Source organism: Haloplanus salinarum (genome assembly GCF_024498175.1).
Lineage (GTDB): Archaea > Halobacteriota > Halobacteria > Halobacteriales > Haloferacaceae > Haloplanus > Haloplanus salinarum.
Map to the genome: position 1 here is coordinate 57,672 of NZ_CP101823.1, position 113,627 is coordinate 171,298.

Here is a 113,627-nt window from a genome sequence, read left to right on the forward strand (position 1 = left end):
TTCGCGGTGAACCCGAAGAACAGCACGTACAGGATGTACAGCATCGCGGCCGTGCTGATCGCCCACCAGATGAACCGGTACTGGTAGACCTGGGTCAGCGCGCCGATGAGACCGGTGCCGATCATGATGCCGTCGGCCCCGACCAACGCGAGGATGGTGCCCTGGTCGGCGTCGACTAGCAGGGCGAGGTCGAGCAACAGCAACGGCGTAGTGAACAGCCAGTCGGCGTACCGCGCCCAGTAGATCGGGTGTTCCTCACCGCCGAACGGCACCATCGTGAGTCCGTACCCCAGCAGCATCGAGAGGTACATCGTGAACGCGATGGCGGGGATCAGCGTCGTGATCGCGTAGAACTTCTTGGCACCTGGATCTTCCACGCCCATCCCCCGCATCATGAAGTACAGGGTACCGAGGCCCATCAGTGCGGTCCCGAGCGCGAGCCAGATCCACTCCGGCCGGGACGTGATCTGTCCCATCTGTAGTGCCACGTTCGACATCGTTGGTATTGCTCCCGACATACACGTTGATGGTGTGACCCTTCGAGGGTAACTCTGGGTCCCAAACAGTACGGTATCCCGCGCCGGCGTCTCGCGCCCCGACACGTCGGTCGGGCCCGAACGCGGGACCGTGCCCAACTGATGCGTGTCGAGGGCGGTCCCCGCCCGTCACCACTCGAACAGGACGTAGAACTCGTGGTCGTTCCGACAGACGAGCGACCGCGCCTTCCAGCGCTCGTCCTCGGCTGCCGGCCGCTCCGCCGCGGTGACGGACTTCACGGTCGACCCTCGCGGAAGCCCCATCTTCACCGCCGACCCGCAACGCGGGCACTGGAACTCGGTGATTGGCACCGGTCGGAGACACAACGGGGTGCGGGTTAAGGATTCCTCCGGTTCCGAAGATACGATACCCACACAGTTTGGTTCACTTTTGATTGATCGGTCGACCGTACCTCGATCCATGAACACCGAATCCCGGTTCGGGTGGACGGCCCCGGCCTCGACGGGAGGGACGCCGCTGACCGTCTCGTGGGCGGCGCTGGCCGTGTTGACCGTCGCCTTCGCCGCCCTGCGGGTGGGCGACGTCCGGATTCCCCTGCGGGTGCAGGCTGGCGTCTACCTGCTGGGGATGGTGGCGATGAACCTCCCACACGGCGGGTACGAACACGTCTCGAACCTCCGTCGGCGGGCGCTCTCGTTCCAGGGCCGATACGTCGCCGTCTACCTGGCGCTGATCGGCCTCTTCGCCGGCCTGTTTTTCCTCGCACCGGTCGCGGGGCTGGCCGTCGCGGTGAGCGTCGCCGTGGCGAAAGGCGGGTTCGGCGACGTGCAGGCGATGCGGGCGCTGTACGGCACTTCGCACGTCCGCTCGCGACCACAGCGCTGGCTCGCCGCCGCCGTCCGCGGCGGCGCGGTGATGGCCGTCCCCATGGTGTTCTGGCCGGGGACGTTCTACGCGTTCAGCACGGTCATGGTGAACATCTTCGATCCCGGCGCCCTGTCGGCCATGGCCGGCGACTTCGGGACCCGCCGGCTCCTCCTCGGTGGCGGCTACGGCGCGGCGCTCCTGGCCCACCTCGCGCTCGGCTACCGCCGGTCGACCGGCGACGGGGCCTTCCTCGCCGACGCGGCCGAGACGCTCCTGCTCGTGGCGTACTTCGCGGTCGTCCCGGTCGTCGTCGCCGTCGGCCTCTACTTCCCCCTCTGGTACTCCGCCCGGCAGGTCGCCCGGAGCGCCGCCGTCGACGACGCGCTCGAGCCGGCTCCGACGACCGGTCCCCTCGGCGCCCTCGACGCCGACGACCCCGAGCGCGTCGCGCTGGCCTCTTGGGGCGTCCTCGTCGCCGGCAGCCTCGCGACCTTTGGCCTCGCGGCCGCGCTGTGGACGGCGTCGCCACAACCGCTCGGCGGCGCCGGCCTCCTCGTCGGCCTCGTCGCGTTCTGGAGTATCTTCATCAGCATCGTCGCCCTGCCACACGTCGTCGTCGGCGCGTGGCTGGACCGAGAGCGCGGCATCTGGTACGTGCCATGATCGACGACACCCCCCTCGCCGACGAGACGGTCACCGTCGTCGGCGGCGGCGTCGCTGGCCTCTCCGCCGCCTGCTATCTCGCCGACGCCGGGGCCGACGTGACGGTCCTGGAGAAGAACGACCGCCTCGGCGGCGTCACCAACCGCCTCGCCGTCGACGGCTTCACCTTCGACACCGGGCCGTCCTGGTATCTGATGCCCGAGACGTTCGACCGCTTTTTCGGCCACTTCGGCCGCGAGGCCGCCGACTACTACGACCTCGAACGGCTCGACCCCCAGTACCGGGTGTTCTTCAAGGACGGCGACCGGATCGACGTGCCGGCCGGTCGGGACCGAATCCGGCGCGTCTTCGAGTCCTACGAGGCCGGCGCGGGCGACGTCCTCGACGAGTATCTCGCGGGCGCCCGGCGGACCTACGAGATCGGGATGGACGAGTTCGTCTACACCGACCGCTCGCGCCTCCGCGATCTGGTCGACCCCGGCATCGTCCGGGCGGCGCCGGCGCTTTCCCACCTCGGGTCGATGCACGACCACGTCGCGGCCCACTTCGACGAGCCGAAGCTCCAGCGCCTCCTCGAGTATACGCTCGTCTTCCTCGGCAGTTCGCCCCACGACGCGCCGTCGCTGTACAACCTGATGGCCTACGTCGACTTCGAGGGCGGCGTCTACTACCCCGAGGGTGGGATGTACGCCCTCGTCGAGGCGCTCGTCTCGCTCGGGCGGGACCTCGGCGTCGACTACCGGACCGACGCCGAGGTGACCGCCCTCGCCCCGACCGACGACGGGATCCGCGTCGCCGGCCCGACGACCCACCGCGCGGACCGCGTGGTCGCGAACGCCAACCCGGCCCACGTCGAGCGCGACCTGCTCTCGCCGGCCGACCGGGGACGGGACCCCGACTACTGGGACTCGCGGACCTACGGCCCGTCGGCGCTCATGCTCTATCTCGGCGTCGAGGGCGACGTCGACCCGCTCGAACACCACACGCTCGTCCTCCCGACCGACTGGGACGACCACTTCGAGCGCATCTTCGACGACCCCGCCTGGCCCGAGGACCCCGCCTACTACCTGTCGGTGGCGTCGCGGACCGACCCGGACGTGGCGCCCGAGGGCCACCACGCCGTCGTCGTCCTCGTTCCCCTCGCGCCCGGCCTCGACGACGACCCCGACCGCGTGTCGGCCTTCCGCGACGCCGTTCTCGCCGACCTCGCGGCCGTGACGGGCGTCGACCTCCGGGACCGTATCGTGGTCGAGCGCTCGGCCTGTGTCTCCGAGTTCGCCGACCGCTACCACACGCCGGGTGGCACCGCCCTCGGCCTCGCCCACACGCTCGACCAGACCGGGCCGCTCCGACCCTCGCATCACGCGCCGGGGGTCGACGGCCTCTACTACGCCGGCGCGTTCACGTCGCCGGGCGTCGGCCTCCCGATGGCCGTCGTCAGCGGCGAACACGCCGCCGACGCCGCCGCCCGCGACGCCAGCCGGTCGCGGGACATATTACCGAACCTCTCATGAGTGACACGGCCCAGAACACCGCCATGGAACCGGACTTGCCGACGATCGATGTCCTGTTCGTCGGCGACGAACCGTCCGAAGCGCCGTCGGCCGACGCCCTCGACGCGGCCGCCGAGCGCTTCGAGGTGACTCACATCGCGGATTTCGTCGACGCGCGCGAGCGGGTCGACGGGACGGACGTCGACTGCGTCGTCGTGACCCACCACCCCGACGGCTTCGACGGCCTCGCCTTCCTCGAGGCCGTGCGCCGGGAACACGCCGAACTCCCCGTGGTGCTCGTGCCCGTCGCCGTCGACGCCGAGACGGCGCGCCGGGCGGTCGCGGCGAACGTGACCGAACTCGTGCCCGCGGCGGAGGCGGACACGCTCGATGCGGTCGCCGAGGCCGTCGAGACGAACGCCAACGTCTCGGCGGACAACCCCGTCCGGATGCCAATCTCCGATCTCACCGTCGAGGCACAGCACCGGTTGAAGGAGCGTGCGCTCGACGAGGCACCCATCGGGATCACCATCTCCGACGCGACCCACCCCGACGATCCGCTGATCTACGTGAACGACTCCTTCGAGGGGATGACCGGCTACCCGCCCGAGGAGATCCTCGGCGCCAACCACCGGTTCCTCCAGGGACCGGAGACCGACCCCGATCGGGTGGCGGAACTCGCGGAGGGCATCGCCAACGACCAGGACACGCGGGTCGTCCTCCGGAACTACACCCGCGAGGGGGCGCTGTTCTGGAACCAGGTCGACGTCAGCCCCATCTTCGACGAGGACGGCGAGGTGACCCACTACGTCGGCTTCCAGATGGACGTCACCGAGCGGAAGGCCGCCCAACAGCAACTGGAGACCGAACGCGAGGCGCTCGACCGACTGCTCGAACGGGTGAACGGCCTCATCAACGACGTGACGGAGGCGCTCGTGCGCGCCGACTGCCGGGAGGAGATCGAACGCCTCGTCACCGAGCGGATGGGGACGGACGACGAGTACGCGGGCGCGTGGCTCGGCCGCTACGACGCGACCGACGACCGGGTGACCGTCGTCCAGCGGGCGGGGATCGACGAGGGCGTCCTCGCGGAGTCGCTCGACGTGACCGCCGACACGCCCGACGCCCGCACCCTCCGGGCGGTCGTCGAGGAACAGGAGTCCCGGACCGTCGAGGAGCCGACCGGCTCCCTGGAAGGGATCGAGGGGACGTGCGTGCTCGTCCCCTTGACCTACCGCGGGACGACCTACGGCGTTCTGGGTGTCCTCCACGACGGGGAGTTGGGCGACGGGCGCGAGCGGGTCGTCCTCGAATCGCTCGGGCGGAGCGTCGGCACCTCGATCAACGACGTGTTGACCAAGCGGACGATCACCACCGACACCGTCCTCAAGATCGGGGTGGATCTCGCCGACTACGACATCTTCCTCGTCGACCTCGCCCGTACGCTCGACGCGCGGTTCGAACACGAGGCGACCGTCATCGACGACGATCAGGGCGTCCTCACCATCGTCAGCACCGAGCACGACGACCTCGACGAGTTGTTCGAGACGGCCGCCGACCACCCCGACGTCCTCGACATGGAGACGCTCGCGACGAGCGACGAGCGCAGCGTGGTGCAGTTCCGCCTCTCGAACTCGCCGCTCGTCGACGTCCTCTCGGAGGTGGGGAGCCGCGTGACCGCGATGAGCGCCGACTCGACGGGGCTGGAACTGGAGTTCCGCGTGGGCACCGAGCGGGCCGCGAGTCGCGTCCTCGATACGCTCCGGGAGCGATACGACCACGTCGAACTCACCGCCTACCACGAGGACGAACCCGACGCGACCCCCCACCGCTTCCGGGAGAAGCTCCGGAGCGAACTCACCGACCGCCAGCTGACGGCGCTGAAGAAAGCCTACGTCAGCGGCTACTTCGAGTGGCCCCGCCGCGTCGAGGGCACCCAGCTCGCCGAGTCGATGGACATCGTCCCCTCGACGTACCACCAGCACCTCCAGGCGGCGAAACGGAAGCTGGTCGAGACGTTCTTCGAGGAGTGAGCCGCCCCGTTCCCGCGGTCAGGCTTCGAGGAACGTCTTCAGGTTCTCCAGCGTCGCCTTCGCCTCCCGCTCGTTGTACGCCTTGGCGATGGGCGCGAGCAGCGAATCGACGACCGTGTCGGGGAGTTCGTACTCGGCCTCGTACCTGAGGTCGGTCGTCCCGTCCTCGTCGTCGAGTTCGTACCTGATCGTCCCGTCGATGGCCCCCGAGAGGCGCTGGACGAGTCGTCCGTTCGGCGACCGCTCCACGTCCTCGACCTGCCCCACGAGTTCGATGCCGGCGAGCGTGTAGCGGTACCCCGCCCGCTTGCCGCCACCGGGGAGTGCCTCGATGTCCTCGATGTCGACGAGGCTGGGCGTGACCTTCACGTGGTTCCGCGGGTCATCGAGAAACGAGAACACCGCTGCGGGCGGGGCGTCGATCCTGATCCGTTTCTCCACCGTGAACATGGTCCAGTCCGTTCGATTACCCCAACGGCTTCCCACGGCGTAACCATGTCCCCCAAACAGTTGGGCGTCCCCGCGGATACCCACACGAGTTGGGATCGGTCCTTTGGGGCTCGACCCCCTGTGTTCGCGCCATGACGACCCGCCTCACGCTCGTCGATCCGGAGGGCGCGGCGGACGGCCCCGCGGCCGGCGCCGTCCGGTTCGCGCCGGCCACGCGCCGGCGCGTCGGCGTCGACGTCGGCGAGACGGTTCGCGTCGAGGGCGCCGCGGCGACGGCAGCGACCGTCGGCGAGGACGCCCCCGACCTGTCGACCGGGTCGGTCCTCGCCGGCGCGGCGGTCCGCCGGAACGCCGACGCCGACGCCGGAACGTCGGTCACCGTCGCGCCCGTCGATCCCGTCCGGGCACGCCGCGTCGCCGTCGCTCCGAACGCGTTCTCGCTCGAAGGCGACGCCGACGCGCTGTCGCGGGCACTCGCCGGCCGCGTCCTGACGACCGGGGACCGGATCGAGGCCGACCTGTTCGGCGGGAGCGTCACCGTCTCGCTGACCGTCGTCGACCTCGATCCCGCGGGGCCGGCCGTGGTGACCGACGGGACGACCGTCGCCGTGCGCGACCCCGACGACCGGCAGTTCCCGGGCGACGCGGTCGATCCCGACCCCGCGGCCGTCGGCGGCCTCGACGACGAACAGGCGACCCTCCGGCGTCTCGTCGCCGCGCCGCGTTCGGCGTCGACGGGGATCCGCTCGCCCGCGGGCGTCCTCGTCCACGGCCCCTCGGGCGTGGGGAAGACGCGGCTGATCCGGCGGGTCGCCGCCGCGGCCGACCTGTCGATCCACGGGATCGACCCTGCGGACTGCGAGCGCCGCGATCCGCTCGCGGCGGCGCTGCGTGCCGCCGCCGACGATGCGCCGGCGATCCTCCACGTCCCCGACCTCGCGGCCGCCGCGCCGAACCCGGACCGGGCGGGCCGCGACCGCCGCCGCTCGCGTCTCGGGTGGCTCCTCGACCGCGTCCGCGAACTGCAGGACGATCTGGTGGTGGTCGGGGAGGCCACCCACGCCGACGCGGTCGACCCCGCGCTCAGGCGCGGGGGGCGATTCGACGCCGAACTCCGGGTGCCGGTGCCCGATCCGGACGCGCGCCGGGAGATCCTAGCGATCCACGCCGCGACCCTCGACCTCGCCCCCGACGTCGACCTGGCGGCGGTCGCGGCCCGCACGCACGGCTACACGGGGGCCGACTTGGAGGCGGTCCTCGTCGACGCCGCGACCCGGGCCGCCGCCGGGGCCGACGACGGGACCGCGGACCCGCGCCCGACGGTGACGGCCGCCCACGTCGCCGCCGCCCTCGACGCCGTCGATCCGACGACGCTCCGCGAGGTGACCGTCGAGCGCCCGTCGCTCACCTACCGCGACGTCGGGGGGCTAGCGGCGGCGAAACGGGAGGTGATCCGCACCGTCGAATGGCCGCTTCGCTACCCGGACCTGTTCGAGCGCCTCGCCGTCGACGCCCCCACTGGCGTCCTGCTCTACGGGCCGCCGGGCACCGGGAAGACGATGCTGGCCAAGGCCGTCGCGAACTCGACGGACGCGAACTTCCTCGCGGTCGACGGGCCTGAGCTGATGGACCGCTACGTCGGCGAGAGCGAACGCGGCGTCCGGGAGGTGTTCGAGCGGGCCCGCCGGGTCGCGCCCACGGTCGTCTTCCTCGACGAGGTCGACTCCCTCGCGCCGGCCCGCGCCGACGCCGACACCGGGGCGGCCGAACGGGTCGTGTCGCAGTTGCTGACGGAACTCGACGGCCTCTCGCCGCGGGGGTCGGTTGCGGTGCTCGCGGCGACGAACCGCCCGGACGCGGTCGATCCGGCCCTCCTCCGACCCGGTCGCATCGAGAAGCGGGTCGCGGTCCCCCGGCCGGACGCCGATGCCCGCGCCGACATCCTCGCCATCCACCTCACCGACGTGCCCACCCGTGACGTCGACGTCGCGGCCGTCGCCCGGCGCGCGACCGGATACACGGGGAGCGACCTGGCGGCCCTCGTCCGCGAGGCGGCCCTGCTCGCCATGGAGGACCACCTCCGGGCGGACGACCGGCCCGACGACGCCGTCGACGACGTCGTCGTCGAGGGGACACACCTCGAACGGGCGCTCGCGGCCACGGAGCCCTCGGTCGACCCCGACTGACCGGTTTGGGACGGCGTTCAAGGGGCGGCGGTCCAACCCCCCTGTATGGAGCAACGGACCCTCGTCGTCGGCGTCCACGGCGTCATCGCGCTCGGACTGGTTGCATTCGGGGCGTACCGCGTCTCGCGCGGGGCGGTCGTCCCCGGCGTGCTCAACGTGGTCATGGCGGCCGTCGTGGTGGCCGTGGGTCAGTACGTCGCCGACCTCGCCTGACGCCGGTCACTCCGCCGGCGTGCCGGGTGCGGCCTCGCCCTCCGGCGCGTCAGCGTCTGCGCCCGCGAGCGCCGGACTGCGGAGCACGAGCAGTCCGAACCCGACCTTCGCGACGGTGTCGAGGAGGAGGAACCCGGCCGCCTCGGCCGTCGGCGACACCAGGCCGAGGCCGGTGCCGACGAGCCACCAGACGGGGTAGACCGTCCACGACGCCCCGATCAGGACCCGGAGCGCGGCGAACGTCGACCGGGTCGCCTCGTCCCGGTCGCGGGCCTCCCGCCCGAGGGCGACGACGACGAAGTAAAGCACACAGAGGAAGGCGACGGTGCTGACTCCCCACCAGACGTACCGGTAGGTCGGGACGCCGGACAGCGTGGCCGCCACCCCCGTCACGATCATGAACACGTCGGCCGCGACGGCGCCGAACAGCGTCTCGCCGTCCGCCCCGACGAACAGACCGAGGCCGATCAACAGCAAGGGCGTGGTGAACAGCCAGTCGGCGTACCGCGCCCAGTGGAGGCGCAGGGTGCCGCCCCGGACCGCCACCTCGGCCACGCCGACGCCGAGCGCCATGGCCAGGTACGCCCCACAGGCGACGGCCGGCACGAGCGCCGCGACGACGTGGACGCCTCTCGCGCGCGGGTCCTCGACCCCGCGTCCACGGACCGCGACGTACAGCGCCGCGAGCCCCATCACGGCCGTGCCGACGGCGAACCAGCCCGCGCCCGCGACGGGCGACACCGGCGTGTCGAACATCCGTTCACCTAGTTGCCGTCGGACGGGTTAGTGGCCACCCCAAACTCATGGGTGTGTGAGCGCGCGGACGCGCCCGAACCCGCGGATACCTGCGGCCCGGCCGCCGTCCCGAGGGAGGGTCGGGACCGGCTGGATCCGGCCTGATCGGCGGTGACGGGGCGAACTAGCTTGGCTCGTAATTGAAGCCGCGTGGCACGTACGACGAGGTATGACCGACGACACCGAGACCGAGGTCGAGACGGAGGCCGACGCCGAGGGGACCGAACAGGTCGTCGACCGGACGGACGAGGAGGTCGTGGTCGACCTCGACTCCGCGACCGCCCACGAGGAACGCGTCGACCAGTTACAGGAGACCGTCGAGGACCAGCAGGAACGCATCGAGGAACTGGAGGACCTCCTGCTCGATCTGTCGGTGCGTGCCGCCGACGACCGGGGGATGGGCGTCTGCCCCGAGTGTCACGGCCCGGTCGAGAAGGTCCGTCGCTGGTTCGGGCCGACGACCATCGAGTGTCGGCGGTGCGGGAAGTCGTTCCACGAGTACTGACGCCACTCCCGGGACTCGCCGGCCCCGGGCGGACCCGCGGTCGGTGCGGGCGGCAACCAAACTGTGTTGGTACACTTTTGAGGCAGGGGGAGTGTGTAGTCCGAACCAAGGGGCCCACCCGGCCCGATACAGATGACCGACCTGGAATCCATCCGCCGGAGCAAGGCCGTCCAGCGCCACACGGGGCTGACCTTCCACCTCGCGACGCGGCTGTTGCCGGAGCGCGTCCGTCACCCGACGTACGTCCTGTACGCGTTCTTCCGGACCGCCGACGAGGTGGTCGACGCGCCCGATCCGGGCCCGCCGGCCGAACAGCGCCACGAACTCGAACGCATGCGGGCGGCCGCCCTCGGCGAGCGCGAGACGGACGACCCGGTGTTGGCGGCCGTCGCGGACCTCCGGGCGCGTCACGGTATCGCTCGCGAAGAGATCGACACGTTCGTCGACTCGATGCTGATGGACGTCGAGAAGGCCCGCTACGGGACCTTCGCGGAACTCGAGACGTATCTCCGTGGGTCGTCGGTCGCGGTCGGGCACATGATGCTCGACGTGATGGATCCCGCCGAGGCCGAGCGGGCGCGCCCACACGCCGCCGCCCTCGGCGAGGCCTTCCAGCTCACGAACTTCCTCCGTGACGTCCGCGAGGACGTCCGCGAGTACGACCGGATCTACCTCCCCGAGGCGACGCTCCGCGCCCACGGGGCGTCCCACGCGGACGTCGAGGCGCTCGACCCGACCGACGGCGTCCGCGCGGCGATCCGTGCGGAGCTTCGCCGGACCGAACGGCGCTACCACCGCGGCGTCGACGGCATTCGGTATCTCCCCCCGGACTGTCAGTTCCCGGTGCTGGCGGCCGCGGTGATGTACGCGGACCAACACCGCCTCGTCCGCGAGCGGGGGTGCGACGTGCTCTCGGCCCGGCCGACGTTGACGCTGCGGCGGCGGCTCTCGCTCGTCGCGCGGGCGTGGGTCCGCTGGCAGTTCGAGAGCGACCCCCTCCGGGTGTTCTACCGCGTGACCGACCTCGACCCGCCGGCGGACGTCGACGCCGGCGCGGTCGGCAGGAACGCCGTCCCCGGGCCGTCGCGCTCGGACCGGCCCCACAGGGGGTGATCGCCGTGCTACCGCCCGTCACCTCCTCGTATCTCGCCTACCTGGCCGTCACCGTCGGCGTCCCCCTCCTCGTCGTCGCGGTGCTCGCGCGCGTCCGCGGCGGGCTCCACACCCCGACCGACGCGCTCGGGGTCGTGATCCTCATGGGCATCGCCTTCGCCTACACGTTCGCGTGGGACGCCTACCTCATCGAACGCGGCGTCTGGTGGTACGGTGACGGGGTCGTCACCGACCGGGTTCGCGGCGTGCCGCTGGGCGAACTCTCCTTTTTCCTCCTGCAGACGGCGCTCACCGGGCTCTGGCTCTACGCGCTCGATCCCTCGCCCGATCCCTCGCGACCGGCGGCCGTCCGGTCGCGGCCGGTCGGCCTCCTCGTCCTCGCCGTCGCCGAGGCGGTCGGCCTGGCGCTGTTTTACACCACGCAGGGCTACTATCTCGGATACATCCTCCTGTGGGCCTGTCCGATCCTCGGGTTCCTCTGGGTGCTCGGCGGCCCCGTCCTCTGGCGGTGTCGCCGGACGGTCGCGGCGGCGATACTCGTCCCCACGGCCTACCTCTGGGTCGTCGACCGGGTCGCCATCGGAGCCGGCCTCTGGACCATCTCGTCGACCTACTCCACCGGCGTCCACGTCGCCGGCCTCCCGGTCGAGGAGATGGCGTTTTTCCTCGTCACGAACACCCTCGTCGTCTTCGGACTGATCCTCTATCGGTGGGTGCTCGCCCGGGCGGAGCGCCACGGCCTCGTCGGGGGGATTCGTGGCTTGGTTCCCCGCGCTGGAGTCGGGAGCGGCGACGGCCGGTAACCCGAACCGTCGGTCGGTATCAATCGTGATTCTGCCGAGCGGTGGTTTATCATCCTCCCGCGGTTGGTGTTCGCCGATGTCGGTCAACAAAACCACGTCGGGGGAGCGACCCGCGACGGGGCTCGAACCCGAGCCAGCCGTGGACGACGAGGTGGAGCGGCTCCGCTACGAACGCGACTACTGGCGCGGTCTCTTCGAACAGGTGATCGGGGAGTACCCGAAGATGGGGTTCGTCCTCGACACCGAGGACAGACTGGCGTATCACAACCCGGAGGCCGAGGCGATGACCGGGTTCGACCAGGCCGACGTCCTCGGCGAGCGCGTCTACGACGCCTATCCGATCTCCGAGGACGACGAGACGTTCGCCCAGACGGTCGCCCGTGAGGGTGAGGCGCGGACCGAAACGGGGTACCGCCGCATCCCGACCGCCGACGGGGAGCGGTGGGTCCGGTCCAGCGGGGTGCCGCTCCGGGACCCCGCGGGCGAACTCGTCGGCGCGCTGGAGACGACGACGGACGTCACCGAACTCGTCGAGCAACAGCGGACGATCACCGAGATACAGTCGCAGGTCTCCGAGGAGGTGGCCACGAAGGCCGAGCAGGCCACCGAGACGACCGAACGCGTCGACGAGGCCATCGAGAACGCCCGGTCGCTGGCCGAAGAGCAGGCCGACAACATGTCGGAGGTGGCCGAGGAGGTCGGCGCCCTGTCGGCGACCGTCGAGGAGGTCGCCGCGTCCGCCGAGGACATCAACGAGCGCGCCAAGGAGGCGGAGCAACTCGCGGTGGAGAGCACCGAAGCCGGTACCGCGGCCATCGAGCGCATGGAGGGCGTGGCCGAGCGGAGCGACGAGGTCGCCGATCGCACCCACAACCTCGCCGAACAGGTCGCGGCCATCGAGGAGATCATCGACGTGATCAACGACATCGCCGAACAGACCAACATCCTCGCGCTCAACGCGAACATCGAGGCCGCCCGCGCCGGCGAGGCGGGCGACGGCTTCTCCGTGGTCGCGAACGAGGTGAAGTCCCTCGCGACCGAGGTGCAGTCCGAGGCCGAGCGCATCGAGGACATCATCCACCGGACGCGCGAGGAGGCCGAGGGGACCATCGACAGCATCGACGCCGTCACCGAGGAGATTCACGAGGGGACCGACACCATCCGCGATCTGGTCGACAACCAGGAGGCCATCGTCGAGGTGGTCGACGCCACCTCGACGGGGATGGAGGACATCGCCGAGGCGACCGACGACCAGGCAGTTCGCACCGAGGAGGTCGCGAGCATGGTCGACACCGCGGCCGATCGGTCCCAGCGCGTCTCCGAGGAGATCGTCACCATCTCCGACGCGAACGCGGAACAGGCGGCGTTCGTCTCCGACATCACGGTCGCCATCGAGCGACTCGAGTCGACCGTCGAGCAACTGGACACGAGCAACACCGAGGAAGCCGTCGTCGTCGACCGCGACGACGTCTGACCGTCGCCCACGGGCCACGCTTTTCGACCACAGGGTTATCGCCTTAGAGAACTGAAATATCGTATGGGGGACACCAAGAGTGGCCGAGACGAACAGGCAGACGACGAGGAGCAGCGCCAACGGGAGCGCGAACTGGCCGAGGCACTGGACCGCGGAAACGAACCCGAACCGGTCGATCCGGGGACACTCGTGGACCTCGAAGCCGGCCTCGACGACCTCGAGTACCCGGCGACGGGGACCGACCTCGTGGCGGCGGTCGGTGAGTACGAGGTGCCGACGAGCGACGGGACCTACGCCCTCGCGGATCTGATTCCCGACACGGAAGCGGAGACGTTCGACTCGCCCGCCGCCGTCAGCGTCCGGGTCAAGCGACCGACGGTCGCCGCGGCGATGACGCGGATCATCGAGGCGAGCCGGGACGTCTCCGGACTGGAGTTCGGCGCCTCACAGCGCGCCGCCTACGAGAAGACGTTCCGGGCGCTCCGGGCGGTCGACACCCTCGACGACGACGAGGGGGTCGTGGCGATCACCGACTGGATCGTCGACCGGATCGAGGCGACGGACGACCTTCCCGGGTCCCGGGCCGTCCGCAGGCGGGCGGCGAAGTACGCCCGGGCGAACGACTACTCGGTCAGCGCCGACGAGTGGCTCGGCATCTAACCCCTCGAGGAGTTCCGAAGGTAAGGAACAATGCACAGGTTGAGCGCCGACTGTTCATCAATCTGAAATAGGTCTGGCACTCCGATTCACGACTGAATTAAATGTATTTAATAGTTTAAATACACTATATGCTCGTCAGCCATGCCAGACGAGTTCCTGAGATGTGCCGGAAGTCTGGATAAGTTACTGGGATACAGAAGAGTCGATCTCGCCAAGGAGGTATCTGAAAACAGTCACCAGGCTATTTGTGCAAAACGCATCCGATGAAATATCTGCTCAGTAAACTTGCGGAATGACCGACGAATAAACTTCCAGGTTAGAGTGATATCCGCACTGGTATAAAATATAAGACGCGTATTCACCACTTCTTGTGTAGCTGACGGGCTATACTGTCTGAACTGAGAGAGAGTCGGTAGGTTCGGTGTTTAACATTCCTCCGTGTGATAACTGAGCCACATGCCAGATGATTCGGACATCGAGAGAGATAGAGCAATTGCTGGCGAGTTGAGAAACGTTTACGAAGCGATCTTCCGTGAGATGAGTGACGCAGTCTTTTTGATCGACGTTGAGCAATCAGATGAAGACTACACGTTTACTTACCGGCGAAATAACGCCTCACATCGGGAGCAATCTGGCCTTTCTGAAGACGAACTACGCGGACAGACCCCACAGGAACTTCTTGCCGACGAACAGGGCACTGTTGTCGCAGAGAACTATCAAGAGTGCGTTGAAAAGGGAGAAACCATCGAGTACGAAGAGAAATTAGAGTTACCTGGTGGGACGAGTGACTGGCAGACAAAACTCACCCCGATCACCGACTCCGGCCAAGTCACCCAAATCGTCGGCGTCGCTCGGGACATAACAGGAAAAAAAGAGCAAGAACGGCAGCTAAAGCGCATCCATCGGCGGTTTGAGACTGTCATGGAAACCATGTCCGCTGCGGTCTTCCTGAAAGATGCCGACGGCCAGTATCTCATGATGAATCAGGCGTGCCGTGAACTGTTCAACGCAGGAGACCAGGACATCGTCGGCTTGACCGACGACGACCTCGTTCCGCCAGATACCGCTGAGCAAGCCAGAACCGACGACCAACGGGTCTTCGAGAACGGCGAGGTGATCGAGGTAGAGGAGACAGTCCCAACAACTGCCGGGAACACTGTTCGGTTGACGCGAAAATCACCTGTGTACGACGAAGATGGTGAGATTGTGGCTCTCTGTGGCGTCTCGACTGACATCACCGAACGCAAACAGGCCAAACAGCAACTCGAAGAGAGCAAAGAACGGGTCACAGAACAGAATACCGCACTGGAATCGTTGGCTCAGATTATAACCGATACAGAGCGAACAGTCGACCAGCAGATAACTGACCTGCTCGATCTGGGAACGACGTATCTTGATCTCGATGTCGGAATCCTCTCGGAGATCGACGGTTCTGAGTACACGGTCCGGAACGTCGTTGACCCTTCGAAAGGCATCAGCCCCGGAGATTCGTTCGACCTCACCGATACGTATTGTTCGTTGGTCTATGATGCTGACAGCCCCGTCTCATTTCACAGCGCAACTGATGGTGGTGTCAAAGACCATCCGGCGTATGAAAAGCAAGGGATCGAGTCCTACATCGGGGTTCCAGTCTTCGTCGAGGACCAACGGTATGGTACCCTGAATTTCTCCCGACCTGAGTCTCGTGAGGAAGCAATCACAGACGCTGAGGAGTCCTTCGTCCGGATTATGGCACAGTGGATGGGGACGGAACTCAATCGCCAGCAACGTGAAGAGGAACTTGAACGGACCAGCAAGTTCCTGCAAGAGACACAGGCAGTCGCAAAGGTTGGTGGATGGGAGGTTAGCTTGCAATCCGAGCGGATGCGATGGTCCGACGAATTGTATCGCATCCACGGACTGCCACTGGATGCGAACCCGACACCTGAAGAGGGGATCGAGTTCTATCATCCGGAGGATAGAGACACTATCAGAGAAGCCTTCGACAGACTCACTACTGAAGGCGAACCGTACGACCTGGAGCTGCGGATTGTCACCGCAGACGACGAGGTCCGCTGGGTCCGCACGCGCGGAGAGCCACGCTACGAGAATGACGAAATCGTCGCCGTTCACGGGACGTTCCAAGACATCACCGAGCGAAAAGAACGTGAACAAGAACTCCGGCGACAGAACAGCCGACTCAACGAGTTTGCAAGCGTGGTCTCGCATGACCTCCGCAACCCACTCAACGTCGCCCAAGCGCGGGCGACTATTCTGCAACAACGAGCTGACGACGAGTTACAGGAGCACCTCACTCCGCTCGTAAATTCGCTGGACCGAATGGAGAGTATCATCGAAGATACGCTGACGCTTGCTCGGCAGGGTGAGACCGTCGGTGACATCGACACGATATCGCTCGTCGACTTGGTCGGCAAATGTTGGGCAGGGGTAGAGACAGCCGAGGCGACGCTCGAAATTGAGGAGGAGTTTGCGATACGTGGTGACCGTGACCGGCTCCGACACGTGTTCGAGAACCTGTTCCGTAATGCAGTAGAACACGGTGGTGAAGATGTGACAGTCTGGGTTGGACGCGCTGCTGAGGACTGTATCTACGTCGAAGATGATGGACCGGGAATACCAGCGGATGACCACGACGCGGTCTTTGAACCAGGTCACACGTCTGCAACTGATGGAATGGGCTTCGGTCTCACGATTGTCAAGCGCATTGCAGAGGCCCACGGCTGGGAGGTAGCGATTACCGACGGACGATACGGCGGTGCTCGATTCGAGTTCGATACTACTGGAGTGCCCGATGAGTAATTCTTATTAACCGGCTACTACGGCAGTTCCGAAGACCACGGAATCATTGCGTTGTGGCCTCTCTGAATGGATTCTGAGTGGGCTGTTCCGGCAAAATTGCTTTTGATCCTCTGCATGTTTCACCGGTCTCCTGATGGATTTCATAGATGTCAACGCTCGCATGGTATGTGAGGTCGCGTTAACTTTGGCATCGATTCCACCAGACAGCGAGGGCTTGGAGCCACGATTCTGCTGTCGTCGGCTCCACGTGGCTGAACGTATTTGAAAACGAAGAGGTTCGTCGTTTTATCTCACGAAAGAGACGTTCGACGGCATTCCGATTGCCATGGTGTTCGTATCTGCAATCGAGGCCGTGTCGATCGAGGGCAGTTTGGAGCCATTGAGCATCGTCGACGAGAAACACGGCGGTTTCGACGTCGTGTTTCTCGCGTAATTCGCTCAGGAAGATTTCGGTTAAGCCAGTCGTATACGTGCTAAAAAGCCGTATGTGAAGGAATGTGTTTGTTTCAGGATCGATGGCGGCGTACAGCCAGTATTGCTGATCGTTGATTCGAATCACGGTTTCGTCAAGCGCAACGTGATTCGGGCTCGCACCGCCTTCGGGCTGTAGATCGGCCTTCTGCACCCAGTTGTGGACGGCCGTTCGAGAGCGTTCGACACCCAACCTTTCAAGAATCGAGATGGTATTCGAAAGTGATAGTCCAGCCACGTGCATCTGAATACCGAGCCGCATCGCGAACTCGGGTGTCCGCTGACGCTCCACAAAATCTAATTCGATCCAGTCGCTACAGTCGCTGAGGCGTGTGATTTCGGGCATAGACACTCAGAAATCAGCACGCCTCACTCTTCACGCTTAACTTGACACGACTACATTGGCGACACTGAACCCTTCTCGGAAACTAGCGACGGTGGCTCACCACTGAGCAACCTACTTGATGACATACGGGAAGAAGAGGCTATCGACGAACCGGAGCGGGTTGATGCACCGACAGTGCCGTTTGAGACGAATCTGGAGTTCGTGGAGACCGACCCACAAGACGACGCAGAGATGAAACATCAGATCGGCCGTCTGATGGCGAAGTACAAGCGTCGGTGGGGGATCGAGAACGGCTTCAAGAAACTGAAGACGTTCCTCGCGGAGACGAAGTCACCAGACCACCGCTATCGGTACTTCAACTTCGCGTTCGCCTGCGTACTGTACAACTGTTGGCGGCTTGTGGACATCCTGGTCCAGTTGGAGATGGACGGTGAGATTTCCGATGAACCTGCGATCACGGCGAACTCGTTCTTAACGCTGGCGAAGAAAAGCTACGGACTCGACCCACCCGACTAACCCTACCGTTCCTCACAGGCTTGTTAATTCGTGAGCGGCAGCGCTGTCCTGAGCCCGACTTCTGACGGTACTTTGTGATGGATACTCGATAATTTTCTCAGAAACATACTCTTGGATACTCTGCGGAGATAATTACATTCCAATTAACCTGAAAATTGTGCATCATAGAGCCATATTCGGAGGATCAGAACCCCTCCGTTTCCTATCGCGATATACGATTTAGAACGCCGACGCGGGGGGCTTTTGTCCCTCGCGCGCGCAGTCGGGGTATGGTCGAAAACGTGGCCCGCGTCGTGGCCGAACTCGACCCCGAGGACATCTATCTCCTCTCGGGCGTCGAGCAGGGGATGCGGTTCAGCGAGTGGGTCAACCGCGGGAAACTCCCCGACTACGCGGATCTGACGGCCGAGGAGGTGGACTACCGGCTGGATCGGTGCATGAAACGCGACCTGATCGAGCGCCGGACCATCCAGTACGAGGGGTACCAGCTCACCTTCGAGGGGTACGACGTGCTCGCCTTGCACACCTTCGCGGAGCGCGACACCGTCGAGGGGGTGGGAGCGCCGCTCGGCGTGGGCAAGGAAAGCGACGTGTACGAGGTGCAGTCCTATCGACCGTTGGCCCTGAAGTTCCACCGCGAGGGATACACCAACTTCCGGGAGGTGAACCGCGAACGCGAGTACACCGCCGACCGGGACCACGTCTCGTGGCTCTACACCGCCCGCAAGGCGGCCGAACGGGAGTACGAGGCCCTGGAGACGCTTTATCCGGACGTGTCGGTTCCGCGTCCGATCGACCACAACCGTCACGCCATCGTGATGGCGAAGTTCGACGGCATCGAACTCTCGCGGGCGAAACTCGACGACGAGCAGGTCGTGGGGGTCCTCGATCTGATCCTGGGGGAGGTGACGACCGCCCACGGGGCGGGGCTGATCCACGGGGACCTCTCCGAGCACAACGTCGCCGTCGCGTCCTCGGGGATCACGATCTTCGACTGGCCGCAGTCGGTGTCGACCGACCACGCCAACGCCGCCGAACTCCTCGAACGCGACGTCTCCAACCTGATCGGCTTCTTCGCGCGGAAGTATCCCGCCGTCGTCCCCGACGTCGACGCCGCGGCCGTCGCCGAGGCCGTCGCCGCCGACGCGTTCGAGTCGGTTCGCGAGTTCGCGACGAGTCGAAGTTCTTAAGCGCGACCGAGCGGTAGCACCGGCAACTCGCTGGTAGACGGGCCTCCAGCGGGCACCCGACTCGTCGGGACGACATGTGGCTCGCCAGCCGGCGACGCTGAATCGCAAGCGCCCGTGGTGAAATCATGGCACGAAGCTTCTACTCCCACATCCGGGACGCGTGGCAGGACCCCGACGAAGGGGCCCTCGCCGAACTGCAGTGGCAACGAAAGCAGGAGTGGCGCGACCAGGGCGCCATCGAGCGCATCGAGCGCCCGACCCGCCTCGACAAGGCGCGGAACCTGGGCTACAAGGCCAAACAGGGCATCGTCGTGGTTCGGACCTCGGTCCGCAAGGGCGGGGCCCGCAAGCGGCGGTTCAAGGCCGGCCGACGCTCGAAGCGCCAGGGCGTCAACCGGATCGGCCGCCGCAAGAGCATCCAGCGCATCGCCGAGGAGCGCACCTCGCGGAAGTACCCCAACCTCCGCGTGCTCAACTCCTACTGGGTCGGGGAGGACGGCTCCCAGAAGTGGCACGAAGTGATCCTCGTGGACCCGGAGCATCCCGCGATCCAGGCCGACGACGATCTTAACTGGATCTGCGACGACTCCCACAAGGGCCGTGCGTTCCGCGGCAAGACCAGCGCCGGCAGCAAGGGCCGCGGCCAGCGCAAGCGCGGCAAGGGGACCGAACACACCCGGCCGAGCATCGGCGGCGACCGACGCCGCGGCAAGTAACGCCGTTCTCCGTTCTCCGTTTATCGCGCCGCCCACCCCAGGGGCCGTCCACAGCCGATAAATCACATGTCGCGATATTCAATAACCGTCGCGGACGCCGACCCCAACCGTCGGCGCTATCGTGGGCGTCCCGTTTCGCCCGGAAACCGTCGACGCCGATACGCCGTTGAATGAAATACGGATCTCGGAACGGAAACCGAACGAGGTTCGGAAACCCGCGTCCTCGCAAACGTTTACTTACGTGACGCAAGTCGCATGGAACGATGTCCAAGGACTTCCCCTTGCCGGACGACCTCCCAGTACCGGAAGACGACGGGGCGGCCGACCACCTCCAGGGGATGGAGATGCCCGTCGTCTCGTTGGAATCGACCGACGGAACGGTGGTCGATCTCAGAGCGCTCCCGCCCCGCACCGTCGTCTACGTCTATCCGCTGACGGGACGGCCGGATCGGGACGTGATCCCGGAAGGGTGGGACGACGTTCCGGGGGCCCGCGGCTGTACGCCCGAATCACGCGGGTTTCGCGCTCGGTACGACGAACTCCGGGACGAGGGCATCGGAGAAGTCTTCGGGCTGTCGACGCAGTCGACTGCGTACCAGCGTGAGGCCCGCGACCGTTTGGACCTCCCCTTCGAGATGCTCAGCGATGCCGACCGGGCGCTGGCGAGCGCACTCGAACTCCCGACGTTCACCATCGAGGGGGACGAGTACCTGAAGCGGCTGACGCTGGTCGTCACCGACGGACGCGTCGAACGCGTCTTCTATCCGATCTTCCCGCCGGACGAACACGCGAGCGACGTCCTCGAATGGGTGAGCGGAGCGTCCCGATAGACGGAGCGGCGCGTGTTCCGCCGGCCGACCCGTTCGCCCGTCGGGAGGGTTCGTACCGTCCCGGGACGCCGGGACCCCGTCCTACATAGCACACAATAGGGCTCTTAGCGGATTACTTGTGAGTCCACCGGCGTCCACCGATCGTGCCAGGATCGTCCCCGATATTCCCGACCAACCCGTTCGGACGCTCGAACGCTCCCGGACCCGCGGCGGACGGTCCTCGTGAGGTGGGCCGATGAGCGACCCCCACCTCTCGGCGCCCGACTACTACCTGAACCGGGAGCTCTCGGAACTCGCCTTTCAGGCACGCGTCCTCCACGAGGGAACCGACGAGCGCAATCCGCCGCTCGAACGGCTCCGGTTTCTCGCCTTCTTCACGAAGAACACCGACGAGTTCTTCATGAAACGCGTCGGCGGACTCAAACAGCAGATCGACGCGGGCGTGACCGAGACGACGCCCGACGGCCGAACGCCGGAAGAGCAGTGGCGCGAGGTGCTCGACACCGCACGACCGCTCTTTCGGCAGCAGTCCGAATACTGGCGGACGACCCTCGAACCGGCGCTCGCGGACGCGGGGATCGAGATCCGCGACCCCGACACCCTCCCGGCGGACGAGCGCGATCACCTACGGACGTATTTCGAGGAGTCCATCCTGCCGACCCTGACGCCGCTCGCGTTCGATCCGGCGCATCCCTTCCCCTTCATCTCGAACCTCTCCCTTTCCCTCGCCGTGCTTTCGTCGGACGATTCCGACGAGCCGACGTTCACCCGTATCAAGATCCCGTCGAACCAGCCCCGACTGATCGAAGTCCCCGACGGGAGCGATCGGTACGTCCTCATCGAGGACCTCATCGAGAGCAACCTCGACCTCCTGCTTCCCGACCTCGACATCCGCGACGTGTCCAAGTTCAAGGTGACCCGCAACGCCGAGGTACGGCGCAACGAGGAGGTCGCCGAGGACCTCATCGACATGGTCGAGGAGGTCCTCGAACAGCGCCGCTTCGCGACGGTCGTCCGGCTGGAGGTCGACGCCGACATGCCCGAGGAGTCGGTCTCGATCCTCAAGGAACACCTCGACGTGGACGACCGGGAAGTGTTCCACCGCGAGGGGCCGATCGACTTCGAGGACTTCTTCGAACTCGTCGAACTGGACCGTCCCGAGCTCAAGCTTCCCCCGTGGACGCCGCAGGCACATCCACGCCTGGGGCCGGTGACCGGGGACGTCCGGGACGAGCCGACGGACATCTTCGACGAGGTACGGGCGGGGGACGTTCTGGTCCATCACCCCTATCACTCCTTCGAGGGGACGGTACAGCGGTTCCTCGACGCGGCGGCGACCGACCCCGACGTGCTCGCGGTGAAGGCGGCCATCTACCGGACCGCGAGCGATTCGAAGGTGATCCAGAGCCTCATCGACGCCGCAGACAACGGCAAGCAGGTGGCGGTGATGGTCGAGCTCAAGGCCCGGTTCGACGAGAAGAACAACCTCGAATGGGTTCGGCAGCTCGAAGAGGAGGGCATCCACGTCGCCTACGGCACCGTCGGACTGAAGACACACACCAAGACGGCGCTCGTGGTTCGACAGGAGGCCGATGGCGTCCGACTCTACTCCCACGTCGGCACGGGGAACTACCACTCGGAGACGGCCAAGGGCTACTCGGATCTGGGGCTGTTGACCGCCGATCGGGACGTCGGCCACGACCTCACGAAGGTGTTCAACTTCTTCACTGGCCCCACCCTCGACGACCGGTTCCGGAAGCTCCTCATCGCCCCGGTGACGATGCGCGAGCGGTTCACGGAGATGGTCAGGCGGGAGGCCGAGCACGCTCGCCAGGGGCGCCGGGCCCGGATGGTCGTGAAGGTAAACGGGCTCGAGGATCCGGCGATGGTCGAAGAGCTCTATCGCGCCTCGATGGCCGGGGTCGAAATCGACCTGATCGTACGGGACATCTGTCGGCTTCGCCCCGGTATCGAGGGGGTGAGCGAGAACGTCACCGTCCACTCCATCGTCGGGCGGTTCCTGGAACACGCCCGCGTCTTCTACTTCGAGAACGCGGGCTCCCCCGAGTGGTATATCGGATCGGCCGACTGGATGACGCGGAACCTCGACCATCGGGTCGAGGCCGTCACGCCCGTCGAGGCCGTCTCGCTGCGGGAACAGCTTCGGTTCGTCTTGGAGGCGTCGCTGGCGGACAACCGCCGCCGGTGGGTGATGCGAAGCGACGGCAGCTACGAGCAGGTTACGCCGGGCGACGAGCCGGTGCGGGACGTTCAGGAGCTCCTGATGGCAGTCACGGAGGCCGCCCTCGAACGCGGCCACGGAGCGGGCCTGGAGACCGACACCGAACCGATCGCGGGCGACCTCCTCGTCACGGACGTCGATTCGAACGACGCCGCATCCGGAGCCACGGACACGGGCGACGACCCCACCGACGCCGAGGAGTTCCAGTCGGAAGCTGACGACGCCGGCGAGGGCCAGTCGGGTGGCGGGAACGGCTCCGTGTTCGAGGCCCACGCCGACCGCTGGTACCGCCCCGACAGCGAGACGTACGACTGGGCGGTTCGAACGGCGGAGGGATCACGTCGATACTTCGAGACGCGCGACGGGGCACGGGAGCGGCTCCGGTCGGAGTACGAGTGAGTCACCGTCGGCCGTAGTCCGTCCCCCGCCTGTCGCCCGCCCGACGGCCGGATCCGACGCTCTCAGACCGGGGTGACGATCTTCGCGTCGTCCCGCTCCCGGTGGGTCGTCGTCCCGTCGACGGTCACGAAGGCGTCGCGGCGGTAGTCGTACGCGGTCAGCGGCCCGCCGTAGACACACCCGGTATCGAGGCCGACGGCGTGTGGCCGGTCGACCGGTCGGTCGTGCACGGTGTGGCCGAAGAACACGCGGAACGGGCCGTCGTAGCTCTCGTACCAGAACGGCCCCTCGTAGCCGTCACCGTGCGGGGAGCGCATCGTCAACAGCTCCTCGGCGGTGTGCGCGGCGAGCGGTCGCTCGGGGTCGACGCCCCCGTGGACGACCAGCGCGTCGGCGAAGGAGACGGCGACGGGCAGCGACGCGAAGTACGCCCGGTCCCCCTCGCGGAGCCAGTCGGGGGACTTCTCGCCGCGGACGATCTTCCCCTCGTTGTTCCCGCGGACACTGAGCAACCGGTCGTCGGCGCGGACGAGGTCGACGACGCCGGGGCTGTCCGGGCCCTTCCGGACGAGGTCGCCGACGAAGACGACGAGGTCGTCGTCGCCCAGTTCCAGTGTCGCGAGGAGCGACTCCAGCGCCAGCCGGCTCCCGTGGACGTCGCCGACGACGTAGATATCGTGATAGCGGTCCGCGTCGATCCGTTCGTGGTGCGGTTCGACCGCGTCGTCGAACTGGGGTATCGCGTGCATTGGCGGAGTCTCCAGGGGTGGGTGTCCGCTCACACCCCACCCGGTCGTGGCCGACACCAAGAACTGGCGGAGTTAAGCGGTTGCTAATAGACGACTATACGGCTATGTATCGCAGCCTTCGATACCGTTCGCACAACCCGACGGAGTGGGTGCGGTCGGGTGTGCAGGACTCTCGAACGCTACGATAGGTCCCTTCGGGGTGTCGGTCCCGGGCGGCGTCGCCCCGGCAGTAGCCCCCCGTGAGCGACAAACGATTAGTATGCGGAGCGCCGACGGTGAATCCATGTCACAGACCACTGCCACGGCCGTCCGGCGGGCCGACACGTCGGTCGGAGTGTAACGTGTCCGAGACCGACCTCCCGTCCGTCTACGGTGGCGAGACCCTCCACGTCCACCTCGATACGGGCGAGTCCGAGACCGAACCGATCGACCCCGGGGACGCCCGCCGTTTCCTCGGGGGGAACGGCTTCGCGGTGAAGGCTGTCCACGACCACGTGCCGAGCGACGCCGACCCCCTCGACCCCGAGAACATCCTCGCGTTCACCGTCGGTCCGATGAACGGGACGCCGTTCCAGTCGACGAGTCGGGGCGTCGTCGGCTTCGTCAGCCCACAGACCGACGGCTTCTTCGACAGCACCTTCGGCGGTACGTTCCCCCGCGCCCAGAAGACGACCGGCTTCGAGTCCGTCGTCCTCCACGACGCCGCCGCGGACCTCTCCTATGTCCGGATCGGCGAGGACGGCGCCGAGGTGGTGCCGGCGCCGGACCTCGCGGGCCTGGACACCTACGAGACGTGTGCCGAAGTGGGCGACCGGATCGCCGCCGACGACGGCGTCGACGCCGAGGACGTCCACGTCATCGCCGCCGGGCCGGCCGGCGAGAACCTCGTGCGTTTCGCCTGTCTGCTCCACGACTCCGAGATGCGTGAAGGCGTCGCCGGCCGCGGCGGCGCCGGCGCCGTCCTCGGCTCGAAGAACGTCAAGGCCGTCGCCATCGAGGAGGGCGACTTCCGCCCCGACCCCGCCGCCGACGGCGAGCTCCGCGACCTCGTGGGCGGTCGGATGGGGCCCCTGATGGCCGAGACGGAGATGCTCCAGAACTACGGCACCAGCGGCCTCGTCAACCCGATCAACGAGATGGGGAAGCTCGGCCGGCGGAACAACCGGGTCGAACAGGCTTCCCGTGAGGAGGCCGAGGCGATCAGCGGCGAGCGCATCCGCGAGGAGTACGTCACCGAGGACACTACGTGTGCGAACTGCGCGGTCGCCTGCGGCAAACACGTCACCGTCGAGAGCGAGGGCGTCACCGACGGGAAGATCCCCGAGTTCGAGAGCCTCTTCGGCACGGCGACGATGACCGACGTCTTCGACGTCGAGCGCGTCATGAAGGCAAACGACCTCTGTGACCGCCTGGGGATGGACACCATCTCCTGGGGAGTCTCGGTCGCCTTCGCCCGCGAGTGTTACGACGAGGGACTCCTGACCGACGACGACTCCCCGTATCTCGACTTCGGCGACGCGGACGGGCTGGTCGAGCTCGCGCGGCGGACGGCCCACCGCGAGGGGTTCGGCGACCGCCTCGCCGAGGGGTCGTTCCGCCTCGCGGCCGAACTGGACGACGAGGCGGAACACTACCTCCACGGCGTCAAGGGCTTGGAGTTCGCCGCGCACTCGCCCCGCGGCCTGAAGGGGATGAGCATCGGCTACGCCACGGCCACCCGCGGCGGCTCGCACCACGACACCCGCCCCACGCTCCAGTACGACGGCGAACACGCCGAGACCACCGAGGGAACCCCCGAGTTCGCCGCCCGCATCCAGCATTTCACCGCCCTCGGCGACTCGCTCACCCAGTGCCGGTTCGTGAGCGAGGGCGGCTGGGGGAAACGCGTCACCGACCGCTACCGGGACGCGATCAACGCCGCGACCGGGTGGGACCTCTCGACCGACGACGTCGAGGGGATCGGCGAGCGCATCTACAACCTCGAACGCCTCGTCAACGTCGAACGCGGCGTCGCTCGCCGCGAGACGGACACCCTCTCCCACCGGGTGATGCACGAACCCATCCCCGAGGGGCCGAGCGAGGGGATGTACTGCCCGCCCGAGGAACTCGACCGGATGTTGGACGAGTATTACGACTTCCGCGGCTGGGACGACGACGGCGTCCCCACGGCCGCGCGACTCGACAGCCTCGGTATCGGCGAGTACGCGGACTGAGGCGCTCCGCTCATCCGTTCGCGCCGCGGTAGCCGACCAGCACCCACGTCCCGACGGCGACGGCGGCCGCGACGAGCACGAAGACCCAGAAGGCGACCCAGGCCCCCGCGCCGGGACTGCCGGTCCACACCCCGGCGGCGACCCCGGCTAGGCCGGCGAGCACGAACGGCGCCAGGAAGGGAAAGTCGGTCCAGGAACCGCCGGCGTTGCGGTACTCGACGGCGTATCCCCAGACGTTGCCGACGGTGAACTGGAAGATGACGAGCCCGAACAGCCCCGAGACGAGGGCGCGCACCGCCGCCACGCCGGTGACCTCGTCGGCGCGCGACAGCGAGACGCCGATGCCGGCGAGGAGGACGACGACCATCAGGGCGTGCCAGGGACGGAGTCGGTCGCGGAGGGCCATGGGCCCGACTCGCCCGCGGAGGCAAAGAGGCCACCGGCGGATCTCGCCGCCGGACACGGTTTTCTTGCCAACCCGGGTCGTTGGCCCGACCGGAGCCCTCCGATGAACCGGGATCGACTCCTCGCGGCCACCCCTCTCCTCGCGGCGACGTTGTGGGGCGGAATGTACGTCGTCAGCAAGTGGGGGTTCGACGCCATCCCGCCGTTGACGCTCGTCTTCCTGCGGGTCGCCCTCGGCGCGGCGGCGCTGTATCCGATCGTTCGGCTGACGACGCCCACGCGCTCCTTTTCCCGCCGGGAGTGGTGGCGGCTGGCCGGCCTCGCCGTCTGGCTGACGGCCGCCCTGTCCACGCAGTTCGTCGGCACCGAGTTGACGAACGCGAGTTACGGGTCGCTGTTGACCGTCTCGACGCCCGTGTTCATCCTCGCGCTCGGCGTGACCGCCCTCGACGAACGGCTCACACGGCACAAGGCCGGCGGCACCCTCCTCGCGGTCGCCGGGACCCTCGTCGTCCTCTCCGGCGGGGGTGAGGGCGGGGGCGTCGTCCCCTCGTTCACCGACGGGGTCGTCTTCGGGGTTGCGCTGTTGCTCGTCTCGTCGTTCTGTTTCGCCGCCTTCACCGCCTTCGGCAAGCCGCTCGTCCGGCGGTACTCGGCGCTCGAAACCGTGACCTACGCGACCGTCCTCTCCGTTCCCCTGTTCGGGCTGCTGGTCCCCCTCGACGTCGTGTGGCGGCCGGCCGCCCTCGCGTCCGTGCCGATCACCCTCCCCGTCGTCGGGGCCGTCCTCTACCTCGGGCTCCTCAGCACCGCGGCCGCGTGGTACTGCTGGTACAAAGGCATGGAGTACGCGGACGCAAGCAGCGTCGGCGTCTTCTTTTTCGCCCAACCCGTCGTCGGCATCCTCCTCGGGGTCGTCCTCCTCGGCGAGTCGATCGGTCCCGGCTTCTTCGTCGGCGGGACCCTCCTCGCCGCCGGCGTCTACGTCGTGAACCGCGCCGACGAGCCGTCGGACTCGGCCGCGCCCGACGCCGCGTGAACGCGCCGATACGGTCGCTATCGCGACGTGTCGGTCGCACTTCGCCCGTCGCACACGGACGGCACGGATTTATCCACCTCGACAACCGAGGGGGCAGTATGAGTGGGCTCTCGCTCGACGCCACGCAGCTCGACCGGTACTCCAGACACATCATTATGGACGAGGTCGGCCCCGAGGGACAGAAGCGACTGCTGGATTCGAGCGCGCTCGTCGTCGGCGCCGGCGGGCTCGGCGCGCCGGTCATCCAGTACCTCGCGGCCGCGGGCGTCGGCCACATCGGCGTCGTCGACGACGACGTGGTCGAGCGCTCGAACCTCCAGCGTCAGGTGATCCACGGCGACGCCGACGTCGGCCGGCCGAAAGTCGAGAGCGCGCGGGACTTCGTCGCGACGCTCAACCCCGACGTCGACGTCGACACCCACGAGACTCGCCTCGACCGCTCGAACGCCGACCTGATCGAAGGTCACGACGTGGTCGTCGACGCCTCCGACAACTTCCCGACGCGCTATCTCGTCAACGACCGCGCCCGACTCGCCGGGGTTCCCGTCTCCCACGGCGCCATCTACAAGTTCGAGGGACAGGTCACGACCCTGCATCCCGACGGCCCCTGCTATCGGTGTCTCTTCCGCGAGGCGCCCGAACCGGGGACGGTCCCCGACTGTGCGACCACGGGCGTCCTCGGCGTCCTCCCCGGTACCGTCGGCTGTATCCAGGCCACCGAGGCCGTGAAGCTCCTGCTCGACGCCGGGGACCCGCTGGTCGGCCGGATGCTCTTCTACGACGCCATGGACATGACCTTCGACACCGTCCCCTACGCCGAGGATCCGGACTGTCCGGTCTGTGGCGAGGACCCCATCGACTCCATCGAGGACGTGGAGTACGTCGACGGCTGTGGCATCGGCGCCGGCGCGGACTGATTCCGGCCGTCCCGTCGCCCGGATGAGCCGAACGAAATCCTTTAGCGCCCGCGCGGAGCAGTTGGACGTGCGGGACCGTGGGTTAGCTTGGTATACTTCGGGCCTTGGGTGCCCGTGACCCCGGTTCGAATCCGGGCGGTCCCACTCCCACTTTTTGTTCGGTCACTCCGTTCCCTCGCAAAAACGTGGGGAAAAACCGCACGGCAGGATTCGAAGCAGGGAGTGGAGCGAAGGGGACCTCGCGGACGACCAACGGGAGTCCGCGACGGTCCCACCCCCACTTTCTGCTCGGCCACTTCGTCGCGGTGTGTCGCACCGGCTTCCCGAGGGGACGGAGTAGGCCGTGATCCGCGAGAACCGTCCATCGGCTGGTGCCGTGTGGTTGGGAAACCCAATTAGCTCGTGGTCGGCGGTTCCACCCACCCATCCGCCGTCGACCCCTCCACGATAGCGACACCCCGACGACTACCCGAAAAAGGGGAGCACACGACTGATCACGAACCAGATCAGGACGCCCACGACGGCCAGAAACGTCAGTATGCTTATAATGTCGCCGATCAGTTTGACGGGATCCATAGGCGAGCGAAATCCCGGACGGCAAATAACCGTTTGGGAGATGGACGCCCCGGTCCGTCGCCGCCGTCGTTCGCACCGCTCCGGTCGCCGGAGCGCAAAGGGTTAGTCACCCCCGTCCGACCCACGGGACGATGCCCTCCACCCGTTCGCTCGCCCGCGTCGGGAGCGCCGCCGTTCCCGTCGTCGCCGCGCTCTCGCTCGCGGGTCTCGCCGCCGCACAGTCTCCCGTCGCCGACGCCGACATCGGCGCCAGGCTCGCCGCCCGGTTCGTCGGCGGCTTCCTCGTCAACCTCGTGCTCGCCGGACTGCTCGTCCTCCTCGCGCCGTCGTACGCCCGACGGACCGTCGGCGCCATCCGGGACGACCCCGGGAGCGCCTTCCTGTGGGGACTGCTCGTCGGCATCGCCCTCCCCATCGGCCTCGTGTTGCTGGCGCTCACGATCATCGGCCTGCTGATCACCATCCCGGGACTGATCGGGGTGGCCATCCTCGGCGTCGTCGGCAACGCGGTCGCAGTCTGCTGGATCGGGGGATTCCTGACCGGCGGCGACGTCGACGGCGCGGCCGTCGGCGCCGGCGCCCTGGTGTTCGCCGTCGTCGCGGTGATCCCCCTCGTCGGCAACCTCGCGACGACCCTGCTCGGCTTTTTCGGCCTCGGCGTCGTCGGCCGGGACCTCTACACGTCGTGGCAGGGGTAGGGCGCGACGACCGTCGGAGCTTTTGTGTCCGGACGGCGAGCCCCCGGTATGCGCTCACGGACGGTCACCGGCGGCGACGGCGTCGACATCCACGTCGAGGAACGCGGCCCGGAGGACGGGCGGCCGCTCCTCCTGATCCACGGGTTCTCCCAGTGTCGGCTGGCGTGGACCCCCCAGTTCGAGTCGCCGCTCGCCGAGGAGTACCGCCTCGTCGCGATGGACCTCCGTGGACACGGCGAGTCCGGGACGCCGGCGGAGTACGCCGACTCGCGGCTCTGGGCCGACGACGTCCGCGCGGTGATCGAGGGACTCGAACTCGTCGATCCAGTGCTCGTCGGGTGGTCCTACGGCGGCCTCGTCGTCTCCGATTACCTCGCCATCCACGGGGACGACGCCCTCGCCGGCGTCGTCCTCGTCGGCGCCATCACGGAGAAGGGAACACCCGACGCCGACCGGTTCGCCGGCGAGGAGTTCGTCGCTCTGGGCCCGGGTCTGGAATCGACCGACGCCGAGCGGAGCGTCGCGGCGCTCGATTCCTTCGTCCGCCTCTGTGTCGAGGGTGACCTCGACGACGCGACCCGGTATCGGATGCTCGGGTACAACGCTGCGGTGCCGCCACACGTCAGGGCCGCCCTCCAAGGGCGCACCGTCGACCACGAGGCGACGCTGCCGTCGGTGGAGACGCCGGTCCTGTTGCTCCACGGCGAGGTGGACCCCGTGGTTCGGCCGGCGGCCGCGCGGAAACACGTCGGCCTGTTCCCGAACGCGCGGCTGATCACCTACGACGGCGTCGGGCACTCCCCCTTCCTCGAGGCCCCCGACCGGTTCGAGGCCGACCTCCGGACCTTCCTCGCGGACCTGTAATCAGTCGGGATCACCGAGCCGCGGGTTGCCCGCGACGACTGCCTCGCCGAGGCGTCTGAGGTCCTCCGTCTCGGGGTAGAACGCCTCGAAGGCGGCGACGAACTCGCGGGCGCGCTCCCGCGGCACCGCGTCGGCGCGGGCCGAAAGCAGGGGTTCCGAGTCGACGAACAGGCGGACGCGGGGCGACGGATCGGCGGGACCGGTCGCCTCGACGCGGAGGCCGTCCCCGCGTTCGAACACCGTCTTCGACGGCGCGGGCCGGTGGCGCCACGCCGGGGGCAGGTCGACCCCCTCGTGGAGGTCGGCCAGGAACGTCCCGAAGACGTCTTCGCACCCCCGGCAGAGGAGGTACGCCCCTCGCGAGACGACTCGGTCGCCGACGAGACTCGCCAGGTCGACCAGCCCCGTCTCGGCGGCCGCGCGATCACAGAACCCGCAGGCGCCGCCGAGGGGTTCGGTCACCGACCAGTGGCGCGTGAGTTCGACCACCTCGGGCCGGCAGTCCGCACAGACGAAGGCCGTCGCGGGCACCGCCGCGTCCGGATCGACCCGGTGGAGCCGCCGAAGCCGCCCGTGGCGACGCGCCGTCGACGGGCGGAAATGCGTCCCACAGCAGTGACACCGCCTGACGGGCTGCATGTCGGATCCTCGCCCCCTGACCGATATAACGGTTTCCCGCGTCGTCGGACGGGCGTCGGACCCTCGCGGAGCAAACGTGAAGTGATCGGGGGGTTTCGACGCGGACGAATGACAGATCAGGACACCGCGTTCACGCCCGAGGCGGCCGTCGACCACTGTCGACGCCACGGTGTCGTCCCCGAGGGGGCGGCGGCCACGGCGCGCTCGCTCGGCGGCGGCGTCTCCAATCACGTCTACGAGGTGACGTGGGAGGACGGCTGTGTCGTCGTGAAGCGTCCGCTCCCGAACCTCGCCGTCGAGGAGGACTGGCCGGCCGACGTCGACCGCGTCCACAACGAGGCGGCGGCGATCCGCACCTACGCGTCGGTCCTCGCGGACGCCGACCTCGCGGCCCGCGTCCCCGGCGTCGTGAGCGAGACGGACGACCACGTCGTCGCCATCGAGTGTGCGCCCGCGGACGCGACGATGTGGAAGGCGGAACTGCTCGACGGCCGGGTCGACGCCGCCGTCGCCGCCGCCGTCGGCGAGGTCCTCGGCACCGTCCACGACGCCGTGGCCGACGACCCGGCGGTCCGCGAGACGTTCGCCGACAAGCGCCCCTTCGATCAGTTGCGCGTCGACCCTTACCACCGCGCGACGGCCCGGCGTCATCCCGACGTGGCCGACGCCATCCGGACGGAGATCGACCGCATCATGGACGTCTCCCGCACCCTCGTCCACGGCGACTACAGCCCCAAGAACGTCCTCGTCGACCGCCGTTCGGGGGCCGTTCCCTGGGTTCTCGACTTCGAGGTGGCCCACTGGGGCGACCCCGCCTTCGACACCGCGTTCATGTGCAACCACCTCTACATCAAGTCGATCTACAACCACGGCGCGCACGAGGCGTACGCGGACGCGGCCGCCCGGTTCTGGGACGCCTACGACGCCGCCGTCGCGTGGGACATCGAACACGAGACGGTGCGGGAACTCGCGGTGTTGATGCTCGCCCGCGTCGACGGCAAGTCGCCCGTCGAGTACGTCGAACGCGAGGCGGTCGCCGACGCGCTCCGCCGGGTGGCGAAGGCGACGCTCCGCGGCGAGGCGGCGACGCTCGACGAGTTCGCGGCGTTGGCCCGCGAGGAGGCGGCGGCGCTATGACCGACATCGTCGGCGTCGACGCGTGGGAGGTGCTCGACTCGCGGGGCGACCCCACGGTCCGCGTCCGGGTCGACACCGCCGACGGGTCGGGGACGTTCACCGTCCCCGCCGGGGCCAGCACGGGCGCCCACGAGGCCGTCGAGCGACGCGACGGCGGCGACCGCTACGGCGGGCGGGGCGTCCGCGAGGCCGTCGCGGCGGTCCGCGACGAACTCGAACCGGTTGCGGTCGGGCGACCAGTGACCGACCAGCGGGGCGTCGACGAGGCGCTCGCCGACCGCGACGGCACCGCGGACCTGTCCCGCCTCGGCGCCAACGCCGTCCTCGGCGTCTCGGGCGCCGTCGCCCGCGCCGCGGCCGCCGCGACCGACCGCCCGCTCTACGAATCGCTGGCCCCGTCGCCGGGGCCGGGATCCATCCCGCTTCCCATGATCAACGTGCTCAGCGGCGGCCTCCACGCCGCGGCCGACCTGCCGATCCAGGACTTCCTGATCGTGCCAACGGGCGCCGAGACGTACCCCGAGGCCCTGGAGACGGCGTGGGCGGTCCGCCGGGCGGCCGCGAAACGGCTCGGCGACGGCGAGCACCCGCCGTCGGTCGCCGACGAGGGCGGCTTCGTCCCCGACGTGGCCGACGCCGACGCCGCCTTCGAGACCCTCGCCGGCGCCGTCCGCGACGCCGGGTTCGAGCCCGCCCGCGACGACGTGGCGTTCGCGGTGGACGTCGCGGCGACGCATTTCCACGACCCCGACCGCGACCGGTATGCGCTCGGCGACACAGCGGTCGATCGCGGGGCGATGATCGACCGCGTGGCTTCGTGGGTCGGCGACTACCCCCTCGTCTCGGTCGAGGACCCGCTGGCCGAGGACGACTGGAAAGGGTGGGCGCGGCTGGCCGACCGCGTCGGCGACCGCGTCCAGTTGCTCGGCGACGACCTGCTGGCGACGAACCCCGACCGTCTGGAGCGGGCGGTCGACGGCGGCGTCGCCAACGCGGTCCTCGTCAAGCCGAACCAGGCGGGGACCATCACCCGGGCGCGGCGGGTCCTCGAACGCGCGCAGGCGGCCGGGTGGGCGCCCGTCGTCTCCGCCCGATCCGGCGAGACCTGTGATTCGACCATCGCCGACCTCGCCGTCGCCTGCGACGCGGGACAGATCAAGATCGGATCGCTCGCCCGGTCGGAACGCCTCGCGAAGTACAACCGACTGCTCGGGATCGACCGATCGTCCGACGGCGGCTTCGCCGGCGCGGCGGCGCTCGCGCCGTAGCCGGTCCCATCCGGCCGCCGCGGGACGGCTACCGTGTGCGCCGGGACCGGCGTCCCCCCTGTGGGTACCGCGCGAGCGGTCGAGGCACCCCGTCGCCGATCCCGACGCACTCACCGGCCGTCCCGCGGCGGGCCCCCCGTACACCGTCGTCCGGTGTACGCTCACGACTCCACGTCGGGGGATGTTGGATATTTTGCCGTTACTCGCGTTACGACCGTTACTTAGAAGCGGCGCCGCCGCGTCGGCATCGGCGAATGAACGTCGCCGAGCGCGTCCACGTGATGCCGTTCGGGTTCGAACACGACCGGATCGTCGAACCCGCACGAGAGTACCGCGCCGACCGCGTGATCCTGCTGGACTGGCTCGCTCCGGACGTCGAACGCCCGTCGTACCACGACGACGTGCTCGCGGCGCTGGCGGCGGCCGGCATCGAGACCGAGCGCCGCGACTGCGAGCTGTTCGACCTCTACGACTCCATCGCGACGGTCGCCGAGATCGCAACCGCCGAGGCCACCCCCGACGGCGAGGACGACGTCGCCAACGAGGTGTACGTGAACCTCGCGACGGGGAGCAAGATCACCGCCATCGGCGGCATGATCGCGTGTATGGTGACCGAGGCCGCCCACCCCTACTACGTCCGCGCGGAGCGGTACGCCTCGGGGACGGAGCCGGTGGGCTACGGGATGGAACTCGCCGTCGACCTGCCGACCTACCCGATGGACCGCCCCGACGACCAGCAGGTCGCCGTGCTGTGCCGGCTCGCCGACGAGGGACCGCACTCGAAGAAGGCGTTGATCCGCTTCGGCGCCGACCGGGAACTGCCCTTCATCCGGGACTGCGACCGGCCGTTCGACGGGTCGGGGAAGCCGACCAAGCAGTCCTACGCACGGCTCAGGAGACACGTCGTCGATCCGCTCCAGGAACGGGGGTTCGTGGCCGTCGAACCCGCCGGAACCGCTCGGCGCGTGCGGACGACCGAGGCCGGCCGGAACGCAGCCCGGGCCTTCGGCTACGTCCGTGACACCTGATCGTCCAGGCTCTCGACGACCGGCTGGAGTCGGTCGTCGTCGTCGAAGAACTCGATCAGCGTCGCCGTGCTGTACGCGAGTTCGTACGCCGGCCGTCCCTTGCCGACGGGCGACCGCTCGCCCGCGTCCGCCGTCTCGACGTGTCCCTCGGCGTCGAGTTCGTTGAGCGCGCGGGTCACGTCCGCCTCGGAGACGGTACCGACCACGCCGTCGACGGCTGCGGCCTCCTCGCCGCAGACGCGGCTGATCTCACCCGCGTGAGCCGGCGTCCGTCCCGTCTCGGACAGGCGTGCGATACCGAGCAGGGTGAGGCGCTGGACGAGCGTCGTCGCGTGGAGCTGGTCGGTCATACGTGTCAACTGAACGGCCAGCGTCAAAACCGTACCTCATTCGTCCACGGGCGACACGTCCGCGATCGACAGGACGATCCGGATCCCCTCCCGGTAGTCCGCGTCGATGCTCGCCCCCCAGCCGTGGACCTGTGCGAGCGTGCGCACCAGGGGAAGGGCGGTCCCGACGGCGCCGTGGGCCGCCGCGTCGCCGTAGTCGAAGTACCGATCCGAATCGTCGCCGGGCGGATCGCCGTCGCCCGTGATCGTCACCTCGCCGTCGTGGCGGGCGACCGTCACCGTCGTCGCGCCGTTGTCGACGAGGAACTCGAAGGCCCGCTGGAGGAGCACTTCGAAGCGCGTCGGGTCCGCCTCGACCGACGGGGTCCCCTCGACGGTCAGCGACGCGGCCTCGTGTTCGACGTCCGCCCAGGCTGTCCGCGCCGTCTCGGCGACGTCGACGGTGGTGGTATCGGCCATCGTCTGCCCGTACTGTGCGAGCGTCGCGAAGTCGTTCATCAGGCGGGTGGTCCGGTCGGTCGTGTCGGTGGCCGTCCGGAGCGCGCCGCGTGCGTCCTCGACGGATCCGTCCTCGAGCCGGTCGATGGCCCATCGGACGTTCCCCTGGATGATCGTCACCGCGTTCCGGAGTTCGTGGCGCATCCCCGTCGAGAGGTCCTCGAGTTGCCGGTCGTGGCGTTCGAGTTCGCGCCGCTGGCGTTCGATCCGGGTCACGTCGGTGAAGACGACGATCCGCGAGAGCGACCCTTGGCCGATGTCGAAGTCGTTCTCGCTCACCACGTAATGTCGGCGCTCGCCGTCGACGTCGACGTCGACCACGCCGCGGTCGTCGTCCAGCGCCGCCGCCACCGACGGGAGCGACTCGATGGGCTCGCCGGCCGCGTCGTCGAGGGCGGGAAACAGCCGGCGGGCCGCCCCGTTGAACTCGCGGATGCGGCGGTCGTCGTCGAGGAAGACGGTCGCCCCCTCGACGCCGCCGGTGAGCTGGACCGCGAAAAAGCGGTCCTCGAAGACGAACAGGACGCCGACCGCGAAGGCCGCCACTCCGAGGGGCGCGTGGATCATGTCGATCAACAGCGGCGACGCGAACCCGAGGATGTCGAGCACGACCGGTGCGCCCGCGAGCGCGACCAGGACTGCGAGCGATCGGGTGTCGTAGTCCGCTTCGACGAACGCCTCGAACAGGGCGAACATGCCGACGGCCGCGAGCGTATACGAGAGGCCGGTTACGATCCAGTGAAAGAGGCCCTGCTGGATCGCCAGATGCGGGAACGGCTCCGTGACGAAGCCCGTGGTGAAATAGAGGTGATGGATGGGGTTGGTGACCTTCACGGCGACGACGACGAGATAGAGGGCGATCCCCGCGCGGCGGTACGCCCGCTGTCGGTGGTAGGTGCGGCCGGTGTACGCCGAACAGAAGTAGAGCCACGCGAAGACGGTGCTGAACCCGAAGATGAGTCCGACCAGATACACCACCGTCTTCGGGCCGCGGCCGGGCAGGACCAGCAGGCTCGCGTGGCTGGCGGCCCAGGCCCCGCTCGTGGCGAGCAGGACCACGAGCCCGCGGCGCGTCTCGGCGTCCTCGATCCGTCGAGCGCGGACGGTGCCGGCGACACAGCCGGCGGTCGCCACGACGAACAGCAGCGTGTACGCGACGGCCGACGACGGTTCGAGGGCCAACGGTCTGTCGGATCCCTGGGCACGCCCCGTTACCAACCCTTCGGTTCCATCGCTACGCTCGTGGCATGAGTCACCCACTCACGGAAGCCTTATGCGTCGAGGGGGCCTCCGTATGGATGCAATGGCAACTGGTACGGTCGATTTCTTCAACGACACTGGCGGTTACGGCTTTATCGAGACTGAGGACGCGGACGACGACGTGTTCTTCCACATGGAGGACGTTGGCGGTCCGGACCTCGAAGAAGGACAGGAACTCGAATTCGAGATCGAGGACTCCCCCAAGGGTCCGCGCGCGACCAACGTCGTTCGCCTGTAAGGCGACGGACGTCACTTCTCGCCGATCTCCACGATTTTTGCGTGACCACGACACCCAGCGGCGGCGCCGATTCTCAGCCCTGAGAAGGCGGGCGGCACGTTGAAACCCCTGGGCGCCGTCGGCTCGACAGAGTGACTGCTATGGACGCGCCCGGCCGTTCCGCACTCGTCGCCCTGGTCGTCGCGGCCGGCGTCGTCGGCTTCCTCCCCGCCGCCGGCGTCGTCGGCGCGACGTCGCCGGCGATCACCGTCACCGTCGACGGCTCGCCCGTCGACGACGGCAACGAGACGGTGGTCAACGACGACCCGCCCATCGGCGTCAGCGTGGACGCGGATCGGTCCATCGACGTCGTCTCGGTTCGCGTCGACGGTACCACCGAGCGGCGCTACACGCCCAACGGCTCCACGCTCGACGAGACGTTCCACCTCGGCCTCGCGAGCGGCGAACACAATATCTCGGTCGTGGTGAAGACCGAGGAGGTCACGACCCACGAGGTGACGGTGATCAAGGACGCCCAACGGCCCTACGTCGCCTACACAGCACCGTTCGAGACGGACACCTACGAGCCCCCGCCGGAGCGCGTGACGGTGAACCGGTCGCGGGTCACGCTCGCGGGGAATTTCAGCGATCTGACGGGGGTCACACACCTCCTCATCAACCGCTCGACCGAGTACGACACCGGCGCGGGCACGCGGACCGACCGCGCCGTCTACGAGGCGCGAACGCCGAACGAGTCGTTCTCCCAGTCGGTATTCCTCGGGGTGGGCGACAACACCGTGACCGCGCGCTACTACGACGAACTCAACCACGTCCGCGTCCATCGGGTGACCATCACGGTCCAGGACACCGCGCCGCCGACGCTGTCGAACCTGTCGGTGGTCCGGACGGCCCCGGAGACCCTCCGGGTGCGGGGGAGTGCGACGGACAACGGGCAGATCCGGAGCGTCTCGCTCACGCCCGCGAACGTCGACGACACCACGTACCTGCTCAACCCGGGAGTCGGCGAACCGAACCCCGCGCGCCAGCGGACGACCTTCGCGTCGAACGTCACGCTCCACCCCGGTGTCAACAGCGTCGTCCTACGGGCGACCGACACGGCGGGCAACACCGTCGAACGGACCGTCTCCGTCAGGCGGACCGTCGTTCCCGAACTCCGTCTCGACCGCGGGGGGACCCGGTACGTCAACGGTAGCACCGTCGTCGCCAGGGGGGTGGCGACCGACGGCGAAATCGTCTCCGCCACCCTCGAAACCGTCGACGCCGACACCGGCGAGGTGGTCGACATCGTCTCCCTCCACGACGGCGACATCGTGACCGACCTCGACTTCGAGCGCCACCTCGACGCCCCCGAGAGCCGGCACACGACGGTTCGACTCCGCGTCATCGACTCCTCGGGAACCGAACACGTCACCACGCTGGACCGGACGCTGACCGTCGAGACACCGACGGCGACGCCGACGGTGACGCCGAGGCCCTCGACCACGTCCTCCCCGCCGCCCGAATCGACGGCGACGCCGGTGCCGACGGCCACCCCGGACGGATCGAACGCGAGCGGCCTGACCGTCCCCGTTATCGGCGTGACGATACCGGTGCCGTCCGTCCTCGGCACGTCCGTCTCGCTGCCGGTCCCCGTCGTCGGGCCGTTCGACGTTCCGATCCTCCCCGTGGCCGCGCTGCTTGCCGTCGGACTGGGCGTCGTCGGTCGCCGCCGCTGACCGACGAACCGCCACCCGGCCCGGCATCCGCCACAGTAGTTTTCAGACGGCGGCGGCTATCGCCGACGAGGTGATGCCATCCCGCCGGAATCGCCCTCCACGATCACCCTGCATCTGACCGACTCGCGGACGACGGTCGAGCCGCGACACTGTACGCGCATCACCCCGGTTCCCGAAGCATCGGCCGTCGTCGTCGTCGCCCTCGCAGGGTCGCCGGTTCGGTGGCTCGACGACTGGGAGGCCATGCCCGACACCGACATCGACCGCGCGACGTTCGTCGTCGACGACGCCACCTCGTGGGTGGCCGGCGACCCCCGCGACCGTCTCGACGCCGCAGCGTCGCCGGACACCGACGTCCGCGTCCGGACTCTCGCGTCACCCGGCAACCTCACCGACGTCGGGGTCACGCTGACGGAGGTGCTGGAGCGACAGCCAGCCGGGCCGACCCTCCTCTGTTTCCAGTCGCTGACGGTGCTGTTGCAGTACGCGCCGCTCGACGAGGTGTACCAGTTCCTCCACACGCTCGAGACACACGTCGAGCGGACCGACACGGCGGCGCACTTCCACCTCCAGAGGGCGCCCACGACGAGGAGGCGGTCGACACCCTGCGGCCCGTCTTCGATCGGGTCCACGGGGACTCCTGAGACGCCCGGCGGGAGCCGATCGACTCATACGGTTTATTGTAACTGTTTACCGGTGGTTCGCCGAACTGTTCCGGTGAACCACCGGTAGTGACTTACGATAAACAGTATCACACGTGGCGCCGTCGGTCAGACGGCCGCGACGTAGCCGAAGTAGCCGCCGCCGAGGACGAGGCCGACGCCGACGGCCCGGACCAGGTACAGCCAGCGGTCGGACGGGTCCCCGTCGGTGCCGTAGCCGCCGCCCCGGTCGTGGGGACGACGGCCGACGGTGTGGACCCGGATCACGGCGCCGGGGGCGACCAGACAGAGTGCGCCGAGCAGGAGGCCGAGGATCGCCGCCAGGAGCGTCCGGACGTCTACCATCTACGATCGGAGACGTTCGATCCGCTTCTCGACCGGCGGGTGCGTCGAGAGGAGGCTCGCCAGTCCCCCGCCGTCGCCGAAGATACACAGCGCGTTCACCTGGTCGTCGACGCCGGCGTCCTCCCGGCGCTCGGCGCTTCGGCTGATCTTCTCCAGGGCGCTGGCGAGCGGTTCGCCGCTCCCGACCTCGCGGGCCGCGTCGGCGTCGGCGACGTACTCGCGGTACCGCGAGATGGCGAAGACGAACACCATCACCAACATCTGCGTGAGCTGGCCGACGACGATGGCGAGGAAGAAGTCCGCGAGGTCGTTGTCGCCGGTCAGGAGGACGGCCCACTGGGCGACGATGGCGACGATGGAGGCGACGCCCTGCCCGAGCACCATCATCACCACGTCGCGGTTGCGGATGTGGGCGAGTTCGTGGGCCAGGACGCCCTCCACTTCGTCCGGTTCGAGCGTCCGCAGGAGCTCCTGGCTCACGACGACGGTCCCGGCGCCCTTCCGGCCGACGGCGAAGGCGTTGGGGACGCCCATCCGGGCGATCATGAGCCGCGGCTTGTCGATGCCCATATCGCGGGAGAGCGATTCGACCCGGCGGTGGATCTCGGTGTAGCGGTCCTCGGGCAGGTCCTCGGCGCCGACGCTCCGGAGCGCCATCCACTTCCCGAGCTTGTACTGGACGCCGACGAAGGCGACGCTCCCGACGACTACCAGCGGGAACACGTCGGTCCCGAACATCCCCATCAGGACGACGGCGGCGATGCCGTAGAAGGCAAAGAGGATCGATCCGACGATCGCCATCCGCAGTTTCAGTCCGACGTGACGCATATCCGACCGTCGCGCCTGCGACTACAAAGGCTCGGCGGTTCGGCGTGTCACGCAACCGCACGGTCGCGCGGCTCGACCGCCCCCCGGCGTCCGGTCGACAGTGTGGATGTCTGACGTACATTTATACGTCCGGCGACGCCTGGTAGGTGCATGAGCAACAGGGTGGAGGAGCTCGAATCGCAGGTCGCGGAACTGCAGGCCGCCGTCGACGGTCTCACCGAGGAACTCGTCGAGACACGGGAACGGCTGCGACAGCTCGAAGCCGAGGAGGGCGTCGAGCGAACGCGGGCCCCGGAGCGCCGGGAGTCCGAATCCAGCCCGAGCCCCGACTCCGAGCCCGCCGACGCGTCGGCCGACCCGGCCGACGCCGCCGACGCCGACGACGGGGCCGCCGGCGCCGAAACCGGGACCGACCCCGAGACGGACGACGACGGCTCCGATTCGGACGGGAACGACATCATCGTCGCCTGATCGGGGCCGACCCCCATGCACATCTCCGAGCTCGTACTCGACGACTTCAAGAGCTTCGGCCGGAAGACGCGCATCCCCTTCTACGAGGACTTCACCGTCATTACCGGCCCGAACGGCTCCGGCAAGAGCAACATCATCGACGGGGTGCTCTTCGCGCTGGGGCTCGCGCGAACGCGGGGCATCCGGGCCGAGAAGCTCACGGACCTCATCTACAACCCCGGCCACGAGGACGACACGGACCGGTCGGGTCCCCGCGAGGCGAGCGTCACGGTCGTCCTCGACAACGCCGACGGGACGCTCGACCGCTCGCAGGTGGTCAACGCCGCCGGCACCGAGGACGTGGGTGACGTCGACGAGATTTCCGTCAAGCGCCGGGTCAAGGAGACCGAGGACAACTACTACTCCTACTACTACCTCAACGGCCGGTCGGTCAACCTCTCGGACATCCGGGATCTGCTGGCCCAGGCGGGGGTGACACCCGAGGGGTACAACGTCGTCATGCAGGGCGACGTGACCGAGATCATCAACATGTCGGCGGGTCAGCGTCGGGGTATCGTCGACGAGATCGCGGGCGTCGCCGAGTTCGACGCGAAAAAGGAGGACGCCTTCGGGGAGCTGGAGACCGTCGAGGAGCGCATCGACGAGGCGGACCTCCGGATCGAGGAGAAGGAGGACCGCCTCGACCAGCTGGAGGACGAACGCGAGACGGCTCTCGAATACAAATCGCTCCGCGAGGAGAAAGCGGAGTACGAGGGCTACCTGAAGGCGGCCGAACTGGAGGAAAAGCGGACCGCCCTGGAGCGCACCGAGAAGCGGGTCGAGGCGACCGAACAGGAGCTCGCGGACCGACGGGCCACCCTCGAGGAGCGCGAGGCCACGGTCGAAAAGCTGGAGGCCGAACTCGACGACCTCACCCGTGAGATCGAGCGCAAGGGCGAGGACGAACAGCTCCGGATCAAAGGCGAGATCGAGGAGATCAAAGGCGAGATCGGTCGCCTCGAAGCCACCATCGAGAACCAGGAGGAGAAGATCGAGGACGCGGAGCAGGACCGCCGCGAGGCCTTCGTCACCCTCGATCGGAAGACCGAGAAACTCGACGACCTCGAGGCGGAGAAGCGGTCGATCAAAGTCGAGAAGGCGTCGGTGAAAGGCGACATCGAGGAGCAGGAGGCGGCCCTCGCGGAGGTCGAGGCCGAAATCGAGAGCGTCGACACGGAGTTCGACGAACTCAAGGAGGAACTCGCCGACCGCAAGGCGGAACTGGAGGAGCTGAAGACCGAGCGCAACGACGCCCAGCGGGAGAAGGATCGGCTCCTCGACGAGGCTCGCCGCCGGTCCAACCGCATCAGCGAGGCCCAGTCGGAGCTGGAGGCGGTCCACGAGCGGCTCCCGGAGCTGAAAGCCGAGCGCTCGGATCTGCACGGCGAACTCGACCGCGCGGAGAAGAACCGCGAGAAGATCGAGTCGGCCATCGAGGAGCTACGCACGGAGAAGGCCGACCTGCAGGACGAACTCGACGGAATCGAGGAGGACCTCCGCTCGAAACAGAACGAGTACGCGGAGCTCGAAGCGCGCGCGAGCCGCGACGGCGACGACTCCTGGCCGCGGTCGGTGACGACGGTCCTGAACGCGGGCATCGACGGCGTCCACGGCGCGGTCGGCCAACTGGGAAGCGTCGGTGCCGAGTACGCCACCGCCTGCGAGACGGCCGCCGGGGGGCGGCTGGCGAACGTCGTCGTCGACGACGACGGCGTCGGATCGTCCTGTATCGACTACCTCAAGTCCCGGTCGGCGGGACGGGCGACCTTCCTCCCGATCACCGAGATGGACCGGCGGGGACTTCCCTCGAAGCCCGCCCATCCGGGCGTCGTCGACTTCGCGCGGAACCTCGTCGACTACGACGACCGCTACGCCGGCGTCTTCTCCTACGTCCTCGGGTCGACGCTCGTCGTCGAGGACATGGACACCGCCCGCGACCTGATGGGTGACTACCGGATGGTGACCCTCGACGGCGACCTCGTCGAGAAAAGCGGCGCGATGACCGGCGGCTCCGGCGGCGGCTCGCGGTACTCCTTCACGAAAAGCGGGAAGGGAAAGCTCGAACGGCTGGCCGAGGGGATCGAGTCGCTGGAGGACGACCGCCGGGCGCTTCGCGAGGAGATCCGGGACGTGGAGTCACGCCTCGACGACGCCCGCGACCGGAAGGCCGACGCCACCGAACGGATCCACGAGGTCGAGAGCGACATCGAGGACGTCGAGGGCGACATCGCGGCGGCGGAGGCGGAGATCGAGGAACTGGAGGCCGAACTCGACGACCTCCGGAGCGAACGCGAGGAGGTCGACGAGCGGATGAACGATCACGAGGACCGCATCGACCACCTCGACGACGAGATCGAGTCGGTCGAGGCCGAAATCGCGGACCTCGAAGCGGAACTCGCCGACTCCCGCGTCCCCGAACTCACCGAGCGCAAGGAGGGAATCGAGGACGACATCGCGGACCTGGAGGGGCGGATGGACGACCTCGACGCCCGCCTCGACCAGACGGATCTGGAGATCGAGTACACCGAGGAGGACATCGAGGAGCTCGAAGCAACCATCGAGACGGCGAAAGCGCGCAAGAGCGAGGCCGAGGACGCCATCGCGGACGCGGAGGCGGAGATCGAGGACCGCGAGGCGACCCTCGAGGAGAAGCGCGCGGCCATCGAGGAACTGGAGGACGAACTCGCGGACCTGAAAGCCGAGCGCCGGGACCTGCAGCGGGACCTCCGGGAGGCGGGCACGGAACGCGACGAGGCGCGCGAGCGGGTGACGGCCGTCGAGTCGACGCTCGCCGACCTCGAGGACGACGTCGAGCGCCTGAACTGGGAGATCGACGAACTCGAAAGCGAGGTCGGGGCGTACGACCCCGAGGAGATCCCGGACCACGACGAGGTGGAAGAAACCGTCGAACGCTTGGAAGCGGAGATGGCGGCGCTCGAACCCGTGAACATGCTCGCCATCGACGAGTACGACGAGGTGGAAGCCGAACTCGACGACCTGCGGGAACGTCGCGACACGCTCGTCGACGAGCGCGACGCCATCGAGGAGCGCATCGAGGGCTACGAAGCGAGAAAGAAGGAGACGTTCATGGAGGCGTTCGACGCCATCGACGCCCACTTCCAGGACATCTTCGAGCGGCTCTCGGCGGGGACGGGCGAACTCCACCTGGAGAACGAGGACGACCCCTTCGAGGGCGGCCTGACGATGAAGGCCCAGCCCGGCGACAAGCCCATTCAACGCTTGGACGCGATGAGCGGCGGCGAGAAGTCGCTGACCGCGCTCGCCTTCATCTTCGCCATCCAGCGACACAACCCGGCGCCCTTCTACGCGCTGGACGAGGTGGACGCCTTCCTCGACGCCGCCAACGCCGAGCGGGTGGGCGAGATGGTCGACGATCTGGCCGGCGAGGCACAGTTCGTCGTCGTCTCGCACCGCTCGGCCCTGCTGGATCGCTCCGAGCGCGCCATCGGCGTCACCATGCAGGGCGACAACGTGAGCGCGGTCACGGGCATCCAACTCGACGGCGACGCCGACCCGGAGGTGACCGCGGATGACTGAGGACCACCTCCCCAACGACGTCTCCCTCTCCGACACCGACGACGACGAGGTGGAGCCGGTCGAACTCCTCGTCCAGTTGGCCGAGGAGGGGGAGATCGACCCCTGGGACGTCGACATCGTCGACGCGACCGACGCCTTCCTCGACCGCCTCGACGGGACGGACCTGCGCACGTCGGGGCGGGCGCTGTTCTACGCGAGCGTCCTCCTGCGGATGAAAAGCGACGCCCTGCTCGGTCACGGGGCGGACCCGGAGCCGGAACCGGAGCCGTGGGAAGTGGCGATGGAGGGCGGCGATCCGGAGCTGGACGGCCCGGATCCGATCGACGCTCTGGAGACCGAACTCGACCGGCGGCTGGAGCGGAAACACGCCCGGGGGTCGCCGGAGACGCTCGACGAACTCGTGCGCGAACTCCGCGAGGCGGAGCGGAACTCGTGGTGGAAGGAGTCACGGTCGTACGACACCTCGGCGTCGCCGGGGGGGTACGACCGCGGGACGCAGACCCTCGACTACCGGGCGGCCGACGACCTCCGCGAGGGGGGTGAGCCGACCGAGGGCGACGTGACGGCCAACACCCACACCGAGGACATCGAGACGACCATCGAGTCGGTGCGCGACGCTCTGCGGACCCACTACGACGCCGGCCGCGCGGAGGTGCTGTTCGCGGAGGTTCGCGAGACCGGCGGGGCACCGGTCGACACCTTCCTCGCCCTGCTCTTTCTGGCCAACCGGGGGGCGATCAAGCTCCGACAGGACGACCTGTTCGGCGACCTCTGGATCCGGGACCCGTCGGCGCCGACGGTCGGCGACGAAGCCGTGGCGGACTGAGGGTCTCGGGACCGGCGAGACGCCCGGCGGAGACTCACGGTTTCGAGCCGTTGGACGACGAAGCCGTGGCGGACTGAGGGCGTCTCGGGACCGGCGAGACGGACGGCGGAGACTCACGGTTTCGAGCCGTTGGACGACGAAGCCGTGGCGGACTGATACTGTTTATTGTAAGTCATTACCGGTGGTTCGCCGAGACGGTCCGGCGAACCACCGGCAACCAGTTACAATAATCCGTATGAGGGCGTCGCTCTACTCCCGCACCGGGAGCGTATCCGTGACGACCAGGACGATGAACAGTCCGAGGACCGCGAGCAGGAACACCGCGACACGCACGTCGAGCAACAGGTCGGCGAGGGCGACGAGGCCGGTCTCGTGGGCGAGTTCGATCGTCTCGCGTTTGGCGACCGGGTACGGGGGGATGTGGACCGCCGTCAGGACCGTGACGACGGCGACGAGCAACCAGTCGAGACCGTCTCTATCGCGCATTCGTCCGGAGTGGGACGGCCGGTGGCTTAAACGTCGCGGCCCGATTATCAGACGAGCAGTCCGGATTCGAGCAGCGCGATCAGCACCGTCAGGATCGGGACGCTCAGGAGCGTCGTGACGAGGACGGTCGTGCTGACGTACTCGGCGACGGAGAGGCCGTTGCCGGCGGATTCGCCGCCGAACTCGACGACCAAGAGGAGGGGGGTGATGGCGGCCGGCGTCGCACATTCGAGAACGAACGTGCGCGCGACGGTGGTGTTCTGGAAGCCGACCAGGAGCGCGATGCCGGCGCCGACGAGGGGGGCGACGCCCATCTTCAGGACCGTCGCCTTGCCGACGCTCGACAGCGCCGCACCGTAGTCGGTGTCGGAGAGTTGGATACCGAGGATCAGGAGCATCATCGGAATGGAGGCGTTGCCGACGAGTTCGAGCGTCGCCATCGCGGTGCTGCCGGCGGGGGGGACGACGCCGAGATAGCGTGCGAGGAGGGCGGCGGCGACGGCGTAGACGAGCGGGATCTTGAGCGCGCGCTTCATGCCGCCGAGCCCGCGTGTGCCGCCGCTCCGCTGGGCGACGTAGATGCCACCGGTGTAGAGCAGGACCGACTGGACGGTCAGGTAGATGACGGCAGTGCTGCGGCCCTCGGGGCCGAACGCGAACTCCGAGAGCGGGATGCCGTAGTTGCCGGAGTTGGGGAAGGCACTCACGAGGACGAGCGCGCTCAGGACGGGTTCGGACTCGCCGGTGAGGCGGCCAACGACCTCCGCGAGGACGACCATCGTGACCAGGTAGGCCGCGGTGGCGACGCCGATGCGGGCGAGCGTCGATCCCCCGAAGGTCGCCGTGGCGATGCTGTGGAAGATGAGCGCGGGGACGAAGACGTACACCGTGATGGTGTTGAGCGGGCCGATGTCGATATCGCGGAGGCGCCCGATGAGTACCCCCACACCCGCGAGGGTGATGATCGGAAGGATCGCGGTCGCGAAAATCGAGAGCAGCGAACTCACGTGGCCTCCCCCCGATGCGGTCGGCGGTGCCGGCGGCGGTGGGCCGTCGGAGTCGTCCGGGACACGTTACGCGAGTCGCCAGGCGTCGCCCGCGGACTCGACGACGCCGCGGCGCTCCATCTCCGCGAGCACCTCGTCGAGGCGGTCGGGCTGGGCGATCTCCATCTCGATGCGCCGGACGTCGTGGTAGTCGGCGAGGGACGACCGGATGTCGTCGCGCTCGAAGCTGTCGTCGTCGGCTCGCTCCATGACGCCCTCGATCAGGTCGATCATGTCCTCGATGAAGTTCCACGGGTAGACGATCCAGGCCCACTCGTCGAGGCGTTCGCCGACGAAGTCGGGTTCGAACTCGCTGGTGTGGAGGAGTTGGAGGGTCGCGGTCCGCACCGCGTCGGGGTCGCGGCCGGCGACGTACTCGTGGGCGTGGCGGAGCGACTCGCCGGTGTCGGCGATGTCGTCGACGATCAGGACGTCCTTGCCCTCGACGCTCCCTTCGGGCATCGGGTAGCGCACCTCGGGGTCGGCGCCCTTGGCCGCGGTGCCGACGTAGTGTTCCATCTTCAGGCTGGTGAGGTCGTCGAGGCCGAGGAAGTCACAGCAACACCGGCCCGCGAACCAGCCGCCGCGGGCGAGCGCGACGATCACGTCGGGGTCGAACTCCGCGGCCCGCACTTCGTCGGCCACGTCCCGGCAGAGGCCGTAGATGTACTCCCAGTTGGTGATCGTACAGGTGAACTCGTCCGGGAGGTCGCTCATGGCGGCGACTCCGACGCCCGGGGTGTAAGGGTTTACGGGACGCGGTGGGGCAACAGGGTCTTGTCGCCCGCGGTGCAGGTCCGTGGCATGGACACGTACCGGACCCTGTTGATCGACGCGTTCGCCGCCGAACCGCTCGCGGGCAACGCGGCCGGACTCGTCCCCGACGCCGACGGGCTCACCGACGACCGGATGCGGGCCGTCGCCCGTGAACTCGGGGCGAGCGAGACGGCCTTCCTCACGCCCGACGCGGACGACGCGGACCGCCGGATCCGCTATTTCACGCCGACCCAGGAGGTGGACCTCTGTGGACACGCGACCGTCGCGGCCCTCGCCTTCCTCCACGAGGAGGGCGCCCTCGACGCCGGCGAGGGGTCGCTCCGGACGAACGTCGGCGTCCTCGACGTCGCGGTGACGGACGACGGCGTCGCCTGGATGACACAGGACGACCCGTCGGTCGAGACGGTCGATCTGGATTACGACCGCGCGGGCGAGGCGCTCGGGATCGATCCGGCGGCACTCCGCGACGTGGGGGCGGACCTCCCCGCCGCCGTCGCCTCGACCGGCCTCCCCTTCCTGACCGTCCCGGTGAACTTCCTCGAACACCTCGGGAACGCCGACCCCGACATGGACGCGCTCGACGCGCTCGCGGCCGATCACGGCGCCACGGGCGTCTACGCGTTCACCTTCGATACGCTCGACGCGGACTCGACGCTCCACGCGCGGATGTTCGCGCCGGGGGCCGGCGTCCCGGAGGACCCGGTGACGGGCACCGCGAGCGGCGCCTGCGGGGCCTACCTCCGTGCCGTCGACGCCTTCGACGACCTGCCGGACGAGATGCGTTTCGAGCAGGGCCACTTCGTGGACCGGCCGGGGCTGGTCCGGGTGCGGGTCGACGAGGACGTCCGCGTGGGCGGGCGTGCGGTGACGGCGCTCGACGGGTCGCTCGCGGTTCCGTCGACCGACGACGACGACATCCTGGAGGCGTAGTCGCGCCCGGGATCGACGGATCGAACCGAAATGCCGAAAACGGGGCTGTGAGTGGCTCAATCGGCAGTTAAGCCGTCCGGATCGGACGGCCGTAGTTGCACGGTTCGAAACCTTCTTTACGCCACTGGCGGGATTCGTGCGTACGAAATGGCTGTAGCTTGGCTGGAGGACGTGCGGTCTACCGACCTGGGGACGGTCGGTGGGAAGGCGGCTTCGCTCGGCGAACTTACCGAGGCTGGGTTGCCCGTGCCGCCGGGATTCGTCGTCACGGCCGGCACCTATCGGACGTTCATCGAGGAAGCCGGTATCGACGAGGAACTGTTCGGGGCAGTCGACGTCGACAGCGAGGACTCGTCGGCGCTCGCGGCGGCACACGAACGCGCCCACGAACTCATCATGGAGACGGAGGTTCCCGAGTCGGTACGCGAGGAGATCCTCGACGCCTACCGGACGGTCGGTGACGGCGAGGCGTTCGTCGCCGTCCGTTCGTCGGCGACGGCGGAGGACCTTCCGGACGCCTCCTTCGCCGGGCAACAGGAGACGTTCCTCAACGTCACCGAGGCGGACCTCATCGAGCGCGTCAAGGAGTGTTGGGCGTCGCTGTTCTCCCAGCGCGCCATCTACTACCGGAACCAGCAGGGGTTCCCCCACGACGAGGTCGACATCGCGGTGGTCGTCCAGCAGATGGTCGACGCCGAGAAGAGCGGCGTGATGTTCACCAGCCACCCCTCGACGGGCGATCCGCGGATCATCATCGAGGCGGCGTGGGGGCTGGGCGAGGCGGTCGTCTCCGGCGCCGTCTCCCCCGACAACTACGTCGTCGACCGGACGACGAGCGAAGTCGAGACGGCGACGGTCGCCACGAAGAAGGTGATGCACGTCAAAGACGAGGCGACCGGCGAGACGGTCGAACGCGACGTGCCCGAGGACAAGCGGGACCAGCGCGTGCTCACCCAGCCCGAAATCGAGCGGCTGGTCGAACTCGGCGAGACGGTCGAGGACCACTACGGCGAGCCACAGGACGTCGAGTGGGCGGTCGTCGACGGCGAGGTGTACATGCTCCAGTCCCGTCCGATCACGACCATCGACGAGGGCGAGGCGGCCGAGGAGGACGAAGACGACGAGGGGGACGGCGACCACCTGCTCTCCGGACTCGGCGCCAGTCCGGGCACCGTCAGCGGCCCCGTCCGGGTCGTCACGAAACTCGATCACCTGGATCAGGTGAGTCAGGGCGACGTCATCGTCACCGAGATGACGATGCCCGACATGGTCCCCGCGATGAAGCGGGCGGCCGCCATCGTCACCGACGAAGGCGGGATGACCTCCCACGCGGCCATCGTCTCCCGCGAACTCGGCGTCCCGGCGGTCGTCGGCTCGGGGAGCGCGACGCGGGTCCTCGAGGACGGCCAGGTCGTCACCGTCGACGGCGAGATGGGGACGGTTCACGAGGGACGTCTCTCGGGGACGGCGGAGGCGGACGTGCCGGCCGCCAACCCCGGGACCGACGACGACTCGGCGCCTGCGGCGGCGACGCCCAACCCCGTGACCGCCACCGAGGTGAAGGTGAACGTCTCCATCCCCGACGCGGCCGAGCGGGCGGCGGCGACCGGTGCCGACGGCGTCGGGCTCCTGCGGATCGAACACCTCGTCCTCTCGCTCGGGAAGACGCCGGAGCGGTACATCGAGGACGAGGGTTCGGAGGCCTACGTCTCGGAGCTCACGGACGGTATCCGACAGGTGGCCGAGGCGTTCTACCCCCGGCCCGTCCGGGTTCGCACCCTCGACGCCCCGACCGACGAGTTCCGACAGCTCGAGGGCGGCGACGAGGAACCCCACGAACACAACCCGATGCTCGGCTACCGGGGCATCCGGCGCAGCCTCGACCGCCCCGAGGTGTTCGAACACGAACTGGAGGCGTTCAAGCGCCTCTACGAGATGGGCTACGAGAACCTGGAGATCATGTTCCCCCTCGTCAACGACGGTGAGGACGTGGCCAGCGCCCGGGCCCACATGGAGGCGGTCGGCATCGACCCCGACAAACGCGAGTGGGGTGTGATGATCGAGACGCCCGCTAGCGCCATCGGCGCCGACGACATCGTCGACGAGGGCGTCGACTTCGTCTCGTTCGGGACGAACGACCTCACACAGTACACGCTCGCGGTCGACCGCAACAACGAGCACGTCTCGGACCGGTTCGACGAACTCCATCCCGCGGTGCTCGAACTGATCGGCGACACCATCGACGTCTGCCGGGCGGCGGACGTCGACACGAGCATCTGTGGACAGGCCGGCTCCCATCCCGACATGGTCGAGTTCCTCGTCCGCAAGGGGATCACCTCGATCAGCGCCAACATCGACGCCGTCGGCGACGTCCTGGAGACGGTCGATACGGTCGAAGAGCGCATGATCCTCGACGCGGTGCGTTGACATCCTCCCCGCCCTAAAGGGCGAGGATTCCCCGAAGGGGATATTCAGGTTGCGCGTTTCCTCGGGGTTCAAGTACGCTTTCGCGTGACCCGTCAACGGTCACCGTCCAGTTGTGACCAAGGACGTGCTTTTCAGCGCGTATAGCTCTGTCAATTGGGCCTTCCTCCCCGCAATCTGCGGGCGTCAACGGCGTGGAACGTAGTTCCACGGGCAATCGGGCGTAGCCCGATGACGACGACTGGCTATTCAACCAGCGAGGTAGCACGGTTCGCGTCAGCCGAACTGCTACGCCGTGCATGGTTCACCCTCCCGTTGTGCGATATTCTCCGAAGCGTTCAGGTCGGCGTGTCGTCCACGGCCACACTCCGAACACCAAAAGTGGTCACCATCACGGGTTCCCAGCGAACCACACGCCGAACACTCCTGACTGGTGTGGTACGCATCGATCTTCTCGACACGAATACCAGCGCGTTCAGCTTTGTACGTGATGAACTGCTGGAGTTGGTGGAAATGCCACGAGTGGACACCCGACCACGAACTGTTCTCACGGATGCCTTCGAGGTCTTCCATCCGAATGACGGGATTCTCGAACTGTTCCGCGAACGTGAGAAGACGACGGGAGAGTTTGTGGTTCAAGTGCTTGATTCGACGCTGTTCTTTGTCACCCACACGGTAACGTGCGCGAAGCGCACCCGCTTCTGATAGCGAATCGCGTAGGGAACGATATTTGCGTCGAACGTACTTCGCCTCACCACCCGATACCAGCATCGACTCACCTTCGCCGTAGGCAGTCACGGCGAGGATGTGTCGTTCACCAAATCGACACCGATGGGCGTCTCGCCCGACGTATCGGCGTCGTACTCGATATTGAACGTACAATACCAGTCGTCTCCGCGACGGTAGACCTGTAGACGAGTCTTGTCGGCGTCACCTTCGACCAGTCGATCTACTGGATTGGCAATGTCGTCGTACACCTCTATCGGGGCGTACCACCATTGGGAGACGCACGGGAAGCCAACGACGACCGTGCCGTTCTCGGTCGTATCGAGTTCCCAGTTCTGGTTGTTGATGGCGAACGGCTGACTCTCTCGGTAGCGAACCGCTCCGTCCTTATTATGGTCGGATTTTGCCTCCCGGATGGCTTGGTTCTGGATTGCCGAGTAGAGGTCGTTGTCGATGCTGGCCGTGGTCACGGATTTGCCGAAGTCGCCGTTCTCCCATCCGTCGATACAGAATTGCTTGGTGTCACGGTAGAGTCGAGTGGCGTGTTGCCACTCTTTGCGCCGTGAGAGGGATGGATTGTGGAACTTCGCGGTGACAGTCACCGTGACCTTACAACCGTAATCAGATGTGTTATTTTAAGCATCTGTTGGAATATCAGGCCGTGCTATCGTCGGTGGATTGTGTCATCAACTGTCGGATTCATCCCCGTCCTGAAGGGCGGGGCTTTCTCCTCACACTTCCGTAACGACCCGCGGTCGAACCTGAAAGACTTACGTCGGCCCCCTCCGAGGGTGAGGTGTGGACCCGTTCGTCCCCCTGCTCTCGGTCGACCTCCTCGGGTTCGAGTGGCTGTCGCGGTTGGTCCGCTCGGCGACCGGATGGGGCGGACTCGTCATCATCTTCGTCTACTCGTTTCTCATCGCCTTCGCGCTCCCGGGAGTCAGCGAAGTCGTCCTGCTCGCACCCCTCGATCTGGGCCTGCCGACCGAGCTACGACTGGCGCTGATCATCCTCGTCTCGGCGCTCGGCAAGGCCGCGGGCAGCGTCTTCGCCTTCCACCTCGGCCAGGAGGCCAAGGAGTCCGGACCGCTGATCCGCTGGCTCCGGCGCTCCCGGTTCGACGTGATCGCGTGGTCGGAGCGACGCACGGTGGAAATCGCCCGCCGCTGGGGCTACGCCGGCCTCGCGCTCGCGCTCTCGGTGCCTTTCTTCCCCGACACGCTCTCCATCTACGCCTTCGCGGTGCTGGAGGAGGATTACGTCCGCTTCGCCGCCGCGACGTTCGCGGGGAGTGTCGGCCGACTACTCGTCACGCTGGCGCTGAGCGCGGGCGTGGTGGCGGTGATCTGAGGGCTACTGCAACGCCGCGGGCGGGCCGCCGGGCAACCGGTCCCGGTCGTGTCCCTCGGTGAAGTCGATGTCGGGGCCCGTCGGCACCAGTCGTTTGGGGTTCACGTCACCGTGGCTGACGTAGTAGTGCCGGACGATGTGGTCCACGTTGACGGTGCGCTCGATGCCGGGCGTGGTGTAGAGGTCCTTCGTGTAGCCCCAGAGGTTGTCGTACTCGTGGATGGCCCGGCGGTTACACTTGAAGTGAGTGTGGTAGACGTGATCGAAGCGCACGAGCGTCGCGAACATCGCGAGGTCGGCCTCCGTGAGTCGGTCGCCGGCGAGGTAGCGCTGGTCCGCCAGCAGGTCGTCGTACCGATCGAGCGCGTCGAACAGTTCGTCGACGGCGCGGTCGTAGGCCGCCTGCGAGTCGGCGAAGCCGGCGCGGTAGACGCCGTTGTTGATCGGGTCGTAGACGTCCTCGATCAGGCGGTCGACCTCGTCGCGGTAGCCCTCGGGGTAGAGGTCCACGTCCCGGGTCGCCAGCTCGTCGCCCGCGACGTCTAACATCCGCATGATCTCCGCGGACTCGTTGTTGACGATGGTCTCCCGCTCCCGGTCCCAGAGGACGGGCACGGTCACCCGTCCCGTGTAGTTCGGGTCGGCGCGGACGTAGATATCCCGGAGGTACTCCTCGTCGTACAACGGGTCGGGTTGGGCCTCGGAGAACTCCCAGCCCTGGTCGTAGCGCTCGGGCTGGACCAGCGACAGGGAGATGGCGTCGTCCAGTCCCTTGAGCGCGCGGGTCATGGCGGCCCGGTGTGCCCAGGGACACGCCCGGCAGATGTAGAGATGGTAGCGTCCGGCCTCGACCGGGAAGGCCTCGTCCGGACCGATCCGGTCGCGGAACGTCGTCGTCTGGCGCTGGAACTCGCCGTCGTCGGTGGCGTAGTCGGTGCCGACCCACTCGCCGTCCACGAGGCCACTCATCGTGGCATCACCGTAGCGGTCATCGACCGGGATAGGGCGTCGACCGCGAAAAGGGTTGGGCGGTTCGGCGCGGTCGCAAAGTATAACCACCACCCGATGATACTACTGAGTGGTATGTCTTCGTACGAGCAGTTCAGTCAGGTCGGCGAGGCGGACGTAACCCGGGCGATCGGTCAGGAGTGGACCGAGGAGTTCATGGACTTCTCGGACTCCGACGTCCTGATCGTCGGCGGCGGTCCCTCGGGGCTGATGGCGGCGAAGGAGCTCTCCGAGCGGGGCGTGAAGACGATGGTCGTCGAGAAGAACAACTACCTCGGCGGCGGGTTCTGGCTCGGCGGCTTCCTGATGAACAAGGTGACCGTCCGGGACCCGGCCCAGGACGTCCTAGAGGACCTCGACGTGGATTACAAGCCCGCCCAGGACACCGAGGGGCTGTACGTCGCCAACGGGCCCGAGGCGTGTTCGGGACTGATCAAGGCCGCGTGTGACGCCGGCGCCAAGATGCAGAACATGACGGAGTTCACCGACATCGTGATCCGCGAGGATCACCGCGTCGGCGGCATCGTCATGAACTGGACGCCGGTTCACGCGCTGCCCCGGGAGATCACCTGCGTCGACCCCATCGCCGTCGAGGCGGACCTGGTCATCGACGCGACGGGCCACGACGCCGTCGCCATCTCCAAACTCGACGAGCGCGGCGTCCTCGACGCGCCGGGCATCCAGCACGCCAAGGAGCACAACACGGGCATGGACCAGACCGGCGACGACTCCTACGGGGCGCCGGGCCACGACTCGCCGGGCCACGACTCGATGTGGGTCGGCGAGAGCGAGGACGCGGTCGTCGAACACACGGGCTTGGTCCACGACGGCCTGATCGCGACGGGGATGGCCGTCGCCACCACCTACGGCCTGCCGCGCATGGGCCCGACCTTCGGCGCCATGCTCGTCTCGGGGAAGCGCGCCGCCCAGGCCGCCATCGACGAACTCGGCGTCGACGCGCCGGACGTCGAACTCACGTCGCGGGCGCCCGCCGACGACTGATCGGGCGTCCCGATGGTCGACACCGTCACGCTCTATCGCGCCCCGACGACGCCCGCGGACGCCGACGCCATCGCGGACTGGCTCCGCGACCGGATCGACGCCGAGGTGCGGGTGCGCGACCGGCTGCTGTCGACTGCTGCGGACGACGACCTCCCCGAGGAACTGGCGGCCGCCCGCGTCACCGACCCCTACGAGCGGGCGACGGGCAACACGATGCTCGGCATCGTCCGGTACGAGGAGCGAGCGCTCGACGATCCGGAGCGGGCCGGGGGCGTCGTCTACGACGGGCTGGCGGTCCAGCGGGCGCTGAACGCTCGCCTCCCCGGGGAGCGGGGGCTGGATCACCTGCATCTCCCCCTCCTCGACCGCGTGATCGGCACCTGGGGCGACCACGACGGCCGCTGGCACAAGCGGGTGGCCGTCCTCGGCCAGCCCGCCCTGCTCTCTGTCCCGGGCCTCTACGAGGCGCCGGCCAAGCCCGAGGCCTACTACGAGGCGAAGAGCAAACACGCCCTGATGACGGGCGACGCGCCGCCCCGCGAGGTGCTGGAGGCCGAAATCGAGGGCGACTTCCTCGTCGCCGACGACCCGCGGACGACCGAGGCGCTGAAGGGGTACGCCCTCGCTGCGGTCGACCTCCTGGAGACGGGGACGGCCTTCTGTGACGACGAGCGGTGTCGCCTCCACGACGCCCACCGCCAGCCGGGGGTCGTGCGGGCACAGCTACGCGATCCACCCCTCTGCGAGCGACACGCGGCCCGGTACGGGTAGTCACCGCCCGCCGGCGCTCAGGTAGGCGAACCCGCCCATCCGCGTCCCGTGGGAGGTCGAGGGGCAGCGTTCGAGGAGCGTCCGGTGTGCGCCCGCGACCCGGCGGTCGAGGACCCGCGCGGGCGGGTCGTCGTGGTGGTCGCGGGTGCCCGGCGGCGCCGTCGTGGCGACGACGACGCCGAACAGCGGGTTCAGCGGGCGTCCGGGGAGCCGGTGGCTCCGAGCGAGATCCAGGAGCGCGATCCGCGAGGGGTCGAGACCGTCGAGCCACCCGTCGACCGTCGCCGCGGGGTCGGGGAGCATCCCCACGAGGAACGTCGCGAGGACGGCGTCGGCGCCGTCGAGCGGGAGGCGCGTGGCGTCGCCCCGGCAGACGGCCACGTTCGTCCACCCCTCGCGGGCGACGAGGGCCCGGGCCCGTCGCACCGCACCGGGCGCGAAGTCGACGCCGACGACTGTGCCCTCGGGACCGACCCGGTCGCGGAGGAGCAACAGGTTCGCCCCCGTCCCGCAGCCGACGTCGACGACGGTGTCGCCGGGGGAGAGGTCGAGCCGCGCGACGGCGGCCCGGCGGAGGCGACGGATCCCGGGCGCCCGGCGCGCGAGGCGGTCGTAGACGCCGGCCCACCGGGAGTAGAAGGTCTGGGCGGCCGCCGCGCGGTCGGGGTCGGGCGTCGTCATTCCTGGCAGTGGTCCCGGACGATCCGGGCCACCGTGGGGGCGTCGGCCCCGAGGACGTAGGTGATCGGCTCGATGCCGAAGCCGCCGGTCTGGTAGAGGACGAAGGGCGCGTCGGGGTCGGCCTCGCGGACGGCCTCGACGACGCCCGGCCGGGCCGCCTCGTCGTCGTGTGTGTCGTCCCCAGATCGATCGTCTTCGACGTCGAACTCGACGGTCGGATACCCGGCCGCGTGCAGGCCCTCGATCAGGGCGGGATCGTAGCGGAGGTTGAGGGCGCCCCGGACGGCGGCGCCGGCGGCGCGTGCCGACAGCAACACCGAGGCGACGTGTTCGCTGACGCCGAACTCGGGGTCAGAGGGCACCGTCGCGGTGCCGCGGACGTCGAAGATGCGGCCGGGGACCGCCGCCACGTCCTCCACGTCCGCGGCGTCGGGCAGACACTCCACCAAGTTCGAGCCGACGTTCGGCACGAAGCCGGCAAAGCCCGAGGTGTTCCGAAGGATCCGGAGTCCCCGCCGCACCGACGACCGGACCTCCTCGGTCGTCCGTACGGTGCTCTCGGGGTCGTGGACGTCGAAGTCGCCGCCGTGTTCGCGGAGTTCGGGCATGGCCTCGCGGTGGCGCTCGGCCAGGAGGTCGCCGTCCTCGAGTTGGCGGATCAGCACTTCGACCTCGACGAGCGCCTGGACGCGACTCATGTCGCCGGTCGCCAGCCCGGCGCCGACCCGTTCGACGAGGTCACGGACCCGCTCGTCGGCGCTGATGGCGTCGCTCGTCGCCACCTCGCCGTGGGCGTACTTCGAGACGGCCGACTGGGAGATGCCGAGCGCCTCGGCCACCTCGCGCTGGGTGAACCCTCGGTCCCGGAGATCCGCCGCGAGCATCGAGCGGACGGTCGGGAGGAACTCCTCGACGACTACCTCCTCGACGAACTTCATGACTCGAACTCGGGGTCGTCCCCGATGCGAGAGGCCTGGGGGCCACGCTGGTCCTGGTACTTCGAGCCGCGGTCGCTGCCGTAGGGCCGGTCGGCCGGCGAGGAGAGTTCGGTGAAGACGAGTTGGGAGACGCGCATGCCGGGCGTGAGCGCGACGGGTGCGGTCCCGAGGTTCGACAGTTCGAGGGTCACCTGGCCGCGGTAGCCGGGGTCGACGAAGCCCGCGGTGGCGTGGACGACGACAGCGAGGCGGCCGAGCGAGGAGCGCCCCTCGACGTTGGCGACGAGGTCGGAAGGCATCTCGATGCGCTCCCGGGTCGTCCCGAGGACGAAGTCGCCGGGGTGGAGGATGAACTCCTCGCCGTCCGGGACGACCGTCTCGGCGATGTAGTCGCTGACTTCCCCCTCGTGAGTGGGGTGGATACAGGGGATGTTCGTCCGCTGGAACTCGAGGAACTCCGAGCCCAGTCGGAGGTCGACGCTGGCGGGTTGGACCTGCTGGTCGACGTCGTCCAGCGGGTCGATCACGAGGTCACCCTCGCGGAGTCGAGCGAGGATGTCGGTGTCCGAGAGGATCATACATAGGCCGTAGCGCCGAGCGGTAAAATCCCCCCGGTCGGCGGGACGCCCCCTCCGGGCGTCCGGCGACCGACGCGCCTGACCTGACGGGATCGTGAGGTAAACGGCAACGCTTTTTTGAGACGGTTCGAAACCGCTTGGGTATGTCTGATGAGGTCAAACGGGGACTGGAGGGCGTCGTAGTCTCCGAGTCCCGGCTGAGCTACATCGACGGCGACGCCGGCGAGTTGGGCTACCGCGGGTACGCCATCGAGGACTTCGCACGCCGGGCGAGCTACGAGGAGGTGCTGTCGCTGCTCTGGAACGGCGAGTGGCCGACCCGCTCGGAACGCGACGCCTTCGCCGCCCGACTGGCCGACCAGCGGAACCTCGATCCCGACGTCTACGACCTCATCGCGAACCTCGCGGAGCGGGAAGTGGACCCGATGGCGATGCTGCGGACGGTGCTCTCCGCGCTCTCGGCGTACGACGAGGACGCCGACGCCGCGCCCGACGACCGCGAGGCCAACATGGCCAAGGGCTGTCGGATCACCGCCAAACTACCGACGGTCCTGGCGGCGTTCGCCCGGCTTCGCGACGGCGACGACCCCGTCGACCCCCGGTCGGATCTGGATCACGCCGCGAACTTCCTCTACATGCTGAACGACGAGGAGCCCGACGAGGTGGCCATCGAGACGTTCGACACCGCGCTCGTCCTGCACGCCGACCACGGTCTGAACGCGTCGACGTTCTCCGCGCTGGTGACGACCTCCACCATGTCCGACCTGCACAGCGGCGTCACCAGCGCCGTCGGGACGCTCGCCGGCCCGCTCCACGGCGGCGCCAACCAGAACGTCATGCGGATGTTACAGGAGATCGACGACAGCGGGAAGGGGCCCCGCGAGTGGATCGAGGACGCGGTCGACGGCGGCGAACGCATCCCCGGCTTCGGTCACCGCGTCTACAACGTCCGCGACCCGCGGGCGGCCATCCTCGAGACGTACTCCGAACGTCTGGGCGAGACGGTCGGGGACCCGCGGTGGTACGAGTACTCCGTCGCCATCGAGGAGTACATGGCCGAGGAGAAGGGACTCGCGCCCAACGTCGACTTCTACTCGGCGTCGATGTACTACCAGATGGGCATCCCGGTCGACCTGTACACCCCCATCTTCGCCCTGTCGCGCGTCGGCGGCTGGATCGCCCACATGCTCGAACAGTACGAGGACAGTCGCCTGATCCGGCCCCGTGCGCACTACGTCGGCGACCGCAACCGCGAGTTCGTTCCCATCGAGGAGCGATAGCCGAACGGCCGACCCCCGTGTCACCATGGACGTCTTCGTCTACGGCCGCCTCACCGAACCGGCCCGGGTGTCGTCGGTGGTGGACTCCTTCGTCTTCGTCGGGGCGGCGATCCTGGAGGGCTGTCACCCGGTCGCCGGTCGGTATCCGACGCTCGCGCCCGGTGGTGAGACGGCGGGTCGACTCCTCCGGACGGACGCCCTCGACGCCCTCGACGCCTACGAGGGTGTCGACCGGGGCCTCTACGTCCGCGTCGCGGTCCCCCGAACCGACGGCGGGACGGCCGCCGTCTACGTCGGCGATCCGGCGCCCCTCGACGTCGAGTCGTCGGTGACGTGGCCCGGAACGGGCCCCTTCGCCGACCGGGTCCGTCGATACGTCGCCGACGGCGGGGCGGTCGTCCGGCCGCGCCCGTGATCCACTCGCGGCGCCGGTCGGTCGTCTGTGGCGCCCCGGCCCCGTGTAGTCGGTTACTTTCACTTTCACCGCGCCTTCATGATGTTTATATGTCTCCCCGGTGTTGGTCGAATCGCACGTCACACGCGTGCATTCCCCTTTCGAAACCCGTGAGCGACGGCCCCAGCCGTACATAAACCGTTAACCACCACCGTCAGGTATGGGCGGTATGCTCACCCACGACGACGTCCTCGACGCTCGGGAGCGGGTGTCGACGGTCGCTCGGCACACGCCGCTCGAGTACTCGTATGCCTTCTCCGAGATGACCGGCGCCGACGTGCATCTGAAACTGGAGAACTTCCAGCGCACGGGCGCGTTCAAGATCCGCGGGGCCATGAACCGGATCGAGACGCTGTCGACGGCCGACCAGGAGGCGGGGGTCGTGACCGCGAGCGCCGGGAACCACGCCCAGGGCGTGGCGCTGGCGGCGACCCGGGCGGGCGTCGACTCGAAGATCGTCATGCCGGAACACGCGCCGGTCTCGAAGGTGAAAGCGACCGAGCGCTACGGGGGCGAGGTCGTTCTCCACGGCGCGGACTACAGCGAGGCCCAGGCCGAGGCCCACCGGATCGAGGAGGTGGAGGGGCGGACGTACGTCCACGCCTTCGACGACGAAACCGTGATGGCCGGCCAGGGCACCATCGGCCTCGAAATCGTCGAGGACTGTCCGGACCTCGATACGGTCATCGTTCCCATCGGCGGCGGCGGCCTGATCTCGGGTATCGCCACGGCGGTGAAGGCCCACGACCCGGACGTCCGCGTGATCGGCGTCCAGGCCGAGGGGGCCTCCAGCGCGGCCGAATCGATCCGGCGGGGGGAGATCTACGAGCGCGACGCCGTCGACACCATCGCCGACGGGATCGCCACCCGTCGGATCGGCGACCGCACCTTCGAGGTGATCAAAGAGCGCGTCGACGAGGTGGTGACCGTCGACGACGAGTCCATCGCCATCGCCCTGACCTACCTGCTCGAACGCGAGAAGGCGCTCGCGGAGGGGGCGGGTGCCATCTCCCTCGCTGCCCTCCTCTCCGACGCCATCGAGTACGAGGACGGCGAGACTATCGTCCCGGCGCTGTGTGGCGGGAACATCGACCTGAACGTGTTGACGACGGTGGTGATGCGGGGGCTGGTGGCGACCGGGCGGTACCTCCGGTTCCGGACGATCCTGAAGGACCAGCCGGGCGCGCTGGTGGCGCTCGGAGAGATCATCGCCGACCACCGCGCGAACATCACGGCCTTCCACCACGACCGCACCTCCCGGGACGTGGCGATGAACGACGCGCGCGTCGAACTCGAAGTCGAGACCCGGGGACCGGAGCACGTCGACGAACTCCTCGCGGCGCTCCGCGACGAGGGCTACGAGGTCGAAATCGTCAACGGCTACCAGATGTCGGTGTAGGCGCGGCGGTTCCTGCCGCCGATGTGTACCTTTAACCGGTCGCCGACCGACCACCCGGGCGTGAAACGAACCATCAGCACCGACGACGCCCCGGCCGCCGTGGGCGCGTACAGTCAGGCGACGACCAACGGCTCGCTCCTGTTCACCGCGGGACAGCTCCCGCTGACGACGGACGGCGACCTGCTCGACGACGAGAGCGTGGCGACCCAGACCGAGCAGTGTCTCGACAACGTGCTGGCCATCCTCGCGGACGAGGGCGCCGACGCGAGCGACCTGCTGAAGGTCACCATCTTCCTCGACGACATCGACGATTTCGACGAGATGAACGAGACGTACGCGACGTACTTCGACGCGGACCCGCCGGCCCGGAGCGCCGTGGAGGTGGGGAACGTGCCCAAGGGCGCGGCCCTCGAAATCGAGGCCATCGCCGACCTGGAGTGACGACCCAGCGCACGTCGAGTCTCCTGTGGGGGCTGGTGGGGGCGCTCGCCTTCCTCGTCCTCGCGCAGGGGTACCGACTCCTCCTCGGCCCGCTGGGCCCCGGGCCGCTCGCCCTCGGCGCCGTCGCCCTCCTCGTCGGTGCCGTGGCCACGGGCCTCACCCACGTCCTCGAACCGCGGATGCGGGGAAAGGAAAGGAGTTAAAGTCCCGAGCGGTTACTCGTAACTGCGTGCCGGGATGGCCGAGTGGTAAGGCGCACGCCTGGAAAGCGTGTTCCCTCTGGGATCCAGGGTTCAAATCCCTGTCCCGGCGCTTTTTCAATCCCGAAGTGGCGACCACCCCTCAGGACATCGCGTCGCGTGGCATCACTAGGTCGCCGCCACACTCCGGACACCGCGTGAACGACCCCGTTACGCCCGTCGTCGTCCGGAACTCGGCGTAGTCACAGTCGGTACAGACCGCCTCGGCGACGTATCTCCGGACGCCCGCTGGCTCCTCCGGTCCGACCTCGGTTCGCCCCTCTTTTAGAGACATGGTAACACTTCTCACTCGAGGGGCTTAAAACGCACGCCGTACTCGACGGTCGATCGGTCCACGATCGGTCGGTGATTAGAGAATCGAGCCACCGTTCGATCAGTACTGCACCGGCTCGGAATCGGAGAAAGGTTCATGTGTCGTGGGCTCCTTCCCTTGCATGACAATGCCTGACACGAAAAGTGGTCGCGAACGAAACGGCCGGAACAAGCGCGCCCAGCTCCGGCAGCAGCTGTACGAGCAGGAGCTCGAAACCCTCGACGAGGACGCGGAGCTTCCCGAGTTCGGCGAGGACGAGGCCGCGGTCGACGAACCGTAAGGCCCGGGTCGGCGCTCTTTTCAGTCCCCCGACCCAACCGGTGTTCGTGCCACCCCGTGCGAACTACGCGACGATGTACGTCGGTGCGCAACTCGCGCCCGAGGGGCGGGAACTCGACCTCGACTGGGCCGAGAACGTCGGCAACGGGACGCCACGCCACGAGTTCCACGTGCCGACCGACGAGGCCTTCGACGGCTACGTCGGTATCCAGGCCTTCGACGTCGGCGACTACGGCCACGAGATCCGGATCAACGGCGACCGGATGAGCGGCTTCGACATCCCGCCCAACGACGGCTGGCAGTACTGGGTCGACACGTTCGGCGACGCCGTCGACCTTGTGGCCGGTACCAACGACCTCCGTGTCGTCCGTGCCGACGACTCGACGGACGCCTTCGCCGTCGGGACCGTCACCGTCCACTGGAAGGAACCCGCCGACGACTGAGCGACCCTCGCGTATTTAAAACCGCCGCGTCGTCCAGTCGAACGCCTCGTCCTGACTCGTGATAACAGTTGACAAGACACACGTCGGGTCGCTCCCGTCTCCGGATCTCTTCCGATTCGTCGCCGAACGGTTCGCGCTTCGTCGTGACTCACAACCCTTATTTTTATATAGAAGGACAAACAATCGTTCGGTGAACCATGAGTCAGCGAATGCAGCAGGGTCAGCCGATGATCATTATGGGCGAGGACGCCCAGCGCGTCAAGGACAAGGACGCCCAGGAGTACAACATTTCGGCGGCCCGAGCGGTCGCGGAGTCGGTACGGTCCACGCTCGGACCCAAGGGGATGGACAAGATGCTCGTCGACTCGATGGGCAGCGTCACCATCACCAACGACGGGGTCACCATCCTCCAGGAGATGGATATCGACAACCCGACGGCCGAGATGATCGTCGAAGTCGCCGAGACACAGGAGGACGAGGCCGGCGACGGGACGACGACGGCCGTCGCCATCGCGGGCGAACTCCTGAAGAACGCCGAGGAACTCCTCGATCAGGATATCCACCCGACGGCGATCATCAAGGGCTTCAACATGGCCGCCACGGAGGCCCGCGAGCAGGTCGACGATATCGCCGAGCAGGTCGACCCCACCGACGAGGACCTCCTGCGGAAGGTCGCCGAGACGTCGATGACGGGCAAGAGCTCCGAACTCGACAAGGACCTTCTGGCTCGCCTCGTGGTCGAGGCGGTCCGGGCCGTCACCGTCGAGGCCGACGACGGCAGCCACGTCGTCGACCTGGAGTTCGTCGAGATCGAGACCCAGACCGGCCGCTCGGCCTCCGAGTCCGAGCTCCTCAACGGCGCGGTCATCGACAAGGACCCCGTCAACGACGACATGCCCGTCGAGTTCGACTCGGCGGACGTGCTCCTGCTGAACGATCCCATCGAGGTCGAGGAGACCGACGCCGACACGTCGGTCAACATCGACAACCCCGACCAGCTCCAGCAGTTCCTCGACAGCGAGGAGAAACAGCTCCGCCAGAAGGTCGATCAGATCGTCGCGACGGGCGCCGACGTGGTGTTCTGTCAGAAGGGCATCGACGACCTCGCCCAGTACCTGCTGGCCAAGGAGGGCATCCTGGCGGTCCGCCGGACGAAGAAATCCGACATGGGCTTCCTCCAAGAGATCCTCGGCGCCGAGATCGTCTCCGATCTCGACGCCGCGACCGACGCCCACCTCGGCACCGGTCGGATCAGCCGCGACGCCGAGGCCGGCCTGTTCTACGTCGAGGGCGACGACGCCCACGGCGTGACGCTCCTGCTGCGTGGCTCGACCGAGCACGTCGTCGACGAACTCGAACGCGGCGTTCAGGACGCCCTCGACGTGGTGTCCACCACCGCGGCCGACGGGCGCGTGCTCCCCGGCGGCGGCGCCGTCGAGGTCGAACTCGCGAGCCGCCTGCGTGACTACGCTGACAGCGTCAGCGGCCGCGAGCAGCTCGCCGTCGAGGCCTTTGCCGACGCCATCGAAGTCGTCCCGCGCGCGCTCGCCAGTAACGCTGGCCTCGACAGCATCGACACGCTCGTCGACCTGCGTGCCGCCCACGAGTCGGGCGACACCCGTGCCGGCCTCAACGTCTTCACCGGCGACGTGGTCGACACCCTCGACGCGGGCGTCGTCGAACCCGCCCACTCCAAGGAGCAGGCGCTCACCTCGGCCAGCGAGGCCGCGAACCTGGTCCTGAAGATCGACGACATCATCGCCGCGGGCGACCTCTCGACCTCGGGCGACGAGGACGAGGGCGGTGCCGGCGGCGGCATGGGCGGCATGGGCGGCATGGGCGGCGCGATGTGACGCCCGGTCACCGCCCCACTGCCGTCGACCGCTGAACGCTGACTGTACCCCCCGCACGCTCCGTTCCCGTTTTCCCCCGTTCCCGTCACAAAGCCCTTGATCCCACCCCCGGTAGCCCATGGTATGCCCTCCGGGAGACGTGCCGTCCTCGCGAGCATCGGCACCGCAGCGATCGGCCTGTCCGGCTGTCTCGGCGGCGGATCCCCCGCCGAACCGACGCGAACGTCGACCGCCACGCCGACCGAAACGCCCGCGGGCGACGCCGCCACGCTCGGCGACGCCGTCGCCGTCGACGGCGCGACCGTCACCGTCTCGGACCTCGTGACCGCCCACTCGGTCCGCTATCTGAGCGCGCCGGACGCCATGGACGTCCACCCGGCGGACGGCGACCAGTTCGTCTTCGTCGCCGTGGCCGCCGACGGGTCGGGAACGCCGCCGGCGCCGGACCGGTTCGGGCTCGTCGCCGAGGACGCCCGCTACGGATCGGGAATCGAGTATCTCGGACCCGCCCGCGTCGCCGCGCCCGTGACCGGGCGGCGGTACGGCGAGTCGAACCCCGAGGGGTTCCTCGGCTTCCGGGTTCCCGCGCCCTTGGACGCCGAGTCGGTCGCGGTGGTCCTGGGGAGCGACGGTCCCGAGCGGACGGATACGCCACCGGACCCCGGCGACGTCGTCGCCGAATGGACCGTTCCCCCGGCGGCGGTCGACCCACTCCGCTCGCCACCACCCGCCTTCTCGGCGGCCGCCGACGTGCCCGAGTCCGTTCCGGCGGACGAGCCGATCCCCGTCACGATCGACGTGACCAACGAGGGCGACGGCCCCGGCGTCTTCCGCGCGGCGATCAACCAACAAGGGCCGCTCTACGGCGCCGAGGGGATCGATCGGTCGCTCGCGGCCGGCGAGTCCGCGACCCACGGGACGACCGTCGACTACTACCTCGACGACGACGCGGCGCCCGGACGCGTCCGGTTCGCCGTGGTCGGCCCCGACCTCTCGGAGCTCTTCGAGGTGACCCTCGACGGCGGCGGGACGCCCGCGGGGACGGGGACGACCACCGGCGCGACCCACTGACCCGCCCCGCGAAACCGGTAACTCCACGGATACGTTAGGGGCGACCATGGAGACCCTGCTTCTGGACGGCGAGACGGTTGCCGACAACGCACCGATGGACGCCCTCGTCGACGCGGTCGAGGCCGCCTTCGCGGCCTACGAGCGCGGCGACGCGACGATGCCGCCGAAGTCGTACGTCGACCTCCCGCAGTACGACGGCGACTTCCGGTCGATGCCCGCCTACCTCGACGCGGGCGACTGGGACGCCGCGGGCGTGAAGTGGGTGAACTCCCACCCGCACAACGGGGAGCGCCACGGCCTCCCGACGGTCATGGGGACGATGATCTACTCCGACCCCGAGACGGCGGTGCCCCTCTCGATCATGGACGGCACGGCGCTCACGACCCGGCGGACCGGCGCGGCCGCCGCCGTCGCCACCGACCACCTCGCGGTCGAGGGGGCGTCCTCCCTCGGACTGGTCGGGGCGGGCGTGCAGGCCCACGCCCAACTCGACGCCATCGCGACGGTCCGACCGATCGGGACCGTCGTCGTCGCCGACGCCGACGCGGAGCGCGCGCGGGCCTTCGTCGACGCCGTGAGCGATCGGTTCGACGCCCGCGTGGGCACCATCGCCGAGGCGGCGGCCTGTGACGTCCTCTCGACGGTGACGCCCGTCCGCGACCCCATCGTCGCCGCCGACGCCGTCGGCGAGCGGACCCACGTCAACGCCGTCGGCGCCGACGCCCCGGGCAAACACGAACTCGCCGACGACCTGCTGGCGGCCGCGACGCTCGTCGTCGACGACCACGCGCAGTGTACCCACTCCGGCGAAATCAACGTCTCCTACGGGACCGGCCGGCTCACGGACGCCGACATCCACGCCGAACTCGGCGAGGTGGTGACGGGGGCGAAGCCGGGACGAACGCCCGAGGACGGGGTCACCGTCTTCGACAGCACGGGCCTCGCCATCCAGGACGTGGCGGCGGCCCACGTCGTCTACGAACGGGCCACGGCCGCGGGCGCCGGCACGCGGTTCGACCTGCTCGGCCTCGCGACGGAGTGACGCGCCGGTGGCCCGGCCGCGACGTTACTCCAGGTGGATCGCGGGCCGGAAGGGGACGGCGTCGCCGGCCTTGTCGCCGGGGTCCGGCGGGTCGGCGTCCTCGTCGTAGACCCGCACCTCGGCGCCGAACTCGCGTTCGAGGAAGGGAACGGCCGTCTCGTAGGTCGCCCGCTCGTCGAGGTCGTCCATGGCGTCGACCGTCGCGTCGTCCAGATCGCGGACGAGTTCGACGAGTTCGCCCGCGAGGTCGTTCACCGCGTCGCCCCGTTCGCGGAGGTCGGGGTCGCTCATCGCCTCGCTCATCACCGCACCCACGTCCGGTCCGGCCTCGACGACGGCGTCGAAGACCTTCCACTTCCAGTCGGCGGCGGCGTACACCCGGACGACCTCGGGATCGGTCCCGGTCACGTCGACGATGTCGTGGACGTCCTCGGTGAGGCGTTCGATCCGTTCCTCCTGTAGCTCCACCGCCCGGTTCTCCAGGTCTGGATCGACCTCGGGCCACGGGGCGTCCTCGGCGGGCCGGCCGGTCAGCCGCTCGTGGAGTTCGTTCGCCATGAAGGGGACAAAGGGCGCGAGGAGGCGCAGCCGCGTCTCCAGAGCGTGCCGGAGCGTCCACCGGGCGCCGGGTCGGTCCCGGTCGGCGCGGCGGCGGTACCACCGGAGCGACTCCTCGAAGTCGTAGAAGGCGGCCTGACTGGCCGTCCGCGTCTCCGATCGCTCCATCGCCTCGGTCACCTCGCGGACGGTCCGCTGGAGCTTCGACAGGAGCCACCGGTCGACGTGTTCGAGGGCCGGCCGCTCGTCGTCGAACGTCGACGTCGGCTCCTCGGGGAGCAGCTCGGTCGCCCGGTTCCAGAACCGCTCCAGCTGGTCGCGGACGCTCTCGACCTGGTCGGCACGCCAGTCGTAGTCCTGCCACGGCTCCGCGGAGTTGAGCAGGAAAAATCGCACCGTGTCGGCGCCGTAGGCCTGGATTGCCTCGTCCGGCAGGACGACGTGTCCCTTCGAGGAGGACATCTTCCGCCCCTCCAGCAGGCCCATGCCCATGATGACGATGCCCCCGGGCCACTGCGGTTCGTCGAACAGTTCGGCGTGGTGGAACAGGTAGAACGTGAGGTGATTCGAGATGAGGTCGTTCGCCGAGAAGCGGTAGTCGACGGGATACCAGTGGAGCCACTCCTCACGCAGGTCGAGGGCGCGCGGATCGGGGTCGTCGACGGCCTCCGGGCCGTAGAAGAGGGCGTCGAAGAAGTCGCGGTCGAGGTCATCGACCGGAATCTCCCGCAGGCGGGGCGCGATGGTGTAGTACGCCATGTAGACCGTCGAGTCCGAGAGGGGCTCGATGACGAAGTCGTCGTCCCACGGCAGCCGTGTCCCCAGCCCGTAGTTGCGGATGCAGGGCCACTCGTTGAGCCAGTCGATGGTGTGGTCGTACTCCCCGCGGGTGTTCTCGGGGATACACTCCATGTTCTCGACGACCCGCTTGGTCGCTTCCTTCCAGTCCGCGTCGTTGTAGCTGAGGAACCAGGTGTCCTGCTCGGCCACCTCGACGTCGCCGCCACAGCGACAGATCACCTCCTCCGAGAACTCGTACATGGTGTCGAAGTGGCCCGCCTCGACACCCGCCTCGCGGTATTCCTCCCGCACGTCCTCGATGACCTCGCCCGCGAACTCCCCGTAGTCGTCGTGGAGGCGACCGGCGTGGAACTCGCGGTTGTAGAGTTCCTTCGTCACCGCCTCCAGTTCGGGGTCGTTCGACGAGGTGACGTCGGCCGACTCGACGGCGTCGCGGGCCGGCACGTCGCCGTAGCCCTCGACGTCGAGGATGGGCACCGGATCGATGGCCGCGACGGCGTCGGGGTCGACGCCGTGCCGCTCCATGCGCTCGGCGTCGGCCTTCGCCTCCTCCAGCGCCAGGTAGTCGTCCGGGGAGTGGGCGGGCACCGACATGACGACGCCCGTCGCGTTGTCCGGGTCGACGAACGTCGCGGGCAGGACCGGCACCGCGTCGCCGGTCACGGGGTTGGTGACCGACTGCCCGACGAGCTCCGACCCCGGGAACCGCTCGGTGACGTCCACCTCGTGAGCCTGGAGGCGGAGCTTCTCGGTAGCCGCCTCCGAGACCAGCCACGTCTCGCCGTCGACCGTCGCCCGGACGTACGTGGCGTCGGGCTCGACGTAGGCGTTCGTGACCCCACGGACCGTCTCGGGGCGCAGCGTCGCCATCGGCACCACCGCGTCGTCGAGGCCGAAGCGGATGAGGGTGTACTCCTGGTACTCCGCCTCCTCGCCCTCCAGCAGGTCGTGGGTGGTCACCGGCTGCTGTTCGTTGGTGCAGTATTTGACCGGGTGGAGGCCCTTCTCCAGTCGGTCCCGGTCACGGAGGGTCTCGTACTGCCACGTGACGAACTTCGAGTAGCGCTCGTCGTTGGTGGTGAACTCTCGGCGCCAGTCGATGGACAGCCCCAGCGACTTCATTCCCCGCTTGTAATGTTCCTCGATGAAGTAGCGGGCGTAGCCCATCGGCGTCTCCAGGTCCTGCAGGGTGTCCTCGGGGACGTCGTAGGTGTCCCGGAGCACCGACAACTGCTCCTCCTCACCTTTCTTCAGGCGCTCGACGGCGCCGATGATCGGCGTGCCGGTGACGTGCCAGGCGATGGGAAAGAGGACGTTGTCGCCCCGCTGTCGCCGGTACCGGGCGTACACGTCCGGGACGGTGTACGTCCGGACGTGGCCCATGTGCATCCCGCCGCTCGGATACGGATAGGGAACGGTGATGAACGTCGGCTCGTCGTCCGCGTCGCTGGGGTCGGCCTCGTACCGGCCCGTCTCGGCCCAGCGCTCCCGCCAGCGCTCCTCGATGTCCTGCGGGTCGTAGTCCATACCCCGGATCAAGTCCCCCCGACCTAAAATAACTCCTATACCGCCGGCGGAAACGACTCGTTTCCGACGCTATCATCGTCGAGAGTCGCCGGTAAGTGTCCGTTAGAACCGCGCCGAACGGCGGTAAGCGAACATTATCTATCCGTGTGGCCCGTGACCGACGGGGGTGGGCACACTCGTGAACCGATCGTCCTTCGGACGGGTCCTCGGAGTGGCCGTCCTCGTGAGCTTCGCCGTCGCGTTGCTCGGCATCTGGCTCGGCGAGTTGGGTGGTCGGCCGTGGCGATCACCGGCCGCCGTCGTCGCCGCCCCCGCCGGGCTGGTCGTCCTCCTCGCCGTCGCGGCCGGGTGGCTCCTGTGGAGCGACCTCGACGGGCGGATCGCCCTCCACGTTCCCGCCGCGGCCCTCGCCGGGACGCTCGCCTTCGGCGGGTTCGCCTGGTGGGTCGTCCTCGACACTCTCGTCACGGTCGCCGGCGTGCGATCGATGCTTGTCGTCCTGAACGTCGCCAGCGCCGGCGGCGCGGTTGGCGTCGTCGTCGGCCTGTTCACCGCGAGACAGGCGGCGTCGATCCGATCGCTCCGGCACGCCCGGGACGAGTACCGCGACCTCTTCGACGGTATCGGCGATACGGTGCTCGTCCACGACACCCGGGGACGGATCCTCGCCGCCAACGAGGGTGCGGTCGACCGGCTCGGCTACGACGCCGCCGCCCTGCGTCGTCGGTCCGCCGACGACTTGGAGGGCGAGGGCGGCGCCGACGGTCGGTACGTCGCGGCCGACGACCGCATCGTCTACGAGACGGTCCACGAAACCGCCGACGGCGAGACGATTCCGGTCGAGATCAGCGCCCGACTCGTCCGGTACCACGACGCACCGGCGATCCTCGCGGTCGCCCGGGACATCAGCGAACGCCGGGCCTCCGAGCGGGCGCTCGCACGCACCCGGGACCAGCTCCGCGCGCTCAACCGCGTCCTCCGTCACGACATCCGCAACGACATGCAGATCGTCCTCGGCCTCGCGGAACTCCTCGAGGAACACGTCGACGAGGCCGGACAGGATTCGCTCGACACCATCGTCGCCACGGGCGAACACGTCGTCGAACTCACGCGGAGTTCCCGGGACCTCGCCCGGACGGTGGCCGGCGAGACGGAACTCCCGCTGGAGCCGGTGTCGCTCCCCGAGACGATCCAGGCGGAACTCGACCGGCGGCGCGAGGCGTTCGCCGACGCCACGCTGTCCGTCGAGGGCGAGATTCCGGACGTGACGGTCCGGGCGAACGACCTGCTCACCTCGGTGTTCCGGAACCTGCTGAACAACGCCGTCCAGCACAGCGACCGCGAGGAGCCGACCGTCACCGTCTCCGCCGACCTCTTGCGTGGCGACCCCCGTGTCCGCGTCCGCGTCGCCGACGACGGGCCGGGCATCCCGCCGGAACTGGACGGCGACGTCTTCGGCAAGGGGGAGAAAGGACTCGACAGCACGGGGACGGGGCTGGGACTCTACCTCGTTCAGTCGCTCGTCGATCACTACGGCGGCGACGTGTGGGTCGAACCGAACGATCCCCGCGGCACCGTCGTTGTGGTCGAACTCCCGGTCGTCGAGGACTGACCGGTCGACGACGGGGATCGGCCGGCGGACGCGCGGCGGCTCCGAGGCGCCCGTGGCCGCTCAGACCACGTGGCGGGTGTCGTAGGAGCCGAGGCGGCGAACCCACCCCTTCTCCGCGATGCCCTCGACCTCCTCGACGGCCGCCCGCGCGTGGTCCTCGTACAGGCCGGCCTCGAAGTCGATGTGGAAGAGGTAGTCGCCGAGGCGGTCGCCCGTCGGTCGGGACTCCACACGCGAGAGGTTGATGTCGCGGTCGGCGAAGGCCTCCAGCAGCTCCAGCAGGAGGCCGGGGTAGTTGGCGTTCGGGTTGACGATGATCGTCGACTTCCCGCCGGCCTCGGTGCGCTCCTCGGCGGGCGAGATGGCGAAAAACCGGGTCGCGTTCGAACTCCGGTCCTGGATGTCCTCGGCGAGGACCTGCAGGTCGGCGTCGGCGTTGTCGGGGTGGGCGATGGCGGCGACCGTCGGATCCTCGCGGGCGTGTTCGACGCCGCGGGCGGTGCTCGCGACGGCCTCCAGGCTCACCTCGGGGTACTCGGATTCGAGGAAGGTGCGACACTGGGCGAGCGCTTGCGAGTGGCTGGCGACCACCTCGAACGACTCGCTCTGGGCGAGCAGGGCGTGACGAATGGGGGTGACCACCTCCTCGACGACGCCGATGTCGTAGTCGGACAGCGCGTCGAGCGTCTCGGTAACGCTCCCCTCGATGCTGTTCTCGATGGGGACGACGCCGCGGCGGTACTCGCCGTCGGCGACGGACTCGACGATGGCCGTCACGGATTCACTGAACGTCACCTCGTCGGCGACCGCCCGCGCGGCGCGGTGGGAGTAGGTCCCCGCCGGGCCGAGCGTGATGGCTTCCATGGATCGAGGGTCGCGTGGCGCGGTGAAAAACGCGTCGGACCGGTCAGGCCGCCCGCTCGAACCGCAGGACGAAGACGGTGCCGCGGGGGTCGTTGTCCTCGATCCACACGTCGCCGCCGTACTGGTCGACGAGCGTGTACACTAGGTAGAGTCCCAGCCCCGTCCCCTCGCTGTCGATGCCCTTCTCGCCCTTGCCGAAGACCGTCTCCTTGCGGTCGTCGGGAATCCCCGACCCGTCGTCGGCGACGCGGACGGTCACCGCGTCGTCCTCGGCGGACGCGGAGACGGTGACGGTGGGGTCGTCGCGGTCGCTGTGCTGGACGGCGTTGTTCAGCAGGTTCCGGAACACCGACCCCAGCATGTCGTTCGCGACCACCTCGACCAGCGGGACGTTCCCGCGGGTCCGGATCGTCGCCTCGGGGTAGCTCGACTGTGCCTCCCGGATCTCCTGATCGAGCACGTACGAGAGGTGGATCGGTTCGAGCGTCGGGTCGGTCTCCGAGACGAGCGTCTCCATCAGATCCCCCATCACGTCCGTCAGCTCGATCACGTGATCCGTCCGGCTCCGGATCGTCTCCAGTTGGGGGCGGTGGCCCCCCGTCACGACGTTGTCGAGCAGGTCGGTCATCCCCTGGACGAGCTGCATGTCGTTGCGGATGTCGTGGCGGACGATCCGGTTGAGGAGTTCGAGACGCTCGTTTTGTTCCTCCAACACCTGCCGGTACTCGCGGGCCTCGGTCACGTCCTTGATCGCGCCGTCGAGGTACGGCTCGCCGTCGACGGGGGAACACCGACAGACGGTGACCAACCCCCAGAACGACTCCCCGTCGAGCGTCCGGAGCTCGAGTTTCTCGGTGACGACGTTCGTCTCGGCGATGGTGTCGAAGAAGCGCCGCCGGTCGTCCCCGTCGGCGTAGATGTCGGCCACTGGCGTCGAGAGCAGATCCGCCTTCGAGTCGGCGTCGAACAGGTCGACCATCGTCGGGTTGGCTTCGAGGAAGGTCCCCTCGGGGTCGTCGTGGGCTCGGAAGATGCCCGTGGGGACGTGTTCGACCAACTCCTCGAACCGGCCGAGTTCGTCCTGGCGGTGCTTCCGGTCGGTCACGTCACGGGCGGTGGCGAGGACGCGGGTCCCGCCGTCACGCTCGACACGCGACGCGGAGAGTTCGGCCCAGACGGTCCCGCCGTCGCGCCGCTCCAGCGGCCACTCGACGGTCGCCGTGCCGTCCCCGGGATCGACGGCTCGCGACTCGGAACGTCGTTCGTCCGCCAGGAGGTCCTCGACGTGCCGGCCGACGAGACGCTCCCGGTCGAAGCCGGTCAGGGCCGCGAACCGAGCGTTGACGGCGCGAATCACCCCGGTCTCGGGGTCGTACACCACGACGCCGTCCGGGATGCCTTCGAGGAAGTCGCCGGCGCCGGTTTCGGTGGTCACCGTCCGTTCGTTCACGTTCCCCCGTTTCGGCGAGGTCTGTATAAATACACGGCGCCGATTATCACCGCAGAGAACAGACGTCGACGAAGTTCCGCAGGATCGTCAGCCCCGTCTCACCGCTTTTCTCGGGGTGGAACTGGGTCCCGAAGACGGTCCCGTCCTCGCTGGCGATAACCGCGGGGAACGTCCGTCCGTGGTCGGTCGTGGCGACGACCGCCCCGTCGTCGTCCGGGACGGCGTAGTAGGAGTGGACGAAGTAGGCGTGTTCGCCGTCGACGGATCCGCCGCGGTCGCTCCCCTCGACGCCCGTGACCAGCGGGTGGGACCGCTCGACCGACAGCTCGTTCCAGCCCATGTGGGGGATGGTCTGCCCCTCGTCGAACCGGACGTTGCGTCCGGGGACGAAATCGAGGCCGACGACGTCGCCCTCGCCGGCGTGGTCGGCCTCCTCGCTCGACGTGAGGAGCATCTGCATCCCCAGACAGATGCCGAAGACGGGCTGGTCACGGGCGACGGCATCCGCGAGCGCCTCGCGGTACGGCCCGGCGTTCTCCATCCCCTCGCGGAAGGCGCCGACCCCCGGCAACACGATGCCGTCGGCGGCGGCGAAGTCGCCGGGGTCGTCGGTGATGGTCACGGCCGCGCCGGCGCGTTCCAGACCGCGCGTCGCCGACCGGAGGTTGCCGAGGCCGTAGTCGACGATGACTACGTCCGCCAGCGCCTCCGACGGCGGTTCGGACAGGCTCATACCGACACTCGGTGGCCAGGGGGCAAGTGGTTTTCCGTTGCGTCGACGCTCATAGCGAGTATCGTAACTGTCCATAGGTTCTCGCGGGGATGATCCGGCGAGAACCTATGACGACTTCCGATGATCGCTATCAGTAGTCGCCGAGCCGCGCCTGGTCGCCGCTCCCGGCGCCCACGAGGTCGGCCGCCCGCGCGATGGCGTCCTCGAACGCCCCGCGCTGGCTCCGATCGTACAGCGTCGCCGCCGGGTGCAGGCAGAGCAACACGCGCCGGGGAGTTCCGCCGAGGCGGACGTCGACGACCGATCCCGCCTCCTCCGTCACCGCCACCGACCGGTCCAGCAGGCGCTCGCCGGGCACCTTCCCGAGCGTGACGATCAGGTCCGGATCGACCGCCTCGACCTCCCGCCCCAGGAACCCCGCGCAGTTGTCGAGTTCGTCGACGTGTGGATCCCGGTTCTCGGGCGGCCGACACCGCACACAGTTGGTGATGCGCACGTCCGCCCGCGCCAGCCCGGCGTCCCGGAGAGCGTCGTCCAGCACCGATCCCGAGCGCCCCACGAACGGCTCCCCCCGCTCGTCCTCGTCGGCGCCCGGCGCCTCGCCGACGAACAGCAGGCCGGCGTCGGCCGGCCCCGTTCCGTTGACGATGCGACTCCGCGACTCGACGAGCGCCGGACACCGCTCACAGGCACACACGTCCGGCCCCTCCGTCTCGACCATAGCGGGTGCCCGTGGGCCGGCGGCTTAAGTCCCCCCGTCCGCCCGGAACCGGCGAGCGGCCCGGGCGGCCAGCCGCGCCACCCGGAGCGGCTCCGGGCGGCCGCCGGACGGCGTGAACGCCCGCACCGCCTCGGCGGCCGCCGCGTCGTCGACGCCGACGGCCCGGACGTACACCGTCTCGTCGTTCACGTCGACTCGCCGCCGCGGCGGCAGGTCGCGGTACGTCCGGAGCCGCCGGTCGAGCGCGTCGCCGGAGAACTGTTCGCGGAGCGCGGGTTCGAGCCCGGGGCTGGCCTCGAACGACACGGAGAGCACGGGGCGGCCCACCCGCTCGTGGAGCGCCGACAGGTCCACGACGTTGAACCATGCGGGTGCGACCCCCGCGACGAGGAGGACGCGCACGTCCTCCCGATCCAGCGTCGTCCAGAGATCCGCGATGGCCTCGGTGGCGTCGGTGCCGCCGACGGCACACGATCCGAAGGCGAACCCGTCGGTGACCCGGTCGCGACGGCAGACGACACCGCAGAGCACGCTCCGATCGTCGTCGGAAAAAGATTCGGCGACTCCGAGCGCCCGCGCGCCGGCTTTCACTCGTCTTTGATCTCTTTGAGCCGGTCGATCAGCTCGTCGTTCGACGCCCCGATCTCGAACTCCACCGACCCCCGGTGGTCGTTCTCGGACGTCTCGACGCCCTCGTTGTCGTCGAGGTCGGCGTCTAACTCCTGGTTCTCCTGTTCGGATTCATCGTAGCTCCCGAAGCCCATACGTGTACGTCTACCAGACGCACGACCAAAAAAGATTTGCAGGGGGCGGTCGTCACTCACCGGCCGGTTTTTGTCGCTGTGCGCGGAAGACGGCGGTATGGACGTCCACAACGTCACCGCGGACGCCGAGGAGTTCACCTGCAACGCGTACCTGGTCACCGGCGAGCGTCCGGCGCTGGTGGACGCGGGGACGATGCCGGGCGTCGTCGACGTTATCGCCGACCACGTCGACGACCTGGATCGGGTGGTGCTCACCCACCAGCACCACGACCACGTCGGCGAACTCGACGCCGTCCTCGACGCCTTCGACGCCGACCTGTACGCCCACGCCGACCACCCCCGGCGGACCCACGCACTCGCCGACGGGGACGGGGTGGCCTTGGGCGAGGAGTCCTTCGACGTCGTCCACACGCCGGGTCACGCCGACGACCACGTCTCGCTCGTGGGCGAGCGCACCCTGTTCAGCGGCGACGTCGTCGTCTACAACGACGGCGCCTTCGACGACGGGAGCTTCGGGCGCACCGACAGCCCCGGACAGTCACGCGAACGGCTCATCGAGAGCCTGGAGGCGCTTCTGGAGCGACTCCCCGACTCGGTGACGGCGATGTACGCCGGGCACGGCGACCCCGTCCCCGACGACGAGAGCGTCCGGGCGGTGATCGAACGGGCGCTCGCGCGGGCCGAGCGCCGGGAACCGAAGTACGACTGACGGGCGCGATGGGGGACGAACGGAAAAAGCCGACGGCGACGGTTCAGGCGCTGCGGCGCTCTTTGGCCTTCGGTCGAAGCTTCTTGTACCCGCACTTCCGGCAGCTCTCGGCCCGGGCGGCGTTGCGCGCGTTACACCGCATGCAGATCTGTTTTTCGAGCATCCGCTTTTCCGCTTCCTCGAACTTAGCCATGGGGCGGAGTTTTCGGCCGACCGGCATAACCCTTGCGAGTGCCCCCGAGCGATGGTCGGGACAACGCAAGCGTTTAGACGGCCGGTGGAGTAGTCCGGGGTATGGCGAACTGTCCGCTCGCCGACGACTGCCCCAGTTTCTCGGAGCGCATCCAGGGCATGGGGTGCCAGCACTACGGTGACCGCGGGGGCGCCGAGTGGTGTAACCACTACGATATGCCCATCTCCGACCTGAAACAGCAGCCGGTGAAACCCGGCGAGGAACTCGTCGTCGAGGTGACCGACATCCACGAGAGCGGCGCGGGCGTCGGCCGCACCGAGGACGGCTTCATCGTCCTGGTCGACGGGACCCTCCCGCCGTCCCGGGCGCGGGTACGCATCGACCGCGTGAAGGCCAACCACGCCACGGCCGACGAGGTCGAACGGCTTCCCACGGATCCCGAGGAGGAGGCGGACGAGGAGGGCGAGGACGCCGTCGACGCCGAGACGGAGTCGACGGCCGACGACGGCGGCGACTCGGGTCGCCCGGAGCAACTCGGCAGTCGCGACAACTTCTGGGGCGGGTGAGCGTCGGCGCCGACGCGGCGTCGCGAGCGGACAGCCCGAAGTGTAGCTTTTAGGGCCCCAAGGCATACGTCGAGGCATGGACGACGACCCGGACGCGGACGCGCTGCTCGAACGCGCCGGATTCGACCCGCAGGAGAGCGTGCTGACGCGTCGGCAGGCGGAGGTGCTCGCGCTTCGCGAGCGTGACGTGCGCCAGTCCACCATCGCGGACCTGCTCGGTACCTCCCGTGCGAACGTCTCGAGCATCGAGTCGAGCGCACGCAAGAACGTGGCGAAAGCACGGGAGACGGTCGCGTTCGCCGAGGCGCTCACCGCGCCGGTTCGCGTCGAAGTCGACGAACACACCGACCTCTACAACGTCCCGAAACTCGTCTACGACGCCTGTGACGCCGCGGGGGTGAAGGTCAACCACACGGCGCCGGACCTGATGAAACTCGTCAGCGACGAGGCCGGCGACGCGGTGCAGGGTCGCGAGGTGCAGGCACCGCTCCTGGTCGGCGTCACCACCGACGGGACCGTTCGCGTCCGCCAGTCGAAGCGCTAGAACTCGCCTTCTGCGTCCAGTTCGGCGACCAGTTCCCGGACGCGCTGTGCCGCCGCCGTCGGCACCACGAGTATCCGGTCGTCGTAGGCGACGACTGCCAGGTCGTCGACGCCCACCAGCGAGACGTGGACGTCGTCGCCGGCGACGACGTTGTTCGTCGCGTCGACGGCCCGCACCGACGCGTCACCGGCGACGACCGTCCCGTCTCCGTCGGCCGGGAGGATCCGCCGCAGGGCGTCCCACGACCCCAGGTCGTCCCACGCGATATCGAGGGGGACGACGGCGACGTCCGTGGCACGTTCGAACACCGCGTAGTCGACGCTCACGGGGTCGACCGCCGCGAACCCGGCCTCGGGGTCGCCCCGGTCGAGCGCGTCGATCAGGGGGGAAAGCGGTGCGTCCGCCGCCCCCGCCGCTTCCCGGAATGCCGCGGGCGTCCACGCGAAGATACCCGCGTTCCAGTAGTACCCCGCCTCGACGTATCGCCGCGCCGTCTCGGCGTCGGGTTTCTCGTGAAAGGCGGCCACCTCCGCGTACGCCCCCCGATCGGGACCGGGTTCGACGTAGCCGTAGCCGGTGTCCGGCCGGTCGGGTTCCACGCCGAAGGTGACGAGCGACCCCGTCCGGGCCGCGACCCGCGCCCCGCGCTGGGCCGTCGGTTCGAACTCCCCCTCGACGTGGTGGTCGCTCGGGAGGGCGAGCACCACGGGGTCGTCGAACCGCTCGGCGACGCGGTGGGTAGCGTAGGCGAGCGCCGGCCCGGTGTCCTTGCCGGCGGGTTCGACGAGGACCGACGCTTCGGGGACCGCCTCCCGGACGGCGTCGGCGAACGCCGGGCGGGTCGAGACGACCACCTCGTCGGCGAAGTCGGCACGGGCGACGGTGCGTTCGAGGAGCGTCCCCTCGCCCCCCAACGCGAGCAACTGCTTCGGGCGGTGGCGACGACTCGCGGGGTAGAGCCGTGACCCGACACCCCCGGCGAGCACCACCGCGACGAGCGGTCGGTCCATACTGGGCCGGTCGGCGCCTCCGGGCAAAAGCGCTCCGACGGGCGGCCTCACCACGTCTCGACGATACCTTCGCGGACGTCCTCCGCACAGCCCTCGCAGTCGGGATGGCCCGCCTCGAAACACTCGGGGCGCCCCTCGTCGTCGACGGCGACGGCGCGCCGTTCGGCCTCCCGACGGCAGACGATACGGACGCGCCCCGCCTCGTCCCGGGGCAGGTCGGCCGCTGTCCGGCCATCGCGGTAGGCCCGCCGTGCCTCCCCGTAGCGGCGGCCGGCCGAGCGGAACGCCGTCCGCACGAACCGTTCCAGTCGGTCGTCCATACACCCGCTTGCGGCGGCCGCCTCAAAGACCCGTCGCCGGGGGAGAACCCCGAGCGGTCCACTTTCACCCCGGTCACGGAACTTTTTATATCGTCGCGCACCAACCGGCGTGTGCCTCCCCACGAGAACAGACCGGAGGCGAGTGAGACCATGACCGATTTGCATACCCACGCGGAGGATATCGTAGCGCAGTTCTCGGATCACCTCGATCTGGACGTCGACGAGGTCGAGGAGCGACTCGACAACCTCGTCAACGAGTACCGGGTCCCGGTGGACGAGGCCCGGCGAAGCGTCGTGAACAGTTACCTCGACGAGGCGGACCTGGACCGCGACGCGCTGGGCGGTGGGGGCGGCAACGCCTCCGTCGGCCTCGCCGAGATCGACCAGGACGAACAGTGGCTCGACGTGACCGCCGAGGTCGTCGAACTCTGGGAGGCCCGGAGCGACTCCGTCGCCCAGGTCGGCCTGCTCGGCGACGAGACGGGCACCACCAAGTTCGTCGCCTTCGAGACCTCCGACCTGCCCGCACTGGAGGAAGGGACGGTCTACCGGCTGGAGAACCTGGTGACCGACGAGTACCAGGGCAACTTCTCGGTGAAGCTCAACCGGACGACCACGATCACCGAGGTCGACGAGGAGATCGAGGTCGGCGACGACGCCGAGACCGTCGAGGGGGCGCTGGTCGACATCCAGAGCGGCAGCGGCCTCATCAAGCGCTGTCCCGAAGACGACTGTACGCGCGTCCTCCAGAACGGCCGGTGTTCGGAACACGGCGACGTCGAGGGCGAGTTCGACCTGCGGATCAAGGGCGTCCTCGACGACGGCGAGGCGGTCCACGAGGTCATCTTCGACCGCGAGGCCACCGAGTCGCTCACCGGTACGACCCTCGAAGAAGCGAAGGACATGGCGATGGACGCCCTCGACACCACCGTCGTCGCCGAGGAGATGCGCGCGGACACGCTCGGTCGGTACTACCGGGTGAGCGGCCCGCAGTTCGGCCGGTACGTGCTGGTCGACGACTTCGAGCGGCTGAGCGATCCGATCGACGCCGAGGCGGCCCTCATCGAAGCGAGGTCGATCTGACATGAGCCAGGCACCCACCCGCGAAGTCGCGCGCCGCGTCTTCGCCCGCGAGTTCAACGACGCGAGTCACACGTTCAAGGAGTCCGAGGACGAACGCGCCCCCGTCTACCTCCTGCTCCCGACCGGCGAACGCGCGAACCGCGTGTTCCTCGTCGGGACGCTCACCGAGAAGGAGGACGTCGGCGAGGGCGACGAGTACTGGCGGGGTCGGATCGTCGACCCGACGGGCACCTTCTTCGTCTACGCCGGGCAGTACCAGCCCGACGCCGCCTCGACGCTCCGGGACCTCGAACCCCCGGCGTACGTCGCCGTCGTCGGCAAACCGCGCACCTACGAGACCGACGACGGGAGCGTCAACGTCTCGGTGCGGCCCGAATCCATCACCCCCGTCGACGCCACCACGCGGGACCGCTGGGTGGCCGAGACGGCGACCCGGACGCTCGAACGCGTCGCCGCCTTCGACGACGAGGGCGACGAGTACGCCCGGATGGCCCGCGAGCAGTACGACCTCGCGGTCGACGAGTACCGCGAGGTGGCGCTCGCGGCTCTCGAAGGGCTCGACGAGTCAGACGAACTGGCCGACGACGACGCCGATGTCCCCGCCGAGCACTGACCACGGATCGGTGCCGGCGAGGCCCCTCGTCTGACAAACCGTTAAGTGAGTCGCCGTCGAAGTCGGGGTGACGATGGGCAACAAGAACAAGACCATCTCGTTTCGCGTCAACGAGGACGCGTTCGAGACCCTGCGCGAGATCGCCGAGGAGCGCGACCTCTCGCTTTCGGCGGTGTTTCGCGACTACGTCGACATGCTCGTTGCCCACGACGGCCAGGTCCGGGTCGTCCCCGAACACGAGTTCGACGCCGCGACGGACGACGGCGCCGATTTCCCGCCGACCGTCGAGGTGCCAAAGAGCTTCGTCCGCGAGCACGAACGCCTCGAACTCGAAGCCGAACACCTCCGGGAACAACTCGACGAGCACAAACGCTACGTCAACCACCTGCGGGAACGCCTGGAGGAGAGCGAGGAAGACGTCATCCAACTCGAAGACCTGGACGGCGAGCGCGACGAACCGTCCTACCGGTTAGGCTGACAGGGTCCGACGCGCCTTGCGGGCGCGTGATTCCATCTCGTCGTCGCCCTCGACGGCGGCCAACGACTCCACCGCCTCCAGCCGCCGCACCGCCCGATCCAGGAAGGAGAGGACGTCCCCCGGATAGGCGTAGAGCATGTACTCGTCGCTCATCACGTCGACGATGGCGTCCGGCCCGAGTCCCTGGGCCCGAAGCTCCAGCAGGTAGCGGACGAACTGTCGCTCCGGATAGCCCGTATAGAGGTCGTCGGGGTCCTCGCAGTCGAGGAAGTCGGTCGCGAAATCGAGCAGTCGGTCGCGGGTCGCGTCGTCGAGTTTCGAGAGGCCGTCGCCGCTGTAGAGCACCTCCATCGTCGCCCCCTTGAACGCCCCCTTGGGGATGGACGTATCCAGCTGGGAGACGATCTGGCGGTGGTTCTTCAGATAGACCTTGTCGGTGATGGCCACGACCGTCCCGTAGGCGGCTACGAAACTAAAGCGTCCCGACTCCGGGCGTGGGGACGGGACTCACCCCCGTCACGAGTCGTAACCTACTTCACTCACAGCACAGTACCGTAATCCGTGTCCGGGTTGGGGTAGTGGTTATCCTTCAGCCTTGTGGAGGCTGAGACGCGGGTTCGATTCTCGCACCCGGACTTTCTGTCTGCGAACGAACGTGAGCAGACGAACGTCCATCGTAAGAGAATCGAATCAGGGAACGGAGCGAGCGAACGCGAGCGGAGTGACCGTGGTTCGATTCTCGCACCCGGACTTTCCGCGGAACGCAGTGACGAAGTAAGCCGGAAGGCGAGCACTCGGGGAGTGAAGCGAGCGGAACGACCGTGGTTCGATTCTCGCACCCGGACTTTCTGTCTGCGAACGAACGTGAGCAGACGAACGTCCGTCGTAAGAGAATCGAATCAGGGAACGGAGCGAGCGAACGCGAGCGGAGTGACCGTGGTTCGATTCTCGCACCCGGACCTTCTCGCGACGAACGTGGGGAGCGGACGGTCACCCGAGACCCGAATCGTCCGCCAGTTTGCCCCGTGAACGAACCCGCACAGCGGCGGCGCCCGTCCGCCTTCGACGCACACACTAGTCGACTGGCCAACATCTTTATCCGCCGACAGTCGTATCGGTCGGGAGGCGTGGTACCACACGCCACGATCGACGAAAACACCCATGTCAGAACACGATCCATCACCGATCCGACGACGCGTGACGCGGCGGGGTCTGCTCCGATCGGCGGTCGCCGGGGGTGTCGCGACCGGCGGTCTCGCGACGTCGGTCACGGCACAGGGGAACGGGAACGGCGACGGTACTTCGAAGGGCTTCCCGCCGGACGGGATCACCGAGTACGGCGACGCGGTCGACCTCGGCGAGGGACGGGTGCGGCCGTTCACGACCGAGACGCCGTCGGGAGAGCCGAAGTACCACGGCGTGGAGTTCGATCGGTCGGCACTGGAGGGACTGCCGAGCGCGGCGGAACTGGACGAAGACGAGGGGACCTACGACGACAAGTACGGGCCGAACGGCGAGGCACTGGAGGTCCATCGGAAGCAGTCGCTGGAGTTTTTCGTCCCCTTCCCGGACGCGGCGGAGACGCCGTTTACCTTCCTCGGGCTCAACTGGAACCCGGACGGCCACCCGGGCGGCAAGGGGGCGTGGCTGGTTCCACACTTCGACGTCCACTTCCACATGCTCGATACGGGAACGGTCGACGCCATCGAGGGGCCAGCCCTCCCGCCGTACGACGACCCCGAGGCGACGGGGGAGATTCCGGCCGAGCGGATCCCCGATGGCTACGTCCGTTCGCCGGAGCCGGTCGCCGACGAACGCTACATCACGGACATGGGCGAACACACGGCCCCGAGGGACGCGCCGGAACTCCCGGACGGCCCCGACGACGACGGGAACCCGGACCGGTTCACGGCCACGCTGATCCAGGGGTTCGTCGGCGTCGGCGCGAGCGACGCCGACCCGCGGCTGGCGTTCGTCGAACCGATGCTCACCCGCGAGTACCTGCGTGACCTCGACGGCACCGACGTGTTCGACGTGCCACAGCCGGAGGTCTACCCCCACGACGAGCGCCACCCGCGGACGTACGCCATCCGCGACGTCCCCTCGGCGGAGACGGTCTGTGTCGTGCTCCAGGAGTTCGAGCCCGTCGACTGATTCGGATTCGTGTGACCGTTCACCGGTGGTTCGCCAGGACAGTCCGGCGACCCACCGGTACCGACTCGATCAACCGTATGCGGGGACAGCGCCGAGACACGACACCACGATTTTTGACCCCGGGCGGTGGATGGGGCGATACGCATGGACGAACGTCGCGCTATCGTCGCCCTCTTCGGTCTCCTCGTCACCGCCGTCATCGCCTACATGGCGTATCGGTTCGTCGCCGCCCTCACCGTCGCCGTGTTCATCTACTACTCGACCCGGCGGTTCTACCGGGCCCTCGGACGGCTTCGACTCCCCAAGCGGGTCCGGGCGGTGACCGTGATACTCCTGCTTGCACTCCCCTTGCTCCTGTTGCTCAGCTACACCCTCGTCCTCCTGGTCACCGAGACTCGTCGGTTCGTCGACACGTATCCGGTCATCGAGACGGCCGCCGCGAACGTGGCGTGGCTGGAGGGGCTGGAGGACCTGCCCAGCCTCTCCTTCGAGAGCGTCGTCGAGGCGTACCGTGCCGGACGGTTCGACGCGATCATCGACTTCCTCGTGGAGAACGCCGCCCTCCTGACGAGCGCCATCACGGGCTTTTTCCTCAACCTGTTCATCGTCATCGTCGTCAGCTACTACCTCCTGATCGACGGCTCGAAGTTCTACGGCTGGCTGGAACGGTTCGACGACGACGCCATCGTCCGGGAGTTCCTGGAGGCGGCGGACCGCGAACTCGAGGCCATCCTCTTTGGCAACCTCCTGAACGTCATCGCCATCGCCCTCATCGGTGTCGGCGCGTTCAAGGGGTACAACGCGCTCGCGCCCGCGGCGGTCCAGGTGCCGTATCCGGCGCTCGCGGGCGTGCTCACGGGCGTCGCGAGCCTCATCCCGGTCGTCGGGATGAAGATCGTCTACGTCCCCATCACCGCCGCGATGTCGATCCCCCTCGTCCTCGACTCCGAGTACTCCCTGCTCGTGTACGTCGCCGCCTTCCTGGCCGTGGCGGTCGTCGTCGTCGACACCATCCCGGACCTCGTGCTCCGGCCGTATCTCAGCGGCGAGCGTACCCACGTCGGTCTGCTGATGCTCGCGTACATCTTCGGCCCGGTCATCTTCGGTTTCTACGGGCTCTTTTTCGCCCCCGTCGTCCTCGCACTTGGGGTGACTTTCGCCCACACGGCACTTCCCCGACTGCTCGGCGGCGACGACGCCGTCGACGCCACGCTGCCGCCGGACCAGCGTCGCCTCGACGAGTTCTGAGCGGCCGTCGCTCACCGCCGTGCGAAGTCGGCGTCGTTCGACAGGCGGTCGAATCCCGTCTCGCCGCCGGACGCCGTCCCCCGGGTCCGGATGATGTCGAACGCCGTCATCAGGTCCGAACGGGAGATGAGGCCGACGAGGGTCCCGGCGTCGTCGACGACGGGCAGCCGACCGACACCCTCCCGTTGCATCGTCGAGATGGCGTCCATCGCGTCCGCGCCCGGCGCGATGGTCACCAGGTCGGTCGCCATCACGTCCTCGACGCGGTAGGCGTCCCGTTCCACGTCGCGAACCTCGCGCGTGTCGTCGAGCGTGACCATCCCCACGAGGCTCCCCGCGCGCAACACCGGATAGCCCGTGTGGCGCTCGCGGAACATCCGATCCGTGAGCGCCGACAGCGAGGTGTCGGCCGTGACGGTGTCCAGATCCGCCGCGGGCGTCATGACGTCGGCGACGGTGACGTCCTGGAACGCCGCCTTCATCACCGTCTGCTGGGCCTCGCTCGACGCGCCGATGTAGATGAAGAAGGCGAGCGCGATCAGAAAGAGGTTGGCGAACAGGCCGACGATGGCGAGGACGACGGCGAACAGTTTGCCCACCTCGGCGGCGATCTGGGTGGCCTGGGCGTGCGGGCGGGTCCGTGCGAGCAGTGCCCGGAGGACGCGCCCGCCGTCCATCGGGAACCCGGGGAGCATGTTGAAGACCGCCAGCGCCACGTTCGTCATGGCGAGATACGCCAGGACGAACTGGACGGTCGGGAGGCTCCCGGGGACGACGAGGAAGGCCAGATAGGAGAGGACGCCGAGGGCGATGCTGACGAGCGGTCCGGCGACGGCGATGGTGAACTCCTGTTTCCAGTTCTCGGGCATCTCCGCGAATCGCGCGACGCCGCCGAACAGCCAGAGGGTGATCGAGTCGATCTCGTAGCCGTACTGCATGGCGACCAGGGAGTGACCGAACTCGTGGAGGAGGACACAGACGAACAGGCCGGTGGCCGCCGCGGCGCCGAGGAGCCACGGGACGGATCCCACGGTGAGCGTATCGACGGGCATCGCGGCCCCGAGGACGTCGTTGAGGACGGTGACCAGGTTCCCCACGTCGGCCCCGATCAGCCAGGCGAACAGCGGGAGGACCAGGAGGAAGGTCAGATCGAGTTTGATCGGAATGCCGAACGCGCTTCCGATGCGGATACCGCGCATACGACACGTTGCGAGGGGACGGACTTAACTCTTGTAAGCCCCCGATCACGGCGTCCGACCGTTCTCCATGTATCGGTTTCTCACACCGACGTTCCGATCGGCATATGTCGATATTATAAACCGTTAATGGTCGATCGTCGCTCCGTCCATCCGATGTTCCACGACCGAGACGAACTGCCACCGTCGGCGTCCCGTCGCTCCTTCCTGGCCGGTGCCGGTACGGTCGCCGGACTGTCCGCCGTCGGTCGGGTCGGTGCGGTCGACGCCGACGAGCAGCGAGTACGACAACTCGACACTGGAACGAACGAATCCATGAGCTACATCTCCGACATCGATCAGCACGACGACTTTCCGAACACGATCACCGCGGTTTCGGTCGCACAGATGAACAGCCGCGAGAAGTACGAATACCGCGAGGATCCACACCGGATCATCCTCGATCGGACCCTCCACAGCGAGGTTCGCTACCCCGGCGACTACGGGTTCATCCCGCGGACGGCCATGGGCGACGGCGACCCGCTCGACGTCCTGGTCATGCTCCACTCGTCGCTGTTCCCCGGCTGTGTCCTCGACGTGCGACCGGTCGCCGTGGTTCGGATGACCGACGCGGGCGAGAACGACGACAAGATCGTCGGCGTCCCCGCCGACGATCCGCGGTGGGCACACGTCTCCGAGGTCGACGACATCCCCGAACACACCCGCGAGGAGATCGCGGAGTTCTTCCGGACCTACAAGAACCTCGAACCGGACGGCGACATCGTCGTCGGCGGGTACGACGACAGCGAGGCTGCCCGGGGGATCATCTCCGACGCCAACACCCGGTTCCACGAACGGGGCTGACGACCCGGGGAACGGGCGGTCGGGATCCCGTCCGGTCGGCGGTCGTCGACGCCAAACGCTTAGTCGTGGGGCCACCTACGCACCCGCATGAGTGAAGGGTCGACGACGCCGGTGCTCAAGCGAAGCGACGAGATCACGTACGAACCCGTCGACGCCGCCGACGGCCTCTCGAAGGGCGTCCTGCTCGACGAGGCGGACGGTGCGCCGAACTTCGCGATCCGTCGGTTCACCCTCGATCCCGGCGCCGAGGTGCCGAAACACACCAACGCGGTCGAACACGAACAGTACGTCCTCTCGGGGGAGTACGTGGTCGGAATCGACGGCGAGGAACACGTCGTCTCGGCGGGCGATACCCTCCTGATCCCCGCCGGCGTCCCCCACTGGTACCGCAACGAGAGCAACGAGACCGGCGCGTTCGTCTGTGCCGTCCCCAACGGCGACGACACCATCGAACTCGTCGACTGATACGGAGTACCGTAACTGTTCACCGGTGGTTCGCGGGGACAGTCCGGCGAACCACCGGTACTGACTTACAATAACCAGTATGGGGCACGCGGGCCGCCGCGAACGGGACACGTGTGGAGTCGAACGGCTGAAATACCCGGTCCACGTAGCCGGATTCGTGTCACGGCAGGTCGGACGCGTCGAGACGCTCTTCCTCCACGGTCGCGACGGCGACTTCCTGGTCGCCGTCACGCGCGACGGTGAACGTGTGTTTCGGGCGGTCCTCGAACTGAAGGAGACGGACGCCGGTCCGCGCCCGGGTCGCTTCCGGCTCAAACGCGGATCGACCGAGGAGCCACGCGACCCGAGCCAGTTCGTCGAACTCGCGCGCCGCGCCGAGCGCATCCGCATCTCCCAGCAGACGTCGCCCGCGGACCGCGAGCGTCTGGAGGCGATGCTCGACGGCTACCAACTGGACGCCCTGACGGTCCGAACCTGCCGATACTGTGCCTCGGCCGGGCGTTACTCGCCGATCACGGAGGACACCGCGATCAAGGCCGACCGGGATTACATCTGCCCGGACTGTGCGAAGCAGGAGCTCGACGGCGAACTCGCCTACGCCGGCGGCCTGACCGGCGCCGCACAGGACCGACTCGAGGACCTCCTGTTGGAGGTACAGGACCTCGACCGCATCACCGACCTCCTGCAGGGCGAACTCGATCCCGACCTCACGAAGTTCGACGAGATCGGGGCCACGGTCGAGGACGTCGACCCCGTCGCCACCGCCGACCTCGACCTCCACCCGAAGCTGAAATCCCAGGTGACGGACCGGTTCGAGACGCTCCTCCCGGTCCAGAGCCTCTCGGTACGCAACGGCCTGCTCGACGGCGACGACCAGCTCGTCGTGAGCGCGACGGCGACGGGCAAGACGCTCGTGGGCGAACTCGCCGGCGTCGACCGCGCGCTGAAGGGGAAGGGGAAGCTCCTCTTTCTGGTCCCCCTGGTCGCCCTCGCCAACCAGAAAGAGGAGAACTTCGAGGAGCGGTACGGCGACCTCGTCGACGTGACGATCCGGGTCGGCGGGAGCCGCGTCACCGACGACGGCACCCGCTTCGACCCCTCGGCGGACGTGGTCGTCGGCACCTACGAGGGGATCGACCACGCGCTCCGGACCGGGAAGGACCTCGGCGACGTCGGTACGGTCGTCATCGACGAGGTCCACACCCTGAAGGAGGGCGAACGCGGCCACCGCCTCGACGGGATGATCTCCCGGCTCAAACACTACTGCGAGGACCGGGCGTCGACCGGCGGCGACTACGCGGGCGCCCAGTGGATCTACCTCTCGGCGACGGTCGGCAACCCCGAGTGGCTCGCCGAGCGCCTCCGGGCCCGCCTCATCGAGTTCGAGGAGCGGCCGGTCCCCATCGAGCGACACCTCACCTTCGCGGACGCTCAGGAGAAGGTGCGGATCGAGAACCGGCTGGTGCGCCGGGCGTTCGACAGCAAGTCCTCGAAGGGGTATCGGGGACAGACCATCATCTTCACCAACTCCCGGCGGCGCTGTCACGAGATATCCCGGAAGCTGGAGTACGACTCGGCGCCGTACCACGCCGGCCTCGACTACGGGCAGCGCAAGCGCGTCGAGCGCCAGTTCGGGAACCAGGACCTCGCGGCCGTCGTCACGACGGCGGCGCTGGCCGCCGGCGTCGACTTCCCCGCCTCACAGGTCGTCTTCGACACCCTCGCGATGGGTATCGAGTGGCTCTCGGTCCAGGAGTTCGAGCAGATGCTCGGGCGGGCCGGCCGCCCCGACTACCACGACCAGGGCGTCGTCTACCTCCTGGTCGAGCCCGACTGCGCCTACCACAACAGCATGGAGATGACCGAAGACGAGGTGGCGTTCAAGCTGTTGAAAGGGGAGATGGAGGACGTCCGCACCGTCTACGACCTCTCGGCGGCCGCCGAGGAGACGCTGGCGAACATCGCCGTCGCGGGCAAGGGCGCAAAACGCCTCAACGACCGGATGCTCGGCGACGTGCCGACGACCCAGGCGGTCGGCAAACTGCTCGAGTGGGACTTCATCGACGGGCTGACGCCGACGCCCCTGGGGCGGGCGGTGACCCGCCACTTCCTCGCGCCCGACGACGCCTTCGCCATCCTCGACCGCATCCGCAAGGGGATGGATCCCCACGAAATCGTCGCCGAACTGGAACTCCGCGACGAGGACTAGACGCGGTAGGACTCCATCCGGTCCACCCAGTCGGCCGGTAACGGCCGCGAGCCGCCGCCGTCGGAGTCGACGTACACCTGGACCGTCTCGGCCGTCGCGGCCACCCGGTCGCCGACCCGGACCTCGTACCCCATCGTGACGCTCGATTTCCCGATATCGCGGACGCCCATGGCGACGGTCACCGTGTCGTCGAGTTCGATCTGACTCCGGTAGTCGATTTCGAGGTTGACGAGGACGGTGTCGATGTCGTCGAGGCCGACGCCGAGGACGTCGGCGTAGTAGTCGACCCGGGCCTGTTCGAGGTAGGTGGCGTAGACGGCGTTGTTGACGTGGTGCATGGCGTCAACGTCGCGAAAGCGCACCCGTATCTCCGTCTCGTACTCGAAGGTGGACATACGGTGCCCGTGGACGAGCGCCCATTTGTGCCTATCGGCTGGGGCGGCCGGAGGTTACTGCACCTCTCCGTCCTCCGTGTGGTCGACGTCACCGACCAGCACATCGTCCCCGTCGACGACGGTCACGGTCGACGGCGACGATGGGACACGGCCTCGCGGTCGGTCGCGGCGGCGTCGCCGACGGTGCGGGCTTTCCCGAGTACGACGACGACCGGGGGCCGTGAGCCGGCGGCGCAACGAGCGCTTGGCGGCGGTGCGGCGGGCGCTCGCGGCCGACTAGCGCATCTCGTCGAGGTGGTCGAAGGCCTCGGCGTCGGCGGTCAGCCAGTGGGTGAGCCGCTCCACCTCGCTCGCGTCCGGCGGATAGAGCGTTCGCCGGTCCGCGGAGCCCTCGTAGGTGACGACGACCGACCGGAGACGCCCCTCCGCATCCCTCTCCACCTCGGTCGTGGCGCCGTCGGAGCCTGTGGTGTTCGACATGACGCGTTCGTCGATCGGCCGCGCCGACGGTTAATCGCTGCTATGTTGGCTCCGTCCCCGCCGGTATCCCTCGATACCGTCCGTACGACAACGGATCCCAATGGAGCGGCCGTGTTTCCGCGCGGAACGACACGTGGCTGAACCACCCGAACGCACTCACCCCATCGCGGCGAAGGTCCACCCGTCGGTCGCGCTGAACGCGAGTTTCTTCAAATACCGATACGAAAGCTTCAGCGATGGGATTGGCCGAAATAGACTCCGGAATCGTATTCGGGTCGATTACGATGGTTACCTGGGGGATTTGGACGGTTTTGGGAAACGCCGCGTCGGAGTCCATCGATCCGCGGACCGCCGCCGCGATCTCGTATCTCGTCGCGGGTCTGCTCGCACTCGGATTCCTCGTCGTTTCGGATGCATCGCTCGCCGTGACGGCGAGAGGGGGGCTGCTTGCCGGTGTGGCCGGGTTGTTCACCGGAGCCGGCCTCATCTCGATGTACATCGGATTCTCCCAGGGGTCGGCGACGATGGTCGCCACGCTCGGTGCCATGTATTTCGTCGTCGCGGCCATCATCAGTATGACCGTTCTCGGGGACGAGGTTACGATCACGAAATGTATCGGAATCGCGTTCGCAGGTCTCAGTATCGTCCTGATCACCCGGTAGGGGTACCGGTGCACTGATACGGATTATTGTAACTGGTTGCCAGTGGTTCGCCGAGACGGTCCGGCGAACCACCGGTACTGACTTACAATAAACAGTATGAGGCGTACTCGACGACGGTGAGACGGATCACGGCGGTGCCCAGCCGACGGGTTCGGCCGGCGGGGCCTCACGACGGCCGCTTGCGGGCGAGGACGGTCCGGTCGAACGAGCACACGAGTCGGTCGCCGACGTGGGCCTCGACGTGCATCGTGACTACACCACGGTCGCCGTCGCTCGTCTCGCGCTTGTCGGTCACGGTGGTCCGTGCCCGGAGCGTGTCGCCGACGTAGACCGGCGCCGGATGCTCCACGTCGTCGTACGCGAGGTTGGCGACGATGGTGCCGTCGGTCGTGTCGGGGATGGACAGCCCCACCGCGAGGCTCATCGTATAGAGGCCGTTGACGATCCGCTCGCCGAACTCGGTCTCCGCCGCGAACTCGGCGTCGAGGTGGAGCGGCTGCTGGTTCATCGTCAGGTCACAGAAGCGCTGGTTGTCGCTCTCGGTGACCGTTCGCCGCTTGTCGTGTTCGTAGGTCGTTCCGACCGCGAACTCCTCGTAGTAACGCCCCGTCATGGGGGTCCCGTGGGCCGCGACGGACAAAAGGAGCGGTCCCGGTCACGCCGTCGCGCGACGCCGCGACCCGCCGCCGGGCCGCGGGGCGCCGATCTCCCGGTCAGAGCACCGTCCCGTGTTTCTTCTCCGGACGCTCCTTCTCGACCGTCTCGTAGAACCCGAAGCGGCCGACCAACTCCTCGCGCAGCGTACTCGGCGGCACGAGCTCGTCGATCACCACCTCGCTGGCCATCCGGTGGACGTCGATCCCCTCGCGGTACTCCTCGCGGAGTTCCGCCTCCCGTCGCTCGCGCTCCGCGGGATCGTCGATGTCGGCGAGCTTGCGGGCGTAGACGGCGTTGATCGCCGCCTCGGGACCCATGATGCCGATCTCGGCGCCCGGGAGCGCCAGCGTCGACTCGGTGTCGTAGGCCGGTCCCGACATCGCGTAGATGCCCGCGCCGTAGGCCTTCCGCACCACCACGCACTGTTTCGGCACCGTCGCCGCCGAGGTGGCGTAGATCATCTTCTTGCCCGCCTCCAGGATCCCCTCCTTCTCGACGCTCGATCCGGCCATGAACCCCGGCGTGTCACAGAGGTAGAGCAGGGGGATCCCGTAGGCGTCGCAGGTCCAGACGAACTCGGCGGCCTTCTCGGCGGCGTCGGGGAAGATGGCGCCCGCACGCCTCGCCGGCTGGTTGGCGACGACCCCGACCGGCCGGCCATCCAGACGGGCGAAGGCGGTGACGATCTCCGCGCCGTACTCCGATTTCAGCTCCAGCACCGACCCCTCGTCGGCGAGGCGGTCGAGCAGGTCCCGGACGTCGTAGGCCTTCCGCGGCGCCTCGGGCACCACGGCGTCGATACCGTCCGGCGACTTTGCCGGATCGCGGCCCTCGGTCCGCGGCGGATCGGCGTCGGCGTTGTCCGGGAGGTAAGCGAACAGTCGCGCAACGAGCGATCGGGCCTCGGACTCGTCGGCGGCGACCAGGTCCGCGCTCCCCGACTCGGCGGCGTGGACCCCGGGCCCGCCCAGTTCGTCCATGCTGATCTCCTCGCCGGTGACCATCTCGACCATGCGCGGCGAGGCGATGGCCATCGCCGACCCCTCGACCATGACCGTGAAGTCGGCGAAGACGGGGGTGTAGGCGGCGCCCGCGATACAGGGTCCGTACAGCACGCAGACCTGTGGCACCGCCCCCGAGAGCCGCGAGTGGTTGTAGTAGAACTTCCCGATCCCCTCGCGGTTGGCGAAAAAGCCCGTCTGCTGGTCGATCCGGCCCCCCGAGGAGTCCATCAGGTAGAGCACCGGCCGCCCCGTCTTGAGCGCCCGCTCCTGCATTCGGAGGAACTTCTCGACGCCCTTCTCGGCCATCGACCCCGCCTTGACCGTGTAGTCGTTGGCCATGAAGTGGACCGCCCGCCCCTCGAAGGTGGCGGCGCCGGTGATGAGGCCGTCCGCGGGGAGGCGGTCGCCGTCCCCCTCACCCGGGGCCGACGGGTGCCACGCGTCGAAGTTGGCGAACTTCCCGTCCTCGAAGGTGAGCCCCTCGGGGAACCAGCGGTCGAGGCGGTCGCGGACGAACAGCTTTCCGGCCTCCCGCTGTCGCTGTCGGTACGCCTCCGGTCCCCCGTCGAGGATATCCTCGATTTCGGCCCACAGAGCCGCCTCGCGGTCGGTCGGCCCCGCCGCGTCGTCGCCGTCCCGTCCCGTCCCGTCGGGCGGGTCGCTCTCGGCCACCGGCTCCCCGTCTCGGTCGGCGAACACGCGGACCCGCTCGCCGAACCGGGCCGCGAGCGCCCTGGCGATGGCTTCCGCCTCCGCGGCCGTCGTCCCGGCGACGCGAACGTCCATCTCAGTACGACCTCGGGAAGCCGATCTCGGTCGCGATGTGGTTGTACGCCATCTGCTGGGTGACGGGCGCGAGGCGGGTGAGGTTGATCTCGCGCCACCACCGCTCGACGTCGTACTCCCTGGCGTACCCCCACCCGCCGAAGGCCTGCATGGCGTGGTAGACGGCGTCGATGCCCGCCTCCACCGCCGCGGCCTTCGCGACGTTGGCCTCGTAGCCGCAGTCCTCGCCACGGTCGAACAGCCACGACGCCTTCCGTCGCATCAGGCGCGCCGTCTCGACGCCCGTGTAGGCCTTCGTGATCGGGAAGGAGACGCCCTGGTGGGTGCCGATGGGCGCGCCGAACACCTCGCGCTCGTTGGCGTAGTCGACGGCCTTCGAGACGGCGAGTTCGGCGACGCCCGTCGCGCCGGCCGCGAACCCGATCCGTTCGGGGTTGAGCGTCTCGACCAGGTGCCACCAGCCGGCGTCCTCCTCGCCCAGCAGCGCCGTCTCGGGCACGTGGACGTCCTCGACGAACACCTCGCAGGACTTCGAGTAGTTGAGGGCGTGTTTGGGGATGGGCGACACCTCGATTCCGGGGTCGTCCATGTCGACGACGAAGAGGCTCAGCCCCTCGGTTGGTTTCGCCACCTCCTCGCGCGGCGTCGTGCGGGTGACGAGGATCATGTCGTCGGCGCGGTCGGCGAAGGTGATCCAGGCCTTCTTGCCGTTCAGGACGTACCCGTCGCCGTCGCGTTCGGCGCGCGTGCCGACGTTCAGCGTGTTCGTCCCCGCGTCGGGTTCGGTGATGGCGACGGAGAAGAGCCGGTCGCCCGCCGCCAGGTCGGGCAGGGACGCCTCCTTCTGGGCCTCGGTGCCCGACTCCCGGAGCGCGACGGCGGCCATGCCCGCGGTGACGACCAGATACCAGGTGCCGGCCATCCCACAGCCCTCGGCACACAGCGTCTCCATCGCCAGCCCCATCTCCTGGAGGCCCATGCCGGCGCCGCCGTACTCCTCGGGGACCAACAGCCCGTGGAAGCCCGCCTCGCCGAGTTCGTCCCAGAAGTCGGCGGCGAACTCGCCCGCTTGCTCGCGTTCGCGCCAGTACTCGGGGCCGTACTCGGCCGCGATGTCCTCGGCCGTCGATCGGATCAGCGCGTGTTCGGGTGGCGCTTCGAAGTCCATACGTCCGTTTCGGGGATCCGCAACCTATACTCTTGCCACGGGGTGACACGTGTCGGGGTCACAGGTCCGCGAGTTGCGAGCCGTTCAGCGCGAACTTGGCGTCGTCGCCGCCGCTCGGGACGATGGGATAGACGTCCTCCTCCGGAGCGACGTGTGCGTCCACGATCGACGGGCCGTCGTACTCGAGCGCCGCCCGAAGCGTCTCGGCCACCTCGTCGTCCGTCTCGAGGCGGAAGCCCTTGGCGCCGAACGCCTCCGCGAGCGTGTCGAACTCCGGAACCCAGGAGTACTCCGAGGCCATCCGGCGGCCGTCGAAGAAGGCGTCCTGCCACTGCCGGACCATTCCGATCGCCGCGTTGTTGAGGACGACCACCGTGACGTCGAGGTCCTCCCGGACCGCGACGGCGAGTTCCTGGACCGACATCAGGAAGGAGCCGTCGCCCTCGAAGCAGACGACCGACCGGTCGTCGGCCGCGGCGAGGCGCGCGCCGATGGCCGCCGGGAGTCCGTACCCCATCGTCCCCAACCCGTGGGAGGAGACCCACGTCCGGGGGTGCCGGAACGTCCAGTACTGCATCGCCCACATCTGGTGTTGGCCGACACCCGTCGTGACGATCGCGTCTTCGGGCGTCAGCGCGTCCGTCGCCTCGACGACGAACTGCGGTTTCAGGGGGCCGTCCTCGGCGGTCCTGTAGTCCATCGCGTACTCGTCTCTCCACTCCTCGCACGCCGTACGCCACGCGGCCGCGTCGGGCGACCGGGGCGTCGCATCGCGGAGTTGGTCGAGCACCGTCGCCGCGTCGCCGACGAGCGGGTGGTCCGCGTGCACGTTCTTGTCGATCTCCGCGGGGTCGATGTCGACGTGGACCACCGTCGCTCCCGGTGCGAACGTCTCGACGCCGCCGGTGAGTCGGTCGTCGAAGCGCGTCCCGACGGCGAGCAACACGTCGCAGTGCTGGAGGGCCATGTTGGCGTAGCCGGTGCCGTGCATGCCCGCGACGCCCATCGAGAGGGCGTGATCCTCGGGGAACGAGCCGAGTCCCGGCATCGTCGTCACGACCGGCAGGCCGAACTCGGTCGCCACCGCCCGGAGTTCACCCCACGCCTCGCCCTTGATCACGCCGCCGCCGGCGAGGACGACGGGACGCTCGGCGCCCGCGAGGGCGGCCGCGGCCGCGTCGACCCGGGCGCCGTCGGCCGCATCGGGCACCTCGACGTGGGCGGGGCGTGGGGGGTCGCCGGGCGTCCACTCGGCGGGTGCCTGCGTGACGTCTTTCGGGAGGTCGACCAGCGTCGGCCCCGGCCGGCCGTCGCGGGCGAGCGCGAACGCCTCGCCGACGTCGTCACCCACCGTATCGGGATCGGTCGCGAAGTAGTTCGTCTTCGTGATCGGTTCGGTCACGCCCGTCGTGTCCGTCTCCTGGAAGGCGTCCTTGCCGACTAGCGTCGACGGGGCCTGCCCGGTCAGGGCGACCACCGGATCGGAGTCCATGTCGGCGTCGGCCAGCCCGGTGACGAGGTTGGTGGCGCCGGGGCCGGAGGTGGCCAGACAGACCCCCGGCGTGCCGGTGACGGTGCCGTAGGCGTCGGCGGCGTGGGCCGCGGACTGTTCGTGGCCCATGACGACGTGTTCGATGTCGGCGTGATACAGGGCGTCGTAGACGGGCATGATGGCCCCGCCCTGTACCCCGAACGCGTGGTCGACGCCGGCGGCTTCGAGCGCCGCGACGACGGCGTCGGCACCGCTCGTGATCGGTCGCGTGGCTGTGGTCGATTCCTCCGCTGGGTCTTGCTGGACTGAAACGTGTTCTGTCATGTGGGTCGTGTGGCGACGGCGTCACGGTGGCGCGGCGACGCCGATGGTCGGGGGTCGTTGCGGACGGGACGGATTCGAGGAGAGAGGATGTTGTGGGGCTACTGAGCCCCGATAATCGCGACGATGGACACACCACTGTCGGCCGGCGGCCGTCCGGGTGTGGTGGACCGTGTCATCTGTCAACTCACATGGCTGGCGCAGGTATTAAGCTTCCGCTCGGCGCGGCGCCGGCCCCAGTCTTTTGCCCCCCCAACGAGGCCATGGGCGAGGATCACTCCGGCGATACGCTGCGCGCTCGCGCCGGCGAGAGCCGAACCAAACTCCGGTTCCTGCTGGAGGCCGACCGTCGCCTCATCGTCGCGGGGCTGGTCGTCGTGGCGTTTCTCGTCTTGCTCGTGACCGGCACCTATCTCCCGGGTGCGGAGGGGACCCTCCGCGAGAGCGACTCGATCGACACCCTCTTCCAGGGCTTACTCACCGCGACGATCACCGGTGTGACGCTGGTGTTGACGCTCAACCAACTCGTGCTCTCCCAGGAACTGGGGCCCCTCGGCGACCAGCGCGACCGGATGCGTGGTGCCCTCGACTTCCGCGAGGACACCGCCGAGATGCTCGGCGCCCCGGTCAGTCCCGCCTGCCCCTCGGAGTTCCTGCGTGCGCTCGTCGAACTCGCCGGCCAGCGCGCCAGGGCCCTCGGCGAGACGGTCGAAGACGGTGACGACGGCTACGACGCGGTGCGTAATCTCACCGAAGGCCTGACCGAGAACGCGACGTAGGTCGCCGACGACCTGCACGGCGCCCAGTTCGGCGGGTTCGACGTGCTCTCGGCGGTGCTGGACTTCAACTACTCGTGGAAGCTGTTCACCGCCCAGCGTATCCGCAACCGCTACGACGTCTCCGACGAGACCCGCGACGCGCTTGACCGGTTCGTCGACACGCTCGAACTGTTCGGCCCCGCGCGCGAACACTTCAAGACGCTCTACTTCCAGTGGGAACTCATCGACCTCTCGGAGAGCATCTTCGCGGTCACGATTCCCGCACTGCTCGTCGCGGCCTGCATGATCGCCTTCTTCGATCCGACGAGCTACCCCGGCGTTCTGGTGCCGGTCGTCGCCCTGGCCACCACGGTGTCGGTACTCCCCTTTCTCGTCTTGCTGGTCTACGTCATCCGCATCGCGACGGTGGCGAAACACACGCTCTCGATCGGTCCGTTCATCCTGCAGGAGGCGGAGGGAATCGAGGAGGTGTCGTGGGCCGACGACGAGTCCCGTTAGCCTTTAGCCACCAACGGTGCAACCCCGCAGAATGACTACGCAGGCGCTCCAGTACCGTGATCTCGCGGTCGTCACCGGGCTGGAGGTTCACACCAGTTCGAGACCGGCACGAATTTGCTCCGTGGCTGTTCGACCGAGGCGGCCGTGAAGGGTCAGTCGTTGTCAATCTCCAGCGTACCCGAGTCGGTTTCGTCGCCGTTGATTCCGACGGTGACGGCGTAGTCACCCGCGCCGTCGGGGTTATCCACCTCCTCGAACTCCACGATCAACGCGTCGCCGCCCTCCAGGTTGTAGTTCCCCGATAGCTCGATCGTGATCGTGTTCCCGCCGTCGGAGACTTTCACCCCGTCGTCGGGTGGACAACACTCCACGTCGTCGGTCGCGTCGACCTCGATGTCGCCGTCGCGATCCTCGTCGATCCCGACGGTCTCGATGTCCTCGCGTTCGTCCACCCCCGTGACGCTCGCCGATCCGTCGGGATATTCGACGACCACGCTGTTCAGGGAGTTGCCGGCAGCGTCGGCACCCGTCGCGATAGTGTAGTTCACCACGTGCACCGTGTTTTCGTCCGGATCGTCGTCGCGCGCCCAGATCAGTTCGGATCGGTAGCTGTCGTTCCACCCCCCAGCTCCCCGGTCGTCGGTCAGATCGCCCACCTGATCGCGCTCACGGTCGAAGTCGGCCATCTGCGTCGCCCCGGCGGCGAACATCGAGGCCAGCAGGAGGGTGATGACGATCACGACGACCGTCCCCACGAGCGGGGAGATCCCTCGGCGGTTCATCGTCCTGACTTGGGGGCCCCATCGGCAACAAAGCCACGATCGGTTCTCAGTAGTGAAAACGAACCGCTCTCCACCGGCCTGTCCTGCGCGACAGCGACTGTCCGACGAGTCCCGTTAGCCTTTAGCCACCGCCGGTACAACCCCGCACAATGACTGCGCAGGCGCTCCAGCAACGTGATCTCGCGGTCGTCATCGGGCTGGAGGTCCACGTCCAGCTCGAGACCGACACGAAGATCTTCTGTGGCTGTTCGACCGAGTCGGCCGACGACGAGGGGCCCAACACCCGGACCTGTCCCGTCTGTCTGGGCCTGCCCGGTGCCCTCCCGGTCCTCAACGAGGCGGCCGTCGAGGCCGCGGTGAAGGTGGGGAAGGCGCTCGACGCCGAGGTCGCCGAGGAGACCCGGTTCCACCGCAAGAACTACTACTACCCCGACCTGCCGAAGAACTTCCAGATCACGCAGTACGACGCACCGATCTGTGCCGACGGCTCCCTGGAGGTGAGCGTCGAGGACGAGCGCCGCGAGGTCGGCATCGGCCGTGCGCACCTCGAGGAGGACCCCGGGAGCCTCCAGCACGAGGGCGGCAACATCGAGACGGCCGAGCACACGCTCGTCGACTACAACCGCGCGGGCACGCCGCTGATGGAAATCGTCACCGAGCCCGACTTCCGGGGGCCGGCCGAGGTCCGGGCTTTCCTCGCGAAACTGGAGGAGGTCCTGGAGTACCTCGGCGTCTTCGACGCCTCGCGCGACGGCAGCCTCCGGATCGACGCCAACATCTCGCTGGTCCCGGCCGACGAGATGGACGGCGACGGCGACGTCGACGAGGCGGCGCTCGAAGCGGCCAACCGCACCGAGGTGAAGAACATCTCCAGTCACAAGGGCGCGGAGCAGGCACTGGCCTACGAGGTGACCCGCCAGAAGAACGCCGTCGAGCGCGGGCGAGAGATCGAACAGGAGACGCGCCACTGGGACGAGAGCCGGGGGATCACCGTCTCCATGCGCTCGAAGGAGGAGGAGAAGGACTACCGCTACTTCCGCGAGGCGGACCTCCCGCCCCTGCAGGTCGCGGACTGGAAGGAGCGGATTCCGATCCCGGAGCTGCCGGACGCGCGCCGCGAGCGCTTCCGCGAGGAGTACGGGCTCGACCCCGAGGCGGCGTCGAAGCTCACGTCGACCAAGGAGGTGGCCGACTTCTTCGAGACCGTCGCGGACCGCTTCGATCCCGGCCTCGCGGCGACGTGGGTCGCCGACGACCTGCTGGGCGAACTCAACTACCGCGACATGCGGGTCACGGACGTCGAGGGGCGACTCGACGAGTTCGCCCGCCTGATCGAACTCGTCGACGCCGACGAGATCACGGAGAAGAACGCCCGCGAGGTGGTGTTGCGGACGATGCTCGACGAGGGCGAGGACCCGGACACCGTCGTCGAGCGCGAGGGACTGGGCAAGGCGGGCGACGACGCCGTCGCCGCCGCCGTCGACGCGGCCATCGAGGAGAACCCCGACGCCGTCGAGGACTACCACGACGGCGAGGGTGGCGCCCTCAACTTCCTCGTCGGGCAGGTGATGAGCAAGACCGGCGGGAGCGCCGACCCCGGGACGGTCAACGGCCTGCTCCGCGAGCGCCTGGACGAGTGAGCGGCCGCGGGGGCGCTCCGTGTCCCCAGTTCACACCACTCACGTCCGGTGATTACGCCCCACGAAAGCTTTAGGCGTGCCCTCGGCGTACGGCAGGTCGATGAAACGCGGCCCCGAGTTGATCGTCACGGAGAAGGACAACGCCGCCCGTCGCATCGCGGACATCCTGAGCGACGGGAGCGCGGAGAGCGACCGCGTCAACGGCGTCAACGTCTACAAGTGGGGTGGCAAGCGCTGTATCGGCCTGTCCGGGCACGTCGTCGGCGTCGACTTCCCGCCGGAGTACGGCGACTGGCGCGACGTCGAGCCGGTCGAACTCGTGAGCGCGGACGTCGAGAAACGGCCGACCCAGGAGAACATCGTCGCGGCGCTCCGGCGGCTGGCACGCGACGCCTCGCGGATCCACATCGCGACCGACTACGACCGCGAGGGCGAACTCATCGGGAAGGAGGCGTACGAACTCGTCCGCGAGGTCAACGAGGCGGCGCCAGTCGATCGGGTGCGGTTCTCCTCGATCACCGACCGCGAGGTGCAGGAGGCGTTCGCCGACCCCGACGACCTCGATTTCGACCTCGCGGCCGCGGGCGAGGCCCGGCAGATCATCGATCTGATGTGGGGCGCCTCGCTCACGCGCTTTCTCTCCCTGTCGGCCCGGCAACTCGGCGACGACTTCATCTCCGTCGGCCGGGTCCAGGGTCCGACGCTGAAGCTGATCGTCGATCGGGAACGCGAGATCGACGCCTTCGATCCCGAGGACTACTGGGAACTGTTCGCCGCCCTCACGAAGGACTCGGAGACCTTCGAGGCGCAGTACTTCTACCTCGATGCGGACGACAACGAGGCCGAGCGCGTCTGGGAAGAGGCGCGGGCCGACGCGGTCGACCGGACCCTGTCGGCGGCGTCGACGGCGACCGTCGACGAGGTGCGCCGGCGCACCCGGACCGACGATCCGCCGGCGCCGTTCAACACGACGCAGTTCATCCGCGCCGCGAGCGGGATCGACTACTCCGCCCAGCGCGCGATGAGCATCGCCGAGGACCTCTACACCGCGGGCTACGTCACCTACCCCCGGACGGACAACACGGTCTATCCCGAAGACTTGGAGCCGCGGGACCTGCTCGACGCGCTGTCGGACGGCCCCCGGTTCGGCGACGACGCCGCCGACCTGCTCGACGCCGACGAGATCACGCCCACGGCCGGCGACGAGGAGACGACCGACCATCCGCCGATCCACCCGACCGACGAACTCCCCTCGCCCTCGGACCTCTCGGAGGACGAGTGGGAGGTGTACGAACTCGTCGTCCGCCGCTTCCTGGCCACCGTCGCGGACGCGGCGACCTGGGAACACCTGCGCGTCGTCGCGGCCGTCGACGGCGACGACAAGGACCTCCGCCTGAAAGCCAACGGCAAGCGCCTCGTCGATCCGGGCTACCACGCCGTCTATCCCTACCGCTCGACGACGGAGAACTACGTCCCCGACGTCGCCGAGGGTGAGGAACTCGCGGTGACCGAGGCGCGCCTCGAAGCCAAGCAGACCCAGCCGCCGCGCCGGTACGGGCAGTCCCGACTCATCGAGACCATGGAGGACATGGGCATCGGGACGAAGGCGACGCGACACGACGTGATCCAGAAGCTGTACGACCGGGGGTACATCGAGGGCGATCCGCCCCGGCCGACCCGGCTAGCCCGAGGGGTCGTCGAGGCCTCCGAGGAGTTCGCCGACCGCATCGTCAGCGAGGAGATGACCGCCCGACTGGAGGAGGACATGCAGGCCATCGCCCGCGGCGAGGCCGACCTGGACGAGGTGACCGACGAGTCGCGGGAGATCCTCGAACGCGTGTTCGACCGCCTCGAGGACTCCCGGGAGGCGCTCGGCGATCACCTCCGCGAGTCGCTGAAGGCCGACAAGACCGTCGGGCGGTGTCCGGAGTGTGGCGCGGACCTCGTGATCCGGCGGAGCCGCGGGGGCTCCTATTTCGTCGGCTGTGACGGCTACCCCGACTGCGAGTATACGCTCCCGCTCCCCTCGACGGGCAAGCCCATCCTCCTCGACGACGTCTGCGGGGAGCACGGCCTCCACGACGTGAAGATGCTCGCCGGGCGGAAGACGTTCGTCCACGGCTGTCCGCTGTGTGCGGCCGAGGCCGCCGACGAGGAACCCGACCTGATCGTCGGGCCGTGTCCGGAGTGTGGCGCGGACCACGACGGCGAACTCGCGGTCAAGCGCCTCCGCTCCGGCGGCCGACTCGTCGGCTGTACGCGCTACCCCGACTGCGAGTACTCCCTCCCGATGCCTCGCCGTGGCGAGGTCGAACGCGTCGGGGAGACCTGCGAGGAACACGGCCTCCCGGGCCTGCGGATCACCTACGAGGATGCTGACCGCGAGCCGTGGGATCTGGGCTGTCCGATCTGTAACTACCGGGAGTACCAGGCCCGGCAGGCGGGGACGGAACTGGAGGCCATCGACGGCATCGGCGAGAAGACCGCCGAGAAGCTGAAGGCCGCGGGCGTCGAGGACGTCGCCGGCCTGAAGGCCGCCGAACCGGACGCGCTGGCCGACGAGATCGACGGCGTCGGCGAGGATACCGTACGAAACTGGCAGGCCGACGCGGACTGACCGTCCGTGGCCGACGGCGGACGAGCGCCACGAGTCGGACCCTTTTTATCGTCTCCGCGGAGTAACCACCTGCAATGACCACGCCGTGGGACGAGTGGGACCACGTCCTCAAGATCGACCCCGACAAGGACCTCGTCGCGGGTGAGACGTTCGAGGACGTCTGTGCCACCGGAACCGACGCCATCGAGATCGGCGGGACGACGGGGATGACCAAAGAGAAGATGGAGACGGTCGTCGACGCCTGCGCGAAGTACGGCGTGCCGCTCTATCAGGAGCCGTCGAACCCCGCGGTCGTCATCGACGACGCCGCGCTCGATGGCTACCTGATCCCGACGGTGTTCAACGCCGGTGACAGCTTCTGGGTCACCGGCGCCCACAAGGAGTGGGTGCGCATCGAGAACGGTCTCGACTGGAGTCGCACCCACACCGAGGCCTACATCGTCCTCAACCCCGACTCCTCCGTTGCGGAGTACACCGACGCCGACTGCGACCAGTCGCCCGACGACGTGGCCGCCTACGCCGCCGTCGCGGAGAAACTGTTCGGCCAGGAGATCGTCTACATCGAGTACTCGGGCACCTTCGGCGACCCCGAGACGGTCGCGGCCGCGAACGAGGCGCTCGACGACGCGACCCTGTTTTACGGTGGCGGCATCGACGACTACGACGCCGCACGGGAGATGAGCCAGCACGCCGACGTGGTCGTCGTCGGCGACCTGCTTCACGACGAGGGCTGTGCGGCCGTCCGCGAGACGGTCGAGGGCGCGAAGGCGGCCGACGCCGACGCGGAGTGAGCCGGGGACGCCACCGCCGCGGTCGCCCCGTGGTTTTATTCGCCCGCCACCGAACCCCGCGTGCATGGAGATCACCGACGTGCGGGTCGAACGGATCGAGGTACCGCTGGAGCGACCGCTCGGCGTCTCACGTGGGCGTTCGATGTCGGCCCGCGGGGCGGCCTTCGTCGTCGTCGAGACGGACGCGGGCATCACGGGGATCGGCGAGGGCGTGGGACCGGAGTCGTACATCGTCGAGCGCATCGTCGAGGAGAAGTACGCCCCGCGGCTGATCGGCGAGGACCCCCTCGATATCCAGCGGCTCTGGGAGTCGATGGTGACCGACACCGTGTACAAGGACCTGAAGGGGCAGGGACTGTCCGCGGCCAGCGGTGTCGACATCGCGCTCTGGGACATCGCGGGCAAGCACCACGGCGTGCCCGTCTACCGCCTGCTCGGTGGTCCCGTCGGCGGCGACCTCAAACCGTACGCGAGCGACCTGTTCTGGCAGGACCCCGAGACGATGGCCGAGCGGGCGGGCTCGTACGTCGACCGCGGGTTCGCGGGCGTCAAGACCCACCTCGGACGGGGGATCGACGCCGACGAGGAGCGGGTGGCGGCGATGCGGGACGCCATCGGCGACGCCGAACTGATGGTGGACATGAACTGCGGGTACGACCGCCCGGACGCCCGGCGCGTCGGGCGGATGCTCGAAGACTACGACGTCTACTGGTACGAGGAGCCGCTCTCGCCGTACGACGTGGACGGGCTCGCGGCCCTGCAGGAGGAACTCGCCGTCCCGCTGGCCGCCGGCGAGAACGAGTACACGAAGTGGGGCTTCCGTGACCTGTTCGAGGCGGACGCAGTCGACTACGCGATGCCCGACGTGATGCGTTGTGGCGGCATCACCGAGGCGACGAAGGTCTGTGCGCTCGCGGAGGCCCACGGGACGGTCGTCTCCCCCCACTGTTTCACCACCGGCGTCGGCCTCGCGGCGACGATGCACGTCGTCGCGGCGTCGCCGGCCTGCGAGTGGCTGGAGTTCGACCCGACCGACTTCCCCGTGTACGAGGCGCTGTTCGAGACGCCGCCCGAGCTGGAGGACGGCCGCATCGCCCTCCCCGAGGAGCCCGGACTCGGCGTCTCGCTCGACGAGGACGTGATCGGCGAGTTCCGCGTCGACTGATACTGTTTATCGTAAGTCATTACCGGTGGTTCGCCAGAACAGTTCGGCGAACCACCGGTACACAGTTACAATAACCGTATGAGCGGGCGTGGCCGCGAGCGGCCGTCGCCGCCCCGGTCGACGGGACGGCCGTACGATGCCCCGGACGAGCGACCGAAAACGGCCGCGTTTAAGGTACGGGGACCGATACGGGTGGGTATGGAAAACCGAACGCACACGGCCGACGTGGCCGCCGGCGAGACGGCGACCGTCGCCGGCTGGGTCCACGAGATCCGCGACCTCGGCGGCATCGCCTTCCTGATCCTCCGGGACCGCACCGGCAAGCTCCAGATCAAGTTCGAGAAAGACGAGATGGACGAGGACCTCGTCGAGACGGGGCTGGACGTCCACCGCGAGAGCGTCGTGACCGTCACCGGCGCCGTCGAGGAGGAGCCGCGGGCGCCGACGGGCCTGGAGATGGTCCCCGACTCCCTCGACGTGTTGGCCGGCGCCGACCCCGAACTCCCGCTCGACCCCTCGGGGAAGGTCGACGCCGAACTCCCGACCCGGCTCGACAACCGCACCCTCGACCTCCGCAAGCCCGAGGTGAAGGCCATCTTCGAGATCCGGAGCGAGATCCTGCGGTCGGTGCGGGAGTACTTCCGCTCGGTCGGGAGCACGGAGATCAACACGCCGAAGATCGTCGCCACCGGCACGGAGGGCGGCACGGAACTGTTCCCGATCACCTACTTCGGGCAGGAGGCCTTCATGAACCAGTCGCCACAGCTGTTCAAACAGCTGATGGTCGGCAGTGGCCTCGAACGCGTCTTCGAGATCGGTCCCATCTTCCGCGCCGAGGAGCACAACACGCCCCGCCACCTCAACGAGGCGACGATGATCGACTTCGAGTCGGCTTTCGTCGACCACCACGAGGCGATGGACGTCTGTGAGGGGACGCTCAAGGCCGCCTACGAGGGCGTCGCCGAGAACTGCGCCGAGGAACTCGAACTGCTGGGTTACGACGACTTCGCGGTCCCCGAGGACGACTTCCCGCGGCTCACCTACGAGGAGGCCATCGAGCGGGTCAACGCCACGGGCGAACTCGACGAACAGTTCGTCTGGGGCGACGACCTGCCGACCGAGGCCGAGAAGGCGCTCGGCTCGGACGTCGGCGGCCACTACTTCATCACCGACTGGCCCTCCGAGATCAAGCCGTTCTACATCCAGGACTACGACGACGACCCGCAGCTCTCGAAGGGCTTCGACCTGATGCACCCGCGGATGGAGCTCGTCTCGGGCGGGCAGCGCGAACACCGCTACGACGAACTCGTCGCCGGCTTCGAACAGCAGGGTCTCGACCCCGAGCAGTTCGACTACTACACCCGGATGTTCCGCTACGGGATGCCGCCCCACGCCGGGTGGGCCTACGGCGTCGAGCGGCTGGTGATGACGATGCTGGATCTGGACAACATCCGCGAGGCTGTCCTGTTCCCGCGAGACAGGCAGCGTCTGAGCCCGTAGGGCGACCCCCGCTCCGCCGATCGAATCATCGCTCGAATCCTCCGTGACGGTCGCGGCGCCGTTCCGACAGGGCTTAACGACCCCCGGCCCGTCGTCGGTGACATGAGCGAACAGTCGCGGGGGGCCGACGCGACGGCGTTCGTCCCCGGTCACGTCACCGGCTTCTTCAGCCCGTATCCGGACGACGACCCCGAACGGGCGGGGTCGCGCGGGGCGGGGGTGACCCTCTCGGACGGCGTCCGCGTGACGGTGCAGCCGGCCGACGACGCGCCGCGGATCACCCTCGACGGCGAGGACTGTCCGATGGCGGCCGTGGAGACGGTGCTCTCGGCGCTCGACGTCGCCGACCGGGCGCGGGTTATCGCGGAGGGCGACCTCCCGCTCGGGACGGGGTTCGGCGTCTCGGGGGCGATGGCCCTCGGGACGGCGCTCGCGGCCAACCGCGCCTTCGGGTGCGAGCGGTCGACGAACGCCCTCGTGACCCTCGCCCACCGGGCGGAGGTGGTCGCGGGGACCGGCCTCGGCGACGTGGTTGCACAGGCCCGCGGCGGGGTGCCGATCCGTCTCGACCCCGGCGCGCCCGCGCACGGTCGACTCGACGCCGTCCCGGAGCGGGCGCGCGTGGAGTACCTCACGCTGGGTGACCTCTCGACGGCGGCGGTCCTCGCCGGCGACACCGACCGGCTGGTGACCGCGGGCGAGGCGGCCCTCTCGCGGCTGGTGGATCGGCCGACCCTGTCGACGCTGCTCGACGAATCGCGGCGCTTCGCCGACGAGACGGGGCTGGTGACCGACCGACTCGCAGAGGTCCTCTCGGCCGTCGACGACGCCGGCGGGCGGGCTTCCATGGCGATGCTCGGGGAGACGGTGTTCGCACTCGGGTCGGGGCTCTCCGACGCGGGCTACGACGCGACGGTCTGTCGGACCTACGACGCGGGTGCGCACCTCGCCGACGACTGATCGGGGCGCTTTTGTTCGGGCCGGCGTATCGGACGCGCATGGTCGAGGCCGAGATTCCGGCGGATCACCCCCGTCACGACTCGCTGGTGACCCGCCACCGCGTCGAGGCGGGCGTCGAGAAGGGCATCACCAGCCGGCAGGGCCTCATCGCACAGGGTCGTGGCGAGGCCTTCGACTACCTGCTCGGCGAGCGGACCATCCCCTCGGCGGACGCGGCGGCGCGGGCGGCTGCTGCCCACCTCCTGCTCGCCGATCATCCCGTCGTCGCCGTGAACGGCAACGCGGCGGCGCTCGTCCCCGCGGAACTGGTCGACCTCGCCGACGCCGTCGGGGCCGACCTGGAGGTGAACCTGTTCAACCGGACGGACGAGCGGATACGGGCCATCGCCGACCACCTCCGCGAGCACGGCGCACGCGAGGTGAAGGGGATGGCCGCCGACGCCCGCATCCCGAACCTGGCCCACGAGCGCGCGAAAGTCGACGCGGACGGTATCGCCGACGCCGACGTCGTGTTGGTGCCGCTGGAGGACGGCGACCGCGCCGCGGCCCTCGCCGACCTCGGGAAGGTCGAACTCGTGATCGATCTGAACCCGCTGTCGCGGTCGGCGCAGGTCGCGGACGTCCCGATCGTCGACAACATCCTGCGTGCGGTCCCGCGGATCACGGCACACGCCCGCGACCTGGCCGACGCCGACCGGGCCGAACTGGAACGGCTCGTCGCGGAGTTCGACCCGGACGCGACGCTCGCCGCCGCCGAGCGCGCCATCCGGGGCGGCGACTTGGACTATAGTAGCGGTTGAAATCATCGCACATCCGATCGTACGCAGTCCGGCGATCGGATGTGTAAACAGTTTCAACCGCTACTATAGAACCCGCTGACGAAGACGGCGAGCCACTGGCGCGGATCGGGCCGTCGACGGACCTCCACCCGTTCGATCCACTTCACCCACTGGAAGCCGCGGCGATCCGGGGCGACGAGACGGAGCGGGTAGCCGTGGCCGTGGTCGAGCCGTTCGCCGGAGAGATGCGTCGCCAGCAGGGCCTCCCGGGCCTCCGGCAGCGGGAGGCTCCACCGGTAGCCCGTCACCGAGTGGACCGTCACCCACGCGGCGTCGGCCGTCGGCTCCGCGGCGTCGACGAGCGTGCCGAGGTCGAGCCCCCGCCAGTCGCGCTCGGCGTACCACCCGCTCGTACAGTCGAGGAGCGCCCGCCGTTCCGTGGCAGGTTGCAGGTCGTCGACGCCGAGTGCCAGCGGGCGGGCGACCCGTCCGTCGACGGTCAGCGTCCACGCCGCCGGCTCGACGGGCGCCGGGTCGTCCACCACCCAGCTCGTGACCGGGAGGTCGCTCCCGGCGTCGAGTTCGCGCGACCCGGTGAACCGCCGGGACGCGGCGGGCGTTTCCAGCAGGGCCGCGAGCCGTCGCAGAATCCACGCCGTCGCGCCGCCGGCGGCCACAAGCGCCGCGTACTGGAGCGCGACCCGGCGGTCCCGGACGTCCCGGCCCCGGAGCGGGCGAAAGCGCGACCGCAGGTGCACCAACAGGAGAGGTCCGACAAGCAGGCCGAACAGGATGTGGAGGTTGAGGAGCGTCCAGACACCGAGCGGCGCGGTGACGCCCAGGGCCCACCCGACGCCCGTCGCGCCGGCGGCCACGGCGACGGCCGCGAGACAGACGGAGAGTGGCGTGGCGCGGTCCCAGGCCCGCCGGTCGCGGACGCGGCCGGCGACCCGGCGGAACTTCGCGGCGAGGAGCGGGAGGAGCGACAGCCCGGCGACGGCGTGGATCCAGAAGACGGCGGCGTCCGACGGGTGGCCGAGCCAGAAGCTCGTGACGCCGGTCGCGACGGCGACGCCGACGGCGGCGAACAGCGACCAGTCGACGATCCGCGGGGGTGGAGCGAGTTCGCCGGGGACCGACACCATGTGTGACGGTACCGTCCACCGGGCAAAAACCCGTCGCGCTACCGGGCGTCGTCGATGGCGCGTTCGAGCCGATCGAGTCCCGTCTCCAGACGGTCGAGGCTGTTGGCGAAGCTCAGGCGGACGTGGCCGTCGCCCGCCTCGCCGAACCCGTCGCCGGGCGCGAGGACGACGCCGTACTCCCGGAGCAGGTGCTCCGCCATCTCCAGGCTCGTCCCCGGCAGGTCCGGATCGAGGAAGGCGTAGAACGCGCCCTCCGGTCGGGGACAGGTCAGGCCGTCGATGGTCGCGACCCGGTCGACGACGTAGTCGCGGCGCTCGCGGAAGGCGTCGTACATGTCGGCGGCGGCGTCCTGGGGCCCGGTCAGGGCCGCGAGGGCGGCGTGCTGGCTCACGCTCGACGCACAGGAGGTGGTCGACTCGTGGATCTTCGTCGCCTGATCGACGATGTCGGTCGTCCCCGCGAGCCACCCCACCCGCCACCCGGTCATGGCGTAGCGCTTCGAACAGGAGTTGACCGTGAGGACGTTCTCGGGGTGGCCGGTCATGGCGGCGACACCCTGGGGGTCGCGCCCGTAGGAGAGGCCGAGGTACACCTCGTCGGCGACGACGTAGGCGTCGTGCTCGGCGGCGGCGTCGACGACGGCGTTGACGGCGTCGGCGTCGTACGTCCGTCCCGTGGGGTTGTTGGGCGAACAGAGGATCACGAGCGCCGTGTCGGGGCCGATGGCGTCGACGAGGCGGTCGGCGTCGAGGGCGAACCCGTCGTCGGCGGGCATCGGGACCGGCGTGGGGACGCCGTCGGCCATCCGAACCTGAACCCAGTAGTTGGGGAATCCGGGCGTCGGGAAGACGACCTCCTCACCGGGCGAGACGGTACAGAGGGCGGCGAGGTGCAGCGCCTCCATCCCGCCCGCGGTGACGATCACCTCGTCGGGGGCGACTTGGACGCCGTAGTCGTCGGCCATGTGGTCGGCGATGGCCGCTCTGAGCTCCGGGTTGCCGGCGTTGGTGGTGTAGCTCGTGTGGCCGTCCCGCGCGGCCGTGCAGGCGGCGTCGACGACGTGTTCGGGCGTCTCGAAGTCGGGAATGCCGACCTCCAGTCGCACGAGGTCGTCGTCCATCTCCTCGGCGATGTCGAACATGTAGCGGATGCTGGAACGCTCGACGGCACGGACGCGGTCGGTGGGTCCGAGTGTCATAGTCGGCGGTGGCCGGGCGGGCGCAAAAGGCGTTCGATCCCCGTCAGCTACATCCCCCCGCGGCGTCGACTCCCTCCATGGCATCCCGACCGCACTTCTTCGGCGTCTACCACTGGCGCGAACGCCTCCCCCGAATCGCCGCCGCGGCGGTTCTCCTCTGGGCCGCCGTCGTCGCCTACCGGCGCGGGGGGCGGACGCTCCGGGCCGTCGCCGTCGGCGTCGCGGCGGGCGCGCTCTACCGCGGCGGCGACGCCGCCCGCCGCCTCTGTTCGCCGGCCCCGTGGGCGCTCGACCGCGCCAAGTACGACGCGCTGGGGTCGATCCTGTCGCTCGAGGACGCCGACCGCGTCCTCGACGTGGGGTGTGGCTCCGGGCGGTCGATCGTCGGCCTCGCGCCATCCCTCCCCGACGGCACGACGGTGGTCGGCCTCGACCCCTTCGACGACCGGGTGATCCTCGGCAACGGCCCGGCGCTGGCGCGACACAACGGGGCGCTCGCGGGCGTCGACGTGTCGCCGGTCGCGGGCGACGCCGCCCGCCTGCCCCTCGCGGACGGGTCGGTCGACGCCGTCACCGCCTGTCGGGTCCTCCACGACGTCCCCGAGGAGCGGCGGGCGGCGGCGTTCGCGGAACTCCGACGGGTGTGTGCCGACGACGGCGTCGTCGGCCTGCTGGAACTGCCGATCACGCCCGACGGCGTCGACGACCACGTGGCGTACTGGCGGGGGTGTCTCGAGGACGCGGGGCTGACCGTCGAACGCGTGGCGACCGTCGAACGGCCGACGCGGGAAGGGACGTACGTCGCCGTCGCGGCGACGCCGGCGTGACCCTCGACACCGGATACACCCCCCCGGGGTGACGTGATCGTCGTCGGCTATCCCGCCGTCGACAACCCCGAGGACCCCGGCGAGTACGAGGTCGAGGTACGACTGAACGGCGAGCGGACCGCCACCGGGACGGTCACCATCGAGTAGCCGCCGACGCTCGTGGGGCGGCCCGAACGGGGCCGACGCGTCGTCCGGAACCGGCGGGCTTTAGGCGCCCATCGCCGACTACACGCGTATGAGCCACGAGGAGTTCCCCACGGATCGACCGGCGGTGGTGACCTGTGGGTTGCCCTACGCCAACGGCGACCTCCACATCGGCCACCTGCGAACGTACGTCGGCGGGGACGTCTACGCCCGCGCCCTGCGCAAACTGGGACAGGAGACGGCCTTCGTCTCCGGATCGGACATGCACGGGACGCCCGTCGCGGTCAACGCCGAGGAGGCGGGCGTCTCCCCGGAGGAGTTCGCCCTGGAGTGGCACGAGACCTACGCGGAGACGTTCCCGAAGTTCGGCGTCGAGTTCGACAACTACGGTCACACCCACGACGAGACGAACGTCGAACTGACGACCGAGATCGTGCGGGCGCTGGCGGACAACGGCCACGTCTACGAGAAGGAGATCATGGTGGCCTACGACCCCGCCGAGGAGCAGTCGCTCCCGGACCGATACGTCGAGGGGACCTGCCCGTACTGCGGGGAGCGGGCCCGCGGCGACGAGTGCGACGAGGGCTGTGGCCGTCACCTCGAACCCGGGGAGATCGAGGACCCCGAAAGCACCATCACCGGCAACCCCGCGGAGTACCGCGAGCAGACCCACAAGTTCTTCCGCGTCTCGGCGTTCCAGGACTACCTCGCCGAGTTCATCGACCGCCTCGAGGGGACGGCGAACGCGAAGAACCAGCCCCGGGAGTGGATCGAAGGGGAGCTCCGCGACTGGTGTATCACCCGCGACATGGACTGGGGGATCGACTACCCGGAGGGCGAGGAGCCACGCTCCTCGGAAAACCGGATGCAGTCCGGTGATGGCGAGGGAGCGGACGATCTGGTCCTCTACGTCTGGGTCGACGCCCCCATCGAGTACGTCTCCTCGACGAAGCAGTACACCGAGCGCGTCGGCGCCGACGTCTTCGACTGGGAGGACGCCTGGAAGGGCGACGGGGAGGTGGTCCACGTCATCGGTCGCGACATCATTCAGCACCACACCGTCTTCTGGCCCGCGATGTTGCGGGGCGCCGACTACGGCGAACCCCGCGCCGTGATGGCGAGCGGGTTCATCACGCTCAACGGCCAGGGCTTCTCCACCTCGCGCAACCGCGCCGTCTGGGCCGACGAGTACCTCGACGAGGGCTTCCACCCGGACCTCCTGCGGTACTACCTCGCCACCAACGGCGGCTTCCAGCAGGACGTGGACTTCTCGTGGGAGCGGTTCCGCGAGCGCGTCAACAACGAACTCGTCGGGACGGTCGGCAACTTCGCCTACCGATCGCTGCTCTTCGCCCACCGCGAGTTCGGCGGGACGCCCGACGCCGACCTCTCGGCCGAGGTGCGCGAACGCATCGAGGACGCCGTCGACGAGTTCGCCGCCGCAGTCAACGACTACTCGGTACGGAAGGCGGGCGACGCCGCCGTCTCGCTCGCGGCCTTCGGCAACGAGTACATCCAGCAAAACGAGCCGTGGAACCTCGTCGACGACGACCCCGAGCGGGCGGCACAGGTGCTCCGGGACTGCGTGCAGGTGTCGAAGGCCGTGGCCGTCCTCTTCGCGCCGGTCGCGCCCGGCACCTGCGACCGCCTGTGGTCGCAGGTCGGCGGCGAGGGGTCGGTCCACGACGTGACCGTCGACGCCGCGCTCGAACCGCCGGCCGCCGAGTTCGACGCCCCCGACGAACTCTACGAGAAGATCCCCGAGGAGCGCGTCGAGGAACTCAACGCGAAACTCGAAGCGCGCGTCGAGGAGGCCGAGGGCGAGGACGACGGCGACGACGAGGGCGAGGACGACGGCGACGCCGCGGTCGACCTCGATCCCCTCGAATCCGAGCGGATCGGCTTCGACGAGTTCCAGGACCTCGACATGCGGGTCGGCGAGATCCTGGCGGCCGAGGGGATCGAGGGAGCGGACGACCTCGCGCGACTCGTCGTCGACATCGGCGTCGAGGAGCGACAGATCGTCGCGGGCATCAAG

At 68.5% G+C, this 113,627-nt stretch carries 108 protein-coding genes, 3 tRNA genes and 3 pseudogenes (2 of these 114 cut by a window edge); 72 read left to right on the forward strand and 42 right to left on the reverse strand.

Going from position 1 to position 113,627, the window contains the following annotated elements; translation table 11 throughout:
• On the reverse strand, positions 1-497 hold the 5' portion of the coding sequence (locus NO364_RS00345) for a bacteriorhodopsin (protein WP_157689491.1). 274 nt of this gene lie to the left of the window's left edge; 497 of the gene's 771 nt are visible here — the first part of the coding sequence; the start codon lies at positions 495-497; its stop codon lies off the left edge, out of view.
• Between the two features lie 168 nt (positions 498-665).
• The gene (gene brz, locus NO364_RS00350; RefSeq protein WP_157689490.1) at positions 666-848 is read right to left on the reverse strand and encodes a transcriptional regulator Brz; all 183 of its coding nucleotides are present in this window, start codon (positions 846-848) and stop codon (positions 666-668) included.
• 109 nt (positions 849-957) lie between these two features.
• Here brz and NO364_RS00355 point away from each other — a divergent pair, with 109 nt between their 5' ends.
• The 3 genes from NO364_RS00355 to NO364_RS00365 are packed head-to-tail and all read left to right on the forward strand — an operon-like array spanning position 958 to position 5,554.
• Positions 958-2,028 (forward strand): Brp/Blh family beta-carotene 15,15'-dioxygenase, encoded by a 1,071-nt coding sequence (locus NO364_RS00355; protein WP_257628242.1) that lies wholly within the window; start codon positions 958-960, stop codon positions 2,026-2,028.
• Positions 2,025-3,542, forward strand: a complete 1,518-nt coding sequence (locus NO364_RS00360; RefSeq protein WP_257628243.1) for a phytoene desaturase family protein — start codon at positions 2,025-2,027, stop codon at positions 3,540-3,542. The genes NO364_RS00355 and NO364_RS00360 overlap by 4 nt, the downstream gene beginning before the upstream one ends.
• On the forward strand, positions 3,539-5,554 hold the full coding sequence (locus NO364_RS00365; protein ID WP_157689487.1) for a bacterio-opsin activator domain-containing protein: 2,016 nt from the start codon (positions 3,539-3,541) through the stop codon (positions 5,552-5,554). Before NO364_RS00360 ends, NO364_RS00365 begins: the two co-directional genes overlap by 4 nt.
• Positions 5,555-5,572: 18 nt before the next feature.
• On the opposite strand, the gene NO364_RS00370 is transcribed toward NO364_RS00365, so the two are convergent.
• Entirely contained in the window at positions 5,573-6,004 is a 432-nt protein-coding gene (locus NO364_RS00370) for an SRPBCC family protein (protein ID WP_157689486.1), read from the reverse strand.
• A gap of 131 nt (positions 6,005-6,135) precedes the next feature.
• Here NO364_RS00370 and NO364_RS00375 point away from each other — a divergent pair, with 131 nt between their 5' ends.
• On the forward strand, positions 6,136-8,190 hold the full coding sequence (locus NO364_RS00375; protein WP_257628244.1) for an AAA family ATPase: 2,055 nt from the start codon (positions 6,136-6,138) through the stop codon (positions 8,188-8,190).
• A 45-nt stretch (positions 8,191-8,235) separates the two neighbouring features.
• A complete protein-coding gene (locus tag NO364_RS00380) occupies positions 8,236-8,403 on the forward strand; it encodes a hypothetical protein (protein ID WP_199243780.1) in 168 nt (55 codons plus the stop codon).
• Between the two features lie 6 nt (positions 8,404-8,409).
• Here the strand turns inward: NO364_RS00380 and NO364_RS00385 are convergent, their stop codons facing one another.
• Positions 8,410-9,159, reverse strand: a complete 750-nt coding sequence (locus NO364_RS00385) for a bacteriorhodopsin (protein WP_157689484.1) — start codon at positions 9,157-9,159, stop codon at positions 8,410-8,412.
• A gap of 208 nt (positions 9,160-9,367) precedes the next feature.
• On the opposite strand from NO364_RS00385, the gene NO364_RS00390 reads away from it, so the two are divergent.
• The 6 genes from NO364_RS00390 to NO364_RS00415 all read left to right on the forward strand — a co-directional run bounded on the left by NO364_RS00390 (position 9,368) and on the right by NO364_RS00415 (position 16,552).
• Positions 9,368-9,703, forward strand: a complete 336-nt coding sequence (locus NO364_RS00390) for a hypothetical protein (protein ID WP_157689483.1) — start codon at positions 9,368-9,370, stop codon at positions 9,701-9,703.
• Between the two features lie 132 nt (positions 9,704-9,835).
• Positions 9,836-10,816, forward strand: a complete 981-nt coding sequence (locus NO364_RS00395) for a phytoene/squalene synthase family protein (protein ID WP_157689482.1) — start codon at positions 9,836-9,838, stop codon at positions 10,814-10,816.
• A 5-nt stretch (positions 10,817-10,821) separates the two neighbouring features.
• Positions 10,822-11,619: a lycopene cyclase domain-containing protein gene (locus NO364_RS00400; RefSeq protein ID WP_257628245.1), complete on the forward strand. Its 798-nt coding sequence runs from the start codon at positions 10,822-10,824 to the stop codon at positions 11,617-11,619.
• 76 nt (positions 11,620-11,695) lie between these two features.
• Entirely contained in the window at positions 11,696-13,093 is a 1,398-nt protein-coding gene (locus NO364_RS00405) for a methyl-accepting chemotaxis protein (protein ID WP_257628246.1), read from the forward strand.
• A 63-nt stretch (positions 13,094-13,156) separates the two neighbouring features.
• Positions 13,157-13,753, forward strand: coding sequence for a DUF5789 family protein (locus tag NO364_RS00410; protein ID WP_257628247.1), 597 nt, complete (start codon positions 13,157-13,159; stop codon positions 13,751-13,753).
• A gap of 456 nt (positions 13,754-14,209) precedes the next feature.
• Positions 14,210-16,552 (forward strand): sensor histidine kinase, encoded by a 2,343-nt coding sequence (locus tag NO364_RS00415; protein ID WP_257628248.1) that lies wholly within the window; start codon positions 14,210-14,212, stop codon positions 16,550-16,552.
• Between the two features lie 178 nt (positions 16,553-16,730).
• Here NO364_RS00415 and NO364_RS00420 read toward each other — a convergent pair whose 3' ends face one another.
• Entirely contained in the window at positions 16,731-17,369 is a 639-nt protein-coding gene (locus tag NO364_RS00420; protein ID WP_257628249.1) for an IS6 family transposase, read from the reverse strand.
• Positions 17,370-17,423: 54 nt separating this feature from the next.
• Here NO364_RS00420 and NO364_RS00425 point away from each other — a divergent pair.
• From NO364_RS00425 to ppk1, 5 genes and pseudogenes are all read left to right on the forward strand, one after another.
• Positions 17,424-17,885: pseudogene (locus tag NO364_RS00425) on the forward strand (ISNCY family transposase); the annotation flags it as partial.
• A gap of 269 nt (positions 17,886-18,154) precedes the next feature.
• Positions 18,155-19,075: a serine/threonine-protein kinase RIO2 gene (locus tag NO364_RS00430; RefSeq protein ID WP_157689476.1), complete on the forward strand. Its 921-nt coding sequence runs from the start codon at positions 18,155-18,157 to the stop codon at positions 19,073-19,075.
• Positions 19,076-19,200: 125 nt separating this feature from the next.
• The gene (locus NO364_RS00435; protein WP_157689475.1) at positions 19,201-19,791 is read left to right on the forward strand and encodes a 50S ribosomal protein L15e; all 591 of its coding nucleotides are present in this window, start codon (positions 19,201-19,203) and stop codon (positions 19,789-19,791) included.
• A 263-nt stretch (positions 19,792-20,054) separates the two neighbouring features.
• Positions 20,055-20,621: a peroxiredoxin gene (locus NO364_RS00440; protein WP_157689474.1), complete on the forward strand. Its 567-nt coding sequence runs from the start codon at positions 20,055-20,057 to the stop codon at positions 20,619-20,621.
• Positions 20,622-20,856: 235 nt separating this feature from the next.
• The gene (gene ppk1, locus NO364_RS00445; RefSeq protein ID WP_257628250.1) at positions 20,857-23,262 is read left to right on the forward strand and encodes a polyphosphate kinase 1; all 2,406 of its coding nucleotides are present in this window, start codon (positions 20,857-20,859) and stop codon (positions 23,260-23,262) included.
• A 62-nt stretch (positions 23,263-23,324) separates the two neighbouring features.
• Here the strand turns inward: ppk1 and NO364_RS00450 are convergent, their stop codons facing one another.
• Complete coding sequence (locus tag NO364_RS00450; RefSeq protein ID WP_257628251.1) at positions 23,325-24,011, reverse strand: metallophosphoesterase family protein; 687 nt, start codon at positions 24,009-24,011, stop codon at positions 23,325-23,327.
• A 341-nt stretch (positions 24,012-24,352) separates the two neighbouring features.
• Between NO364_RS00450 and NO364_RS00455 the strand changes: the two genes are divergently transcribed.
• Complete coding sequence (locus tag NO364_RS00455; protein ID WP_199243778.1) at positions 24,353-26,224, forward strand: aldehyde ferredoxin oxidoreductase family protein; 1,872 nt, start codon at positions 24,353-24,355, stop codon at positions 26,222-26,224.
• Positions 26,225-26,234: 10 nt separating this feature from the next.
• Here NO364_RS00455 and NO364_RS00460 read toward each other — a convergent pair whose 3' ends face one another.
• Entirely contained in the window at positions 26,235-26,630 is a 396-nt protein-coding gene (locus tag NO364_RS00460; protein ID WP_233255321.1) for a hypothetical protein, read from the reverse strand.
• A gap of 102 nt (positions 26,631-26,732) precedes the next feature.
• Between NO364_RS00460 and NO364_RS00465 the strand changes: the two genes are divergently transcribed.
• From NO364_RS00465 to NO364_RS00485, 5 genes are all read left to right on the forward strand, one after another.
• Positions 26,733-27,668: a DMT family transporter gene (locus tag NO364_RS00465; RefSeq protein WP_257628252.1), complete on the forward strand. Its 936-nt coding sequence runs from the start codon at positions 26,733-26,735 to the stop codon at positions 27,666-27,668.
• 98 nt (positions 27,669-27,766) lie between these two features.
• Positions 27,767-28,585, forward strand: a complete 819-nt coding sequence (gene ubaA / locus NO364_RS00470; protein WP_257628253.1) for an SAMP-activating enzyme E1 — start codon at positions 27,767-27,769, stop codon at positions 28,583-28,585.
• Positions 28,586-28,656: 71 nt separating this feature from the next.
• Positions 28,657-28,729, forward strand: a tRNA-Pro gene (locus NO364_RS00475).
• Positions 28,730-29,292: 563 nt separating this feature from the next.
• Positions 29,293-29,859, forward strand: a complete 567-nt coding sequence (locus tag NO364_RS00480; protein ID WP_257628254.1) for a DUF8173 domain-containing protein — start codon at positions 29,293-29,295, stop codon at positions 29,857-29,859.
• Positions 29,860-29,907: 48 nt separating this feature from the next.
• Positions 29,908-30,723, forward strand: a complete 816-nt coding sequence (locus NO364_RS00485; RefSeq protein WP_157689443.1) for an alpha/beta fold hydrolase — start codon at positions 29,908-29,910, stop codon at positions 30,721-30,723.
• On the opposite strand, the gene NO364_RS00490 is transcribed toward NO364_RS00485, so the two are convergent.
• Entirely contained in the window at positions 30,724-31,362 is a 639-nt protein-coding gene (locus NO364_RS00490; RefSeq protein WP_157689442.1) for a hypothetical protein, read from the reverse strand. It abuts the gene before it with no gap.
• Positions 31,363-31,470: 108 nt separating this feature from the next.
• On the opposite strand from NO364_RS00490, the gene NO364_RS00495 reads away from it, so the two are divergent.
• The 3 genes from NO364_RS00495 (at position 31,471) to NO364_RS00505 (ending at position 34,795) form a co-directional block, all read left to right on the forward strand.
• A complete protein-coding gene (locus NO364_RS00495; RefSeq protein ID WP_157689441.1) occupies positions 31,471-32,499 on the forward strand; it encodes a phosphotransferase family protein in 1,029 nt (342 codons plus the stop codon).
• On the forward strand, positions 32,496-33,767 hold the full coding sequence (gene eno, locus NO364_RS00500; protein ID WP_257628255.1) for a phosphopyruvate hydratase: 1,272 nt from the start codon (positions 32,496-32,498) through the stop codon (positions 33,765-33,767). The genes NO364_RS00495 and eno overlap by 4 nt, the downstream gene beginning before the upstream one ends.
• A gap of 254 nt (positions 33,768-34,021) precedes the next feature.
• On the forward strand, positions 34,022-34,795 hold the full coding sequence (locus NO364_RS00505; protein WP_257628256.1) for an HFX_2341 family transcriptional regulator domain-containing protein: 774 nt from the start codon (positions 34,022-34,024) through the stop codon (positions 34,793-34,795).
• On the opposite strand, the gene NO364_RS00510 is transcribed toward NO364_RS00505, so the two are convergent.
• Both NO364_RS00510 and NO364_RS00515 read right to left on the reverse strand, forming a co-directional pair.
• Positions 34,777-35,145, reverse strand: a complete 369-nt coding sequence (locus NO364_RS00510; protein WP_157689438.1) for a hypothetical protein — start codon at positions 35,143-35,145, stop codon at positions 34,777-34,779. The genes NO364_RS00505 and NO364_RS00510 overlap by 19 nt on opposite strands.
• A 36-nt stretch (positions 35,146-35,181) precedes the next feature.
• A complete protein-coding gene (locus NO364_RS00515) occupies positions 35,182-36,825 on the reverse strand; it encodes a sensor histidine kinase (protein WP_257628257.1) in 1,644 nt (547 codons plus the stop codon).
• A 121-nt stretch (positions 36,826-36,946) separates the two neighbouring features.
• Between NO364_RS00515 and NO364_RS00520 the strand changes: the two genes are divergently transcribed.
• From NO364_RS00520 to NO364_RS00530, 3 genes are all read left to right on the forward strand, one after another.
• A complete protein-coding gene (locus tag NO364_RS00520; protein ID WP_049935367.1) occupies positions 36,947-37,141 on the forward strand; it encodes a cold-shock protein in 195 nt (64 codons plus the stop codon).
• A gap of 131 nt (positions 37,142-37,272) precedes the next feature.
• Positions 37,273-38,856 carry a hypothetical protein gene (locus NO364_RS00525; RefSeq protein WP_257628258.1) on the forward strand — a complete coding sequence of 528 codons (1,584 nt, stop codon included), beginning with the start codon at positions 37,273-37,275 and terminating at the stop codon, positions 38,854-38,856.
• A 114-nt stretch (positions 38,857-38,970) separates the two neighbouring features.
• Positions 38,971-39,588 (forward strand): DUF7504 family protein, encoded by a 618-nt coding sequence (locus tag NO364_RS00530; protein ID WP_425492013.1) that lies wholly within the window; start codon positions 38,971-38,973, stop codon positions 39,586-39,588.
• 38 nt (positions 39,589-39,626) lie between these two features.
• Here NO364_RS00530 and NO364_RS00535 read toward each other — a convergent pair whose 3' ends face one another.
• Together NO364_RS00535 and NO364_RS00540 are read right to left on the reverse strand one after the other, a co-directional pair.
• On the reverse strand, positions 39,627-39,863 hold the full coding sequence (locus NO364_RS00535) for a DUF6199 family natural product biosynthesis protein (protein WP_157689434.1): 237 nt from the start codon (positions 39,861-39,863) through the stop codon (positions 39,627-39,629).
• Positions 39,864-40,691 (reverse strand): M48 family metallopeptidase, encoded by an 828-nt coding sequence (locus NO364_RS00540; RefSeq protein WP_157689433.1) that lies wholly within the window; start codon positions 40,689-40,691, stop codon positions 39,864-39,866.
• A gap of 150 nt (positions 40,692-40,841) precedes the next feature.
• Here NO364_RS00540 and NO364_RS00545 point away from each other — a divergent pair, with 150 nt between their 5' ends.
• From NO364_RS00545 to NO364_RS00555, 3 genes are read left to right on the forward strand one after another with little or no spacing between them, the layout of a single operon-like run.
• Positions 40,842-41,162 carry a DUF7518 family protein gene (locus NO364_RS00545; RefSeq protein WP_157689432.1) on the forward strand — a complete coding sequence of 107 codons (321 nt, stop codon included), beginning with the start codon at positions 40,842-40,844 and terminating at the stop codon, positions 41,160-41,162.
• Between the two features lie 15 nt (positions 41,163-41,177).
• Positions 41,178-44,759, forward strand: a complete 3,582-nt coding sequence (gene smc / locus NO364_RS00550; RefSeq protein WP_257628260.1) for a chromosome segregation protein SMC — start codon at positions 41,178-41,180, stop codon at positions 44,757-44,759.
• Positions 44,752-45,585, forward strand: a complete 834-nt coding sequence (locus NO364_RS00555) for a segregation and condensation protein A (RefSeq protein ID WP_257628261.1) — start codon at positions 44,752-44,754, stop codon at positions 45,583-45,585. Before smc ends, NO364_RS00555 begins: the two co-directional genes overlap by 8 nt.
• A 249-nt stretch (positions 45,586-45,834) precedes the next feature.
• On the opposite strand, the gene NO364_RS00560 is transcribed toward NO364_RS00555, so the two are convergent.
• From NO364_RS00560 to NO364_RS00570, 3 genes are all read right to left on the reverse strand, one after another.
• Complete coding sequence (locus NO364_RS00560) at positions 45,835-46,071, reverse strand: hypothetical protein (protein WP_157689429.1); 237 nt, start codon at positions 46,069-46,071, stop codon at positions 45,835-45,837.
• 47 nt (positions 46,072-46,118) lie between these two features.
• Entirely contained in the window at positions 46,119-47,078 is a 960-nt protein-coding gene (locus NO364_RS00565) for an AEC family transporter (protein WP_157689428.1), read from the reverse strand.
• Between the two features lie 66 nt (positions 47,079-47,144).
• Entirely contained in the window at positions 47,145-47,834 is a 690-nt protein-coding gene (locus tag NO364_RS00570; protein ID WP_257628262.1) for a phosphoribosyltransferase, read from the reverse strand.
• Positions 47,835-47,921: 87 nt separating this feature from the next.
• Between NO364_RS00570 and NO364_RS00575 the strand changes: the two genes are divergently transcribed.
• Together NO364_RS00575 and ppsA are read left to right on the forward strand one after the other, a co-directional pair.
• On the forward strand, positions 47,922-48,824 hold the full coding sequence (locus NO364_RS00575) for a PhzF family phenazine biosynthesis protein (protein ID WP_157689426.1): 903 nt from the start codon (positions 47,922-47,924) through the stop codon (positions 48,822-48,824).
• 147 nt (positions 48,825-48,971) lie between these two features.
• Entirely contained in the window at positions 48,972-51,251 is a 2,280-nt protein-coding gene (gene ppsA / locus NO364_RS00580) for a phosphoenolpyruvate synthase (protein WP_157689425.1), read from the forward strand.
• Between the two features lie 285 nt (positions 51,252-51,536).
• Here ppsA and NO364_RS00585 read toward each other — a convergent pair.
• A pseudogene (locus tag NO364_RS00585) lies at positions 51,537-52,576 on the reverse strand (RNA-guided endonuclease TnpB family protein).
• Between the two features lie 196 nt (positions 52,577-52,772).
• Here NO364_RS00585 and NO364_RS00590 point away from each other — a divergent pair.
• On the forward strand, positions 52,773-53,324 hold the full coding sequence (locus tag NO364_RS00590) for a YqaA family protein (protein ID WP_199243775.1): 552 nt from the start codon (positions 52,773-52,775) through the stop codon (positions 53,322-53,324).
• A 3-nt stretch (positions 53,325-53,327) separates the two neighbouring features.
• Here the strand turns inward: NO364_RS00590 and NO364_RS00595 are convergent, their stop codons facing one another.
• On the reverse strand, positions 53,328-54,293 hold the full coding sequence (locus NO364_RS00595) for a glutathione S-transferase family protein (protein WP_257628263.1): 966 nt from the start codon (positions 54,291-54,293) through the stop codon (positions 53,328-53,330).
• Positions 54,294-54,407: 114 nt separating this feature from the next.
• Here NO364_RS00595 and NO364_RS00600 point away from each other — a divergent pair, with 114 nt between their 5' ends.
• Positions 54,408-55,334, forward strand: a complete 927-nt coding sequence (locus NO364_RS00600; protein WP_157689423.1) for a sulfide-dependent adenosine diphosphate thiazole synthase — start codon at positions 54,408-54,410, stop codon at positions 55,332-55,334.
• A 12-nt stretch (positions 55,335-55,346) separates the two neighbouring features.
• Positions 55,347-56,105 carry a DUF7001 family protein gene (locus NO364_RS00605; RefSeq protein ID WP_257628264.1) on the forward strand — a complete coding sequence of 253 codons (759 nt, stop codon included), beginning with the start codon at positions 55,347-55,349 and terminating at the stop codon, positions 56,103-56,105.
• On the opposite strand, the gene NO364_RS00610 is transcribed toward NO364_RS00605, so the two are convergent.
• The 3 genes from NO364_RS00610 to dcd are packed head-to-tail and all read right to left on the reverse strand — an operon-like array spanning position 56,106 to position 58,302.
• Positions 56,106-56,786, reverse strand: a complete 681-nt coding sequence (locus NO364_RS00610) for a class I SAM-dependent methyltransferase (protein ID WP_257628265.1) — start codon at positions 56,784-56,786, stop codon at positions 56,106-56,108. It lies immediately after the preceding gene.
• On the reverse strand, positions 56,783-57,724 hold the full coding sequence (locus NO364_RS00615; protein ID WP_257628266.1) for a thiamine-phosphate synthase family protein: 942 nt from the start codon (positions 57,722-57,724) through the stop codon (positions 56,783-56,785). The genes NO364_RS00610 and NO364_RS00615 overlap by 4 nt, the downstream gene beginning before the upstream one ends.
• The gene (gene dcd, locus NO364_RS00620; RefSeq protein WP_257628267.1) at positions 57,721-58,302 is read right to left on the reverse strand and encodes a dCTP deaminase; all 582 of its coding nucleotides are present in this window, start codon (positions 58,300-58,302) and stop codon (positions 57,721-57,723) included. Before dcd ends, NO364_RS00615 begins: the two co-directional genes overlap by 4 nt.
• Positions 58,303-58,445: 143 nt before the next feature.
• Between dcd and citZ the strand changes: the two genes are divergently transcribed.
• From citZ to NO364_RS00650, 6 genes are all read left to right on the forward strand, one after another.
• Positions 58,446-59,582: a citrate synthase gene (gene citZ / locus NO364_RS00625; protein ID WP_257628268.1), complete on the forward strand. Its 1,137-nt coding sequence runs from the start codon at positions 58,446-58,448 to the stop codon at positions 59,580-59,582.
• Between the two features lie 25 nt (positions 59,583-59,607).
• Positions 59,608-59,997: a gamma-glutamylcyclotransferase family protein gene (locus NO364_RS00630; RefSeq protein ID WP_157689417.1), complete on the forward strand. Its 390-nt coding sequence runs from the start codon at positions 59,608-59,610 to the stop codon at positions 59,995-59,997.
• A gap of 208 nt (positions 59,998-60,205) precedes the next feature.
• Positions 60,206-61,435, forward strand: coding sequence for a threonine ammonia-lyase (gene ilvA / locus NO364_RS00635; RefSeq protein WP_157689416.1), 1,230 nt, complete (start codon positions 60,206-60,208; stop codon positions 61,433-61,435).
• Positions 61,436-61,495: 60 nt separating this feature from the next.
• Complete coding sequence (locus NO364_RS00640; protein WP_157689415.1) at positions 61,496-61,876, forward strand: Rid family detoxifying hydrolase; 381 nt, start codon at positions 61,496-61,498, stop codon at positions 61,874-61,876.
• Positions 61,873-62,079, forward strand: coding sequence for a DUF7981 family protein (locus NO364_RS00645; RefSeq protein WP_157689414.1), 207 nt, complete (start codon positions 61,873-61,875; stop codon positions 62,077-62,079). Before NO364_RS00640 ends, NO364_RS00645 begins: the two co-directional genes overlap by 4 nt.
• Positions 62,080-62,107: 28 nt before the next feature.
• Positions 62,108-62,188: transfer RNA gene (locus tag NO364_RS00650), tRNA-Ser, on the forward strand.
• Positions 62,189-62,218: 30 nt separating this feature from the next.
• Here the strand turns inward: NO364_RS00650 and NO364_RS00655 are convergent.
• Positions 62,219-62,410, reverse strand: a complete 192-nt coding sequence (locus NO364_RS00655) for a hypothetical protein (protein ID WP_257628269.1) — start codon at positions 62,408-62,410, stop codon at positions 62,219-62,221.
• A gap of 166 nt (positions 62,411-62,576) precedes the next feature.
• On the opposite strand from NO364_RS00655, the gene NO364_RS00660 reads away from it, so the two are divergent.
• From NO364_RS00660 to NO364_RS00680, 5 genes are all read left to right on the forward strand, one after another.
• The gene (locus NO364_RS00660) at positions 62,577-62,729 is read left to right on the forward strand and encodes a hypothetical protein (protein ID WP_199243774.1); all 153 of its coding nucleotides are present in this window, start codon (positions 62,577-62,579) and stop codon (positions 62,727-62,729) included.
• 46 nt (positions 62,730-62,775) lie between these two features.
• A complete protein-coding gene (locus tag NO364_RS00665; protein WP_157689412.1) occupies positions 62,776-63,171 on the forward strand; it encodes a DUF7383 domain-containing protein in 396 nt (131 codons plus the stop codon).
• A 227-nt stretch (positions 63,172-63,398) separates the two neighbouring features.
• The gene (thsB, locus tag NO364_RS00670; protein WP_199243806.1) at positions 63,399-65,024 is read left to right on the forward strand and encodes a thermosome subunit beta; all 1,626 of its coding nucleotides are present in this window, start codon (positions 63,399-63,401) and stop codon (positions 65,022-65,024) included.
• 123 nt (positions 65,025-65,147) lie between these two features.
• Positions 65,148-66,095 carry a hypothetical protein gene (locus tag NO364_RS00675; protein WP_257628270.1) on the forward strand — a complete coding sequence of 316 codons (948 nt, stop codon included), beginning with the start codon at positions 65,148-65,150 and terminating at the stop codon, positions 66,093-66,095.
• Between the two features lie 46 nt (positions 66,096-66,141).
• Complete coding sequence (locus NO364_RS00680) at positions 66,142-67,137, forward strand: ornithine cyclodeaminase family protein (RefSeq protein WP_257628271.1); 996 nt, start codon at positions 66,142-66,144, stop codon at positions 67,135-67,137.
• Positions 67,138-67,161: 24 nt separating this feature from the next.
• Here NO364_RS00680 and leuS read toward each other — a convergent pair whose 3' ends face one another.
• Positions 67,162-70,023, reverse strand: coding sequence for a leucine--tRNA ligase (gene leuS / locus NO364_RS00685; protein ID WP_257628272.1), 2,862 nt, complete (start codon positions 70,021-70,023; stop codon positions 67,162-67,164).
• A gap of 178 nt (positions 70,024-70,201) precedes the next feature.
• Here leuS and NO364_RS00690 point away from each other — a divergent pair, with 178 nt between their 5' ends.
• Positions 70,202-71,635 carry an ATP-binding protein gene (locus tag NO364_RS00690; protein ID WP_157689408.1) on the forward strand — a complete coding sequence of 478 codons (1,434 nt, stop codon included), beginning with the start codon at positions 70,202-70,204 and terminating at the stop codon, positions 71,633-71,635.
• A gap of 60 nt (positions 71,636-71,695) precedes the next feature.
• Here the strand turns inward: NO364_RS00690 and pheA are convergent, their stop codons facing one another.
• The 6 genes from pheA to NO364_RS00720 form a co-directional block, all read right to left on the reverse strand.
• On the reverse strand, positions 71,696-72,499 hold the full coding sequence (gene pheA / locus NO364_RS00695) for a prephenate dehydratase (RefSeq protein ID WP_157689407.1): 804 nt from the start codon (positions 72,497-72,499) through the stop codon (positions 71,696-71,698).
• A 43-nt stretch (positions 72,500-72,542) separates the two neighbouring features.
• The gene (locus NO364_RS00700; RefSeq protein ID WP_157689406.1) at positions 72,543-73,949 is read right to left on the reverse strand and encodes a sensor histidine kinase; all 1,407 of its coding nucleotides are present in this window, start codon (positions 73,947-73,949) and stop codon (positions 72,543-72,545) included.
• A 46-nt stretch (positions 73,950-73,995) separates the two neighbouring features.
• Positions 73,996-74,682 carry an imidazole glycerol phosphate synthase subunit HisH gene (gene hisH, locus NO364_RS00705; RefSeq protein ID WP_157689405.1) on the reverse strand — a complete coding sequence of 229 codons (687 nt, stop codon included), beginning with the start codon at positions 74,680-74,682 and terminating at the stop codon, positions 73,996-73,998.
• Positions 74,683-74,812: 130 nt separating this feature from the next.
• Complete coding sequence (locus NO364_RS00710) at positions 74,813-75,403, reverse strand: uracil-DNA glycosylase (protein WP_157689404.1); 591 nt, start codon at positions 75,401-75,403, stop codon at positions 74,813-74,815.
• Positions 75,404-75,427: 24 nt separating this feature from the next.
• The gene (locus tag NO364_RS00715; RefSeq protein ID WP_257628273.1) at positions 75,428-75,994 is read right to left on the reverse strand and encodes an endonuclease dU; all 567 of its coding nucleotides are present in this window, start codon (positions 75,992-75,994) and stop codon (positions 75,428-75,430) included.
• Positions 75,991-76,167: a DUF5786 family protein gene (locus NO364_RS00720; protein ID WP_157689402.1), complete on the reverse strand. Its 177-nt coding sequence runs from the start codon at positions 76,165-76,167 to the stop codon at positions 75,991-75,993. Before NO364_RS00720 ends, NO364_RS00715 begins: the two co-directional genes overlap by 4 nt.
• Before the next feature lie 97 nt (positions 76,168-76,264).
• On the opposite strand from NO364_RS00720, the gene NO364_RS00725 reads away from it, so the two are divergent.
• On the forward strand, positions 76,265-76,876 hold the full coding sequence (locus NO364_RS00725; protein WP_257628274.1) for an MBL fold metallo-hydrolase: 612 nt from the start codon (positions 76,265-76,267) through the stop codon (positions 76,874-76,876).
• A 43-nt stretch (positions 76,877-76,919) separates the two neighbouring features.
• On the opposite strand, the gene NO364_RS00730 is transcribed toward NO364_RS00725, so the two are convergent.
• The gene (locus NO364_RS00730) at positions 76,920-77,069 is read right to left on the reverse strand and encodes a 50S ribosomal protein L40e (protein WP_157689400.1); all 150 of its coding nucleotides are present in this window, start codon (positions 77,067-77,069) and stop codon (positions 76,920-76,922) included.
• A 101-nt stretch (positions 77,070-77,170) separates the two neighbouring features.
• Between NO364_RS00730 and NO364_RS00735 the strand changes: the two genes are divergently transcribed.
• On the forward strand, positions 77,171-77,635 hold the full coding sequence (locus tag NO364_RS00735) for a TRAM domain-containing protein (RefSeq protein ID WP_157689399.1): 465 nt from the start codon (positions 77,171-77,173) through the stop codon (positions 77,633-77,635).
• A 76-nt stretch (positions 77,636-77,711) separates the two neighbouring features.
• Entirely contained in the window at positions 77,712-78,179 is a 468-nt protein-coding gene (locus NO364_RS00740; RefSeq protein WP_157689398.1) for a Tfx family DNA-binding protein, read from the forward strand.
• Here NO364_RS00740 and NO364_RS00745 read toward each other — a convergent pair.
• On the reverse strand, positions 78,176-79,189 hold the full coding sequence (locus NO364_RS00745; RefSeq protein ID WP_257628275.1) for a mannose-1-phosphate guanylyltransferase: 1,014 nt from the start codon (positions 79,187-79,189) through the stop codon (positions 78,176-78,178). The genes NO364_RS00740 and NO364_RS00745 overlap by 4 nt on opposite strands.
• Positions 79,190-79,236: 47 nt before the next feature.
• Positions 79,237-79,509, reverse strand: coding sequence for a DUF7091 family protein (locus tag NO364_RS00750; protein ID WP_157689396.1), 273 nt, complete (start codon positions 79,507-79,509; stop codon positions 79,237-79,239).
• Positions 79,510-79,659: 150 nt separating this feature from the next.
• On the opposite strand from NO364_RS00750, the gene NO364_RS00755 reads away from it, so the two are divergent.
• The 3 genes from NO364_RS00755 to NO364_RS00765 all read left to right on the forward strand — a co-directional run bounded on the left by NO364_RS00755 (position 79,660) and on the right by NO364_RS00765 (position 81,683).
• Positions 79,660-80,592, forward strand: coding sequence for a replication factor A (locus NO364_RS00755; RefSeq protein WP_157689395.1), 933 nt, complete (start codon positions 79,660-79,662; stop codon positions 80,590-80,592).
• Position 80,593: 1 nt separating this feature from the next.
• Positions 80,594-81,205 (forward strand): RPA family protein, encoded by a 612-nt coding sequence (locus tag NO364_RS00760; protein WP_157689394.1) that lies wholly within the window; start codon positions 80,594-80,596, stop codon positions 81,203-81,205.
• 73 nt (positions 81,206-81,278) lie between these two features.
• Positions 81,279-81,683: a DUF8146 domain-containing protein gene (locus NO364_RS00765; RefSeq protein WP_157689393.1), complete on the forward strand. Its 405-nt coding sequence runs from the start codon at positions 81,279-81,281 to the stop codon at positions 81,681-81,683.
• Here the strand turns inward: NO364_RS00765 and NO364_RS00770 are convergent.
• Positions 81,675-82,130 carry a DUF5814 domain-containing protein gene (locus NO364_RS00770; protein ID WP_257628276.1) on the reverse strand — a complete coding sequence of 152 codons (456 nt, stop codon included), beginning with the start codon at positions 82,128-82,130 and terminating at the stop codon, positions 81,675-81,677. The two genes, NO364_RS00765 and NO364_RS00770, sit on opposite strands and share 9 nt — an antisense overlap.
• Positions 82,131-82,247: 117 nt before the next feature.
• Between NO364_RS00770 and NO364_RS00775 the strand changes: the two genes are divergently transcribed.
• The 3 genes from NO364_RS00775 (at position 82,248) to NO364_RS00785 (ending at position 85,085) form a co-directional block, all read left to right on the forward strand.
• Positions 82,248-82,319, forward strand: a tRNA-His gene (locus tag NO364_RS00775).
• A gap of 525 nt (positions 82,320-82,844) precedes the next feature.
• On the forward strand, positions 82,845-83,837 hold the full coding sequence (locus tag NO364_RS00780) for a hypothetical protein (RefSeq protein ID WP_157689391.1): 993 nt from the start codon (positions 82,845-82,847) through the stop codon (positions 83,835-83,837).
• A gap of 144 nt (positions 83,838-83,981) precedes the next feature.
• A complete protein-coding gene (locus tag NO364_RS00785; protein ID WP_157689390.1) occupies positions 83,982-85,085 on the forward strand; it encodes an AI-2E family transporter in 1,104 nt (367 codons plus the stop codon).
• Between the two features lie 11 nt (positions 85,086-85,096).
• On the opposite strand, the gene NO364_RS00790 is transcribed toward NO364_RS00785, so the two are convergent.
• The gene (locus NO364_RS00790; protein ID WP_257628277.1) at positions 85,097-86,284 is read right to left on the reverse strand and encodes a M50 family metallopeptidase; all 1,188 of its coding nucleotides are present in this window, start codon (positions 86,282-86,284) and stop codon (positions 85,097-85,099) included.
• 153 nt (positions 86,285-86,437) lie between these two features.
• Between NO364_RS00790 and NO364_RS00795 the strand changes: the two genes are divergently transcribed.
• From NO364_RS00795 to NO364_RS00805, 3 genes are all read left to right on the forward strand, one after another.
• The gene (locus NO364_RS00795; protein ID WP_257628278.1) at positions 86,438-87,124 is read left to right on the forward strand and encodes an inorganic diphosphatase; all 687 of its coding nucleotides are present in this window, start codon (positions 86,438-86,440) and stop codon (positions 87,122-87,124) included.
• 87 nt (positions 87,125-87,211) lie between these two features.
• Complete coding sequence (locus tag NO364_RS00800) at positions 87,212-87,589, forward strand: cupin domain-containing protein (protein ID WP_257628279.1); 378 nt, start codon at positions 87,212-87,214, stop codon at positions 87,587-87,589.
• A gap of 157 nt (positions 87,590-87,746) precedes the next feature.
• On the forward strand, positions 87,747-89,798 hold the full coding sequence (locus NO364_RS00805; protein WP_257628280.1) for a DEAD/DEAH box helicase: 2,052 nt from the start codon (positions 87,747-87,749) through the stop codon (positions 89,796-89,798).
• On the opposite strand, the gene NO364_RS00810 is transcribed toward NO364_RS00805, so the two are convergent.
• Positions 89,795-90,193: an acyl-CoA thioesterase gene (locus tag NO364_RS00810; protein ID WP_157689385.1), complete on the reverse strand. Its 399-nt coding sequence runs from the start codon at positions 90,191-90,193 to the stop codon at positions 89,795-89,797. The genes NO364_RS00805 and NO364_RS00810 overlap by 4 nt on opposite strands.
• A gap of 276 nt (positions 90,194-90,469) precedes the next feature.
• Positions 90,470-90,673: a DUF7511 domain-containing protein gene (locus NO364_RS00815; RefSeq protein ID WP_157689383.1), complete on the reverse strand. Its 204-nt coding sequence runs from the start codon at positions 90,671-90,673 to the stop codon at positions 90,470-90,472.
• Between the two features lie 236 nt (positions 90,674-90,909).
• On the opposite strand from NO364_RS00815, the gene NO364_RS00820 reads away from it, so the two are divergent.
• Positions 90,910-91,335 carry an EamA family transporter gene (locus NO364_RS00820; RefSeq protein WP_157689382.1) on the forward strand — a complete coding sequence of 142 codons (426 nt, stop codon included), beginning with the start codon at positions 90,910-90,912 and terminating at the stop codon, positions 91,333-91,335.
• Positions 91,336-91,501: 166 nt separating this feature from the next.
• Here the strand turns inward: NO364_RS00820 and NO364_RS00825 are convergent, their stop codons facing one another.
• The 4 genes from NO364_RS00825 to ilvB form a co-directional block, all read right to left on the reverse strand.
• On the reverse strand, positions 91,502-91,948 hold the full coding sequence (locus tag NO364_RS00825) for a MaoC family dehydratase (protein ID WP_157689381.1): 447 nt from the start codon (positions 91,946-91,948) through the stop codon (positions 91,502-91,504).
• A gap of 100 nt (positions 91,949-92,048) precedes the next feature.
• Positions 92,049-93,782 carry an acyl-CoA carboxylase subunit beta gene (locus NO364_RS00830; protein WP_257628281.1) on the reverse strand — a complete coding sequence of 578 codons (1,734 nt, stop codon included), beginning with the start codon at positions 93,780-93,782 and terminating at the stop codon, positions 92,049-92,051.
• A gap of 1 nt (position 93,783) precedes the next feature.
• Positions 93,784-94,950 carry an acyl-CoA dehydrogenase family protein gene (locus NO364_RS00835; protein WP_157689379.1) on the reverse strand — a complete coding sequence of 389 codons (1,167 nt, stop codon included), beginning with the start codon at positions 94,948-94,950 and terminating at the stop codon, positions 93,784-93,786.
• 58 nt (positions 94,951-95,008) lie between these two features.
• Complete coding sequence (ilvB, locus tag NO364_RS00840) at positions 95,009-96,766, reverse strand: biosynthetic-type acetolactate synthase large subunit (protein ID WP_257628282.1); 1,758 nt, start codon at positions 96,764-96,766, stop codon at positions 95,009-95,011.
• A gap of 260 nt (positions 96,767-97,026) precedes the next feature.
• Here ilvB and NO364_RS18235 point away from each other — a divergent pair.
• A pseudogene (locus NO364_RS18235) lies at positions 97,027-98,040 on the forward strand (DUF7972 family membrane protein).
• Positions 98,041-98,192: 152 nt separating this feature from the next.
• Here the strand turns inward: NO364_RS18235 and NO364_RS00850 are convergent.
• On the reverse strand, positions 98,193-98,822 hold the full coding sequence (locus NO364_RS00850; protein ID WP_157689377.1) for an archaellin/type IV pilin N-terminal domain-containing protein: 630 nt from the start codon (positions 98,820-98,822) through the stop codon (positions 98,193-98,195).
• 149 nt (positions 98,823-98,971) lie between these two features.
• Between NO364_RS00850 and gatB the strand changes: the two genes are divergently transcribed.
• From gatB to NO364_RS00885, 7 genes are all read left to right on the forward strand, one after another.
• A complete protein-coding gene (gene gatB, locus NO364_RS00855; protein ID WP_157689376.1) occupies positions 98,972-100,462 on the forward strand; it encodes an Asp-tRNA(Asn)/Glu-tRNA(Gln) amidotransferase subunit GatB in 1,491 nt (496 codons plus the stop codon).
• A gap of 100 nt (positions 100,463-100,562) precedes the next feature.
• Positions 100,563-103,079 (forward strand): DNA topoisomerase I, encoded by a 2,517-nt coding sequence (locus NO364_RS00860; protein WP_257628283.1) that lies wholly within the window; start codon positions 100,563-100,565, stop codon positions 103,077-103,079.
• A 74-nt stretch (positions 103,080-103,153) separates the two neighbouring features.
• Positions 103,154-103,870: a phosphoglycerol geranylgeranyltransferase gene (locus NO364_RS00865; RefSeq protein ID WP_257628284.1), complete on the forward strand. Its 717-nt coding sequence runs from the start codon at positions 103,154-103,156 to the stop codon at positions 103,868-103,870.
• 64 nt (positions 103,871-103,934) lie between these two features.
• Positions 103,935-105,035 carry a mandelate racemase/muconate lactonizing enzyme family protein gene (locus NO364_RS00870; RefSeq protein WP_157689373.1) on the forward strand — a complete coding sequence of 367 codons (1,101 nt, stop codon included), beginning with the start codon at positions 103,935-103,937 and terminating at the stop codon, positions 105,033-105,035.
• A 198-nt stretch (positions 105,036-105,233) separates the two neighbouring features.
• Positions 105,234-106,535 carry an aspartate--tRNA(Asn) ligase gene (gene aspS / locus NO364_RS00875; RefSeq protein WP_257628285.1) on the forward strand — a complete coding sequence of 434 codons (1,302 nt, stop codon included), beginning with the start codon at positions 105,234-105,236 and terminating at the stop codon, positions 106,533-106,535.
• A 102-nt stretch (positions 106,536-106,637) separates the two neighbouring features.
• Entirely contained in the window at positions 106,638-107,495 is an 858-nt protein-coding gene (locus NO364_RS00880) for a pantoate kinase (protein ID WP_157689371.1), read from the forward strand.
• A 38-nt stretch (positions 107,496-107,533) separates the two neighbouring features.
• Positions 107,534-108,295, forward strand: coding sequence for a 4-phosphopantoate--beta-alanine ligase (locus NO364_RS00885; protein ID WP_157689370.1), 762 nt, complete (start codon positions 107,534-107,536; stop codon positions 108,293-108,295).
• Between the two features lie 53 nt (positions 108,296-108,348).
• On the opposite strand, the gene NO364_RS00890 is transcribed toward NO364_RS00885, so the two are convergent.
• The gene (locus NO364_RS00890; protein WP_157689369.1) at positions 108,349-109,419 is read right to left on the reverse strand and encodes a molybdopterin-dependent oxidoreductase; all 1,071 of its coding nucleotides are present in this window, start codon (positions 109,417-109,419) and stop codon (positions 108,349-108,351) included.
• Between the two features lie 38 nt (positions 109,420-109,457).
• Positions 109,458-110,618: a pyridoxal phosphate-dependent aminotransferase gene (locus NO364_RS00895; RefSeq protein ID WP_233255320.1), complete on the reverse strand. Its 1,161-nt coding sequence runs from the start codon at positions 110,616-110,618 to the stop codon at positions 109,458-109,460.
• Between the two features lie 77 nt (positions 110,619-110,695).
• Here NO364_RS00895 and NO364_RS00900 point away from each other — a divergent pair, with 77 nt between their 5' ends.
• From NO364_RS00900 to metG, 3 genes are all read left to right on the forward strand, one after another.
• Positions 110,696-111,445, forward strand: a complete 750-nt coding sequence (locus NO364_RS00900) for a class I SAM-dependent methyltransferase (protein WP_157689368.1) — start codon at positions 110,696-110,698, stop codon at positions 111,443-111,445.
• 33 nt (positions 111,446-111,478) lie between these two features.
• Complete coding sequence (locus tag NO364_RS00905; RefSeq protein ID WP_233255319.1) at positions 111,479-111,592, forward strand: FimD/PapC N-terminal domain-containing protein; 114 nt, start codon at positions 111,479-111,481, stop codon at positions 111,590-111,592.
• An 88-nt stretch (positions 111,593-111,680) separates the two neighbouring features.
• Positions 111,681-113,627, forward strand: the 5' portion of a protein-coding gene (gene metG, locus NO364_RS00910) for a methionine--tRNA ligase (RefSeq protein ID WP_257628286.1). The gene runs 171 nt beyond the window's last position; 1,947 of the gene's 2,118 nt are visible here — the first part of the coding sequence; it begins with the start codon at positions 111,681-111,683; the stop codon falls past the right edge of the window.

Excerpts from the sequence above, each read along its gene's own strand:
- NO364_RS00355 (WP_257628242.1), top strand. The coding sequence starts at position 958 with ATGAACACCGAATCCCGGTTCGGGTGGACGGCCCCGGCCTCGACGGGA.
- NO364_RS00360 (WP_257628243.1), top strand. The coding sequence starts at position 2,025 with ATGATCGACGACACCCCCCTCGCCGACGAGACGGTCACCGTCGTCGGC.
- NO364_RS00365 (WP_157689487.1), top strand. The coding sequence starts at position 3,539 with ATGAGTGACACGGCCCAGAACACCGCCATGGAACCGGACTTGCCGACG.
- NO364_RS00370 (WP_157689486.1), bottom strand. The coding sequence starts at position 6,004 with ATGTTCACGGTGGAGAAACGGATCAGGATCGACGCCCCGCCCGCAGCG.
- NO364_RS00375 (WP_257628244.1), top strand. The coding sequence starts at position 6,136 with ATGACGACCCGCCTCACGCTCGTCGATCCGGAGGGCGCGGCGGACGGC.
- NO364_RS00380 (WP_199243780.1), top strand. The coding sequence starts at position 8,236 with ATGGAGCAACGGACCCTCGTCGTCGGCGTCCACGGCGTCATCGCGCTC.
- NO364_RS00385 (WP_157689484.1), bottom strand. The coding sequence starts at position 9,159 with ATGTTCGACACGCCGGTGTCGCCCGTCGCGGGCGCGGGCTGGTTCGCC.
- NO364_RS00390 (WP_157689483.1), top strand. The coding sequence starts at position 9,368 with ATGACCGACGACACCGAGACCGAGGTCGAGACGGAGGCCGACGCCGAG.
- NO364_RS00395 (WP_157689482.1), top strand. The coding sequence starts at position 9,836 with ATGACCGACCTGGAATCCATCCGCCGGAGCAAGGCCGTCCAGCGCCAC.
- NO364_RS00405 (WP_257628246.1), top strand. The coding sequence starts at position 11,696 with ATGTCGGTCAACAAAACCACGTCGGGGGAGCGACCCGCGACGGGGCTC.
- NO364_RS00410 (WP_257628247.1), top strand. The coding sequence starts at position 13,157 with ATGGGGGACACCAAGAGTGGCCGAGACGAACAGGCAGACGACGAGGAG.
- NO364_RS00415 (WP_257628248.1), top strand. The coding sequence starts at position 14,210 with ATGCCAGATGATTCGGACATCGAGAGAGATAGAGCAATTGCTGGCGAG.
- NO364_RS00420 (WP_257628249.1), bottom strand. The coding sequence starts at position 17,369 with ATGCCCGAAATCACACGCCTCAGCGACTGTAGCGACTGGATCGAATTA.
- NO364_RS00430 (WP_157689476.1), top strand. The coding sequence starts at position 18,155 with ATGGTCGAAAACGTGGCCCGCGTCGTGGCCGAACTCGACCCCGAGGAC.
- NO364_RS00435 (WP_157689475.1), top strand. The coding sequence starts at position 19,201 with ATGGCACGAAGCTTCTACTCCCACATCCGGGACGCGTGGCAGGACCCC.
- NO364_RS00440 (WP_157689474.1), top strand. The coding sequence starts at position 20,055 with ATGTCCAAGGACTTCCCCTTGCCGGACGACCTCCCAGTACCGGAAGAC.
- ppk1 (WP_257628250.1), top strand. The coding sequence starts at position 20,857 with ATGAGCGACCCCCACCTCTCGGCGCCCGACTACTACCTGAACCGGGAG.
- NO364_RS00450 (WP_257628251.1), bottom strand. The coding sequence starts at position 24,011 with ATGCACGCGATACCCCAGTTCGACGACGCGGTCGAACCGCACCACGAA.
- NO364_RS00460 (WP_233255321.1), bottom strand. The coding sequence starts at position 26,630 with ATGGCCCTCCGCGACCGACTCCGTCCCTGGCACGCCCTGATGGTCGTC.
- NO364_RS00465 (WP_257628252.1), top strand. The coding sequence starts at position 26,733 with ATGAACCGGGATCGACTCCTCGCGGCCACCCCTCTCCTCGCGGCGACG.
- ubaA (WP_257628253.1), top strand. The coding sequence starts at position 27,767 with ATGAGTGGGCTCTCGCTCGACGCCACGCAGCTCGACCGGTACTCCAGA.
- NO364_RS00480 (WP_257628254.1), top strand. The coding sequence starts at position 29,293 with ATGCCCTCCACCCGTTCGCTCGCCCGCGTCGGGAGCGCCGCCGTTCCC.
- NO364_RS00485 (WP_157689443.1), top strand. The coding sequence starts at position 29,908 with ATGCGCTCACGGACGGTCACCGGCGGCGACGGCGTCGACATCCACGTC.
- NO364_RS00490 (WP_157689442.1), bottom strand. The coding sequence starts at position 31,362 with ATGCAGCCCGTCAGGCGGTGTCACTGCTGTGGGACGCATTTCCGCCCG.
- NO364_RS00495 (WP_157689441.1), top strand. The coding sequence starts at position 31,471 with ATGACAGATCAGGACACCGCGTTCACGCCCGAGGCGGCCGTCGACCAC.
- eno (WP_257628255.1), top strand. The coding sequence starts at position 32,496 with ATGACCGACATCGTCGGCGTCGACGCGTGGGAGGTGCTCGACTCGCGG.
- NO364_RS00505 (WP_257628256.1), top strand. The coding sequence starts at position 34,022 with ATGAACGTCGCCGAGCGCGTCCACGTGATGCCGTTCGGGTTCGAACAC.
- NO364_RS00510 (WP_157689438.1), bottom strand. The coding sequence starts at position 35,145 with ATGACCGACCAGCTCCACGCGACGACGCTCGTCCAGCGCCTCACCCTG.
- NO364_RS00520 (WP_049935367.1), top strand. The coding sequence starts at position 36,947 with ATGGCAACTGGTACGGTCGATTTCTTCAACGACACTGGCGGTTACGGC.
- NO364_RS00535 (WP_157689434.1), bottom strand. The coding sequence starts at position 39,863 with ATGGTAGACGTCCGGACGCTCCTGGCGGCGATCCTCGGCCTCCTGCTC.
- NO364_RS00540 (WP_157689433.1), bottom strand. The coding sequence starts at position 40,691 with ATGCGTCACGTCGGACTGAAACTGCGGATGGCGATCGTCGGATCGATC.
- NO364_RS00545 (WP_157689432.1), top strand. The coding sequence starts at position 40,842 with ATGAGCAACAGGGTGGAGGAGCTCGAATCGCAGGTCGCGGAACTGCAG.
- smc (WP_257628260.1), top strand. The coding sequence starts at position 41,178 with ATGCACATCTCCGAGCTCGTACTCGACGACTTCAAGAGCTTCGGCCGG.
- NO364_RS00555 (WP_257628261.1), top strand. The coding sequence starts at position 44,752 with ATGACTGAGGACCACCTCCCCAACGACGTCTCCCTCTCCGACACCGAC.
- NO364_RS00560 (WP_157689429.1), bottom strand. The coding sequence starts at position 46,071 with ATGCGCGATAGAGACGGTCTCGACTGGTTGCTCGTCGCCGTCGTCACG.
- NO364_RS00570 (WP_257628262.1), bottom strand. The coding sequence starts at position 47,834 with ATGAGCGACCTCCCGGACGAGTTCACCTGTACGATCACCAACTGGGAG.
- NO364_RS00575 (WP_157689426.1), top strand. The coding sequence starts at position 47,922 with ATGGACACGTACCGGACCCTGTTGATCGACGCGTTCGCCGCCGAACCG.
- ppsA (WP_157689425.1), top strand. The coding sequence starts at position 48,972 with ATGGCTGTAGCTTGGCTGGAGGACGTGCGGTCTACCGACCTGGGGACG.
- NO364_RS00595 (WP_257628263.1), bottom strand. The coding sequence starts at position 54,293 with ATGAGTGGCCTCGTGGACGGCGAGTGGGTCGGCACCGACTACGCCACC.
- NO364_RS00600 (WP_157689423.1), top strand. The coding sequence starts at position 54,408 with ATGTCTTCGTACGAGCAGTTCAGTCAGGTCGGCGAGGCGGACGTAACC.
- NO364_RS00605 (WP_257628264.1), top strand. The coding sequence starts at position 55,347 with ATGGTCGACACCGTCACGCTCTATCGCGCCCCGACGACGCCCGCGGAC.
- NO364_RS00610 (WP_257628265.1), bottom strand. The coding sequence starts at position 56,786 with ATGACGACGCCCGACCCCGACCGCGCGGCGGCCGCCCAGACCTTCTAC.
- NO364_RS00615 (WP_257628266.1), bottom strand. The coding sequence starts at position 57,724 with ATGAAGTTCGTCGAGGAGGTAGTCGTCGAGGAGTTCCTCCCGACCGTC.
- dcd (WP_257628267.1), bottom strand. The coding sequence starts at position 58,302 with ATGATCCTCTCGGACACCGACATCCTCGCTCGACTCCGCGAGGGTGAC.
- citZ (WP_257628268.1), top strand. The coding sequence starts at position 58,446 with ATGTCTGATGAGGTCAAACGGGGACTGGAGGGCGTCGTAGTCTCCGAG.
- NO364_RS00630 (WP_157689417.1), top strand. The coding sequence starts at position 59,608 with ATGGACGTCTTCGTCTACGGCCGCCTCACCGAACCGGCCCGGGTGTCG.
- ilvA (WP_157689416.1), top strand. The coding sequence starts at position 60,206 with ATGCTCACCCACGACGACGTCCTCGACGCTCGGGAGCGGGTGTCGACG.
- NO364_RS00655 (WP_257628269.1), bottom strand. The coding sequence starts at position 62,410 with ATGTCTCTAAAAGAGGGGCGAACCGAGGTCGGACCGGAGGAGCCAGCG.
- NO364_RS00660 (WP_199243774.1), top strand. The coding sequence starts at position 62,577 with ATGCCTGACACGAAAAGTGGTCGCGAACGAAACGGCCGGAACAAGCGC.
- thsB (WP_199243806.1), top strand. The coding sequence starts at position 63,399 with ATGATCATTATGGGCGAGGACGCCCAGCGCGTCAAGGACAAGGACGCC.
- NO364_RS00675 (WP_257628270.1), top strand. The coding sequence starts at position 65,148 with ATGCCCTCCGGGAGACGTGCCGTCCTCGCGAGCATCGGCACCGCAGCG.
- NO364_RS00680 (WP_257628271.1), top strand. The coding sequence starts at position 66,142 with ATGGAGACCCTGCTTCTGGACGGCGAGACGGTTGCCGACAACGCACCG.
- leuS (WP_257628272.1), bottom strand. The coding sequence starts at position 70,023 with ATGGACTACGACCCGCAGGACATCGAGGAGCGCTGGCGGGAGCGCTGG.
- pheA (WP_157689407.1), bottom strand. The coding sequence starts at position 72,499 with ATGGAAGCCATCACGCTCGGCCCGGCGGGGACCTACTCCCACCGCGCC.
- hisH (WP_157689405.1), bottom strand. The coding sequence starts at position 74,682 with ATGAGCCTGTCCGAACCGCCGTCGGAGGCGCTGGCGGACGTAGTCATC.
- NO364_RS00710 (WP_157689404.1), bottom strand. The coding sequence starts at position 75,403 with ATGGTCGAGACGGAGGGGCCGGACGTGTGTGCCTGTGAGCGGTGTCCG.
- NO364_RS00720 (WP_157689402.1), bottom strand. The coding sequence starts at position 76,167 with ATGGGCTTCGGGAGCTACGATGAATCCGAACAGGAGAACCAGGAGTTA.
- NO364_RS00725 (WP_257628274.1), top strand. The coding sequence starts at position 76,265 with ATGGACGTCCACAACGTCACCGCGGACGCCGAGGAGTTCACCTGCAAC.
- NO364_RS00730 (WP_157689400.1), bottom strand. The coding sequence starts at position 77,069 with ATGGCTAAGTTCGAGGAAGCGGAAAAGCGGATGCTCGAAAAACAGATC.
- NO364_RS00735 (WP_157689399.1), top strand. The coding sequence starts at position 77,171 with ATGGCGAACTGTCCGCTCGCCGACGACTGCCCCAGTTTCTCGGAGCGC.
- NO364_RS00740 (WP_157689398.1), top strand. The coding sequence starts at position 77,712 with ATGGACGACGACCCGGACGCGGACGCGCTGCTCGAACGCGCCGGATTC.
- NO364_RS00745 (WP_257628275.1), bottom strand. The coding sequence starts at position 79,189 with ATGGACCGACCGCTCGTCGCGGTGGTGCTCGCCGGGGGTGTCGGGTCA.
- NO364_RS00750 (WP_157689396.1), bottom strand. The coding sequence starts at position 79,509 with ATGGACGACCGACTGGAACGGTTCGTGCGGACGGCGTTCCGCTCGGCC.
- NO364_RS00755 (WP_157689395.1), top strand. The coding sequence starts at position 79,660 with ATGACCGATTTGCATACCCACGCGGAGGATATCGTAGCGCAGTTCTCG.
- NO364_RS00760 (WP_157689394.1), top strand. The coding sequence starts at position 80,594 with ATGAGCCAGGCACCCACCCGCGAAGTCGCGCGCCGCGTCTTCGCCCGC.
- NO364_RS00765 (WP_157689393.1), top strand. The coding sequence starts at position 81,279 with ATGGGCAACAAGAACAAGACCATCTCGTTTCGCGTCAACGAGGACGCG.
- NO364_RS00780 (WP_157689391.1), top strand. The coding sequence starts at position 82,845 with ATGTCAGAACACGATCCATCACCGATCCGACGACGCGTGACGCGGCGG.
- NO364_RS00785 (WP_157689390.1), top strand. The coding sequence starts at position 83,982 with ATGGACGAACGTCGCGCTATCGTCGCCCTCTTCGGTCTCCTCGTCACC.
- NO364_RS00790 (WP_257628277.1), bottom strand. The coding sequence starts at position 86,284 with ATGCGCGGTATCCGCATCGGAAGCGCGTTCGGCATTCCGATCAAACTC.
- NO364_RS00795 (WP_257628278.1), top strand. The coding sequence starts at position 86,438 with ATGTTCCACGACCGAGACGAACTGCCACCGTCGGCGTCCCGTCGCTCC.
- NO364_RS00800 (WP_257628279.1), top strand. The coding sequence starts at position 87,212 with ATGAGTGAAGGGTCGACGACGCCGGTGCTCAAGCGAAGCGACGAGATC.
- NO364_RS00810 (WP_157689385.1), bottom strand. The coding sequence starts at position 90,193 with ATGTCCACCTTCGAGTACGAGACGGAGATACGGGTGCGCTTTCGCGAC.
- NO364_RS00815 (WP_157689383.1), bottom strand. The coding sequence starts at position 90,673 with ATGTCGAACACCACAGGCTCCGACGGCGCCACGACCGAGGTGGAGAGG.
- NO364_RS00820 (WP_157689382.1), top strand. The coding sequence starts at position 90,910 with ATGGGATTGGCCGAAATAGACTCCGGAATCGTATTCGGGTCGATTACG.
- NO364_RS00825 (WP_157689381.1), bottom strand. The coding sequence starts at position 91,948 with ATGACGGGGCGTTACTACGAGGAGTTCGCGGTCGGAACGACCTACGAA.
- NO364_RS00830 (WP_257628281.1), bottom strand. The coding sequence starts at position 93,782 with ATGGACGTTCGCGTCGCCGGGACGACGGCCGCGGAGGCGGAAGCCATC.
- NO364_RS00835 (WP_157689379.1), bottom strand. The coding sequence starts at position 94,950 with ATGGACTTCGAAGCGCCACCCGAACACGCGCTGATCCGATCGACGGCC.
- ilvB (WP_257628282.1), bottom strand. The coding sequence starts at position 96,766 with ATGACAGAACACGTTTCAGTCCAGCAAGACCCAGCGGAGGAATCGACC.
- NO364_RS00850 (WP_157689377.1), bottom strand. The coding sequence starts at position 98,822 with ATGAACCGCCGAGGGATCTCCCCGCTCGTGGGGACGGTCGTCGTGATC.
- gatB (WP_157689376.1), top strand. The coding sequence starts at position 98,972 with ATGACTGCGCAGGCGCTCCAGCAACGTGATCTCGCGGTCGTCATCGGG.
- NO364_RS00860 (WP_257628283.1), top strand. The coding sequence starts at position 100,563 with ATGAAACGCGGCCCCGAGTTGATCGTCACGGAGAAGGACAACGCCGCC.
- NO364_RS00865 (WP_257628284.1), top strand. The coding sequence starts at position 103,154 with ATGACCACGCCGTGGGACGAGTGGGACCACGTCCTCAAGATCGACCCC.
- NO364_RS00870 (WP_157689373.1), top strand. The coding sequence starts at position 103,935 with ATGGAGATCACCGACGTGCGGGTCGAACGGATCGAGGTACCGCTGGAG.
- aspS (WP_257628285.1), top strand. The coding sequence starts at position 105,234 with ATGGAAAACCGAACGCACACGGCCGACGTGGCCGCCGGCGAGACGGCG.
- NO364_RS00880 (WP_157689371.1), top strand. The coding sequence starts at position 106,638 with ATGAGCGAACAGTCGCGGGGGGCCGACGCGACGGCGTTCGTCCCCGGT.
- NO364_RS00885 (WP_157689370.1), top strand. The coding sequence starts at position 107,534 with ATGGTCGAGGCCGAGATTCCGGCGGATCACCCCCGTCACGACTCGCTG.
- NO364_RS00890 (WP_157689369.1), bottom strand. The coding sequence starts at position 109,419 with ATGGTGTCGGTCCCCGGCGAACTCGCTCCACCCCCGCGGATCGTCGAC.
- NO364_RS00895 (WP_233255320.1), bottom strand. The coding sequence starts at position 110,618 with ATGACACTCGGACCCACCGACCGCGTCCGTGCCGTCGAGCGTTCCAGC.
- NO364_RS00900 (WP_157689368.1), top strand. The coding sequence starts at position 110,696 with ATGGCATCCCGACCGCACTTCTTCGGCGTCTACCACTGGCGCGAACGC.